The following is a 111,899-nucleotide window of genomic DNA, read 5'->3' as shown; positions in this document are numbered from 1 at the left end:
TAAACATATGAGTTAGAACACGTGCTCTAATCCTATCAACTACTGAAAATGCAATTAATGCAAAACCAATAACAAGTGTACCACCAATTACGTATCTTGTGTTATAATCAATTTGATCAGTGAAAAATAAATTAAATCCTGCCCAAATTATACCGATACCAATTATTCCTTCAATAGTTGAAACATAGTTTAGGTATCTAGGTTTACCTTCATTAGAGTCTTGAAGGAAGGAAGTAATTACATTAATTATTCTGTGTAACCCAACATACAAAACTAGACGTAATCCAATTGCTGCAAGTATTGGAGGAATCAAAATTACTAATGCAGGAATCATTGGAACTACATTTTCTGCAGCATAGTTTGGATCAGTTTCCGGTGTGACAAATGGTAATGAGAATAATTTTGGTAGATTTTCTATTCCAAGATAATTTCCATCAATAAAGGACATTGCAGCAAATCCAAACATAATATTTGCAAAGAATGCACCAAAGAGGAAGATTTTGGTAATTTGCCAGATGACAAATTGAGCTGAACTTAATTTGTAGTCTCTAAAACTTGGCACTGCATTAGATATTGGCTGTTGTCCACTTCGGCCTAAAAATCCAATTGCGGTATTAATTGCGTACCAGAAAATAGAAGAACGTCCGGCGGCATTTACACGAACTAGAGCTATTGCAGATAAAATAATGGTAGAAACAAGTGTGTAATAGAGAGGCTTGGTAAATTGATCGCCAAATTCTGTAAAATTCATGGATAAAATGACTGCTTGATTTCCTACAATTGCAAAAATTACAATACCAATGATTGCAACAATGCCCAATCTGATGTATTTTCCAGCATCAGGAGGAGGAGTCTGCTTATCAGTAGAGGCGCTATACAAAATCAAGTTGAGTTAAGATTTGGTAAATTAATGTCTTACCAGCAAAATCAGGCAATTGTTGCTAGTTTTTTACAGATCATATAGACTGCAGCAAATGTCGGAACACTTACTTTTTCATTATGATATGGACCAAATTTTTTATTTTTTAGTTTAAATTCAACTGGACAATTTGCTAATACTTCTACAGCATCATCGCTAAGAAAAGATGAATCTGTGTAGGCATCAAATTTTTCTAAGTCTATACAATGAATTTTTGTAAGACCACTTTTACTGTTGATAGAACCTGGTAAACGAAATATTCTGTGTATATCCATTGTTACATTAGGATCAATTTTTGTTCCAATATTTTTAGAAATATCATCCAAAGTTTGTTGAAATGATGAATAACCATTTGAAAGTAATTCTGAGATTATTTTTGATCTCTTTGATTTTGAGCCGTAGATATATTTGGAAAATCTTCCTCTCCATCCAGATTCATCAAAGTTTGGAAAAGAATTTCTATTTGGCTTGAATTTTTTCATGCCAAATTTTTCAGGAATTGCACCATTAAACATAATGTAATCTACAAGTTCTGATCTTTCTCTAGAACCAATTTGTTGGAATTGTGAATTGTATACATAGACATGAAATCCTTCATTACCAGAAAAATATACTTGAATGTCATTTTTATTTATTGAAAAATCATTTGTTAGAATTTCTGATAATTTTAAAACCTCAGTTTTTGATGAATCTATACAATTTTTACATGGTAGAGATTTCTTTTCTAATTTGGTTGAATTACATTTTAAGCATTTTTCAGAATTATTTGAAATTTCATTACATTCATTACAAATAGATAATGTGTGACTTGTTCTACAAGACAAATTAAGATCTTTGGCATCAATGTCAAAAATAAGATCAGCTTCTTTCCAATCTTTTTCATTCATAGGTAAATTAGGAAATGAATAGTATGCATTAGAACAATATACGTCAGATGGGACATTTTGCATTAGTAGTAAATGTAATTCTTTGTCGTCTTTGACTGAAATATGACGTGTCATTCCAGAATTAAATTTCTGATAACCAAATTCTCTTTCAGAGGTACGTTCAGGTACTCTAATCAAGTCAAATTGTTCAAAATAATACTTTTTGAACGTACCTTCTAGAAATTTAATATCAGTTTCTTTCATTATTTTCTCTTCTTTCCAAATTGTAAAGGACTAATAATGCCATCACATTCTGACGTTGCAAAACAAAGACTTTGTGTTTTTATTTTTTCACATGAAGGACATGAGTATTGAGTACCACTACCTGATGTTCCAGCTAGATGATTAAGCTGGTAAAGAGTTACACGTTCATTATAATCAGGAGCATTTTTGAATAATGGTGCAATTTGTTGAACAGACTGTCCTTTTGAAAGAAGAAATGTTGCCAGCATAAATCTACCAGAATGTGGAAGATTTTCACCTTTTTCAAGTATGTCAATTGCATGTTTAATGCATGGAGGATATTCTCCAGTTGTTACTGTAAAAGTAGAGAATTTTTTTGATAACATTACAAGTTTGTTTACAGAATCTTCAAAACCAGGAATCATTGTAGGTGTTTTTGCATTAACTATTTTTGAATTGATATATGTACCAAGTTCTTTTCTAATCAATCTTACAGTTTCATGAGGAGTAAGAAAAACTTGTCCATTTTCCACATGTCTGTTAATTAATTTCCATTCTCGTTCATGAAAATTAATTGAATGTTTTAGATAATCTGATACCGGGATTACAAAATAATCATTAATTTTTTCTATCTGAACTGAAAATAAGTCATCAATAACCCTAATTGCTAATTGTTTTTTTGATTCATCTGAGATGTTTGCTAAATCCTTTTCCAGATATCTTTCAGCTCGTCGTGCTTCAGCAAGAGCAAATCTCTTGATTAGAGTATGCATGCCACTTAGTTTTAACAAGACTATAGCAAGTAAGAATGAAAAAACCTCTCTCGGAAGTGCTGCTTCTTTTGACACCTGATCTTCAATTAGATCAGATTTGTAGATCTTTCCATCTGCTGCAACCTGAATTCGATCATATGCCTTAGTTATCAGTTCTTTTAGATCAGGATCGGTTCCAAATTGTTCTAAAGTGAATCCCTTATCTTTTAGATATTGACCAGCGTCAGCCAAAAATGGATATTTTGCAATTTCATCTTGTCCAAGTGCCAGCATAATAGTAAATTACCTAGTTTACTTAAAAATCTGGTTTCAGTATATTTGATGCTGATTTAAATTATGTTTGAATAAAATTTCAAATATGCAGATTGGTTGTCATGTATCAATTTCAGGTTCCATTGACAAAGCAGTTGATAATGCAGTTGAAAGAGAATGTTCAGCCTTTCAGATTTTTACAAGAAATCCAAGAGGATGGCATGCAAAACCACTTACAAAAGAGGACATTACAAATTTTAAATCAAAATTAAAAGAAAGCAAAATTGATAGATTTGCAACTTGTGCACATATGCCATATTTACCAAATTTAGCTACACCAAAAGAAGATGGATTTGAAAAGTCAGTAAAAACATTGGTAGATGAAGTTGAGAGATGTGCACAACTAGGAATTCCATATCTTGTAACACATCTTGGAAGTCATTTGGGAACTGGAGAAGAAGCAGGAATTAAGAAATTAGTTGAAGGATTAACTCAAGCAGGTAAAACAAAAAATGATGTAATGATTCTATTAGAAAATACAGCAGGACAAAAAAATTCCGTCGGTTCAGACTTTAAACAATTAGGAGAAATATTCAAACAACTAAAACCTGCAAAAAAATTTGGTGTTTGTTTAGATTCATGTCATGCATTTGTTTTTGGATATGATTTAAGAGCCGAAGCTAAAGTCAAAGAAACTTTTGCAGAATTCGACAAATATGTAGGAATAGATAATTTGAAAATTCTTCATCTAAATGATGCTAAAGGTGATATTGGTTGCAATCTTGATAGACATTATCATTTAGGAATGGGTGGAATAGGTGAAAAAGGGATTTCAGCCATTGTAAAGTTTGCAAATAAGAAGAAGATACCAATAATTTTGGAGACACCTATTGATGATGATAGAGATGACTTTGAGAACATTCGAAAAGCAAAAGAATTTGCGTAGAAATTTATTCAATGGTTTTAGTGAGTAAATATGGACTATGAAGCAGTAATGAAATTAGCACTTGAGCGTGGGTTTTACTTTCCAAGCTGTGAAGTTTATGCTGATGCACAAGCTGGATTTTGGGAATATGGTCCAACAGGAGTAGGATTAAAAAATAAATTTCTAGAATTATGGAGAAGAGAGTTAATCAGAAGAGACGGAATGTTAGAAATTGATGGTTCTCAAATCATGTCAAAATCAGTTTTTGAAGCTTCAGGTCATTTGGGAAATTTTGCCGATCCGATAATAAAATGTACAAAATGTAATTCAACATTTAGAGCAGATAGAACAATTGCAGAGTTGACACAAATTGAAATCCCTGAAAGTGCAGATTTGGAAGAATTTGATAATGCAATTAATCAAAATAACATAAAATGTCCAAAGTGTAAAGGGGATTTTGATAAAACAAAGAATTTCAATATGATGTTTAGAGTGGGAATAGGTCCTGAAGAAGAAGAAGCATATCTTAGACCAGAAACATGTCAATCAATATTTGTTGATTTTCCTAGATTATACAAAACTATGAGAGGAAAACTACCTTTAGGAATTGCACAGGTTGGAAAAAGTTTTAGAAATGAAATAGCACCTAGACAAAGTTTGTTACGTTTGAGAGAATTTTATCAAGCAGAGATAGAGGTATTTTGTAATCCATCAAGATTAGATGAGGTTGAAAAGTTTGTAGAGATTCAAGATACGGTAATCAGAGTACAGACAGATTCTGAACCAGTTGAAATGACTTGTAAAGAAGCAGTAGAGTCTGGAACCGTTCCAAACAAGTTTGTAGCATATTATCTAGGAATACTAACTGAATTTTATGAAAAAACAGGCATAGATATCTCAAAAAGCAGGTTTAGGAAATTGGGAGATAAAGAAAAGGCATTCTATGCAGAAGTTGCATTTGACTTTGAAGTAGAAACGACGATTGGATGGTTAGAATTAGTTGCATGTAACTATAGATCAGATTATGATTTGTCCAGTCATGCAAACAAAAGTAAAGAAAAATTTGAAATTATGGATGGTGATGATAAGGTATTACCACACGTGTTTGAGATTTCAATGGGAATTGATAGGAGTTTATACACAATATTAGAACACTCACTTAAAGATGACAAAGAACATGAAAGAATAGTTTTGTCACTAAAACCATACTTAGCACCAACTCATGTAGGAATTTTATCATTAGTAAAAAAAGATGGATTAAAAGAGAAAACAGATGAGATTTATCTTTCTATTAAACGAAAGTTTGATGCTTTCTTGGATCATTCAGGTGCAATTGGTAGAAGATATAGGAGATTGGATGAGATTGGAGCTCCTTTTGCAGTCACGGTTGATCATCAAACGTTAGAAGATGATACTGTCACAATAAGAAAAAGAGACTCTATGGAACAATCTAGAATAAAAATTTCTGACATGGATTCTATTCTTTTAGAATCTGTTGGTTTTCCATAGATTAATCTGAATGAATTAAAATTTTTTGAGATATCTTTGATTTTGTTTTTACAGTGAAATCTGTGAGTAAGAACTTTTAGAAAAAGTAACGAAGTTGAGGAGTAATAAAAATAGACTGTCAAGCCTAAAAAATAATTAAAAATTAATAACTACTGAAAATTTCTGGGAGAATATGTTGGTAGAAAAGCCAAATAATCAGATCTCAATTATAATTCCTACATACAATGAATCTCAAAATATTCTCAACATATTAAAATCAATTAAAGATAATTTGCCCAAAAATATTTCAGCACAAGCAATTGTTGTTGATGACAATTCGCCTGACGGTACAGGCAAAATTGTTGAGGATTATCTAAAAAATTTGAAGAAAATTACAAACTATACAATTGAGATTATTCACAGAAAAACAAAGGATGGTTTAGGTTCTGCAATTATTAAAGGAATTCAGCAAGCAACTGGAGATACAATCGTTGTAATGGATTCAGATTTTTCTCATCCGCCACAAGTGATTCCAAAATTAGTTGAATCAATAAAAAAATATCAGTATGATATTGCAGTAGCATCACGTTACATTAAAGGAGGTAAAATTGAAAACTGGTCTGCAAAAAGAAAACTAATCAGTAAGTTTGCAACATTGATTGCAAAAAAAGGATTAGGGATTAATACAAAAGATCCAATGTCAGGGTTTTTTGCATTCAAGAAAAATATTCTAAATGGATTAAATATTGATGCAATTGGTTACAAAATTCTTTTAGAAATTCTTGTAAAAACAAAAAATGTTACAATTACAGAGATCCCATATACGTTTCAAGATAGAGAGTTGGGTGCAAGTAAACTAAGCATGAAAACAATTTTTGATTATTACAAATCAGTTTGGAAACTTTATCGATATGGTAAACCAGAAGAAGAGAATGAAAAAAGAAAATCTGTAAAATTTCTTTACAAGGCAGCAAGATTTTACACAGTTGGTGCTTCGGGATTTGTGGTAAACTATTTGATATCATTATTGTTTGCAGGTGGAATTTCAGATATGTGGTACTTGCATGCAAATGTTATTGGAATTATTGCATCGATTACAACTAATTTTATTTTAAACAAAGCTTGGACATTTAATGACAGAGATTTCAGAATCAAAAAGACAATGTCACAGTATGGTAAGTTTGCATTGTTTAGTTCACTAGGCGCACTAGTACAATTAGGGATGGTATTTTTCCTAGTAGATAGTGCTGAAATTTCATATCCATTAGCATTGATTTTAGCAGTGGCTACAGCAGCATTTGGAAACTTTGTTTTAAACAAGAAATTTACCTTCAAAGAAAAATTACTAAACTAGTTTTTTAGAAATTAAAATAAAAAGAAACGACTAACGTCTTTTCCCAACTACTCAAAGGTAGAAGTAGAGGTACCTGACGAAAGTCCAGTTGAGGAAGGTACAGATGGGAATTTATCACCAATCTGTTGTTCAGCTACTGCAGATGCTTCTTGTAGGATCTTCTCTGTTTCTTCACTAGAAACATCAGACTCCATGTTAAATGAGTCTCCTGCAAGTGAATCCATCATAAGTCCATTGAGTGTCTGGGTCATGGTATTCAATTCTGAGTCTGCTTCTGGCATGAATCTTCCTAGCGATGACTTCAATCCCTTCATTGTAGACATTGCTGGTCCAATTGCTACCATAGCATCACCAAGATCATGAATAGTTGTGAGTCTTAGTTGGACTTGTTCTAATGACATTCTTGCGTTGCCGAGCATCTTTGTAACTTTACGAATTTCAGCTAATTCGTTAGACAAAACTCTACTTGTGCTAGTATCATGTTGCTGCATTGCAGTCACGACTCTCTGAAAGAGTTGCGCATCTCTTTCGTGCAGTTTACCTAACATAGAGTCCATTTTTGAGATTTGGACTTGTAGTTTGTTTACTGCAGTTTGAATTCGTGGTTTTAATGCACCTTGAGGCTTTACTGCTTCTCGGAGTTTGCCAGTTACGCTTTGGGTCTCTTGTCGAGCCCAAGTCTTATCGAAGTTTGGCATGATTTGGATTTAGAAATTTAGTCTTAATGTCGGGTGTAAATTTAGATCAGTTTTTAGGTAAAATTAGCTAACAAACTATTATTCTGAGATTCTATTTGTAATGTTGTGGCTAAAATTGCAGTATTTGATTCAGGATTAGGCTCACTATCTATCATTAAAGAAATGCAAAAATCATTCAAGTCTGAAATCATCTATTTTGCTGACCAACAAAACTACCCTTACGGCAAAAAATCTCAGGCTCAATTAGGAAGAATTATGCGTAAATCCATCAATTTGTTAGAGAAATTTTCGCCTGATTTCATAGTTATAGCATCAAATACACCCAGTCTTATGCTAAATCTATCTACAAAGAAAATCTTTGATGTAAAACCACCACTAAAAGAAGCAAAAAAACTCACAACATCAAAACAAATTGGAATTCTTGCAACAAAATCTGCGATAAAGAGTAAAGGGTTATCAAAATACGTTCAAGAAAATATTCCCAAATCTTTTAAAATTTTTAAAATTAATGGTTCAAAGCTTGTAGATTTAGTAGAGTCTGGAAAATTTCTTACAGAAAAAAAATATTGTGAAAAAATTATTAAAAAAGAATTACAAGTATTAAATAAAAATCAAATTGATGTTATCACATTATCTAGTACACATTTACCATTTTTAAAAAAATATTTAGAAAAAGAATTTCCAAACATACAATTTATTGATCCAGGAAATATTGTAGCTCAAAAAATTTATTCAAAAATAAAAAATAAACAATTGAAAAGAAATTCTTTAAAGATTTTTACTTCTGGAAATACAGAAAACTTTCAATCAAAATTATTAAAAATTGGAATTAAAAATAAAATTAATTTTTTGTCTTTTTAGCTTTTCTATAACCATGACTGAATTTTTTATCATATAGTTTTGAATATTCATATGTTTCAGGATCAATTACATCACTAATTATGACAATGGCAGTTCTAGTAATTTTCTCTTCTTTGAGTTTCTTTGCAATATCACCAAGTGTTCCTTTGATAATTTTTTGATCTTTCCAACTTGCTCTATACACTACTGCAACAGGTGTTTTCTTTTTGTATCCACCTTCAATTGCTTCTTTTACCAAGTCTGAAATCAAATGAACACTAAGATAAAAGATCAATGTTGATTTGTGTTTTGCAAGTTCTGAAATTTTTTCTCTTTTTGGAACTTTGGTTCTAGATTCTGCTCTAGTTACAATAATTGTTTGAGTTACTCCTGGAAGGGTTAATTGAGTTCCCAAAGCAGCTGCTGAGGCTAAAAATGCGGTTACTCCAGGCACAACTGTAGATTTTATTCCTTTTTTTGTAAGATTATCAATTTGCTCTTTGATTGCACCATAGATTGATGGATCACCATCATGCAATCTGACAACAAGTTTGTCTTTTTTTGCATTTTTGTATAACACATCAAAAATTTCTTCTCTAACCATTCCAGCTGCATCATAGAGTTTTCCTTTTTTACACAATTTCAGAATTGGTTCTGGGATTAAAGATCCAGAATAGACGACAACATCTGCTTTTTGAATTAATTTTTTTGCTTTAACAGTAATTAGTTCAGGATCACCTGGTCCACAACCAACAAAGAAAACATCAGACACGTTTTACCACCAGTATAGAGAAATATTTTGTAGTTAATGTATCATCATTTACTTCACCTAGAGTCATCTTTCTAATTATTTCATTTTCAGTTCCCAAGTCTTGTCCAATTGCAAAAATAGAATTATCAGGAAATCCTGATTCTTTTAAAACATCAATAACTTGATCAAAGTATCTACCATCCTTTAGAAATATCATGGATTCGGAATTTTTTGCAATTTCTTTAACACTACTCAAATCATAACAAGAGGGAATGATTGCAACTTTTTCTGCACCTTCTGCAATACTTACACCAACCTTTGAAGCAAAAGTAAACATTGAAACAATTCCAGGAATAACACTAATGTTCATTTCTGGATATTTTTCTGTAAGATCTTTGTGCATGTAAATCCAAGTACTGTACAAAAATGGGTCACCTACTGTGAGATAAACTACATTTTTTCCAGATAGTACAGTTTCAGCCATAATCTTTGCATTTTTTTTCCAAGTTTCTTTAAGAACATCTTGATCTTTAGTCATAGGAAAAATTAGTTTTACAATCTCTTGGTTTTTGGATTTGTCAATAAGAGAATCAACTACAGATAATGCAATGCTAGGTCTGTCCTCTTTTGATGCAGGGCACATGATAATATCGGCATTTTCAATTGCCTTTACAGCCTTAACTGTAAGAAGTTCTGGATCTCCAGGGCCAACACCGATTCCTATCAATCCAGGCATAAAATGACTAATTTTTCTCCCAATTAAAAGCTAGATTAGGCTTTAGTTGCAGAAATTATGGTTATTGGATTTCGTGCTAGCATCATGGTACCAGTAGTGGTTTTTCTACTCTTAGATATGGTTACTTGAGTAATATCCACTTCTTTAAACTGTAATTTATCCATAACTTGCAACACAGAATACAGTGTTTCAATAAGTATAATTCCAATTACAATTCTACCTCCAGACTTTAGTTTTTTTTCTGACAGCTCTACAATTTCTTTTGTATCACCACCAGTACCACCAACAAATATTGCATCAGCTTCTTCAAGTTCTGAGATTTTTTCTTTGGCATTACCAAATATTACTGAAACATTTGAAAGATTAAATTTCTGTAGATTCCTTTTTGTCAAGTCCACTGCATTTTGATCATAGTCAATTGCAAGTACTTTTCCTGAAGATTCAACTTGCAATGCAGATTCCACAGAAATAGATCCACTACCACAACCAATATCATATACAGTTTGTCCTGGATTTAGTCTGGCTTTACTAATTTGAACAGTTCTTACTTCTTCTTTAGTAATAGGAACTTTTTCGGTTCTTTCAAATTCCTCATCAGAAATTCCAGGAGTTTTGTAATTCCACATTAGATTATCACCTTCTGTAGATTCTACTACAGATTAATTCCAGGAGAAACGTTTCCAGAATGAACTAGGGTATAAGTTACAATCCAGGTAAACAAGTACAAGAAAATATAGCTACCAATTGCTTGTGTAACAATTTTTTTTCTATCTGATGATGGTAATTGCATTTTCATTCCTTTTGCCACAATAATTGTTGCAAAGAATACTATAATCATAAATCCAATTGACGCCCATCTTCTGTCTTCACCTTCAATATCTTCAAAGATAAAAGTAGCAGTAGTACCTGCAATAACTGCAAGAACAACACGTAACCAAAATAATTTGTTTAATTTTTTGTCTTTTTCACTTTTTTCAGCCTCATTTATTGGAGGTTCTTTTGATGGCTCAGGGGCTGATTCAGTTTTTTCTGTTTCAGGAATATCAACTGGCTCTTCTTGAGGAGATTCCTTCTTAGAGTCCTCAGGCTCAGGTGTAGGTTCTGATTTTTTCTTTTTGAATTTAGCCAATTAAATTTCTAGCGTGTCTCAAGCAAACCATGTTTAATATCTTTGGTCAAAAATTGAGCACGTCATAGCAAGGATATAATTTTAGATGTAAAATATGATAGGCATGACATTATCAGGAATTGAATTACGGTATTTGGTCGATAAAATTTCAAAACAAGTTGAAGATTACTATGTTAGTAATATCTATGGAATAACAAAAGATAGCATACTTTTCAAATTACATCATACTGAAAAAAGTGATCTCTTTATGATGATCTCTACTTCAGGTGTTTGGCTAACTAAAGTAAAAATTGATCAAGTTGAACCAAACAAATTACTCAAAAGACTACGAAGTGATCTTCTTAGATTAAAATTAAAAAAGATAGAACAAATTGGTGCAGAGAGAATTGCATATTTTATTTTTGAGGGATTTGGAAAGGAATTTGTCTTAGTTGGTGAATTTTTTGGAGATGGGAATATTTTACTGTGTAATAATGAGATGAAAATTCTTGCATTACAGCATTCAATTGATGTAAGACATAGAAAACTAAGTGTAGGATTAGAATATACTCAACCTCCACAAAGTGGATTAGATATTTTCAATTTATCTGAAACAGATTTTGAAGGTATTAAAACAACAGATTTAGTTGCTGCAAAATGGTTTGGACGTACTTTGGGTCTACCTAAAAAATATGTTGAAGGTGTTTTTGAAATTGCAAATGTTGATCCAAAAAAGATTGGAAATCTTCTAAATGAAGAAGAAATTAAAAGAATTTTTGAAATAACTAAGAAAACTGTTTCAGATATTGTTTTAGAAAATCATGATCCTATAATTGTAAGAAATGAAAAAACAGAAGTTCTTCCAATTCAACTTGGAAAAATCAAAGGAGAAATTACTAAAGTAAACAGCTTCATAGAAGGACTTGATACTGTTTTTACACAAAACATTGTAGAAAAAGGAAAATCAATTCAAACAAGTGGTTCTGATAAGAAAATAAAGGAACTTGAAACCCAAATTTCTGAGCAAGAAAAGGCAATTCAAACAGTAAAAGACAGATCAAAAAATATCACAAACGTTGCAAATTCTCTCTTTGAGATGATTTCAAAGGGAATTATGTCAATTGAAGATACATCTGCACAAGTAATTTTGGCAAGTAATAATGCAAAATTGGTCACTGAGAAAGGAATATCATTAATTGTTATTCAAGATGAAAAAATAAAAATAAACACAAAGACATCTTTACAATCAATTGCATCTACATTATTTAACGAAGCAAAGAAACAATCAGGGGCAATTAATTCAATTGAAGAAATTAAATCTAAAACTTTGAAGAAATTAGAAAAGCTACAAAACAAAACAGAGTCCGAAAAAGATTCAATTTTAGTTTCTGAAATTAGAAAGAAAAATTGGTATGAAAGATACAGATGGTTCTATACATCGGATGGATTTTTAGTAATTGGTGGTAGAGATGCTGCATCAAACTCTGCTGTCGTGCGAAAACATTTGGATAAAAATGACAAAATTTTCCATGGAGATATTTTTGGTTCTCCATTCTTTATTATCAAAGATGCACAAAATGCACCAGATACCAGTATGAATGAAGTTGCACATGCAACAGTTTGCTTTAGTCGTGCATGGAGAGAAGGAATGTATGGTGTTAGTGCATATTGGGTCAATCCTGATCAAGTGAAAAAATCAGCTCCTAGTGGAGAATTTCTTCCAAAAGGTTCGTTTACAATTGAGGGGCAAAGAAATTTTATCAAAAGTGGAAATCTCAAACTAGCTGTTGGAATAATTCCACAGGAAGATGGTTTTGCACTAACATGTGGTCCTCCGGAAACAATCAAGAAAAATTCAATCTGCTATGCAATAATTGAGCCTCAGGGAATCGAGATGGTTGATGCGGCAAAGAAAATTAGAATAGAATTTTCAAAAATTCACGAAGAAATTACCAAAAAAATCACGATTGATGAATTTGTTCGTGTAATGCCTGCTGGAAAAAGCCAAGTAAAAGATGTCAATAGAGGAGAAGCAGATATTCAAAAATTCATTGATACTGAAGAGGACGATTAGAATCAGTATCAAGGGATAGTTTCATTCCATTATTTATTGAAGAAAATTCTTCATCAGAGATAATTATTAATGGAATATTTGCTAGTGCACACCCAGTGGCTACTGTAAGATCAGCTTTAGTACAAATCATTGCAAGAGGTGCAGTTCCATTTGATTTTATAGAGTAAATTGTGTATGCACCAACACTACTCCCAACACCTGAAGGAAAAACTAGAATCGTATCTTTAATTGATTTTTCATATATAGAATGATTTTTGTCACTAATAATTCCAGTTTTTTTATCAACTGTACCTAAAAAATTAATTGCATCTTTTGATTTTAAAACAGTGCCTTCAACTTTTCCTGAAACTAGAACTTTCATCTTGTCTCATCTTCTATAATTTGTGATAGTGATTTTAAATTCACACCAACACCATTAGAGTTTTTCAAGTAAAATGCACCCTTAATACTATTAGTGGTAACTGCATCAACATTATCTTTGTTGATTAATGGAGTAAGACAAGTACAACAATCAGAAAGAATTTCGCATCCTGCACGTTCCAATTCATTTGTATAACCAATTTTGTTTGCTTGTTCTTTTACAGTTCTTGGAGTAAATATCATACATCTTTTCTCAAACGTTCTTCCCTTTAGTTTTCCAGCAAGTTCTGAAATTTCTTCCAAGCCCAGTTGAGGACTACCAAGTGTAATGATATCACCTTTCTCAGATGTGTTTAGCTCATCATGAACATTTTGCATTGCTTTTTCATCAAAATCAATTTTTTCAGAATCTGGATTAACTTCTCCAAAAATAAATTTGGCACACGTTCCAGATGTACCCATTCCCCCACACATTGCTTTACATTGACGATTATCCATCTGGCCTAAACCAGAAACATTTACAGAGATATCTCCAACTTTGCCAGCAAAAAATCCCAACATTCCATATGTTAGTTCATTTGGATCGTCTACTTTCATTCTAATTGTAACATTTGACGAATCTTCTTTTCGCAATGACGAATAGGGGCTTTTTCCTGTTAATGCACTAGCTAAAGCACTAAATGCACTTTCTTTGTTTGTTTTCAAATTATCATACGAATTTGCATGAATTGCAGCATTACTTTCTGCAAATGCAACTTGTGTTCCATCTTTTGGAATATCAAAAATTTCATAAGGAATACATGAAAAAGATGGAATTACGCCCATCGTTTCATATGAATTTCTAATAGAGAGTTGTTTTGAGATAAAATTTTCATCTAATCCATAATTTGATACATTGTCAATATCAAATCCCATCGGATTTAGAGTAGTCTTTACTTTGACTCGAGCATCTTTACTAATACTAGAAAGAAATTCTTCTCCTGCATCACCTATTGTATTGTAATTTACTCCTGAAAGGTGAGTCCATTCAATTGGAACTAGTTTTTCCGCATCTGTTGCCTCACCAGTTGCAACAAGAATTCTGTATGCCATCTGCATAATTTCACCTTGTTCACCTTTTAACGCAGATTCTTCTTCTCTAGTTAATTCCAATGAGATTAATTTGGATTTACAGTTATAATACTTGTACGTAGTTTTTCATATGAAAATGGAAAAAATTCTAAGCAAAATGATGGATACGATGAACTCTGTAAAGACACCACGGATAACTGCATTAAGAGATCTTCATGATGCTGAAACTGGTCCATTTAGTATTTTGATTGGAACGATACTCTCTGCTAGAACAAAAGACGAGAGTACAACCAAAGTAGTCAAAGTGTTATTCTCAAAATACAAAAATCCAAAACAACTTGCAAATGCCAAACTAAAAGATGTTGAAAAAATAATCAAACCAATTGGATTCTATCATGTAAAATCTAAAAGAATTATCGAAGTTGCAAAGATAATTGATTCAAAATACAAAGGCAAAGTACCTGAAGATTTGGATACTTTAGTAGAATTACCAGGAGTGGGAAGAAAAACTGCAAACTGTGTTTTAGTTTACGCATTTGAAAAACCTGCAATTCCAGTTGATATTCATGTTCATAGAATTTCAAATAGATTAGGATTAGTTGAAACAAAGAATCCTGAAGAGACAGAACAAGAATTAATGAGAAAGGTAGATAAAAAATTCTGGATTGACATCAATGATACTTTTGTAATGTATGGTCAAAACATATGCAAACCAATATCTCCAATGTGTGATGTATGTAAGATAAAAAGAAGTTGCAAGTTTTACAAATCTAAGAACGCTTCTTAGTTAGAAACAATACACCAACTATAACACCAATACCTGCTGCAACATAAAATGGAAACATTGCAAATGCATTCTTTGAAGGATCACCTGAGAGAAATTCTAAAAGTAAACTACCAGAATTGACTGCAGGAGGATCAGTAGAACCCTCCATTCCATGTACAGAATAAGAACCAATTGCAAATTCTCCAATATCCAAATTGGTAACTACAATTCTTGCTCCGTTATTTACAGTCAGTCCTGCTCTGTCAGTAAAGGATATGATTGATTTTGCTTGAGGATACCAACCTCTTTCCAAGTCACTATGAACTACAATGTATCCTTCTTTTGGAGTTTGTACTGCAACCCAGAATTTGTTATCAGGAATTGAACCCATTCCGACTTCAATAAATTCATCTTCAGAATTAGCGTCATAGAGCCTAAAGACTGCATTTCCATCAGGATTTGCATAAAGTAGATTGTTGTCAATTGTTACTTGCCAGCTTACTGCATGAATATCATTTAATGGAACAATAGATGCATCTCGTAAAACTCTGTTAAATTCTTCAGCAGGAATCTCTATTGAATCAATAATTAATGATGGATTTACTTCCTGAGCAAATGCAGGCGTAATAAAAATTCCAGAAAGTAAAATTGCTGCAAATAGATATTTCATTGAGCTAGTGCAAGTTTGATTGAATAAATATCTAATCAACAAAAGGTTTTGGATGATTCAAGATTACTTGTGCAACTTCAGGTCTTAAGATAAATTCAGAAGGTGCTTGTCCATTTTGAATCATTTCTCTTAATGCAGTTCCACTAATTTGCTCTTTGTCATCATTATCATGTGGACATGCCTTTGGAGTTGTGTATGTAAGACATTTTCTACAATAGAAGAATGGTGGGAAAAATACTGGAGATATCTCTAATTCAGGATAATCTGAAAAGATTTCTTGTGCTGCCATCGGATCATAGAATTTTCCAACTCCTGCATGATCTCTACCGATAATAATATGAGTGCAACCATAATTTTGTCTCATGATTGCATGATGAATTGCTTCTTTTGGACCTGCATATTTCATTTGAGTATGTAAAGTTCCTAATCTACATCTATTTTCTGGATAGTAGTGTTCTATCATTGTTTCATAACATTTTACGATTACTTCATCAACAAAATCACCAGATTTTTTCTTTCCAATAACAGGATTCACAAACACTCCATCTCGTGTTGTAATTGATGTTTTTTGTAACATCTCATGTGCTACATGTGGAGGATTTCTAGTTTGAAATGCACAGATAGTTTTCCATCCAGCTTGTGCAAATGCTTCTCTTGTTTGTTTTGGAGTAAGTCTATTTTTTCTAATTTCAGTATCATTTGGTCTTTGAATAAAATCAATTTTTCCACTCACCAAGAAATCTTTCATTGATATTGTATAAGATACACCTGGATGAGCTAAATCATTAGTACCATAGACTCCTTTGGCTGCTTTTTCCTTATCAAAAGTAAATATTTCATCAACATGTAATACTGCAATACCAATTTTATCTTGATTTTGTAATAGTACATCCCCTGCATCTTTCATTTTATTAGCAGTTTCTTCATCAACATCTAACACAATAGGAATGGTCCATGCCAAATCATTTGCTAGTCTTCCTCTTGATACAACACTTTCAAAGTCTTGTTGGCCTAAAAATCCCTCTAAGGGGCTAAAGATACCATCTGCAATGTTTTCAACATCGTTTGCAAGATCTTCTGAAATTGTAATTGAGAATAATCCAGTAGGATCAACATCTGTAATTCTGTTAACTAGTACTCCACCATGAGGTTTGATTGAATCACTTTCGGACATACTAATCCTCATTTTTACGCTCTATATGAAGGCCACACTCTTTGTGTTCTCCTTGTTCCCACCACCATCTTCCTGCACGAATATCTTCTCCAGGCTTTATTGGTCTAGTACAAGGTTCACATCCAATACTAGGATAACCTTTGTCAAGAAGGCTATTGTATGGTAAATCATATTTTTTGATATGTTCTTGAATTTGATCCCATGTCCAATCAATTATTGGGTTAATCTTTAGGATACCACCGTGTCCATGATCAATTTGAAACATTGTTACATCTTCTCTGATTTTGGTCTGTTCTCTTCTTAGTCCCGTAATCCATCCATCTAAAGTACTCAACATTTTGTTCATTGGATGTACTTTACGTATTTCACAACAAAGTTTTCTGTTCTCTACACTTTCATAGAATAGATTTAGTCCTTTTTCTTTTACCATATCTTGAACTTCTTTGGTGTCAGGAAATAATACCTCAATTGTAATATTGTATTTTTTTCTCAAGACATCCATGATATCATATGTCTCTTGAGGCAATCTCCCAGTATCTAAAGTAAAGAATCTAAATTCTGGATTAATTTTTAACATCATATCCATTACGACTGCATCTTCAGCACCAAAGCTAGAGGCTTTTGCAACTTTAGGATGTAAATTATCTGATACCCATTGAAGAGCTTCTTCTGCAGTCTTTATCTTTAAGTTAAGATCATCTACTTGTTCTTGTGTAAATCTAGTCACATATTGAGTTAAAGTATTTGTTTTATATTGATTACGCGAAGTTTTATCCTAAATTATAAACAAGTAGATTTTCAAGTAGAAAATATGGATGAAACATCGTATGTTATAGTTTTTCCAACTATATTTTCAAAAAATAAGATTCCACAATTAATTTCAAATATTAAAAAAATTCTCAAAATAAAAAATCAGCAATTCAAATCTGTAAAACGAGATGAAGAAATTATTTTAGTTGATGCCAATGATCCAGTTTTTGCATCATCCGCAATCAACATGCTTTTTGGAATAAAAGAGATTGCAATTGCAAGACAAATACAAAATAATTATCAGGATATTGTTTCAGAAATTACTTCTGTAGGAGGTAATTTACTCTTAAAAGGTGAAAAATTTCTAGTTAAAGTAGAGGGAATCTCTAAAGGATTTCTTGTAAAAGATGTTGAAATTGCTGCAACATCAAACATTATAGAAAAAAAAGCAAAGTTAGGTGCTTATCCAGGAACTGAACAAAACCATGACAAATTATTATATACATTTTTGACAAAAAACAATGCATACATCTGTATTTTTTCAGATAAAGGAAAAGGTGGTATTCCATATCAATCACAAAACGAAAAGACAATTTGTGCAGTATATGATGAATTATCAGCAGTCTCCTGTTATGAAACCATAAAACAAGGATATGATACAAAAGTGATAGTTTGTTATCGACAAAAATCAGAGTTGATGAATCTATCTAAAACACTAAATCAGATAATTCCGAGATTAGTTCAAGAAAAAATTGAATTAGAATTCTTTCATCTAAAAATAAATCTTAATGGAATTAAAAATTATTTAACATATGTAAATTCAATTTTGGAAATAATGCTCCAATTCTCAAACAAACGAGTCGCATTGGCTTTATCTCCACAAATATTTGCATCAGATTTTATAGATAATTCTCTAAAACTAGTATTTTCAAAAAAGAAAATTCCACTTGTTCCATTATCTGGAGTGGATCTAAGTTTGTTTGATGACGCAAAAGAGATTGGATTAGAGAGAAATATCAAGAAGTTAGAAAAGATTGCAACTATCAATTCAGAAGAAATTCCAACTTTTGCAAAAAAAGAGGTAGAAAATGCTCTAAAAACAAAAAAAATCATTTCCATTCAGGCAGGGCCAAATAATGTACATGATATTTTGGATTCGCTAGAAGAGAATCATTGAGAATTTAAACAGCATTTTTGTTGCAATATTGTGCTCAAAATAGGAGAATTCATCTACCCATGGGGAAGTGGTCACTATTCTAGAATGATGAGGCTAAACGAAGTACTTGGTGATCACATAAAAGAAGAATTCGAAGTTCATTTTTCAAGCAAAGATCATGTATATGAAAAATTATTAAAAAAATTCCCAGATGAAAAAGAAAAGATTCATGAAATTTTGATGCCAACTCCAATTGACGGAAAGTTTGGTCCGAGTGTTTCAATGTCATTAATGAATTTATTATTACCAATTTCAAAAAATCCACCTCTAGTTAGACAAATTGCAAACTATCTTAGAGAGGAAAGAAAACTCTACAACAAAGAAAAATTTGATTTGGTAATCAATGACGGAGATATGGGATCAAATATTTTAGCAAAAAATAGGAACATACCAAGTTTATTCATAACAAATCAATTTAGACCAAGATTATACAATTCTAGATCATATCTATATCCATCATTGATATTTGTTGCAAAACAAATTCTAAAAGCTTCAAAAATTCTTGTTGCAGATTCACCACCACCATATACAATGTGTGAATACAATCTAAATTTCATAAAAGAGGCTGAAGATAAAGTAACTTATGTTGGTCACTTCACAAATAGCAAAAAAATCAATAAAGTAGAAAGTTCTGATCTTGAGAAATTAATTAAAAATAATGAATTTGGTTATTGGATGAGAACTGGAAACAAATCAACAAATGATGGAACGGGTCAGAGATATGAAGAAGTATTTCATAAAGACGAGATGAAAACAGAAAAAAGAATAATATCTCACGCTAGAAATGATCCAAAAATTGATTTAGTTATTGGAAAAGATGGAAAGAGGTATTCTATCTTTGATGCATTAGACAAAAAAATAGATTGGATTCAGATTGACATTGGATTTCTTTCAGAACAGGAAAAAGACACAGTGTTGGATTCATGTAAGTATGCTGTAGTAAATGGCTCACATACTGTAATGGGTGAGATTATGGGTGGAAAAGCAAAACCAATCATAGGAATCCCCATTTATGATGAGCACACAAACAACATCAAGTGGGCTGAAGAGAAGAATTTGGGAATACTAGCCACAAAAACAAAGCAGGTAATTGAAGGAATTGTGAAAATTAAAGAGAATTACGGGAGATTTGAAGAGAGTTTGATTGAATTTTCAAAGAATTTTATCCCAAATGGTGCTGAAAATTCAGCAAAGATTGCTGCTCAGACCTTAGAAGAAAAGAGATAATACATTATTTTTTGAATTTCGCTCATCTGGCACGCGGGATTTCGATGGGCGAACGGACCGAAAGGGATGATGAAAAAATCCGCGTGTCAGATGTTTATCGATCAATTAGTAATGTGGGAACGCTTTTATGGAAAAAATTAAGCCAAATCATCAGTGCCTAACTGTCCAGAATGTACACATAGGGAGAAAAAAAAGATTCAAGAAAAATATGAATCTGAAGTTCTTGAAGAAGAAAGAAGTAGAGAGGATCTTTTCAAATTATACGATGAAATTGACATCCCAATGAAAATGGATGAAAAGAATAGAAGAAATTTTGTCTGTAAACGATGTGGACTCTATGCTACTAGAGAACAAGTTTCAGACATCAGATACAAACTCAATCAAAAAGAAAGAACACGTGATGATAAACATGATGACTATTTAGAATGGTGGTCAAAAAGCAAAAAAGAAAAAGCTGAAAACTAGCGTGAGTTATTATGGTAAAAAAGAAAAAAGAAGATGAAATTCCTAAATGGGTTACTGATGAAATCCAAAATGCAAAATTCAAGAAACCTGAAGAATTAAAGAAATCAGGATATATCCTAGAATTTTATTATGAAGATAACAAAATCGATGTTCAATTGTATGATGCTGTAGAAGATGGTAGACATATTGTAACTATGGATGTTCCAAAAAGTATCAAAATGGATGACTTGTTAAAAGGAGAAGTTTATGAATTTGTTTTTGATCAACACAAAGCACCACTTAGCAAAAAGGTCTCAGAATATTTACAAAAAGAAAAAGAGATTGAAATGAATGCAATTTATCAATTTGATTTGAAATCACTTGAATTATTAGATGTAGGCTCTAGTGAAGCCGATGATGATGCTGAAGAGTAATTCAAAATTACTTTACAGAATCTAATTGTTTTTTGAAAGATTTTCCCATAATAGGATTTATGAAATAGGGAAACGTATGCTTTAGCCAAACAGCACTTCTCACTACAGAAGGAACAATAATTTCTAATCTAGAAGAATTTGCAGCTTTTAGAATTGCTTTTGCAACTGTTTTAGAACTAAGAGATGTTGGGGAATATTTTGGCATTTTTTCAAAAGAAGGATGATCAAAAAAATCTGTTCTAACCATTATTGGACTAACAACTGTGATTCCTACTCCCGTGCCACTTAGTTCATGTTTGAGACCTTCTGAGAACCCCAACATGGCAAACTTTGATGCACAATAAGATGCAATTCCTGGAAGACCAAAGCTTGCAGCAACTGAAGCTACATTGACTATATGACCAGATTTCTTTTCTAACATAGTTGGGAGAAAATTTTTGATACAATACATCATTCCAAAATAATTTGTTTCCATTTGAGCTTCTATTTCATCAATGGATAGATCTTTGACAGAACCATATATTGCAAAACCTGCATTATTTACTAATACATCAATAGAGTCAAATTTTTCTAAAACAGTTTTTGACATTTCTTTTACTTGTTCTTTATCAGAAACATCACAACTACAAACAAGAATAGATACATTGAATTTTTTTAATTCATTTGCAAGTTCATCAAGTTTTTCTTTTCTTCTTGCAACTAAAATTATGTTAGCGTCTAATTTTGCGAATTCTATTGCACTTTGTTTTCCAATTCCGGATGAAGCACCAGTAATTAGGATTGTTTTGTTTTTAAAATCCACAAATCAAAAAAATCGTTTTAAGATAAAGTGGTTTCTATGTGGCTTGAGGTTTTGAGATTCTACTCAAAGCCAACTTTACTAAGAGTAACCAAGTAATAGCAATTGGTACATAGTATGTTGCAATTCTCCAGCCTATTACTGCATCCCAAGCTAGACCACCTTGAGAAACATCAAAGTCAAATGGGTTAAGATTATTCAGATATGCAACAATTCCAAACTCAGCAAGACCAGAGCCACCTATAGTGATTGGGAGATTTCCAATTGCATTTGCGCCCATTACAGCCATGATAGAATCAAATGCTCCAATAACATATCCTGTTCCCATTGCAATGATCATAAATGAAATTCCATAAAATGACCAAGATGCAAGTGAAAACAAGAATGATATTGTAAAAACTTTTTTTGATTCAGAAGTTCTTAGATTTTCTCTGCTCATAGTACATACTTCTTCCATCCAAGAGTTTGTTTGTTCGATATATTTTGCACCTTTTTCTTTTCCAAATCTTTTAGCAAGTTTTCCCAAGACTTTAGGGACTTGGAATGTACGTTTAGAAGATAGAAAGAAGAGTACCATCCACAAAGCAGTTACAGTAATACTAGTACCTAGAACAACTGCCGCAACAACATATGCTCCATTTAGTAGTGCAAGTATTCCTGCCATTATTGATAATAGGCCAGCTGCAAATACTTCAGTGACAATATCCATAATTGCAATCCATGTTGATTTTGAAGGCTTGACACCATTTTTGTGCAAATAATAGATTACAATAAATTCAGCACCAACAAACATTGGAGTTGTAAATTTGATGAACTCACTACCTACACGAACACCAGTTAATTTCAAAATAGAATCAAAATTACCAAGATATTTTCTTGTAATGTATGCAAATTTGACTCCTTGAAGGCCTAATTTTATCATCATCGCTACAACTGCGCCAAGAAATGGAAAGAAACCAATTGCCAGAACATCTTCTAGTTTAATATCAAATTGAATAGCTATAATGAAAATAGGAATTAAGGTAACAGGAATAGCTGCAAGTCTCCAGTTCATTTGATGATTTTTTTGAAGAATCAAATATGAAAGTTGATAAAATTAGGTAAAGTAATTTTTTATGCCTAGTGCTAGGCATGAATTTTGTACATAATTGATGCTAGTTTGAAATATGAGCAAATTATGAACCAGACAGGATTGAAAACTATTTTTGTTTCTGGAACTGCTGGTTCAGGCAAATCATTACTATCATCAAAACTGTATGATTACCATACAAAGAATGGAGCATTTACATCCATTTTGAATCTAGATCCAGGAGTAGAAAATTTACCATATAGTTGCGACATTGATGTAAGAGACTTTGTAGATATTGTATCTATCATGCAACAATATGATCTTGGTCCTAATGGTGCACTAGTCATGGCAGCTGATTTGATAGCATCAAAAATTGATGAGATTCAAAATGAAGTTAATAGAGTAAATCCAGATTATCTAATAGTTGATACTCCAGGACAAATTGAATTATTTGCATATCGTTCCAGTGGACGTTTTCTTATAGATAATATTACATCTGAAGAAAAAACAAGTGTCTTTCTTTTTGATGGTGCTTTAATTACAACTCCAGTAAATTTTGTTTCAATTGCACTTCTTGCAACATCTATTAGATTACGATTGAATTTACCCACAGTGAATGTACTAACAAAAACTGATCTTATTGGAGCAAATCTTAAAAAGATTCTACAATGGTCAAGTAGTTTGAGTACTTTAGAAAACGCTATAGCAAAAGATGCTGATGGAGATACCTATACTTTGACTACAAATATTTTGAGAGGATTGAATCTTAGTGGATTTGCACAAGGATTAATTCCAATTTCAAATGTGACAGGAGAGGGGTTTGTTAATCTAGAGGGAGCCCTTAGCAGAATTCTTAATTTGGGTGAAGAGGTAGAAGACTAGTGGCATCAAAAATTACAGTAAAAGCACCTTCTTCTACAGCAAATTTAGGTCCAGGATTTGATGTATTTGGTTTGGCAGTTGATGCATTTTATGACGAAGTAACCTTGACTAAAACCAAAAGTGGAATAGTAATTGTCACTGATGATGCCATTCCAACAAATCCTGAAAACAATACTGCAGGATTAGTTATAAAAAATATGAAAAAAGAATTCAAGATAAAAAGTGGAATTGAGATTAAAATCAAAAAAGGAGTTCCTGCAGGATTTGGAATGGGGAGTAGTGCCGCATCTGCAGCAGCTAGTGCAGTAGCACTTGACAAATTATTTGGATTAAAGTTGGATGGAAATTCTTTGGTAGAATATGCAGGATATGGTGAAAAAGCTAGTGCAGGAGCAGTTCATTATGATAATGTTGCAGCCTCTGTTTTAGGAGGATTTGTAATTGTTAAAACAAATCCATTACAAGTAACTAGAATTGATCCTCCAACAAATCTTAGAATGTGTGTTGCTGTTCCAAAACTTGATGTGCCAAAAAAGAAGACCAAGGTTTCAAGAGGGGTTATTCCGAAGAAAATAAAATTAACAGACAGTATTTTGAATTTATCAAATGCAACAACAATAGTAGCAGGATTTATGAAAAAAGATCCAGAATTAATCGGAAGTTCAATCAAAGATGTAATTGTAGAACCTGCAAGACAACATATGATTCCAGGATTTGTTAAAGTCAAACGAAATGCTCTAAAAGCAGGTGCATTAGGCGTGACAATCAGTGGAGCAGGACCTTCAGTAATTGCATTCTCCAAGAGTTCTGCAGATTTGAAGAAAATTAGCTCAGCAATGTCAAAAGGATTTGCATCGACAAATACAAAGTGTCAGACGGTTATCTGTAAACCAAGTAAAGGTGCTGCAGATAAAAGAAAATAATTTGATGAATCATGAAAAAAGCAGTAGTTGTGTTTAGTGGAGGTGTTGATTCTGTTTGTGCAGTATCATTTCTTAAATCAAAGTACGAGTTGTATGGAATTACTTTTTCATATGGGCAGAAAGCAAATATGGAAATTTCTGCTGCAAAATCTTTTGCAAAGAAGTTAGGACTAAAACAACACAAGATTATCGATATTGGTTTTATGAAAGAGTTGTATGGAGATTCTAATGTTTTGACTAGTTCCAAGAGAAAAATTCCAAGCAAATTTGAATATTCTATAGTAGTACCAATTAGAAATGCAGTTTTTCTCTCAGTTGCATCTGCATGGGCATATACCCTAAATGCATCTCTAGTTGTGTATGGAGCGCACACAGGAGACAAACATTATCCTGATTGCAGACCTACTTTTGCAAAGAAACTAGAATCCGCATTTAACCAAGGTGAGATTGATGGAATTAATTCAAAGTTAAGAAAGAGAATAGAGATTTGGTCCCCATACAAAGAAGGATTATCAAAAAGTGATTTGTTAAAGAAAGGCAAAACAGCATTGGGAAATTCTATCTTTAAAACGTGGAGTTGTTATTCAAACAAAAAACTTCATTGTGGAGTTTGTGAATCATGTAATAACAGAAAGAGTGCATTTGAGAAAGCAGGAATTGTAGACAGAACAAAATATCTAAAATAATTCTAGTATCTGTTTTTTAGAATTTTCTTTTTTAGAATAAACCCTCTTATTCCAATATACCATGCCAAGAAGATTAATCCAGTGATTCCCCACCAGATATAGTTTTGAATTTCAGGAGAAAGTTCTGTAAGAGTTCCAACTACTTCTCTTGCAATTAACATACAGATTGCAAGAACTATTGCAAATTCTATTGCGTACCAAGTAAAACTAGGCCAACCTTCCTTTGGAATATGAGCAATTTTTCTTCCATCATTCATGATTTTTTTGAAATAGAGTCGATATTTAATTTTTCAGATATCAATAGGAAGAATCAGAAGCACGTTTTCTAATTAAGGTCATAATTCCCTCTTTTTCCTCTTTATTTTCATAAATTCCTCTAAATGCTGATGAGGAAAGTGTTGCATCGTTTCTAACACCGCGCATCTTCATACAAAGATGCTCTGCATCAGCTAAAACTACAACTCCCTTAACTCCCTGAGAGTATAGTTCATCTGCAATGTTCTTTGTTAGTCGTTCTTGAATTTGTAGTCGTTTTGAGTATTTTTCTACTAATCGGACTAGTTTTGAGATTCCAAAGACTCTGCCATTTGGAGAATATGCAATGTGTATTTTACCAAAGAATGGAAGCATATGATGCTCACACATTGAATAAAATTGAATATCACGTGCTACTACAACATCAGAATCTTCTGAGAATTGAACAGCTAATTCTGAATCAGAATCATATCCAGAAAAAATTTCTTTGTACATATTGGCAATTCTTTCAGGGGTTTTTTTGAGACCTTCACGGGTAGGATCCTCACCAACTTCAATTATTAATTCTCTGACAAGTTTCTTTACACGTTCGTCATCCATTTTGATGATTTGAGACGATTTTTCTAGTATTTGAACGTAATCTGGTTTTTAGGCTGGTGGTAACTATGGTGCGCCAATGAATTTGTGTAATTGAGGAACAACTTTGACATCAATGTAATGAGGATAAACAATATCATACAAATTCAACAGTAATTCAAGAGAGGGTTCTGCAACACCATATGTTGGTTGAATGATAAATCCATCAATGTCATCTTTTGAGACGATATCAAAAATTTGTTTTACTAGTTCTTCAAAATCATCAGGTTTTGTTTTTGAGCTGACAACTATTTTGATGTAAGTTGTTTTCTTAGCATTAACAGAGGATTCTAAGCATTTCATGGTATGACTAATCAATTTCTCATAATGTTGAGAGTCAACAAAATCTGAATCCTTTGTTTTGAATTCAATTTTTACAATGTCAATAAATGGTAATACATGATTGAATCTATCAACATCAAAACATGATGATTCCAGATATGTTGGGATTTTTTTCTCCTGAATATGTTTTGCAAGTAATGCAACTGCTTGATGTTGAATAAGTGGATCACCTCCCGTAAAATTTACTTTGTATGTTTGATTTTTCAGGTTAGAGTCAATTAGTTGATTTGCTTCCTCAATAGAGTATTCTGTACCAGAATCAAGTGGAAGAGATTCTTTTGTATCACAATAAAAACAAGTAAAAGGACAACCTGCAAGTCTTACAAAAAGTGTTTTTGTTCCATAAAGAATACCTTCTCCTTCTACAGATGTAAATATCTCAAATAATCTAACTTTCAAGTAATAATGGTAATTTTTTTCATTATTTATTCAGTGAGTTTCTAATGCATTACTGGTTCTTTTGTGTAGAACAATCCAGAGATAAAGAACACTATGCCTAGAATGCCAATTGTGCTTCCAATTAGTTCTACTTGATTTTGAAGATCTCCTTCCATTGGAGCCCATAACCATGCCATTAAAGCGCCAACTACAATCATTGGAATTCCCACTCCAACAGTGATTGCTTTAGATGCCATGCTCAATCCTGTTTGGAAAATGTATAATAAGTTTATGATAATTTTTCAGAGAATTGAAAATTATTAATTGAGATTGACTATGAGTTGTTTTGCAGTGATAATGTTATTTTCAGAATCATAGCTAATCACATAGAGTAATGCAGATGAGCCATTAGGGAATGGTGTAACATTATCTATGGTCATACCATTACCAGTTGTAAATTCTACAATATTTGGAGTGCAACTAACACAACCAACTTTGTAATTTTTCACTGAATCATCGTTATTCCATGTAATCTCTACAGTTGCAGAGTAACCATCATAGTTTGAAACAGAGGTGCTAACAGAATCTAACGGTTCGGCAAATGCTTGGTTTGTAGAAATGATGCCTACTGTCAATACCAATAGTGCTAGTAATGCAAAGATTTTCAATTCTCTTCCTCCAAATCGTTTCGTAATTTGACCATATTTAGAAGATCTTTTTTGTAAATTTCTACTACATCTAACCTTTCTAGCCTTTTTACTGCTCTCCACATAGTGGTCCTTGGTTGAAGGAATTTCTTTCTTAGATCACTTTCAAAGACTTCACCTCCATTTTCAGAGATAAATTTGACAATCTCTTTGTCATCTTCTCTCATGTCTGGTCTGAGACTGAAAATTGTATCAGGAGTTAGTGTATCTGTAGTTGGTTTTGGGGGGGTTGGAATTACTTCTGTTTGTAATTGAGGTTTTGATTGTCTCTTTTTTGCTATAATTACTGAAGCAATTGCGACAGCTGCAATTAGACCAGCTATTAGACCAATAGTAACAGAATCAAATGAAGATTCAGATGGAGTTGTAGGTGTTTCAACAGGAGTACTAAAAATATAATCTATTTGTGTAGGACCAATAGGAATTTCTAATTTAATTTGAAAATCTAATTGTTCCATATTTTCAGGTATGATATCCATTCCCACAATAACAGAATTTTCTGGCATTAGTAATGAATAGTTGATAGGAGAATCAAATGAGAATGTCCAAACTCTACCTTCTTTGGAAATTAGATCATGAATATCATAGTTAACGGTAATAGAAGAATAATCATTTGTTTGAATCATTACCTTGTCTTCAATAATTTCTCCAGGTAATGTCGTACCATCTTCTCCAATTGCAACAAAGTTGTCTATGGATGGACCAAAGAGACTTAGTTCAAAGTTTGAAGAATCCACATCAATTTGGGATGAGATATGTGTAGAACCATCAGAATTGATAATTAGATCAAGAGTTCGAGTAGTGGCAAATGAGGTCTGCAAAGGTATCGTTAGTGCTACAACAAGCAATCCTGCTATTATTAGGGGTGCATTAACCATTGTATCGATGATACCATCAGTCCTTACAAAAAGCATTCCATCTTCTCGAGACTCTGTCCTATGAATTGGTACGAGTTGGGGGTTCATTGGCTAATACCTTAGGTTCATGCTCTCCACGAGTCCCTGAAATCTCTTGAATTCTTGGAAAAATTGAAGTCCTTTTTCAGTGATTTGAAAGACTCTATTTCTGTCGTTTTTGACAGACTCGACTAAGCCTGCTTCTACCAGTTTCTCACATTTGTCTAGTACTGCATAGTGAGATAGGTTGGCTTTGCGAGATATTGCAGATACAATGATTCCCTCACGACCGCCATCAGCAGTAACGTTTAGGATATCACCCATGATGCCCATTTCGGACCTGTATTGTTGTTTTGACATGGTATAGTATACAATCAATTAGTTATTGAGGAATGTTTTGAAACGCTATAGCGGAACGCAAAGCGGAACGCCATTTTGAGTGGAAAAAATAGTTGATTTTTAGCAAAAACGTTGCGGGGAAGAAAATTCCTAAAAAATTGTGCCTAGTTTTTTGTGTGAAAAATACCAGTTTTCATGCAAAGAACAGACTTTTTGAAAATTTGAAGAAAGAATGTTCAATTTTGCAGATTTTGTGAGTTTTTGCAGAAATTTTCTATATAAAGAACAGAATGTTTCCTGTACGTTCCTAATCTATCATTTTGATGTGTACTTTGCATGGTAAAACCCCAAAACAGAACTATTGGTGCTATTGCTGTCCTTTTGATGCTTGCTGCATCTCCAATAACTGTAACCTATTCGTTTGCAGATAATACTGGAGTGTATGAACCAAAAGGAAGTTCCAAAAATGAGGGACTAGGAGTAATTCTAACCGAAAAAATGGTTGATGGAAAGCTCAAAGTCCAACGTTATGCCTTACCATCAGATACTTCAAAAGAAGACATGCAGAGAATGTTGTCTTTAGAGACATCAGGATGGGCAATAATGAATTACAAGGCCTATAATGCTGGAATTACTCTCTTTGACGGAAAGGCAATAAAGGTCGGGCAAGACTTGTGGGAGATTTCAACTAATGGAATCCTCAGTCTTGGAGAAAAAGAGTTTGACCTAGAATTAAGTGGAAAATCCAATGGTTCCCATGTAACTATGCATGGAACTGCCTCAGATGAGGATCTCAGTTACAAAGTTGTATTTTCTGGAAAAATTACAGAAAATGAGAATGTCTTTGAAGTTTTCTTTAATTCTGCAGTAAATCCTGAGATGGGTCAAAATGTCAAATTTCTTCAGATTGGAACTACCAGTTTTGAAAAATCAGTTGATTCTAACCAAGAGTTCAGAAACGCAATTTCGGTGAGATAATTCACCAAATTTTTCCTTTTTTTTGAGTAAAAATCATTCACCTTGTCAGCTTTGGGATTCATAGTAACTTTTTATTCCCATTTTGAAAAGTAAATCATAAAATGTTTGATAAATTCAAGAAAGAGGAGGGCGGAGAAATGGTAGAAGAAAAACCTGAAGAAAATGTTGTAGAAGAGACTCCAGAATCTACCGTTTCAGAGACTTCAAGTCAGATTGGAATTGGAGAATTAATGGGAAAACGTGCCCAGCTTGAAGAAGCAATTGATTATGTCGGTTTAATGATTAAAAATCTCAAAGATAAACGAACTTTGCTTGAAAAAGATATTGAAGAAGAATCAGTAGATATCAAAAATCTCAAAGAGAAACTCCAGAAGGTCAGTGAGTATATCGAAGAAGAAAATAGAGGAATTTCAGAACTTGCTGAAAAGAGAAAACAAGTAGAATCTGAAGCTGATGAGGTTGGCTCTATAATCAATAATTTACGAGAGAAGTTATCAGGTGTTGATAGAATTATTGATGATGAAGGTAGTAGAGTTAGAAAGATAAAAGAATCTAGACAGTCCACAGAATAGTTTCATAGTATTATAATATACCAAATAATTTTTTTAGAAATCGATTTCTAGTAAAATTTTGATGTTGATTCTGTAGATGTTGATGATTCAGTTGGAACTGATGGGAACATCTGTCCTGCAGAACTTTCTGCTACAGCAGCTGCTTCTTTGAGTATTGCATCAGATTCAGCGTTTGTAGATTCATCCATTCCAAATGCTGCATCACCTGAGAAACTCTCGGTCATGAATCCACCTAACATTTCAGCCATTTGTCCAATTTCAGCTTCTGCTCCAGGCATTACTTTTCCAAGGGATGATTTGAGATTCTTCATCAATCCCATTGTTGGCATGATAGCTACTACAGTATCACCTAGATCACTAAATGTTGTTAATCGTAATTCAATTTGCTCAAGAGCAACTCTTGCACTACTCATAATTTTGATAACTTTTCTAATTTCTGCTAATTCATTTCCTAGAACTTTACTTGTTTGTGTATCATGTTTTTGGGTTGCTTCTACAATTCTTTCAAATAATTGTCCGTCGCGTTCTTTTAATCCAGACAACATTTTATCTAATTTTTGAATCTGTAATCGTAGTCTTTTGACTCCTTCTTGAACTCGTGGTTTTAGAGCACCTTTTGGCTTTACAGTATCACTGATTTTATCACCAATACTAGTAGTAGGTGGTTTAGTCCACTTGTTACTCAAATTTGCCATGGTTTTGGTTTAGGAAAATGTACTTAATTTCAGGTGTAAAGAATGATTCACAGCATGTGTAACTTCACTAACAAAGGCTAAAATTCAATCCAAAAATCTATTTACCATTTTTCTAGGCATAATTCATGAGTAAGCCATTTGGTTTTGATTTGCCAGATAATTCAAAAGAATTAACAGATAAAGAATATGTCAATTTGGTAAATCGAATTAGAGGTAATTTTCTTAGCTATGTTTCAGTTTTAGATTCAACACTTACGGTAATTATTTCAGACTTATTTTTGCGTGACAAAAATGATTTTCCATTATGGGCAAAAACTGTATTCGATGAAGATAGAACTGCATCTTTTGGAACAAAAATAGTTTGGATATCAAGAATAATGAAAAATCATCAAGACTTCAAAAAAGCAATTGAAGAGAAAACTAGAATAAAGATTCAACAAAAATTAAATGAAATTAGAGAAATTAGAAATGATTTTGCACACAATTTTGCACAAAATAAAAAGATCGAACCTGAAAATGTAAAAAATAGAATTATCAAATTATATGATTTTGAAGAAGGAATGACAACGCCAAAATTATTCAAAATGGAAGAAATTATGGATTTGATAAATGATCCGTGGATTTTAGAACAACTTGAAAAAATAGAAGTACTAACCAAGAAAATAAGAGAAAACTAGAAATTTATTTTTATAATGGAATTCTTAAATTGTTTTTGTGAATAAAAAAATTATCATTATTCCGATTGCAATAATTATAGGATTTGTTATGATGATGTCTTTGGACTCATCTGAGGAAGATGACGAGACTGTTTTTCATGTGACACTAGCAGAACCACAATTATATCAAAATGGAGAATATACAGAAACTTTTGAAATAAAAAACGGTGAATATTATTTCAGATTTGTTCCAAATGGAAGCAGTCCAGAAATTTTATCAATTTCATTAGATGGCTACAGTATAGAATTTTCTGAAGATTTCAAATTAGAAAACACTCTACATGAAACAGGAATTTCTGAATATTATACATGGAAATATCTTGGAGAAAATCAAATTATGATTTTAGAAGATCAGCAAGTAAAGATTAGCATTAATCCAAATGGAAATGTGATGGGTTCGGTATCTGTCAGTATTTTACAAAATTAAAAGAGGCGTAATCCCCTTCATTGCAGAACTTTGAGAGATTCCCTCTCGTTGTCAAACGACCTTGCGTTTGATTGCCTATATCGTTCTGCGGGGTTACGCGATTTTAGTCGATAGGAATTATATCCTTCGGCATTAATTATTATAGGAACTTCAACTATTTAACACTTAATATAATAAATTACAATTAATTCTTCAATTATTGAAATATTTTATTCGTATTTCTTAAAAATCGATCTATAAATTACGAATTTTCATGTAAAAACTATTGAGTTTATCAGGTAAAGTTGCACTAGTAACTGGCGGAAGCCGAGGAATTGGATTTGCCACTGCAAAAGTTTTGTCAGAAAATGGAGCTAGTGTAGTAATTACAGGAAAAAATCAAGAACGATTAGAAAAATCAGCTTCTGAAATTTCTAATTCATTTGCAATAGTAGCTGATGTTAGAAAAACTGATGATGTAAAAAATGCGGTAAAAAAAACTGTTGAAAAATTTGGTAGATTAGATATTCTTGTAAACAATGCAGGGGTTTTCCCAAGAATTAAAAAACTTCATGAAATTGAAGAAGGAGAATGGAATGAAGTTTTAGATGTGAATCTTACAGGACAATTTAGAGTTACAAAAGAGGCAATTCCTCATTTACAAAAGACATCTGGTTCAATAATTAATATTTCATCAGATGCAGGACTAAAAGCATACCAAGGATTTAATGCTGATGCATATTCTGCAACAAAAGCAGCGTTAATTGTTCTTACAAAATGTTGGGCACTTGAATATTCCAAAGACAAAATCAAAGTGAATTGTATTTGCCCAGGAGTAGTTGATACAGATATGACAAAACCATTTGTTAAAACTCAAAAAGACAGAGATTTCATGGATTCAGAACACCCATTAGGAAGAATGGGTAAACCTGAAGAGATTGCAAAGGCTGTACTGTACTTTGCCTCAGATGATGCATCATGGACTACAGGAGCAATATTAGCAGTAGATGGAGGAGAATCTACAAAATAAATTCACATGAATTTAATAGCACCTGAAGAGAGTGAATTATGTTGAAAGATAGAAAAGCAAAAGCAAAGTTGATTATATTATTAGGAGTTATTTGGATAATTGTGTCATTACCACTTCCTTGGATAATTAACAATCCACTAGTTTCAGAATCTCAATTTTTCACAATTCTTGGCATTATTGGGATTATTTCCATTCCATTTATCGCACTTGGAGTAGTATGGACATTAAAGCCAGAACTTACAACTTAGGAATATATTTTGAAAGACATACCAATTTTAGATAAAATTCCTGAATTAGATATCGCTATCAAAGCAGCCCAAGATGCCGGAAATACAATTTTAGAGATATACAAAGGAGAATTTGAAGAATTTACAAAAAAAGATGATTCTCCAATTACAGAGGCAGATCTAAAAAGTAATGAGATAATCAAAGGAATTCTATCTCAAACAAAGCACAAAATTTTATCTGAAGAAGATAATGATGATCAAACTAGACTATCTGAAGAAACAATTTGGATAATTGATCCATTAGATGGTACTTCTGATTTTATTGACAAAACAGGTGAGTTTACCGTAATGATAGCACTTGTAAAAAATAAAAAACCGATTCTTGGTGTAATAGGGTGGCCAACTGAAAAAATATTATTTGTTGCACAAGAAGGAAAGGGCGCATTTAGGTATTCAAATGAAGAATGGAAAAAAATGACAGTAACTACAACAGGAGAACTTCCAAAATGTAGAACTGTTGGTTCAAGACATCATCTATCAGATAAGGAAAAAGCCTTTATCAAAAAATTAGGAATTGAAGATTTTACAAGTATAGGAAGTTCATTAAAAGTTGGAAAAATTGCTTCAGGTGAAGCTGAGGCATACATTACAACTACAAACAAAATGAAAGAATGGGACTCAGCTGCATCATATTGTATAATTTCTGAGGCAGGAGGAAAAATGACAGATATGTTAGGAAATGAGATTTTATACAACAACAAAGAAGTCCATCATAAAAATGGAATTCTAGTAACAAATGGGATTATTCATCAAACAATAGTTGATGAATTTAAAAAATTAGAGTAGGTTTCTTGATTTAAGAAATTCCTTTACTTTGTTTGCACTATCATCAAGTGATTCATTTTCTGTATCAACTATGAGATCTGCTTTTTCAGGAGCTTCATAAGGATCATCAATTCCTGTAAATCCTTTGATTTCTCCTTTTCTTGCTTTGGCATACATGCCTTTGACATCTCTTTTTTCACATTCTTCTAGTGAACATTTGACATAACATTCTGCAAACTGATCACCTGCATCTACAATCGTTCTGGCATTTTCTCTATTCTCAAGATATGGTGAAACTAGAGATACTGCACTTGGAACGCCATGTTTTAACAATAATTTTGCCAAGTGGGCAACTTTTTTGTTATGTTCATCACGTCCTGCTTTTGAGAAATCTTTTGGAGAGAACCATTCTCTTAGTTCATCTCCATCAAGCATTGCCAAATTTGGGATATCTTTTTGCAAGTCTTTTACGATGGTAGTCTTTCCTGAACATGGAAGACCAGTCATCCAAAGAACAAAAGGTTTCATGTAAAAAATTTCTAATTTGCCCATAAAGAGCTTACGTTAGTTTTTCACCCAAGGTTGGTTTTCCAAGTATTCAATCTCTTTGATCATATCTTCCATTTTTTTGGAAATTGTCATAACTGATTTAAATTGCTCATACATGTCAATTTCTTCTTCTTTTGACAAAACTTCAGCTTCTGCCTTATCAAAGAAATCTTCTTCTTTATTCATATGATCCATCAAATACACAGAATATGTCTTTAGGTATCTTGCAACAGGTTCTCTTGCATCTTCACCTTCCTTCCATCTTTTGAGATGTTTTTTGATTTGTAGAGCAATTCTGCGAGAAAATTCATGTTCAATTAACAATCCCCTAATCTCTTGTTTTAGATGATCATATGTTGCAACACATGGGAAATAGGAATCTTCTTCTCTGGAATAATGAATAGAGTCTAAGAATTCTTCAATAATTAATGTGATTTTATCAATATCAGAAAAAGGAATATCTATTCCAGCATAGAGTTCTGTATAGCATTTTATGATGACTTTTTCTAATCTTCGTATTTGTTTATGATCTTCACGTAATGTCTCAGTACCACTCAAGTGAGAAAATTACATCCTAGTTGATTTAATGTGTATCTAAAATTACTATCGAGCCTAAAAGGGTAACCAAATCTAGTTTAATTTTTATCTGAAGATATCAAGATGCAGTCAGAAGTGAATTTCATAGTATTATCTATTTTGAATTTGATTAGAGGACAGACTAGTGATATCCCGTTGGCCAATTTTGATCCAAGTTTGATTTTTGAAAAATTTACAGAGATCCAGAATTCAGTTGGAACCTTGTCTTCACAAGATGGTTTTATTGCTCCAGCTCATGTAATTTTACTTGCAGCAGGAGTAGTAATCTTTCTTGGTGTTGCAGGTGAAGCATTTTTCAAAAGAACTGGAATTCCCGATGTTGCGTTTTTGATGATTTTAGGAGTTATTTTAGGTCCAGTACTTGGTTTGATTCAACCAGAAGCTGTGATTCAAGTAGTTCCATACTTTGCAGCACTTGCATTGATAATCATCATGTTTGATGGCGGATTGAATTTAGATATCAAACATGTGATAAGGACTGCTCATTTTTCATCAACACTAGCGATTCTTGGTTTTATTTTATCAGTTGCAATGATTTCAATTGCAGCTCATTACGCGTTAGGATGGCTTTGGTTAGAGAGCATTCTGTTAGGTTCAATTGTAGGAGGAAGTAGTTCTGCAATTGTATTTGGACTAGTCAGAAATGTCAAAATTTCAGAAGAAACAAAGTCAATGCTAAGTTTCGAATCAGCATTAACTGATATTTTGGCTACAATAGTAGCATTCATTCTATTTGAGGCAGTACTTGCAGGAACATTTGATTTACAAATATTACAAGAAACTATAGGACGAGCAGTTGTTGTAGGTCTAGTTCTTGGATTTGGTGTAGGAATTCCTTGGATGTACGTATCAACAAAGCTTGGAAATGCTCAACACGCATACATGCTCACATTAGGAATTTTGTTTGTACTGTTCTTCTTGGCAAATTCATTTGGAGAGTCAGGTGCTTTGACTGCACTAGTATTTGGTTTGATGTTAGGAAACAAAAATCACCTAGCACGCATTCTTAGATTTAAACTACCAAAGATTGAGATGGATGATCCAACTCACAACCAACTCACATTTTTGGTAAGAGCATTCTTCTTTGTGTTTGTTGGACTAATGGCAAGTTTTGGACAAATAGAATACATGATATTTGGAATTTTAATAACAATTGCAGTATTCTTTGGAAGAGGAATTGTTGCAAAAGTAACATTAACAAACAGATTCTCCAAATTAGATAAAGCTGTTACAAACTCTATGATTCCTAGAGGATTAGCTGCAGCAGTACTTGCTACTTATCCAATAACTATGGGTCTACCAAATGCTGAAGCATATCCACAAATAATATTCTTCATCATTTTATCATCAGTAATTATTACAACAATTGGAATGGGAAGATCAAAAAATATTCCACCGCCTGATCCAGTAAAAGGTGGATTTGTAAAACCACCTGAAGATCCTGACGATACATCTAAAGATGAATCAGAAAGTACTGAAGATTTTATTGATGAATCAAAAGAAGGTGGATTTGTAAAAAAAGTAAATTCTCAAGAACGAAAATTATAGTTCAAGTGACTCTTTGAGTCCTTTGTATCTGTTTCTAATAGTAACTTCAGTCACGTTTGCAGCCTCGGCAATGTCTCTCTGAGTCTTATCCTCACCATTTTTGACACATGATAGGTATAGTGCTGCAGCTGCCAATCCCATTGGATCTTTTCCTGCAGAAACCTCGTTTTCTTGTGCTTTTTTGAGCACTTTGACTGCATATCTCTTTGTTTTTTCTGCAATTCCAATTCTGCTTGCAATTCTTGCAACACATTGAATTGAATCAGTTACTGGCATCTTCAAGTCAAGTTCTTTGACTAGTAATCTGTAACATCTTGCGATATCTTTTCTTTTGATATTTGCTGCTTGTTCAACATCTTTTAGATTTCTTGGAGTTTCAGTGTCACGACATGCAGCATAAAGTGCTGATGCCATTAGAGCTGAAATGGAACGACCTCTAACTAATCCCTTGTCTAGGGCTTTTCTGTAAATGTAAGCTGCTTTTTCAATTACTGCATCTGAAATTGCTAATTTGTCTTTAAGTCTGTTTAATTCACTAAATGCTTGTCTAAAGTTTCTATCAACTGGTTCATGGACCTGACTTCTACTATCCCATGTTCGTAGTCTCTCAATAGTACTTTTCATAGAAGCTGTTAATGGTCTTCCAGAAGCATCTTTGTTTACTGGATTGATAATTGTTGCAAGACCCATGTCATGCATAGTTAGTGAAGTAGGAGCTCCTGCTCTTGCTCTATCACCATGTTCATCTTGTGTAAAAGAACGCCATTCAGGACCTGCTTCTTGTAATTTTTCAGTAATTACAAAGCCACATTTGGAGCAAAACATTTCTCCTGATTCATTATCAGTAACTAATTTTCCCTGTGCACATCTTGGACAGAGCTCTTTTGTTTTACTTACCATAATTGATTCTGGAATCCTAGGATTGGTGGTATTTATGAATCAACAAGTCATTTTGAGGAATTTTTGAGCCTGTAATTACCCAGAATAGTCATAATGCAGTTGTGATAATAAAAGATATGAATCGGTTCTGGATTGTACCCTTTCTAGTCGGATTATTCTTTCTAATTCCAAGTATTCATGCTGAAACTCTAGTTCAAAATCTAGAAGGAGGAATGGATATTGAAATTACTCATCCTGATGAAATTGTTGTAGGACGAGATGGAATCATCTCAATTTTGATAAAAAATAACGGATGGGAAGAAAAACAAGATATTTCATTTGAGTTTTCAATATCTGAAATCCCAGGATTAATTGTAGAACCAAACAATGTAACAATTGAGAAACTTGCAGAAGGTGGTTCATATGGAGAAAATATAAACCTGAACATTACAAATGATGCTAGTCCAGGAATTCATTTTTTGAACATAAAATATTCTCAAGTATTGGTTTCAAATAATGAAACACCTCAAGATCCATTTTATCATGATATTGCAATTCCAATTACAATAAAAGAAGATCCAAGTGTAACTATTCACACAAAGATACCTGAATCAATTTTTGCAAACGCAGAATTTCCAATTGATGTTGAAGTAGTTTCAGAAGATATCGATATTACAGATGTAAAAATCAAAATTATTCCACCTAAAGATATTGAATTTAGAGGAGAAACAATGCATTCATTTTCTAAAATAGAAAAAAATACTCCTGTTGGAATTACATCACGAATTATCACTCCAACTAATGAAGTAAATACAGAGTACAAGTTACCATTTGAGATTATTGTACAGTATACGGATGATGTTAGAGAAGAAAAAGAAGATTCTCAGACTGTTTCAGTAGTGTTACGACCAAGAACGTTTATGGAATTGACAACTGATGGCGGAATCTGGATTGGAGATTTTTTTATTGCACCTTATGTTAGCCTTGGAACAATTATAGGAATTCCAGCTGGTGCAATCATATCATTATTGGTAAGAAGAAAGACATCTCCAAAAAAGCGCAGAAAGAAAAAAGTCTAAGATTCTAATTTTTCTTTGATATTTTGAATGTATTTTTGGCTATACTCTGTGAATAGTTGGATTTTAGGTTGAGATAATGCCATTGCCCCAGGTCTGCTATTCACATGGGCTTCAGCAGCTTGTTGTTGTTCTAAGAGTTTTTCAAGTTCTTCTTTTGATTGTGATTCTAGTTCTGAAATTAGAGTTGTAAGTTCATTTTCTAAAATTTCTTGAGTATCAGGAACTACAGGTGGTTCAGCACCAATAATCTCTTTTGTGGTGATTTTCCCAAATACTTTTTCATCTAAATAATGCAACAGCCACAAATGGAAAATAGTGTTATAAATTTAATTTGGAAGAATTCCAAGATCTGCGTTGCAGTGCAATCAAATCTTTTATCTTTGAATAGTTTCTGGCTTCATTGATGACTTATTGTATTGGTAAATGCAAAGAGTACAAAGCGCTGAAACCATCACAAATTGGCAGATATGCTGCTGGGCAAAAGAGATGTAATTATTGTGAAGTATTTGTAGAATATGATGGATTGACTTGCCCATGCTGTAATAGACAGTTAAGATGCTTACCTAGAAGTAGAAAGGGGAAAGAAAAGTATCTATCTCAAATTGTAGTTAAAAAACAACTACTGAACTGATACAGATTTCTTCTTTTGGGTTTTTGTAGGTTTAGATTTTGGTAGTGTTATATCCAAAACCCCATCAGTGAGTTTTGCTTTTACCTTAGATGCAATTACATTCTCAGAAAGAGGTAGTGTTCTATAGTAAGAGACCTGACTACGCTCTTTTGTAAGGTAATTTTTCTTCTTTTCTTCAGATTCTTCCTTGTGTTCTCCTGAGATTTCAAGAGAGTTTTCAGTTACATTGAGTTTTATCTCATTTTTCTTTATTCCAGGAACATCCATCTTTACTCGGAATTGTTTTCCTTCATCAATAATATCACAAGATGTATGTGACATTTTTGGCATAGTCATTCTTGGAAATGAAGAAAATGCTTTTTCCATCTCCTTTCTCAAATTATCAATTGATTTGTCAATATCAAACCAACTTGAAGTTTGAAATGGAGATACAGCAGAGCTTTTTTTCATAGGTTTTTTTGTTGCCATAAGTGCTCATACAGTATTTTTTTTTTTGTTAAGTTATTATGACGATTATCAATCTTGAAAACAAGATTCAGATCTACTTATATGAAATCAATACTAGTATAATCATGGCAATACCACCGGATGTAGAAGATTTTGTTGAAAAGCATATCAAATTAATGATATCTCAAACAGAGTCATATCTGCCTTTTATCAAAGTTGCATTTCCATATTCAAAAAATGTAGCTGATGGCGTATACAATCTAATCATAGGTAGTGCTCTGTCTGTATTTGTGAATCAATATGCAATGAGAATGAAAAATCCGACTGTAGAAGATTTTTCAGATTTTGGAAAGATTGCACTAAAGTACAGAGATCAGGTTGATCAATTCTTTAAATAATTTAGGCTAATTCACCTAGAAAATGAACAGTATCATTTGTAACAATTACAGTTCTATCTTTTGGAACACGGAATAGTTTTTTTGCATCATTTGTTTGAACGATTAATTTTGAAAATGGATCTTTGAGTGATTTGTATAGTATTCCTTTATCACCTACAGATTGAGACCAATGAGTGCCCTGAACAAATGAGATTGTTTGATATTTTACAACTTGATATGAATAAACCATTTCTAATCAATTGATATTATCACACTCATTAAGGATTTTCCGGTTATTATTGAGATATTTTAGGTTCAAAATACCTAATTTCGTTTTTGTGTGAAATCAGGTCCATAGTTTTTATAGGTTTGATATTTTTTCCAGACTAAATGACTCTCAAACTAAGATGCGAAGATTATGGTTTTGAATGTCAATATGAAATTGACGAGGAGAAATCTATCAGTACAATTGAGAAATTAAGAAATCATTTTGAAGAAGAACACGGAATTGATTATACTGTTGAAGCAGTTACACAAATGATTCAAAATCGTGGCCACTCTTTAGAATCAATTAAAAAATAATTTTTAAAAAATTTCTTTTTCATTTTTAACATTTAATACAATGTATGTTGTATTGATTTTAATTAGTATATTTTTCTAAAAGATTAGGAATTTTTTGTTTGTAAAGTATAGTTTTGATTACAAAATTTCCTGTAACAATTTATTTTTATTTTATGTTCACTATGTATATTCAATAGTGGTAGAAAATTATTCAAACGATTATGATGTCAAGTGTAAACTAGACGCTTGCAAAACCTACCCTACAATAACAGATTCTGAACGAGGAGAAATTTTTTGTGGGGGTTGCGGTCTTATTCTAGTGCAAAACTTAGCTGATGCATCATATGAAAACAATGGTTACACTCAGGAAGACTTTATGAAGCAAGCCAGAACAGGTCCTGCAACATCACTAACGATGTTTGACAAAGGATTATCAACTGTTATTGGAAACAATAAAGATTCTTCAGGAAACGCGTTATCAAGAAAAACAAAATACGAATTCAACAGACTTAGAACATGGGATCAGAGAAGCAAATCAAGAAAAACTGCTACTTTGAGTAGAGCCTTTACTTTGCTTCATTCAATGAAGACAAAGTTGGGTGTGCCAGATAATGTGGTTGAAAATGCTGCCTACATTTACAGAAAAACTGTTAGTGCAAAATTAACACGAGGAAGAACAATGGCATCATTGATTTCAGCCTCATTGTATGCAGCATGTAGAGAGAACAACATTCCAAGAACATTAGATGATATTGCCGAAGCTGGTAATGTAGAAAGAAGAATACTTTCCCGAGATTTGAGAACCATAATCAAAAAGCTTGAATTGAATCTTAATCAGTATGATACTGCCTCGTTTATCTCAAAAATCTCAAACAACATGAATTTGAAAGAAAAAACAAAACGTGGAGCATTTGAGATACTAAAACACTGTGAAGAAGAAGGAATTACTGCTGGAAAACACCCAGTAGCACAAGCTGCTGCTTCATTATACATTTCATGTATACTTAATGGAGAAAAAGTTAGTCAGAAGAAATTCTCAGTAGAAGCAGGAATTAGTGATGTGACAATTAGAAACAGAACTGCTTTGATTAAGAAAATACTAAAGCTTGATGAGTAGAAAATCCAAAAAATCCTACATGTTAATTGTAGGAGAAATTATTTTTTCATAAAATACATCTTTTAGGCTATTTACCAAATCCATAATTACACGAACTTGTTCCATTGTGATCTGTTCTAAATCCTTTATTCTTTCATGTAATTGGGATATCTGGGATTGTAATCCTAATTTTTCATTTTTTAGAGTAGAGATTTGACCTTGAAGATTTCTGTTTTGTTGTTTTAAATTTTCATTTTCTTCAGTTAATCGTTGAATTTTTTCTGATTCAGTTTCTCCTGGAAATGGTTCAGGAACGGGTTCAGGCTCTGGAATTGGAATTGGTTCAGGCTCTGGTGAAGGTTCTGGAAGTCCTGGGGGTTCAGGCTCTTGATCAGTCTCAGCTGCAAATGAAGGTAAGAAACTAAACAGAACAGTAATTGCAATCAAACCAAATAGAAAAGTAACTCTCATTTTATACCAAAAAGTTTAGGGTAATTTTGTATATGAATATGGTTATTGATTGTTAAGAATGAAAAAGAAGATTATTTGTAGAAATCAGGTTCTTGATCTCTTTTTTGTTTTGGAAGATCATCCATAACAGCTTGAACCACTTCATTGTGATTGTATGTCAAATGTCTGAGAAACTTTGCAGATTCATCTGCTCTAGTTTTCTCATCAGCAAATAACATCTCAGGGCTGCTAAGCTCTGCCATCATTGTATTACATTCTTGGCAGGGATCAAAGTCAAGATACAGTTTCATATTTTGTCTCATTTTCCTTAGTATTTAGACTATTTTATGGATTGAGCAAGTGGTGCCTCTTTTTTTCGAGGCTTTACCTTGTCAATTGCGTCAATTAGTTCTTGTTGAGATATCTTGATGTCTTTGACGTTTTGTGCTTTACCACCAACATATTTTTTGAGAGCTGCAATTGCTGCTCTATTTGCAACTGCTGCAATCTCTGCTCCACTGAATCCGTCAGTCAACTTTACTAGTTTTGCAATGTCTACATCACTTGCAAGTGGCTTCTTTTTGGTGTGAATCTCAAAGATGTTTTGTCTTCCTTTTGTGTCAGGATTTGGAACTTCGATAATTCTATCAAATCTTCCAGGTCGAAGTAGCGCATCATCTACAATGTCTAGTCGGTTTGTTGCACCAACTATCAATACATTGTGTAGTTCTTCTAATCCATCAATCTCAGTTAGAATTTGAGATACCACACTTTCTGTGACATGTGATTCTGAACCACCACTGCTTCTTCTGGGCACAAGTGCATCTACTTCATCTAAGAAGATTATACATGGTGCTGCTTGTCTGGCTTTTCTGAAGATTTCTCTGACTCCTTTTTCAGATTCACCAACCCATTTTGAGAGTAATTCTGGTCCCTTTATGCTGATAAAGTTGGATTCTGTCATTTTTGCAAGTGCTTTTGCAATCAAGGTCTTACCAGTACCAGGTGGACCATGTAACAAAATTCCTTTTGGTGTTTCAACATCAACATAATCAAATGCTTCTTTGTGTTTGATAGGCCATTCAACTGCCTCACGTAGTTCTTCTTTTAGTTCATCAAGACCTCCAACATCATCCCAACTTACATTAGGAATCTGTACTTGAACTTCACGTAATGCGCTTGGTCTAACTTCTTTTAATGCATCTCTAAAGTCTTCACTTGAAATTTCTATTTTTTGAAGAATTTCTGATGAGATTTTATCTTCATCAAGATCAATCTCAGGAAGAATTCGACGTAGTGATCTCATTGCAGCCTCTTTTGATAATACTTCCAAGTCAGCTCCTACAAATCCATGTGTAGTTTTTGAGATTTGTTTAAGATCTACTTTATCATCTATTGGCATTCCACGTGTATGAATTGAAAGAATTTCAAATCTTCCTTCATCGTCAGAAATTCCAATTTCAATTTCTCTATCAAATCTTCCTGGTCGTCTAAGTGCTGGATCAATAGAATCTGGTCTATTGGTAGCTGCAATAACTACAACTTTGCCTCTAGATTTCATTCCATCCATCAAAGTCAAAAGTTGAGAAACTATTCTCTTTTCAACTTCACCTGAAACTTCGTCTCTTTTTGGAGCAATAGAATCTATTTCATCAATGAAGATTATGCTTGGAGAATTCTCTTCGGCTTGATTGAAAATTTCTCTGATCTTCTCTTCACTTTCACCATAGTATTTGCCCATAATTTCAGGACCGCTAAGTGAGATAAAGTGAGCATTAGTTTCACCAGCTACTGCCTTTGCAAGAAGGGTCTTTCCTGTACCTGGGGGGCCATACAACAAGACTCCTTTTGGAGCTTCTACACCTATCTTATCAAATAGTTCTGGATGTCTCATTGGTAATTCTACCATCTCACGAATTTTCTGGACTTCGTTTTTGAGACCACCTAATTCGTCATATGTTATTCTTGGAATAGATGCATCAACTGATTTTGTCATTGTACCGAGTTTGAAGATTGTATTTTCAGTAACTATAACTGGTTTTGATGGTTTGGTGCTAGTTACAATGAATTGTACTCTGCCACCCATCTGTGTGTTAAGTGATAATGTATCTCCAGTTGTAAATACATGATTAAGATAGTTGTAAATCATGTATTCTTGTAATCCTTCAGCAGATATTTTCTCAGTTGGAGACAAAACAATTTGTTCAGCATTAGAAGCTTCAACGGATTTTAAAGAAATCTTATCACCAATTCCTGCTCCAATGTTTTGTCTTGTCATTCCATCAATTTTGATAATTCCTGTTCCATATTCTTCAGGATTTCCTGGCCAAAGTTTTACATGTGTTTTTTTGTTATATATTAATTCTAAGATTTGACCAGTGTTCCATTTTTGATCCTCAATGATTTTTGGATCAATAATTGCTCTTCCTCGTCCAACATGTTGTTGCGGAATTTCATCAACTTTTAAAATAATTTCACTCATTTTTTCACCTCAAAAATTAAGGGGGGTTTATTCAACCTCCACCTTTTTGCCAGTTGGTTTTTCTTCAACTAGTTTAAAGACTAGTTGCAAAATTCCATTTTTGTAGGAAGCCTTTGCAGAGTTTTCATCAACTTTATGTTGTACTGGAACTTTGACATGATATTTTTTATCACCATGTTCTGCAGAAAGATCTACAACTTTGTTGTCAACAACAATTTTGACATCAGTCTTTTCAACTCCTGGCATTTCTGCTATGAGTTTCACAACTTTTTCTTTTTCATCAACTATTGTGTCAACGATTGGTTCTCGTGTATCAGAAGCTGGAAGTCGGCCTGGTTTGACGTTTCCATATTCTTTTACAACAGGTTTTCCATCAGGACCCACGGTCATTGTACAACCATAATAAAATGGGCCAGATTCAGAACCATTTCCCTTGAACTCCTCAAAAATGTCATCTGTGTTAAAAAAAGAACTAGACATTTTTTTGAAGATTCTATCAAATTCACTATCAAAGAACATTGTCATATTCACCTATAGTATGTAATGTATATGACATTATATAAAGATTATTAGATAATCTTCGATTTCTTACATAAGCCTATTATAACTGACATTATATAATAATCTTGATGAGAATAGCAAGTATGTCTGTGCCTGAGGTTGTCAGGGAGATAATTACCAGAAATCGCTCAATTTATGATTGCATGAAGATGGATTTGATAAACTATACAGCATTAGCAGTAAAGATTCAACCAGAGATTGAGAGAATTCTAGGAAATGGTGTCAATCTCAATACCATAGTTGTCGCAATCAAGAGATATGCAGATTCATTTGAAATTAAAGAGGAGATCAAAGAAGAACCAGTTTTGAAAAATGCAAGATTAGCATTGACTGACGGTATGATAGATATCAAATTTTCAATCAAAGATTCTAACCAAATGGATCCAATGGCAATTTTAGATAAATTCTCAAAGATTACTAATAATTATGAATTTTTTAGAATGTCGGATTCCTTTAGATTTCTTGCAGAAGACATGGAAGACATTAGACAAATTTTTGATAATGTCTCAGATAGAGATGATGTTTTTAGTACGGGTTTGGCAAAAATCAAAATCACGATACCAAATTCACAAAACCAATCAGATACAGTTTCCTATGTTGCAGAAGTATTGCATGCAAATGGTATAGAATTAGTTAATGCATTTTTCAGCCAAGATAGCATCATAATTATTCTAAATGAAAAAGACGCATCAAGGGCATATGAGATTTTACATTCAGATATAATGAGAGCCTAAAAATAGGCACGTACGCGTAATTTATGAAAAATAAACTCATAGGATATATTCCGTATTTTTCTGGGGTAAGCACATGGCTCGAAATAAGAAGAAAATTGTCGTTTTAGGAGGCGGTTTTGCAGGTGTAGAGTGCACCAGGAAATTAGAAGAATATTTCAAGAATGATTCAGAAATTGAGATTGTACTAGTTAGCGAAGATAATTTTCTTTTATTCACACCAATGTTACCTCAAGTAGCATCTGGAACTATTGAGACTAGACATATTGTTATGCCAATTAGAACAATTACAAAAAAAGCAACTTTCTATGAAGGTAGAGTCAAAAATATTGATCCTTATGGAAAAATTGTAAATCTTTGGGGTAGTGGAAACAAGAGAGGTATTTCCCTTCATTACGATTTTCTTGTAGTTGCACTAGGAAGTGAGACGAACTTTTTTGGGATGAATGATCTTGAGAAAAATGCGTATCAGATGAAGACACTCAATGATGCAGTTATGGTTAGAAATAGAATGATAGACATGTTAGAGCAAGCAGAAAATGAAACAAATCCAATTCTAAAACAAAGTCTTCTAAATTTTGTTGTTGTAGGCGGAGGTTTTGCAGGAATTGAAACTGCAGGAGAGATAATGGATCTTTTGTTAGATGTTAGAAAGTATTATCCAAATATCAAAAAAGAAGACATTAGAGTTGTAGTGTTAGAAGCATTACCAAACATCTTACCAGGTTTCTCTGAAAGTCTTGCAAAATTTGCACAAGAAAAACTAACAGAGCATGGAATTGAAATCAAGTTGCAAACAGCTGTAACTAGTTTTGATGGGGATGAAGTAATGATAAAGAGATTAGATGTGGATAAAGATGCAATAGATGATTCAATAATAAGTTCAATTCAATCAAAGACTGTAATTTGGACTGCAGGTGTAACACCAGTCAATACAATCAAAAGATCATTATTCAAAACAGACAAAGGAAAAATCATTGTTGATAAAAATTTAGAAGTAAATGATTTTCCAGGCGTATTTGCAATTGGAGATTGTGCATTATTTATGGATCCTAGTACTCAAAGACCATTTCCACCAACTGCACAAATTGCTGAAGCTCAAGCAAAAATTGCTGCAAAAAACCTTCATGCTTTAATTAGAAATAAAGAAAAAACCGAATTTACATACGAATCAAAAGGCCAGATGGCAATTATTGGAAAGAGAACTGGTATTGCATCATTTTTAGGAATGAATATTCATGGAATTTTTGCATGGTTTCTTTGGAGAAATATTTACTTATCAAAAATTCCAACATGGGATAAACGATTTAGAGTATTTCTTGACTGGACAGCTGATGCAATTTTTGATAGAGATATTTCAAGACTAAAGTTCATGAGACGTGAACCAGAAAAAGAATACAAAGTACTTGATGAAGTCGACGATGTTTGGTAATTAGTTTAGTTTTCTAATTTTATAGATGATTATTGCAGGAGCAGCAAAATACATTCCAATATTCATTAGAATAATTCCTACTCCATAAGAGATCATTTCTTCTTCAGAATTGATTTCAGCATAATTTAGAATTGAAAGTGTAGATAACATTGGAGTAATTGATAGTTTTACAATTTCTTTGAATAATGGGGATTCACGCTCTAAATCAGCAATTGTTGGAGAGAATGAATAGTATAGTTGGTTAAATCCAGCCATAAATGTACTTCCAGATTCAGTTGTAAGTATAGTATTATCTCTCAATTCTCTTAGTTTCTGAACTTGTGGGGCCATTTCAGAACCAAATGTAGCAGTTGCAATTAGACATCCACCATTTTCTTCAGAATTAGTAGAATTCTCAGATAGTTTTTTAAAAGAATCTATTGTTTCATCAAATCTTTCTAGTTGAGAATCAAAATCATCTACTCCATTACTGTATGAAAAAGTGTAATAATTATCTGAACTAAGAATTACTACTTCTTTGAATTTTACATTGTAATCTTGACCATTGGCAGAGAAAAGTCCTTGGGCATTAGTTATGTAAGCATCTTTTCCATTAATGGTAGTTTGTTCTTGAGAAGTTACATTCAGTTGTCCCGATTCAATTACTTGTTTTAGTTCTTCAGTTTTATCAGAAATTATATCATCAATGGTTTTTCCATTTGATGGGTAAATTGTAAGTGAAATCACAGGATTAATCGCACCAACTTTTGGTCCAACTGCTACGACATGAGGAGAGTTTTCTTGAGTTTTCTCAGGTTGTTGTAACAGCCACCCTGCAGGAGCACTAAACGCTATATCATGTTCTTCACTTTCAAACAATTGGTTTCCAGTAGGTGGCTCTACGTTTGTTTGAATTCGTTCAGGTTCAGATAATGTTAGTAAATTGGAAATTTCAGATTGACTGACAATTGAAACTTTGGTAATTCTCACTTGTTCAGGATTTAGAGGTTCATCACGATTTCCAGTAGAAACAGATGCAATTTTATCAAGTGTTTCAAAGCTTTCTTCAGTTACAATTCTTCCAAATGCTGTATACTGTTCATCAAGAAAATTGGAATTTTGATGTACAATAAAGAATTGTGAGCCCGCACTGTTTGGATCTGCTGATCTTGCCATTGAAACAATTCCACGATTATGTTTTATGTTGTTAAATTCTGCATCTAATCTTTCATCAGGACCGCCAGTTCCCCAAGTATTTGGGTCACCATCAATTGTATTTGGATCACCACCTTGAATCATAAATCCTGGAATGATTCTGTGGAAAAGTGTCCCGTCATAAAATCCAGATTTCGCTAGCATGATGAAATTTTCTACATGTTTTGGAGCATCAGTTGGAAAAAACCCTATTACAATTTTTCCTAAATTGGTTTCAATAATCACTACGGGATTTGTTATAGAATCCGAATTGATATCTGTTTGAGCAATAGCTTGATTTGCAAGTCCAACAAAAAGTATAGAAATTGTTATTGTAAGAAATATTTTATTCAATATTTTTTCAAATTCTGTCTCACTTAAAAGCCAATTGTATTAGTTTTTAACAAAGTCAAACAGATTATTCCTATGCAACCTGATGAAAAGATTCAGGCACATATTGTTTCAGTGTGGAGAGAATCAAAAAAATTTCTATCAATTGGTGGAAAAGAAGGAATGTTGGTACTTACTGACAAACACTTAATGTTTATCCATAAAACTGAAGCAAAAATGAAATGGTGGAAGGCAATAACTCAGAGACAAGTAATTAATTTTATCAAATCAAAAAATACTATGATACGTCATGATGGTTATGATGAACAAGAATTAATGAATGATGTAGAAGATAAGAGAAATACAGAGTTGTCATTTGATGATATTATCGATATTAGTTTTGAAGAAAAGACTTGGGGAAGTGTTTTACAGTTAGAATATGAAAAAGATGAGAAAAGAGAGAAATTTCAATATTCCATTGCCCAGGATTGGGTAAAATATCCTGCAAAAGAGCCTACAAAATACATGAAAGTAGACTGGACACCATTTGTGCAATATATTAAAGACAGACAGAAATTTACAAAGTAAAATTGGGAAAAGTTTTCGCTGTAGGTGTAGGTCCAGGCTCACCAAAATATGTAACAGAAGTTGTCAAAGAGATAGTTCAAAGTTGTGATATTATAATTGGTTACAAATACACACTAAAAACAATCGAACATCTTCTTGAAGAAAAAGAAGTTCATGAAATTACTATGAACAATCAAGAGGAATCATATCAAGAAGTTCTTCCAAGATTAGAAGATAAAACTTTAGTAATTCCATTTACTGGAGATGTGAATTTTTCAGAATCAGAGGTTGTTGATAGACTAATAGAAATTTTTGGTAAAGTGGAAATTATTCCAGGAATTAGTTCAATACAAGTAGCAGCATCAAGAGCACAGATACCACTTGATAAATCCAAAGTAATCACAATGCATGTAACAACTCCAATTGAAGATAAAAAATTAGAATTACAAAAGGCACTGATCGATGGGTTCAGTGTTGTTTTAGTTCCAAGACCTTGGCCAAAACAACCAGACAAGCATTTTATGCCATCAGAAATTGCAGTTTATCTTCGTGAACATGGTTTTGACACTGAAAAAATTAAGGTTCATGTGTTTGAAGCTATAACTACTGAAAATGAAACTAATTTTGAAGGAACTGTTAAAGATTTGGAGGGAAAAGAATTTTCAGATTTGTCAGTTATGGTGTTTAATCAAACAAGTCTAGATTCATACATGAATTATAGATGGCAGTGGGAAAATTAATTTCCCTGTTGATTGTTTGTCGTACCAACAGTAATGTTGTCTACATTCGGAAAACTTACAGCCTCAATCTTCATCCATATATAATCAGGATCATATAGTTTGTAAATTCCTAGTCCGTCAATTGTTATAGTGGCAGATTCTCCTGGTGCAATATCTCCTGTTGAAATTCTTCCATCAGGTGTAAATGGATCATATCGATCACCATAATTTTCTTTGCCGCTAATAATACTATGAGATACGATGTCATCATTTACAAAAGTAATAGTAGTTCCTGGTTCTATCGAAAGTCTATCAATAGAAAAGAATCTAAGATAGTTTGTAGTATCAAGTCCTGGGATTGTGTTATCGGTTTTTTGTGCAGATGAGCCTTCGAGAATATGTATTTTTAGATCTGATTCTTCAGAGTTAGTAGAAATTTCTTCAATTTTTGTCAAAGAAGATAATTTTGTAGTGTAGATAATTTTGTAAGTATCATCAGTTGTTGTAATTCTACCAGTAAAACCATATACTGCTGCATCTTTACTTTCTGCAACTAGTCTTCCAAAGAAGCTGATTGTTGTATCAAGTCCAGTAGAGCTTTCTATATTTCCATTAATTCGAATATAACGGCCTTCACGTAAAAATTTCCCTTCTAATTCTGAAATAATAAATTCTTCATCATCAAGTGTGATGAATCCATCTTCTATTACAAAATTAATTGTGCTCCCACGTTGGTCTTGAGATGATAAACCAAGATCAATTTCTGTAAATTTGATTTGTTCTTCAGTTACAGCAAAGCCAGACCCCTCCAAAAGAAAGGCTTGGTTTTCAGAAACTTCTGCAAAAGATTCGTTGAAAAGATACCCTGAGAAAACTACGAGTAATGCTAGTAATGATATTGCAAACTTCACAATAGATATGTCCTCTAATTTGGTTTATAATTTGCTACTAAATTATTTTAGACTCAATAGGCAAATCCTAAAGGAATTAGATATCAAGTCCAGGCATCTGAAGACCTTGTTCTTGGGCAAGTTCAATCATGTAGAATTCCAGATATCCTCCTGCCAAAAGCAATCCAACTACAACTCCAATCTCAATTGCAGTAGGTTTAATGAAAGTTCTAAGATTAACTTTTTTAGTAATGGCCCTGATCAAAATAAAACTTCTAGAGATCCCTAATGAATATGCAGTAAGCTCCATCAATCCAAATGGAGATAAAAATAGAATTGCTAGTGGAGGAACTTCTTTTAAAATTGGAGCTGTTGTAGTTATTGCTGCAAATGCAAATCCTGTTGACCATGCTGAAAAGAGTCCCCAGGCAATGCCAAACCCTGGAATAAACATTGGAAGTGCTATTGTTGTGTTATGAGTAAATATTCCAAATCCATCGATATCCATAACTAGTTCTTCAAACTCTGACATGAAAATATCAGCTTCTTCTTGACTTACTGTAGACATTGAACCAATTTGATATGTACCTGCAAAGATTCCTACGAATATGAAAAATAAGGAAATTCGTAGTTTATTCACAATCCAATACAATTAAAACAATATTTGAGGGTTCGTAGGCGCAGATTTAATTAAACCACATCATATTTTTTGATATGAAAAAGGAACTGTCCTTTGCATTAAACTACGCACTAAACAAAGGATTCCAGATTCATCCAGATGCTTTTAAAATTTTAGAAAATGTTGATGTAAAAAAACTAGAGAAAATAATCAAGGAAATTGTTAGAGAGAAAACAAAACAAAAATTATTTCAAATCAATCAAGATGATTTAGAAACATATCTTGGAATCAAAGATGATCCGTCATTAGAAAATGAAGTTAAGGTTTTGTTGGATCCCACAGATAAGATAACCACTGGTGAAGGAGTAAAAGGGTATAATGCATTATTTTCTAGTCGATTTAACAAACTAAAACGGATTATTTCAGACAGACCTGAAGCTCGAATGTTAAAGTCTCTGACTTTTGTTAAAAATGAAAGATCTGAAGATGACATGTATGTTTGTGGTTTGGTGACTGTAAGAAACAGTGAGAGAAATGTAACAAAGTTGGTTTTAGAGGATCCTTCAGGCTCATTTGAAGGGATTATCTTTGATAATGAACTCCAAAAGACGGCAGATACTCTTCTAGTAGACCAATTTGTGATGGCAAGAGTTAGTGTAGGAAAAAATTCAGGATTTATCATAAAGGATTTGATTATGCCTGATATTCCTGATCAGACCACTAACAAGTCTGAATCTGAATCATATGCTGTTTTTCTATCTGATTTGCATATTGGAAGTAAATACTTCATGGAAGAAGAGTTGACAGAGTTCATTTCTTGGATATCTAGTCCGGATCCAACTGCAAAAAAAATCCGATTTATTTTAATTGGCGGGGATGTAGTTGATGGGGTTGGGATATATCCAAATCAGAATAAAGAATTGGTTTGCCAAACCATAGAGGAACAACTCAAAAAAGTTGAAAGTTTGATTGATCAGATTCCAAAAAACATCAAGATAATCATAATGCCTGGAAACCACGATCCTGGAAGAAGGGCACTTCCTCAGCCAGCAATACCAAAAAAATACAATTCTGGATTATGGGATAGGGAAAATGTAGTCATGGTTGGAAATCCGGCTGTTGTCTCATTAAATGGTGTCAAAGTGATGATGTTTCATGGACAAAGTATTGATGATATTGTAAAGACTACGCCAGGCCTTAGTTATGACAAGCCAACAAATGTGATGAAACATCTTCTTAGAGCTAGACATCTAAGTCCAATTTATGGTAGCCAGACTCCGATTGCACCTGAAATGCAGGATCTTATGGTAATTGAGGATATTCCAGATATCTTTCATGTAGGTCATGTCCACAAGGCCCAGTTGGATATGTACAAGGGTATTTTGTTAGTTAATTCAGGCTCTTGGCAAAAACAGACACCATTTCAGGCAAGTGTTGGAATGACTCCAAATCCAGGTATTGCTTTGTTAGTTAATCTAAAGACTTTTCAGGTTTTCCACCAAAATTACAATTCTAATCTAGACAATATCTTGCAAAGTTAGATCGTCTTTGAAGGTCTTTTTTATCATTTCAGATGATATTGTTAGTTTGTATTTTTTTGTCCTGCCATGAATTCCTTGATGAATTAGTCTTCCAGAAATTATTCCTGAAAGTTCAATCTCACTTAGCATTTGTGTGATTCTTCTTTGTGTTAGTTCATCTCGCCCAACCACCTTGCAGAGATTTTTGTATGATGAGTAGATTTCCCCAGTAGAAGAGCCATTTGCCTTCATTATAGCAAGTATGACTAGTTTTTCATGTAGAGGGTATGATTTGAGAGATGTCTCCTCTTTATTTTCTTCAATTTTTTGAGAGGCATCTCTGACGTGGTTTTCGGTTACTTTGTCTGATTGTTGTCTTTCAGCTAGTTCACCTGCAACCCTAATCAAATCGATTGCCCGTCTTGCATCACCATGTTCTCCCCCTGCAAGGGCAGCACATAGATTTAGAGCAGATTCGTCTACAGATTCAACCTCAAAGGCTTCTGATATTCTCTCCTCTAAAATTTTCTTTATCTGTTCAACATCATAATTTGTAAAGACAATCTCCTCTTCCCCCAAACTACTGATTACTCTAGGGTCTAGTTTTTCCTTGAAAGTCAGATCATTTGAAATTCCAACCAAAGTCAGTGAACCGGTATTAAGGCTCTCGTTGGCTCTAGTTAGTTGGTATAAGATATCCTTTCCAGTCTTTGAAACCAACTCTGCCAGATAATCAATCTCATCAATTACAAAGACCACGTTGAGTTTCTCTTGATCAATATTGTTTAGGATTCGTTTGAATACCTCACTAATAGCCAAGCCAGTTGAGGGTAATTCTTTATCTTTTAGGCCTAATTGACGCCCAAAACTGACCAATAATCCGTAAAGTGTGGTTTCTTTTTTTGCGTTTGAATAAATTAGTTTTATTGGGAAGTTTGACTTTTCTACTCTCTCTTGAATTTTTGAGATGACTTTTTTGACGACTAGTGTTTTACCAGTTCCTGGTTTGCCGTAAACTAGGAGATTAGACGGTCTTGATTGTTTGAGAATTGGTAAGAGTGATTGGGTAACTTGTTCTTGTTCATTATTCCTATGTTGAATGGTTTTTGGAATATAGGTAAAATGTAGGATTTCCCTGTTTTTAATAATTGATTTACCAGATTCAGCTGCATCTAATAATCTATCAATCGGATCAGACATACTCACACACCTTTGTTTCCTATCAATTTCATCTTAACCATATCTCAATTAAGAGAGTATAGAATAGAATAGTAATTCTAGTTTAGTTTGTAATTAATTATTTTTAGTTAGTTTTTGTTTTTCTCAAAAAAAAAAAAAATAAAAAAAGAAGAGTGGAAATATTGGTGTGTGGGTTTCTTTAGATGTTAACAACTATGTTAATTTAGTGTTAAGGAAATTCCCAAAAACCCTATTTTGACCCCCTAATTTCCATTCCAGGCGTTAAGATTGATGTTAACATTGTGAATATCTCAAATCTAACCCCTTTATTTCCACTCCAGGCATGATTATTTCTTAATTTAAGGGGCTTAAACATGGTTAATTGTTAATAACAAAAAACAGGCTAGGCGTGGCTTACACAGTCAACGTTAACAAACCATTTAGTTAACAAATTTTCGCGGATCATTTGAACTGTTAACATTAGATCGAATAGATCCTAACATGGCCAAAAAACGTATTCGAATAGACATGGAAGACTCTGACGGTGCACGTTATGATATCAAATTAGAGGGCAACGTTACCAGAGATAAAGTCCTTAAAATATTTGAGATGATGGACTTGATGAATATTGAAGAAGAGCAAGAAACAACAAACATAGATTCTATAGGCTCTAAAATCTGGCATATTGTAGACAAGTTCTTCCCAATGGGAAAATTCACATCAACAAATATTCTTGAAAAATATGAAGATGAATTTAATGAACCTATCAAACTTAGTGTAATTTCCACATATCTCTCAAGATTTTCGTCAAAAGGTAGGGTGGACAGGGCTAGAAATGGCAGAGAATGGACCTATCAAACCATAAAAATCGGCCAAAAACAACACTAAACAAGTTAAGAAATAGTGATTTTTCTAACAATTAATCGGTCTTTTCCAAGGATTAATTTTACATATTCGCCTTTTTGGACGTCCATGTACTTTCTAAACTGTTTTGGAATTGAAATAGTCCCAACTGAGGTAATTTTCACCAAAACCTCATTTTCTTGAATAGACATGTTATGACTATAAATTAATAATATATATAATTTAATAAATTATATTGATTATAATTAATAATAAAAACCTGCATTTTTTGTGTAAAATTACATAAAATGACTTCGGGAAAACTTGAGAAATATCTTTTAGGCAACAGTTGGATTTGTTTCAACTTCCTCAACCTTTGCAATTCCCTTTTCAGTAATAGAATAGGTATATGGTTTAGATTCTGTATTTCGTTGAACAAGACCTTCTTCAAATAACTTCTTCATTAGTCTTGAAGTGTGCTCTCTACTCTTCTTTAATGTGATTTGTATGTCACGTGATGTCATAGCTTTGTCTGTGATTAGGTGCAACACGTAATTAGTGGGATTTGTGTGCTCAATATTGGGTATTTTAGGCGTAGAAACTGGTTTTTCAGGAATAATTTCTGGCTCTTGTGATATTACAACTTCCTTCTCTTGGACTTCATTTTTTGCTAACTTTTCTAAGAATTGTTTTAACTCCAAGTTTGGATCCTCTGTTTTTTGCTCAATTCCCTGGATTTCTAATGCATCTAGGCGTATTTTCATGTCAATTAACTGTCTTTCATAGTACTCTAAACGCTCAGATTGTGATGCATCAACCATATCACTCTTAGATTTTATGAATGGACGAATCTTATAGTACCCATACAAACCTCCTAAACCTACAATGAAGGCTAATATCACACTCAAAATCACTTCTGGGTCAGGAATCTCAATTAACATCACAAATTTTATGCCTATATTGTGATTTATCGTGATAGAACAACATTATTTCACACTTTAGATTAACAAACTCACACACATTATCACAACCAATCCAACTAATTGAACTGAATAGTTCTCACAACATCACATACTACATGCCTGTCTTACGAGCCTATCTATCACACTAATCACTTCATCTTCCCTTTCTGGGAAGATATCACTCTCATTAATCACACTAATCTGCTCAGATAGTTTTGATATCACATCAATATCATCAGGCAAAATGATGCCTAAACCACGTAAAAGTATGATTGAGTAGAATAATGAGACTAATTTTTCTCTAGACTGACCAACTTGCCTATAATACGCACCTTTTGAAATTGAAAACTCTGATTCAAGAATATTCTTCTGATTTAAAATAATTTCAATTTGTCGCTCTGTAAACAAAGATTTTTTGATAATTTTCCTAATTATATTGTTAAAATTAGATTCTTGAAACTCCGACATAGCTATACAAATCTGTATAATGACATTCCAATTAAACTTTAAAGAGCCACATACGAACCATTTCTATGGCTGGAACTAAAGTTGAAACATTCCTAAAATCAGAATTAAAAAAGAAAAATGCATTATTGTTTGTTCTAATAGATTCAGAGGTATCAAATCTAGAGGCATCTGCTAAACTAGCAAAAGATGTTGAAAAAATTGGAGCATCTGCAATCCTAGTTGGTGGCTCATCTGCTACAGATCAAATAGAGATGGCTCAAGTGGTAAAAGGCATCAAAAAAGGCATCAAAATCCCAATAATTCTGTTTCCTGGTAACGTTACAGGGGTTGTGCCTGATGCTGATGCCATTTTGTTTAGTTCCTTAATGAACTCAGAAAATCCATATTTTATCACACAAGCACAAGCCTTGGGGGCACCAAGCGTTCTGAAATTTGGTCTAGAGCCACTACCTACAGCATATTTGGTTATAGGAGATGGAACAACTGCATGGTTTGTTGGTTCTGCTAGAGGAATTCCATTTGAAAAACCCAAAATCGCTGCAGCCTATGCACTTGCAGCCCAATTTCTTGGAATGAGATTTGTCTATCTTGAGGCAGGTTCTGGTGCAAAATCCAGTGTAACACCTGAGATGGTCAAGACTGTAAGACAGTTGTTTAATGGATTTTTGATTGTCGGTGGCGGTATAAAGGACGTAAAAACTGCCCAAAACTTGGTTAAAGCAGGAGCTGATGCTCTAGTGATAGGTACTTTCCTTGAAAAAGGTGGAAGTCTCAAAAAACTCCAAGAAATAACAAAAGCAATTCAAAGAAGCAAGTAATAGTACTCTATTATGTCTGAAAACGACGCAATTTCTCGTATTAGTGGCATCAAAATGCCTGATTATTATCTTGATTACTACTCTAACTTATCCACAGATACATACTCAATTTTTGAAAATGCTGCTTCAGCTAAATCAAGCCTGGTAGACTCCTCAGGCATAATTGAGCCGAAAATCGCATTTGATTTGGCTGACCGTGTGGCAAAAATGCACGAAATTGATATTGCTGAACCCCTCAGAGAACTTCTAAAGATCAATGGAAAAGAACTATCTGCATTAATTCTCTCAAAAGAGATTGCTCAGGGAAAATACTCTCTGCCTGATTCTACATTAGAAGAAAAACTTGATCTGGCCGTTCGTGTTGGACTTGCAATAGTTACAGAAGGAGTTACTATTGCTCCTTTACAAGGAATTAATGAAGTTAAGATAAAGAAAAACAAGGATGGTTCTGAATACCTCTCCGTTTCAATTGCTGGTCCTATGCGCTCTGCAGGAGGAACAGAATCTGCTGTAACTATGCTGATAGCAGATCATGTCAGAAAGACTGCAGGATTATCAAAATTTCAAGCCAATTCTTTTGATGATGAAACAGGTAGATTTGTTGAAGAATTAAGAATCTATGAAAGAGAAGCTAGTAGTTTTCAATTCCATATTTTAGATGAAGATATTGAACATGTGATCTCAAATCTACCAGTAGAACTAGATGGTGTAGACACGGACCCTTATGAGGTTGTCAATCACAAATCAATGGTTCGAATCAAAACTGACAGAGTAAGAGGAGGTGCTTTACGTGTACTAAATGACGGTCTTATTGGAAGATCCAAGAAACTACTCAAAAGAATTGAAATGTACAATCTTGATGGCTGGGAGTGGCTCAATGACCTAAAAGGCGCTGTTCAGACAGGTGAAAAGCAAGAAGATGCAGCTACCAAAAGAATGCATGAGGTAATTACTGGAAGATCAGTCCTATCTATGCCTAACAAACTAGGGGGATTTCGACTAAGATATGGAAGGGCATGTAATACTGGCTTTGCCGCAGTCGGAATCCATCCTGTGATTGCTGAGATACTTGATCATACCATTGCAGTCGGAACCCAAATCAAAATTGACATCCCAGGAAAAGGATCAACTGTAGCATTTGTCGATTCAATTGAAACTCCAGTGGTTCGTTTGAAAAATGGAAATGTTGTAAAGATTAGGGATGTAAAACATGGAATCGAAATAAAAAACGACATTGAAAAAATACTCCATCTTGGAGATATTCTGATATCTTTTGGTGATTTTCTAGAAAACAACGCACAACTTGTTCCATCTGGATATGTCGAAGAATATTGGATGGAGGAATTGAAACAACAAATCGAGAAATACGAGCCTGAGGATCAATATCTAACTCAATTTCTTAACAGAATTCCAACAATAGATGAAGCATTAAAAATATCCATTGATTTTGATATGGCACTTCATCCTCATTATCTCTATTTTTGGGATAAGATATCTGCCAAAGAACTTGAATCGCTTTTGGAACCTAAAAAAATCAATGAAACATCAATTGAATATTCTGCACAAACAAAGAAAATTCTTGAAAACTTGGGAGTTCCACATGTAATTGGAGATGATAAAATTATCCTTGAAAATATTGAAGCTAAAATTTTCTTTAATTTGTTATTTAGAGAACAACCAAAAATTGATGATTCTTCTATTCCTCAAATAATTTCAAAATCTTCTGGAATTAAAATCAGAAATAAGTTTTCTACATCTATTGGGGTAAGAATTGGAAGACCAGAGAAATCTGCTCCTAGACAGATGAAGCCACCAACACATGTGTTGTTTCCTATTAGTGACAAAGGTGGACCAACACGAGATCTTCTAAAGGCATCTAGAAATGAGCATTTTTTCACTAATATCCACAATAGACATTGTACTCAATGTAATCTCCCATCAATTGGGATTAAATGCTCAAAATGTGGAACAAAGACAACCGTTACCTACAGATGTCCACATTGTAGAGATACTCTTGAAGAACCTTTTTGTGAAAAGTGTAAACGAAACGCTTTGGCATATTCTCACAAAGAATTTCCATTAAAATCAAAACTTCTTGAAGCCCAAGAAAAAATTCGTCTACGTGCCCAAGAACCATTCAAAGGTGTTAAGGAATTAATCAGTCAGGACAAAATTGCTGAACCTCTAGAAAAAGGACTGGTTCGACAAAACTTTGGCTTAACAGTATTCAAGGATGGAACTGTTCGATTTGATGCAACAAATTCTCCTTTAACACAATTCAAACCATCTTGGATTGGAACATCTATTAAGAAACTCAATGAATTGGGGTATTCTCATGATGTTGATGGCAATCCATTGGAAGATCCTGAACAGACAGTAGAACTTCGTATGCAAGATGTGATCATTCCATATGAGAGTGGCAAGTATCTCATTTCTATTTGCAAATACATTGATACACTTTTAGAAAAATTCTACGGCAAAACTGCATTCTATAATGTCAGAAACTCTGAGGAATTAATTGGACATCTGATCATTGGTCTTGCTCCTCACACATCAGTTGGAATTGTGGGTAGAATCATTGGATATTCTGAAACCCATGTATGTTTTGCAACTCCAAATTGGCATTCTGCAAAAAGAAGAGATGCAGATGGGGATGCTGACTCTATAATGTTGTTAATGGACAGCCTTTTGAATTTCTCCAGACAATTTCTTTCGGATGCTATAGGTGGATTGATGGATGCACCACTACTTGTTCAACCTCTTGTTTTGCCACATGAATCTCAACCACAAGCCCACAATCTTGAGGTCACAAAATCACTTCCATTGGAATTCTTTGAATCAACACTGCAACAAGTCAAAGCACCTGACATTACATCAGTTGAGATAATTAAATCTCGATTAGAGACAGAAAGACAATTCTATGATTATTACTTTACCCATACTACATCATCTCTTACAACTTCAAAATCCCGTAGTGCATATTCTACTCTAGGCTCAATGCTTGACAAATTTGATATGCAAGTTAGAAATGCTGAATTAATTGATGCTGTAAATACATCAGAAATTGTTTCAGATGTTATTTCAACTCATCTTGTACCTGACATTATGGGAAATTTGAGGGCATATGCCAGACAAAATTTCAGATGTACTGGATGTGGTAAATCCTATCGCCGAATGCCATTAATCCAAACTTGTGTATGTGGCCATAAACTGATTCCCACAATAACTCGTGGTTCTGTAGAAAAATATCTAAAACTTGCAAAAAGACTAGTTGACAAGTATGATGTCAGTGAATATCAAAGAGGAAGAATTCATGCACTTTCTGATGAAATTGAACTAGTATTTGGAAAAAGTCCTGGTGACCAATCACTTCTTACTGACTATGCTTGATTATCTTAATTTGACGTACTCGTATGCGCCTAATTTGTTATCAAAACAGAACTTTACCTTCTGGTAATTCTTTCTAAATGACTTTACTTTGGAAAGTAATTTTTTAGGATCTTTCTTTTCTATCACTACTTGTTTGATGAAAGAAGCAATTTCTTGCATCTCATTTTTCTTCATTCCAAGTCTAGTAATTTCTGAAACTCCTAATCTGATTCCACCTGGATGGAAATAATTTCTTCCAGCCTTGATGTCTCCTGGAATTAGTTGTCTGTTTACAATTATGTTGGCTTTCTCCAAATCAGCCTCAACCTTTCCACCATCAGAATAATCTAAGACATTTACCGCAATTTGATGTGATTGTGTAAATCCTCTACTTTCACCTAAAACTTTGAATCCTGCATCACTTAATGCATCAGCAAATGATTTTGCATTCTTTATAACCTGAGAAGCATAATCTTTTCCAAACTCTAATGCCTCAGCAAATGCAACTGCTTTTCCTGCCATGTTGTTTATGTGATGACTGCTTGTAAGTCCTGGGAATGTAGCTTTTTTGATTGGTTCTTCGTGTTCTTCAGAACCTAAAACCAATCCACCTTGAGGTCCAAACAGAGTCTTGTGAGTACTCATTGTCATGGTATCTGCACCTTCACGAAGTGGATCCTGGAATTTTCCTCCTGCAATTAATCCTGCAACATGAGCTGCATCATAATTGATATGCATATCATAACTCTTTAGAAAATCTGAAAGTTCTTTGACTGGGTGTGGGAACAAGAACAATGAACCTCCAAACATTGCAATTTTTGGCAGTCGTTTGTTTTTCTTTAACTCTTTTACTTTCTGTTTTGTCTTGTCAACATCAATAGTCATCTCTTCAGCATTAAATGGATAAAACTCAATTTCTAAACCATGAACTAATCCTGCAGTTCCGGAATGTTCTTTTTTTCCATGTGAAATATGACCTCCTGCTGGTATAGATGGAGCTAACATAACATCGCCTGGATTTGAATAAGCAGAATATACAGCAAGATTCGCTACCACTCCTGATATTGGTCTTACATCAGCAAATTTTGCTTTGTAGAGTTTTTTAGCTAATTTCATACATTCAAACTCTACATCATCAATGTAGATACAGCCAGCATAGACTCTTTCTCCAGGCCAACCTTCAGCATATCTGTTACCAAAATCTGAAATTATGGCTTCTCTGACTGCAGGACTAGGAATGTTTTCACTGGCAATTAACGGAATTGAATTTTCAAACCATTTGTGATGTTCCTTTAATTTTGTAAAAATTTTATTGTAAGATTCCTTATTTTGTGATTTTGCCATATTTTGCAACTTGATTTTCCCAATTTAAAAACACCGATAGACTATCAAATTCTTCACTCTTGATCTGGAAGGTATAAAAGGGGAATCCGGAGTTTTTGCATCAATGGGTATGCAAGCTACTTCCAAAGGAAATATGCCAGTCGTATTGCTAAAGGAAGGCGGTTCAGAAACTAAAGGTAAAGATGCACAAAAGAACAACATTGCTGCATCAAAGATAGTTGCTGAAATTGTTCATACCAGTTTAGGACCTAGAGGCATGGATAAGATGCTAGTAGATTCACTAGGAGATGTTACTATTACAAATGATGGAGCAACAATTCTCAAAGAAATTGATGTCCAACATCCTGCAGCAAAGATGCTTGTTGAAATTTCTAAAACAACTGATAATGAAGTTGGAGATGGAACAACATCTGCAGTAGTTTTGGCAGGAGCTTTACTTGAGAATGCTGAATCCTTAATTGATCAAGATGTTCACCCAACAATCATTGTTGATGGATACAGAAAAGCTGGAAGAAAAGCTAAACAATTCCTTGAGAGTATCTCAGATAAAATTTCAGCAAATGATAAGAATATGCTTAACAAAATCGCAAAAACTTCTATGCAAACTAAACTTGTCAGAAAAGATTCTGATCAACTTGCTGACATTATTGTAAAATCCGTTCTTGCTGTTGCAGAAAAAGACTCTGAAAGCTATGATGTTGATATTGATGACATTAAAGTTGAAAAGAAAGCTGGCGGCTCAATAAAAGATTCAATGATTGTTCAAGGTATTGTTTTGGATAAAGAAATTGTCCATGGGGGTATGCCAAGAAAAATCAATGAAGCTAAAATTGCTTTGATTAACACAGCATTAGAAATCAGTAAAACCGAAACTGATGCTAAAATTAACATTTCAAATCCTCAACAATTGAAATCATTTCTAGATGAAGAAAACAGAATGCTAAAAACAATGGTTGACAAAGTTATCGGTTCTGGCGCAAACATAGTCTTGTGTCAAAAAGGAATTGATGATATGGCACAACATTATCTGGCAAAAGCAGGAATAATTGCTGTTAGAAGAATTAAAGAAAGTGACTTGACAAAACTAGCAAAAGCAACTGGCGCAAGAATAGTTACAAACCTTGATGATCTTTTTGAAAAAGATCTTGGTAATGCTGACCTTGTTGAGGAACGAAAGATTGAGGAAGACAAATGGGTATTTGTTGAAGGATGTAAACATCCAAAATCAGTAACATTACTTCTCAGAGGTGGCTCTCAAAGAGTTGTTGATGAGGTTGAACGCTCTGTTCATGATGCATTAATGGTTGTAAAAGATGTAATTGAAAAACCAGAAATTGTAGCAGGTGGAGGAGCTCCTGAAACATATGCTGCAACAAAACTCAGAAACTGGGCTAAATCTCTTGAAGGACGAGAACAATTAGCTGCAGAAAAATTTGCTGATGCTTTAGAATCAATTCCATTAACCCTTGCAGAAAATGCTGGAATGGATCCAATTGATACTCTTACTTTATTGCGTTCAAAACAACAGAAAGGTGAAAAATGGACTGGCATTGATGTTATGAAAGGAAAGATTGCTAATATGAAATCTAGTGATATCATTGAACCTCTTGCAGTAAAACTTCAGATTGTTTCAGCATCTGCTGAAGCTGCATGTATGATTCTTAGAATTGATGATGTCATTGCTACCCAGAAATCTGCCGGCGGTCCACCTGGTGGTGGAGAAGGTGGAATGCCACCTGGAATGGGCGGAATGCCACCTGGAATGGGTGGAATGCCTGGAATGGGTGGAATGCCTGATATGGGCGGAATGATGTAAATTATTTTGGAATTTTTTCAAAAGTTTATTTGATAACCGACTTTACGAACAACATTGAATAAAATCTCATCAAAAACTCTTTCTGGTTTTAAGTATGTCTATTTGGTTGTATTTTTTGCCTTACTGGCAGGATTTTTTCATCCGTTAATTACTAACACTAATTTTGATGGTTTTGTTTTAGGGGTTTTGATATTGTTTGTAGGTCTTGCAGGTGGTATATTGTTGTACAAGGCTGCAACATCAGAGAAAAGACGAGGAATATTTCTTGGAGGCGGATTTGCTCTAATGGCAATTTCATTATACTATATTATTCAGATTACCGGAAGAGTCTAGACATCAAAGTATAGATAAAATTCATGTGGATGTGGTCTGATGGAAATCTCACGTTGATCTCTTCTTTCTAATTCAATGATTTTGTCAATTACATCGTTTGTATAAATTGGATTAAGGAATTTTCTATCACTTTCTAACTCATCAAGTGCTTCTCCAAGACTCTTTGGAAGAACACCAATTCCTCTCTTGTTTCTATCACTTTTTGTCATCTTGAATATATCATCACGAACCTCATCCCCAGGATCCATTTTTTTCTTAACTCCATCTAATCCTGCTGCAGTTACTGCTGCGAACACCAAATATGGATTTGATGAAGGATCAGGAGCTCTGAACTCTAATCTCTTTAGATTTGAGTAATTCTTACCTTTCAGATGTTTTGGAACTCTAACTATTGCAGAACGATTTCCAGAACTCCATGCAATGTATGCTGGGGCCTCATAACCCGGAACTAATCTATGATAGGAGTTTGTAGTTGGATTACAAATTGCTGATAATGCTTTTGCATGATTAATTATTCCACCACAAAAGTATCTTCCAAGCTGGCTTAATTCAATTTCATCATCTGGATCATAAAATGCATTATCTTTTCCTTTCCATAAACTGACATTAACATGCATTCCGGAACCTGAGTCCATTGCAATTGGTTTTGGCATCATTGTTGCAACTTTGCCATATTTTTGAGCAACATTTCTAATTACATATTTGTAAGATTGTGCGGCATCTGCAGCATTTGTCATGTAATCGTATTTGATATCAATCTCACATTGCCCTGCTGTTGCTACTTCATGATGATGGTTATCACATAAAATTCCAAAATTCTTATTGAGAATATTTACACATTCATTTCTGTATGGTGTAAGAGTGTCAGCAGGCGTACTTGGATAATATCCTTCTTGTAATCCCATTGGATATCCTTCACCTGATTGATTCCATGGAGCTTCTTTAGATTCAATTGAGTAAGATTGTCCTTTGTATGGTGTTAGAACATCCCAATGAACTTTATCAAAAACAAAAAATTCTACTTCTGGACCCCATGTACTAAAATCATATCCTTGTGTTTTGATGTATTCTTCAGCTTTTTGAGAAATTCCTCTAGGATCTCTTGATAATCTCCCTCTGTCTTCTCCCCAATAGACATCACAAAGCAATCTAGCTGTTTTGTTTTCTGTCATCCATGGAATTATTGCAAATGTATTTGGATCAGGTTTTAAGAGTAAATCTGAATCATCAATACTTGTAAATCCAATAATTGATGAACCATCTAATTTTGGTAGTCCATCTCTCATCTGCTCAGGAGTAAAAGTATTAGCAGAAATTGTAGTGTGATGAAAATGACCAGTTAGACCAGTAAATTGAAGATCAATAAATTGAATCCCTTCATGTTGAATCCTTGAGAAAACTTCGTCAGATGAGTACGATACTTGGATTGCTTTTCCGTGGCTGACTTTATAGGGCAATTTTATACTTCAATCAAACACAAATACATCCAGCATTTAAGGATTAGGTAAGAAATGTCCGAAACAAATCAAATCGATATCAACTATCTGCATCACATAGTATTACGAGAAAGTGAAGATGACTCCTTATTGGAAATAGATCCTAACTTTTACAGAAATCTCTCTGACTTTATAGGAAATCTGAAAAAACAGGAGTTTGATGGTGTTGAAAGTAAAATCAAAGACACTATGATAGAAATGGCTACAGAACTAGCATCTTTACTGATAAATATTAGATTAGAAAAAATTTCAAAATCAAAAGATTTGGAAATTGGTTATCTTCTTGATGAAGAAAAATTCATTCTAGATTCTCAAGAAGAAAAAAAAGATAGAAAAGAAATGATTCTTTCAGCAACAATTAATGGAAAATCAAAGTTCCTTGAGTCTCTATCTCAGAATCATAAAACAAAGAGAATTACAGTGAGATTTTTACAAGAAGTAGATGAAATTGTAGGTGCTGACCTTGAAAAATATGGGCCATTCAAAACTGAGGATATTGCTACTATTCCATATGAAAATGCACAGGCGTTAATTGCTAAAAATGCTGCAACAAAAGTTCGTTTGGAAGATTAGATAGAAATTATACCTAATTCATTTCTAATTACATGTCTCATACAGGTGTTGATGTAATTGATTTTCTTTTTTATACAATTTATCCTGTGATTGGAATTTTTCTTGTTGAGGGTATTAGTAGAGCAGTAAAAGCTCCTAAATGGATAAAATTGTGGACACAAGCTGCAGTCTCAATTGGCTTTGGAGTATACTATTGGTTCATTTTACCTGCACCTCAAAACTTCCCATTAACCGCAATGGTAATGTTTGCACTTGCTATTGCATTAATTTATCAAGGAAGACGTGCAAAAATTTCACCTGAAAAAAGCCCTTACTAAAAACGCCCAAAAATTCTTCTAAAAATATTTGGTCTGTCCCTTCCTCCATCTCTGATAACTTTCTTTTCACCAAATCTTTTTGCACGTATTTGGCTTAGTTTAACACATCTATGTTCTTCAGGAAGTCTATGTTCTGAACAAAAAGGATCTTTGCAGTAATTGCATTGAAATGGCAAATCAGTTAAATCGCCACAATATGCACATTTTTCAGACTTCACAATTTCATTTACTATTTTTCTTTTAATAAAGTTGCCAGTATTTTCTTGAGGATTGTTTTTCTTGGCTAAACATTTTTACGATGTCAAAATTCAGTGTGACTAATTGATTAAAGATACAGTAGCAATAATAACTGGAGCAAGTAGTGGTATTGGATTTGCCACCGCCTTAGCATTATCAAAAGCAGGTGCTAAAGTTGCTATTGGTGCTAGAAGAGTTGATAAATTAGAAGAACTCGCAAAAAAAATAACTGAAAATGGCGGAGAAGTGTTTTATCAAAAACTGGATGTTACAAAAAAATCAGAATGTGATGATTTTGCAAAAGCTGTTTTAGAAAAATGGAATTCTATTGATATTTTAGTAAATAATGCAGGACTCATGCCTTTGAGCTTCTTCAAGAATCTCAAAGTAGATGAATGGGATAGAATGGTTGATGTAAATATCAAAGGTGTATTGTATTCTACTGCAGCAGTTATCACTCACATGAAAGAAAAGAAATCAGGTCACATTGTTAATTTATCGTCTGTAGCAGGAAGGATAGTTTTTCCTGCTGGAAGTGTTTATTGTGCAACAAAGCATGCAGTTGCAGCATTTAGTGAGGGATTAAGACAAGAATTTAGCGTTCGTTCAAACATTAGAGTAACAAGTATTGAACCTGGAGTTGTAGATACAGAACTCAATAATACAATTACAGATGAATCTCTAAAAGGATTTGTAGAGAATGCAGCAAAGATGGAAGCCTTGCATGCTGAAGATATAGCAAACGCAATTTTGTTTGCAGTAGACTCACCATCTTATGTTAATGTTAATGAAATTTTGATAAGACCAACAACACAAGAACGTTAACTTGACAGATATTCCACATGTTGTAATTTTGGGAGGAGGTTTTGGTGGACTTGCTACTGCAAATGAGATTAGAAACTCATTGGCTTCTTCACAAGTAAAAATCACCATTATTGATAAAAAAGACTGGTTTATGGTAGGATTTGCAAAATTATGGATAATAAATGGAACACGAACCTTTGAAAATTCTATTGGCCATCTAAATCAATTAGAAAAAAAAGAAATCCACTTCTTACAAGATGAGATATTGTCAATTGATCTTCAAAACAAATATGTCAAGACTAAACAAGAAAACATCTCTTATGATTTTCTTGTAATGTCATTAGGTGCAGTTTTAGCTCCACAAAAAATTCCTGGATTAACAGAAAATGGATTCAATCTATATGACCATAATCAACTTTCAGAAATTCACGACAAACTCCAAAATATTGATTCTGGAAAAATTGCCATTTCAATAATGGGAATGCCATACAAATGTCCTCCAGCACCATTTGAGGCTAGTTTATTGATAGATTCTATGCTCAGAAAACGTGGAGTGCGTAATTCTGTTCAAATTGACTTTTACAGTCCAGCTCCAATTACATTACCTGCAGCTGGTCCAGAAGTTAGCAAACAAATTCTCGATCTAGTAAATTCTGAAAAAATTATTTTTCACAATTCATCTAAAATAAAATCAGTTGAATCAAACAAATTAATTTTTGAAAATGGTGAAGCTGAATTTGATTTACTTTTAGCTGTTCCACCTCATATTGCACCAAAAGTAATCTATGATTCTGGATTAGCTAAAGAACCCGGATTTATTCCAATTGATAGAGATTGTAAAACTCCGTTTGAAGATGTATTTGCAGTAGGTGATGTTACCAGTTTAGTAGTCACAGAAAATAAGGCAGTGCCAAAGGCTGGAATTTTTGCAGAAGGCGAGGGCATAACTGTTGCAAAAAATATTATATCAAAACTTCAATCAAAAGAAGAATCTGAATTATTTGATGGAAAAGGAGGCTGTTTTATTGAATCAGGACGAGATACAGCTTCAGTAATTGAAGTTGATATGTTTTCACAACCAGAACCTTCTACTAGTATTTCTGAACAAACTTCTGAAAATCTTTCAAGTAAATTAGAATTTGAAAAAGAAAGACTTTCCAAATGGCTTTAATCAATCAGAATTTTCTTTTTCTCTTGCCAGATGTTCTAAAACAGCTTTCATTTCAACACCAAGATCTTTATCATTTTTAGAAAGATTTAGTTTTTCAGGAATATTATTTTTGAAATCTTCAGCTTCTAACTCTATACTTCGTTTTTGAATGCAATCTATATGATCTTCTCCTGTCGCAGAGATTTTATGACAAATATTACAAATTTTCACACTTTTTGTTTGTTAATACGACGATTTAATAATTTCATTTTGTGTCTCTGAGACAAGGGATCGTCGTCTAGCTTGGTATGATACTAGTCTGGGGGACTAGTGGTCGCAGGTTCAAATCCTGCCGGTCCCATTACAATTTCAAAGTTTTCAAGAGTTTTTCAAAGTTTTCAAGAGTTTTTTCTTGCTTATAGTGTTTTAGAGCATCAATAATCTTTTCTTTGGATGGATTCTTGTAAATTTTTTGTACTTTTTTTGCGATTCCTGAACCAATAAAAATTGCTTGAGTAACTGACGTTACATTTGATGGTCTTCTTTTAACACTGGAACTTTCAAAATCAATTAGAGTAGATTTTGTTTTTCCAACAATGACATGTTTTGAAATATTGCTTAATTCACCATGATCAAAACCAATTTGATCTAAATTGTAACAATCCTTGAGAATTTCTCTTATTGTTGATTTTAATTTTTTTACACTACCTACTCCTTTTAGAGAATTTACCCAATCAATAATTTTTTCCCCTTCTATGTATTCCATCATCAAAAAATTCTTACTTACATCAAGCATTTTTGGCCCAACACTTACTGAATTTACAAATTTCAATAAATCACCCTCACTCCTCATTTCTTTTCTTTGTGAATCTGTTCTTCGAATTTTTAATGCAACTACTTTACTTCCTTTTTTTGCAAGAACAACTACGCCTACGTATCCTTTTCCAAGAATCTCCAATTTTCCTAATGTCATTGGACCAGTTAAGGAAATTGATTTAATTTTTAATTTTTCTAATTCATTAATTCGAGATTTTATTTGACGTGATGTTGCTTTTGGATATCCAAGAATTTCTGAGTATGGTTCATCTACAAATTTCTTAATTGAAATGAAGGAATGTGCCATCTGTTGAGATCAACTCACTTGCAACCTCTTTAATTGATTTGTTTAACCCTTTTTTTCCAACACCAACTTTGGAACCTCGTTTAAAGTCAGCTTGAAGGCCTTTTGGCATGCCTGTTTGAAGATTATCTTTCAAAAATTTAGTCATGAATTTACCTGCATCAGTATGTTGTCTCTTTTCTAGAGAAATAATTTTTTTATTTTTACCAACCCAGATCAATTCTGCATCTGAAAGATTTTTAGAAATAAAACTCTTAGAACTGCCTTCTCTGAAAAACTCTGGTCCATTTTTTACATGAACATCAGAAATTTTAGTTGATTCTAAAAAGAAAAAGAGATAGACATCCTTTTGTTGGTCTGTGTAAGCTTTACTTCTTAGTACCGTAAAACCAGCTAATTCTAACTGTGTACTCAGTGAGGAAGTAGCTCTCTTAATTTGTCCCCAAATTATATCTGGACTTCTAGTTTTAAAACTAAATTTTATTGATAGCAAATTTTCCCAATGTTTGGTTGAGATTTTTGATTTCTTGTTCTTAAAGAATTCTAATTTTGGATTTTCTTTAAAAGCTCTGCAAACAAGAATGAATTTCCCAATATTTTCATCAGAAATTGCTGCAGCTAAGTTTCTGTTACTATCTATTGGGTCAATTATTACTAAAGACGTATCAAATTTCTTTGTAGTTTTCCCAATCACTTGATTTTCTTCAATTTTAGAAATTGATTTTATGATGTTCTCAAAACTTCCAAAATGTAAAATTAAAACTTCTGAAATATATCCACTAAATCCTTGTTTTGCAATTTCAGCACCGTAAATTTGATTTGCTTTTAGAAATGTTTTCAAAATTCTAACTTCATCTCTCATTTTTGGTGTTAATGACTTTGACATGAATTTTGTGTGGAATGGTGACCTGTCTGCAGCACTTTTCCATTCTCCAACTTTAACATCGTAAAATGGAACTACATTGATCTTAGTGTCCTTTATTTTAGCCTCAACATATGGGTGTTCAGAGTATCTTACGTATGGAGAAAATTTTTTCAATGAATCAAAACCAATCTTTTTAGAAATTCTTTCAAATTTTTCTTCTGATGTAGATTTTTTGAACCTAACAAAAATATCAACATCTGCATCCTTTGATAACCATGTACCTTTAGCAAATGACCCTCCAAATTCTAATCCAATAACTTCAGGAAACTTTTCAATTTCTTTCTTAACTAATTCCAACGCTGATTCTGCAATTTGTTTTTTTGATTTTTTTACTGTTTTTGTGGGAATAACATTCTTCATAACATTAGAAATTATTTTCTTCATTTTACCGCTATTACCTCCTCTAAATTAGAATAGATTGGTCCACTAGATGTAAGTTCACTTTTTTTCAATTTTATGCTAGAAATCTTCTGTATTCCAAAATCTACATGTCTTTGTTCATCCAATTCTTTTGTTATATCCCCAATCTTCTTTTTAATTCTAAATATTGTAATATGAGGTTTGAATGGTTTGTCCGAAACCAATCCTAATGGTTTTAACACGTTTTGTACCTTTTTTGCTAATTCAATTAGGTTCCTCCCTCCTTCTTCATCTGTTCCAATCCAAACTACTCGTGGAAATTTGGGCTTGGGGAATGCTCCTACACCTTTCAATTTTATTCTAAATTCAGAAAACTTGATTGTTTGTAATGATTCTATAACATTTTGCACTACTTCATCTGAAATTTCACCTAAAAATTGTAATGTAAAATGCAATTGTCCTGCATCTATTGATTTTGCATCAATTTTCAAATTATTTTGAAAATTCTTTACCGCATTTTTTACGTCATCATTTGAAATTTCAACTGCCACAAAAGTTCGCATTACAACTTTCTTTGATGTATCTTTATAATAATTTCCGGTAGCTTCATAGACGAGCTTAGTTTTTGATTTACAATGACAAAACTAATTGTGTGTTTAACAGGCATGCCAGGAGCTGGAAAATCTACTATTGCTGAAGGACTAAAACCAAGAGGATATGATATTGTCAATATGGGAAACGCTGTAAGAGAAGAAGCTAAAAAAAGAAACTTGGAACCATCCAGATCAAATCTTGGAAAGTTAATGCTTGAACTTAGAGAAAAAAATGGACCTGGTGCAGTAGCAGAATTAGTAAAACCACAAATTGAATCATCAACTTCTAATGTAATTTTGATTGATGGTGTTCGTTCAAATGATGAGATTGAAGTTCTTAAAAAGATTGGAAACGTAAAACTATTAGCTATTCATGCATCAACTGATACTAGATTTGATTTCTTACAAAAGAGAGGTAGATCAGATGATCCTCAAACGAAAGAGCATTTTGAGGAAAGAGATAATCGTGAATTAGGCGTCGGAATTAGTAACTCTATTGCATTATCTGATTATGCAATATCAAATATTGGATTAACAAAAGATGAACTAATAGAATCAGCACATGAAATTATCCAAAGTTGGGTAGAATGAAGATTCCAAATTTTAATTGTAAAATTGAAATGTATTGTGCAATAAACCCCTCAGAAGATTCTGAAAAAATTCAAAAATCAATATCAAATATTTTTCCATATTCTAAAATTAAAATTGAAAATTCTTCAATTTTTGCAGAATCAAAAGATCTGAATTCTTTAGAAAAGATATACGAGGCAGTTCATTCAAAACAATCTCAAAAAACATTTCGAAGAAACATGCAAAAAAACCTAAGAAACGATTCAACTTGGTTTTATCTAAATAAGCAAGCTGCATTTGTAGAAAAAATAGCCATTTGTGAGGAATCTGAGGAATCTCCATTAGGACCAATCAAAGTCATTTTCACTTCATCAAAAATTGATGAAATTATTGATTGGTTTGTGTATGGTGATGAAAATTAGCTAAGAAAATTCAATCATTTTTGACTATTTTTTTTAGTATGAATCTAAAATCTATTTTTTTGGATTATTAACAAATGTTCATAAAATTAGGCATAATTGCAGGAATAATTATTCTTGGAGGAATGGTCTTCTCCAATGAGATAGGTACCATATTTCCATCAACATCTGCTACTGTAGTTGATTCCATCAAGACGGACGTATCAAATTTTGGTGCTAAAGCATCTGATTCTGTTGAAAAACGAATTGATCAATCAATTGATAAAATTGTTGATAAGACAAGTAATGCTATAACTGAAGAAATCAATGAAACTGGAGATAAAATAAGTGATGAAATAATTGAAACCAAAGAGTCTTCTCAAAAAATTATTAGTGAAGAAATTTCAAACCTCAATCCTATAGAATCAATTAAAAATATCTTTTCAGACAACTCTGAATCCAAACCAACTACTCAATCTTCACAATCTCAATCAACAATCTCAGAAAGCCAATCTCCATTAATTCATGAAACATTGTCATTATCTACTACACAAGAATCAAACGATGAAATCCTTCTTCAATATTCTGATTCAAGTGGAAAAACAGAAAGTGTTGATGTAGTTATTAGAACCAACGAAAAAGAAATTTTTTCTGGAACATTTTTCACTTCAAATTTTGAAACAATTGTACATGATATTTCTGGTATTCCATATTATGTAGATATGATAGTTGAACACAAAGATTATGGTACCGTTACATCATCAGTGTTTAATCCTGGTGACTCTTCTGATTCGCACATTAATGGAATATTCTCACAATCATAATCTAATTTGTTTTAAACAATGAAACAAATTCTGGAAGTGCTTTTGCACTAATATTTCTTATTGTCAAATCCATCTCTGATGACATTTCAGTATTTTCTGGATTAACTTCTATTAGCATTGCATTGTTTTGTTTTGCATATATTGGAATGGTGTTTGCAGGCGATACTACAAGTGATGTTCCTGCAATTATCATTAAATCTGATTGATTTGCATGAATTATTGCTTTTTGCCATACATCTTGTGGGAGAGATTCTCCAAACCAAACAACATCTGGTCTTAAAATATTTCCACATTTACATAAAGGAGGATTTTCAGAAAACTCTGTCATAATTTCATCATGAAAATCACAAACAGTACATTTGATTTTTACAATACTTCCATGCAATTCTAATACATTGGTACTACCTGCTTTTTGATGTAATCCATCAATATTTTGTGTTAAAACTACAACATCTGCAAATTTCTCAAGTTCTGCAATTGCTCTATGTCCATTATTTGGAATTGCCGAAAAAATATTACTTCTCCTCTCATTATACCACTCCCAAACAAGCTTAGGATTATCATAAAAGGCATCTATTGTAGCCAATTTCATGGCATCATAATTTCTCCATAGGCCATCTTTACCTCTAAATGTAGGAATTCCACTCTCTTGAGAAATCCCTGCACCTGTAACAAAAACAATTTTTTGAAAATTCTTTATTTGATCTTTAAGTGATTCAAACATCATTTAATCTCTATTTCCAAAAGATCTTTTGCAGTAATTACTGAATTATGAATTTCATTTGCCTCTTTCAAATGTTCAACTTCATCTTTGTATCTTGCTGAAAAATGCGTTAAGATTAGATTCTTCACTCTAGCATTTTTTCCTAATGTAGCAGCTTGCTTTGCAGTTGAGTGAGATGTGTCTTGGGCCTTTTGTTTTTCAGTCTCAAGAAATGTAGAATCAAATACAAGATAATCACATTCTTCAAAAAATTCCTCTAATTCTTTTGTTGGCATTGTATCTCCTGAAATACCTATTTTCTTACCTGGACGTTTTTCTCCTAACACATCTTCAGGTTTTATTATTTTTTCATTAATTCTAATTTCATTTCCATTTTGAAGTTTATTCCATAATTCTCCTTCAGGTATTCCTAATTCCTTAGCTTTTTCAACATTAAATCTACCAGGTTTGTCTTTTTCTTCGAATAGATATGAAAATGCCACAATTGAATGGTTTGCTTTGCATGCATGTATTGAAAATTTTTTATTTTCAAATATTTTTTCATCTTTAATTGTATTAATTATAATAGGAAATGATAACCCAAAATTCAAAACTTTGATGTTTGCAGCAATAAATTCTTCAATCCCACTAGGTCCAAAAATCTCTAATGTCTCAGTTCTATTTTGCATAGACATCGTTTGTAATAATCCTAAAATCCCTACACAATGATCTCCATGAAGATGTGTTACAAAAATTTTCATTTTTTTATTCCAACCTAATCCTGATTTCATATATGCAATCTGTGCAGCTTCTCCTGCATCAAACATGAGAATTTCCCCTTCTCTTTCTAAACAAATACATGATAACCCTCTATTCTCAGTTGGTTGTGCAGCTGAAGTTCCTAAAAATACAAGTTTCATTTTATCAAAATTGTCCTTGTCAAGCTTTTATGCCTATAGATCTGATATTTTTTTAATCCTTTTAGTTTTAGATTGTCTCCAAATTCTTTTTTGTACATTATAGCCATCTTCTTTCTTTTTGGCATAATAGTCACAAATCTCTTTATAATTTCTTCAGGTTTTTCTGATGTCTTTGTATTTTTTCCATATGGAAAATCTGTGACAACACCATCAAATTTATTAGATATATTCTTAATTTCTTGAAAATCTGAATGAATTACTTTTGATTTGTATCCATTTTCTTTAAGATTTTTTTTTGTGATTTCAACCATTTTTTCATCAAAATCTAAGCCAATTCCATGAATGTCCATTGATTCTGCCTCTAAAAGCGTCGTACCTGTACCACAAAATGGGTCACAGACTGTTTCACCTTTTTTTAGTCCAATTAGGTTAATCATTGCTCTTGTTAATTTCCAATCTAATTCATGTGGCTGAGATATTGCTTTTTTTGGTCTCTTTTTCTCCTTTATTATTTTGGAAAATCCGAAAAAATTTTCTTTATTTGTAAAAATTAGATATACTGTGATGTCTGGATTTTCAAGTTTAACTTTTGCATTAGAGAATTTTGAAATCATATCACCCATAGAATTTTCTAATTCTGGTATGTCAAACTGATTTGACGATAAGTTGATAATTCTGCAAACAAATGATTTTGTATTTTTTAATATTTCAAAATTTCCTTCATCTAAAAACAATCCAGACATTTTTCGTAATATTTGCCCTGAAGCCTTTACAAATGATGCCCTTTTTGAAATTTCGTACCAATTAGTTTTTGATTGAACAATTACTAAATTTGAAATAACTTTAATTTTAGAAAATCTATCAAAAGTTTTAGCAATGGCACTAATTTCATCTATTGCAATTTCTAATTGATCTTTAGATAATACAAAAAAACTTTCTGGCATTATACTATTGCCTTTGCAATTGTATTTGACACATCAACTATTGATGTTTTACCTGGAATTGTATTTGCACTTATAATTCTTGCAACCCCTGATTTCCTTATTTTCTTTTCAGCATTATTCATCAAAAGTGCATGTGTACATGCAACAAAAACTCTTTTGCATTTTTCTTTTTTTAGAAATTTTGTTGCATTAACTATACTTCCACCAGTACTGATCATATCATCAACTAAAATCAAATCACGTCCCATGACATCAGCTTTTTTTGTTTTTATCTGAACTTTACCTGTTTTTCTATCTCTTTTTTTTTGTAACGCAATGTATTCTATTCCCATCTCTTTTGCAAATTCTCTTGCTCTTTCTTTTCCACCTTGATCGGGTGAAACAATTAGTGGATTTTTCAGGCTCAGTTTTTTAAAATACGCAGCTAAGTCTGGTACAGCTGATACATTTTTTGATTTTATAGTAAAGTATCTGAGTCCAATTAAACTGTGAATGTCAACAGCAATGAGTTTTGACGCACCTGCACCTTTGAATAATTTTGCTAAAACCTTCATAGTAACAATTTCTCCTGGCAAAAACTCTTTGTCTTGTCTGGCATATCCCATGTAGGGAATTACAACAATTACTTCAGATGATGTTTCTTTTGCTTTTGAGATTAGTGATAATGCTTGAACAAGATTTGTATCAACAGGTGGATAAATTGATTGAACAACAATTGATTTTTTTTTAGATATAGTTCCTTTTAGTGTGATTTTACTTTCTCCATCTGGAAAAATCCTTACATCTGATTTTACTAAATTTGCTTTAGTCTTTCTAGCTAATTTTTTTCCTAAATCTTCAGATGCCTTACCACAAATTACTGATAATTTAGTCAACAAGAAAATGTGATTTAATGGGATTCTTAAGTTTTGAGAAAAATTAGACTAGTCTTCTCCTTCTCCACGTCCAATATCTCCCATACCGTATTCATCAATTACTTTGTCTCTATCAGGATCTCTTTGACTAATCTCATCAAATTCTTTCTTTTCATCACCCTGATAGACAGTTCTAATTGGCCATGGAATTCTAATATCATATTTCTTGAACTCTTCATACATTATCATTCTCAAATCAGTTTTCGTTTTGAATTGTGCACCGTAATCTCTGACATATACCCACATTGAAAAGTCAAGTGATGAATCATTAAAGTCACTAAATCTAACTACTGGTTGAACAACTTCAACATGAAGTTCTTTATCACATCCACAACTTGGTTTATTTTGATCTAAATATGGACATCTGTTTTGTCTTACTAGATGTCTTCCCTTAGAATCTATAATTTCCTTCATTCCTCTTTTTCCAACTTTTACTAAAATTGATGCTACTTGACGAGGATTGTTAAGATATGAAACACCAACCTTTACTATTGCTGGAACAAGCTTGTTTTCTTTTGTATAATTAACAATTTGTGCTGAAACTAGTTGTCTTGTTGGAATAATTGCAATTGATTCATGCAAAGCATCTCTAACATAAGTAACTCTAGGAGTTATTTTGTGCACATACCCATTATATCCAGAATCTAACTGTATTCTGTCACCTTCTATAACGATCTTATCTTTTCTAATCATAATATATGCAAAATAATTCTGCATCGTTTCTTGTAATGCTAAACCTAAACCAATTGAAAAACCACCTGTTGCAGTAGCAATTACTATCAAATCTACTCCCCACCATGCAACAACTCCCAAAATTGTAGCAACAAAAATCCCTATTGGTAGAACCTGTTTTGCAGATTTTGGAATACCTTCTCTTTTCTTCTTTGCATAACCTGGAGGACGAGAACTTGGAATAATTGGTTCATAACCGTGCATACGTTTTTCTTCTCGCCAGACATCTATAGGAAAAATTTCATCTGGTTTTGCACCAGGTCTTAATTTTCTACCTGATTGATTGTGTCCTTTAATACAATTTTGGAAATATTTTTCATATTTTGCACGTTCTGATTTTTTCCATTCTTCAAATGGAGTATCAACTAATTTCTCATATCCTCCAATGGGATTTCCTTTTGTAGTTCGAAATTGTTCTAATTTTTGCATTCCTTCTTGAGACTTTAACATCTCTTTGAATTCATCTTCATCAATATCTTCAGGTGTAATTTTGGGTGGTACCCATTTGTACAATTTGTGAAACAGGTCACCATCATCATCTACAAATCCACGCATTTCAAACCATGCATCAAAATCCTCCTTTTCTAAAATTGATTTATCACGTTTAGTAAGAGCTATGGGGATAAGATGTGATATTGTATAACCAATAACAAGAATATTGAAAGTATTGAGAATTTTGGCAAACATTTCATGAGGAGATACATCTTCGTTGCCAACTATTGTGAGATCTTCTCCTAATAGAACGCCTGTTTGAACATGAACATTAATTGCTGTAATTAACGCAATCGCAAAGAAAGGTAAAACAGCTCTTCTAAGAAATCTTGAGAAATGTGGTTTTTGATAATAGAATTTTTGTGAACCTACCCAAAATGAAAATTTTCTATATCCAACAACAATCCCAACAATCCCAACTATCATAATGATGAATGCTAGTTGTAGTGATTCTGAAGATGCTACAAGCTGAGAAACAGTTTCAAATTCTCCAACTGAAATCTGAGATAATTCTTCTTCAGCCATAACTAATCACCATCTTACTCCAATTCATATCCTAGAATACAAACGTTAAGGCATATTATCATTATTTATCAAAAAATTTTATGCGTATTGAGCCTGTAACCTTTAACAAGGGTAAATGGACTAATTACTAAATGACCTATCAAGAATCAGTTTGGAATGATTCTCCTTCACTAAAATCATTTACACTCTCAAATTTCCGTGATCTTCCACAAATTCAAAATCTTTCTGAGGAAAAACAATTTGAAATGGAAGTTGTAGGAAATATTTTGCCATTTAAGGCAAACAACTATGTTGTTGAACAATTAATTGATTGGGATAAAATTCCTACTGATCCAATGTACGTATTGACATTTCCTCAAAGAGGAATGCTAAAACCAGAACATTATTCAAAAATGGAAAATACCCTAAAAAATACTTCTGATAAAAAAGAAATTGCAACTGTTGCAAATGAAATTCGTTTACAACTTAATCCTCATCCTGCAGGACAAATGGAACTAAATGTTCCAACTTTAAGAGATGGCACAAAACTGTATGGAATGCAACACAAATACAAAGAAACTTGTTTGTTCTTTCCAAGTCAAAGTCAAACTTGTCATGCATACTGTAGTTTTTGTTTCAGATGGCCACAATTTGTGGGAATGGATGAAATGAAATTTGCAATGCAGGAGGGTGAACAACTTGTTCAATATGTTTCCGAACATCCTGAAATTACTGATGTTCTTTTTACTGGTGGTGATCCGATGATAATGAAAGCAAAAATGTTTTCAAAATATGTTGATGCTTTAATTGAATCAAAATTACCAAATCTCAAAACTATTAGAATTGGAACAAAAGCTCTTTCTTATTGGCCATACAAATTTTTAACAGATTCTGATTCTCAAGAAATGTTAGAAGTTTTCAAAAAGATCACTGATAGTGGTTTACATCTAGCATTTATGGCTCATTTTAACCATCTAAACGAATTATCTACTGATGCTGTACAATCTGCAATTAAAGAAGTAAGGAAAACAGGTGCACAGATTAGAACTCAATCACCAATTTTAGCTCATATCAATGATGATGCAGAGATGTGGGCAAAAATGTGGACAAAACAAGTTCAACTTGGCTGTATACCATACTACATGTTTGTAGTAAGGGATACAGGTGCTCAACATTACTTTGGTGTTCCTCTAGTTAGAGCATATGAAATCTTTAGTCAAGCATATTCATCTGTTAGTGGATTGGGAAGAACTGTTCGTGGACCTAGTATGTCTGCAACACCTGGAAAAGTACAAGTCGTTGGAACTACAGAATTTAATGGTGAAAAATTACTAATTTTGAGATTTTTGCAAGGACGAAACCCAAATTGGGTTAAAGAACCATTTTTTGCAAAATATGATGAAAATGCAATTTGGTTAGATGATCTAAAACCAGCATTTGGTGACAAATTCTTTTTTGAAGATGAATTAGACGCCATAAAAGCATCAAAAAGTAGTTAATTTCGATAATTTTTCTAATTTACCTGACCATCTTGACAAATCTATCTTACTTGATAACATTAGTAAACTGATTTTCTAAAAATATCAATTGAACGCAGATCAAGTATTACAAGCTATCCAAGATGAAAAAATTTCATTTATTGATTTTTGGTTTGTAGATATTTTTGGTGAATTACATAACGTTGGAATGCCCAGCTATGCAATTGATAAAAATAGTTTTGTTAATGGTCTTGAAAAATTAGACGCAAGTTCAATTGTTGGATTCAAATCTGTAAATAATTCTGATATGATCTTAATGCCTGATCCAAATTCATTCAAAATCCTTCCATCTGACTATGATCCTGGTCATAGGAAAAATGCTAGAATATTTTGTGATTTGTATGATGGCAGTACAGCTGAAAGTTCAAGATACAATAGAGATTCAAGAGGTATTGCATACAAAGCATCAAAGAAACTTGAAGAATTTGGATTTACTCATACAAACTGGGGACCTGAAATAGAATTTTTTGTCTTTGATACTATCAATGTTTATCCCTCACCATATGCTGCAACGCATTCGTATGGTGGTTCTGGTTATTCCATAGAATCTAAAGAATCCCCTTGGGCTAAAGGAAATGTTAGTACTGCCATAGATATCAAAGAAGGATACTATCCATCTCAGCCTAAAGATACACTTGAGGGATTTAGAAAAGATGTATGTGATGATTTGTACAATTACTTTGGAATTAAAATAGAAGCTGAACACCATGAAGTAGCAACATCTGGTCAATGTGAAATTAATCTTGTATATGACGAAATGATACAAATGGCAGATCATGTAATTGGAGTAAAAAATTTGGTAAAAGTTAAAGCTAAACGAAAAAATAAAGTTGCAACATTTATGCCAAAACCAATTTTTGGTGATAATGCATCAGCAATGCATACTCATCAAAGCTTGTGGAATGGGGATTCAAATGCAATGTATGATGAAAATGATGAACTTGCACAAATGAGTCAAACTGGAAGATACTATATTGGAGGAATTTTAAGTCATGCATCAGCTTTGTGTGCGATTTCAAACCCAACCACAAACTCCTACAAACGTCTTGTTCCAGGATTTGAAGCACCTGTCAATGTTTGTTGGGGATTGGCAAATAGATCTGCTGCAATTAGAGTTCCAATGTATAATAGAAACCAAGAAAAAAGTAAGAGGCTTGAATATAGAGTTCCTGATCCTACTGCAAATATCTATCTTCTAGAGGCTGCATTATTACTTGCAGGTTTGGATGGAATTAAAAATAAAATTGATCCCGGTGACCCAATTGAAGAAAATGTATACAAACTTTCTACAGAAAAGAAAAGAGAATACAAAATTGGCTCATTACCTGTTTCACTAAAAGGTGCCCTTGACTCTTTATCATCTGATTCAAAATTTCTTGAAGATATTTTCACTAAAGACTTTCTTGATGTTTATTCTGAACTAAAATACAAAGAATATGTTGCGTTCGCACAAACTCCTACTGCTTGGGAAGTTTCAATGTATGCTGATGCATAATTGGTACAAGTATCAAAACTATTCTTCAAACATAGAACATTTTTAAAATCAAATATGGCTTTTTTTAATATGAACTTCAAAATTCTATTCCTGTTATTGCTAATTCCCAGCTCATTTGGTGTTGCTTATGGCCACACTGTAGACGCAGTAGGAGAATATAGGGTAGAAATTGGTTGGATGAACGAACCAGTTGTTTCTGGAGAAACTAATGCAATTGAATTCTATGTCAGTCCTATGAACCCATGTCCAGAAATCCCAGAACCTATCAAATGTGCTGAATCTCAAGATTTTCAAAATGGAGTTGAAGGTTTGAAAAAAACAGTAAAGATGCAATTAATCTACAAAGATGAAAGTATCACCCTTCCACTTTCACCTGATCATAATGTTCCTGGAAAATATTATGCATTTGTAAATCCAACTGTATCTGGATTTTACCAAGCAAACGTGTTAGGATCAATTAATGAGACACCAATCAGTCTATCTATGCATCCTCCAAAAGTTGCAGAACGTTCCTACATTGAATTTCCTGAACCTTCTGATATTACCGTCCAACAAATGATTGATGGACATACTGCATTAATTGAGGATATTGGTGATCTGAAAGACTCTGTCAATAATCTAGAAGAAACTAAACAACAAATGGATATGGGTTATGCAGGAATCGGTGTTGGACTAATAGGAATAGCAATTGCAATTATTGCACTTGCAAAATCTAAAAAGAACTAGTCAGAATTCATAAAATCTTTTCTTCTTCTTAAAATTAAATACAGAACTGCTCCAATTGCAATAATTATTAATCCAACAAGAACTACCTCAACCTCAAATTGCAATGCCATGTAAACAGTTGTTCCAAATCCAAATAATGGCAAAATTGGGAATTTTCCAATATTTACTGGAACTCTAAATGGTCTTTCTAAAATTGGTTCTGTATATCTAAGAACAATTACTGCCAAGTTAATTGCTGCAAAAGTAATGACAACTGCAAAAACTACAATATTTGCAATAATTACTATATCTCCAACAAAAGCAAATCCTATTGAAGTAACTAAAATTGCAATTACTGCAATCCACGGTGTTTTTGTTTTAGGATGAACTCTACCTAAAAATTCAGGAAGAGACTTGCTTTTTGCCATTCCATATAGGATTCTGGCACCTGCAACTAATGTAATTAGAACCGTACTTGCTGTAGCAAAAAGTGCAATTAACGAAAGTGTGATACTACCATTCGTGCCTATTGCTGAATGTGCAACATCTGCTAAAGGGGCTGATGATGCAGCTAGATCCCCCCAATTCAAAATTCGAATTGATGCTAAAGAAACTAAAACGTAAATTATTGCAGTGATGACTATTGACAAAATTATTGCTCTTGGAATTGTTTTCTTTGGTTTTCTAACCTCTTCAGCAACATTTGCCATATCTTCAAATCCAATAAATGCAAAGAAAATCAACACAAATGCTAAAATTATACCTGTAATTCCACTTGGTGCTTCAAAGTAATCAATTGTTTCAACTGGTTCCATTGAAAAACCAAGGAAAATAATTAGAACAAGTCCTGCTGCAGTAATTAATGCAAATATGGTATTTGCCCACGCAGATTCTTTTATCCCAACAAAATTGACAATCGATAAAATTATGATTAGAAAAACTGCTCCAATTGTAATTGGTAAATCAATAAACTGAGTTAGATAACCTCCAAACCCTAACGAAACAGTGGCAGCAACTATAATCGATGTAATTGCTGTTAACCATCCTATAATGAAACCAAAAAAATTATTCTTGAATGCATTTTTTACAAAGGTATACTCTGCAGCTGCTTTTGGAAATAAAGCTGATAACTCTGCATAACTTAATCCAGCAAAAATTGCGACAATTGCGCCCAACAAAAAAGAAATCCACATTGAATTGCCTGCAAATCCTGCAGCTTCTCCAATTAAGACATAGATTCCTGCACCTAAAATTAATCCTACACCATACATGGTAAGGTGAAAAAGTCCCATGTGACGATGTAACTCAGACATTTCTGTTTTCCTTTCAGACTAGAAAATTTAACCCATATCCTACCATATAGGCGACAGTTGCTGCAATTCCACCAATAATCAATGTGTATATCCCTGAACGTATTTTTGACTTCCTTACAATTTTTGCTTTAATCATTCCGACAATGAAAAATGCAATTGCCACTGAAATTGTTGAATAAAGAAATGTATCTGAATTTAAATTCAAATCAAATGCAAAAAACATGATAAAAGGAATTAGAGGAATAACCCCAATTATATTAAAACCTACAAATGTACTAATAGAACTATCAACTGGTTTCTTTTCATCTTCAATTAATCCTAATTCTTCTCTCATCATAGTATCTACCCAAACCTTTCTTCTAGAAGTAATTATTCGGACAATCTCTTCTAATAATTCATCTTTGAAACCCTTTTTTCGATAAATATCGCGAATTTCCTCTTTTTCTTGATCTTCTAAATTATCAATTTCCCATTCTTCCTGTCTTCTTTTCATTTGAATAAACTCATTTCTTGCTTTTGATGCCTGAAAATTTGCTGCAGCCATTGCAAAACCATCAGCAAATAGATTAGCAAATCCTAAAATCAATATGATTCCAGGAGAAAGTCCTGCACCAACTACTCCAGCTACTATTGCAAAAGTTGTAACTGCCCCATCTATGGAACCATAGATAAAGTCATCAAAATGCCATTTCATGTTATGACGCTAATGCTTTTATAACATCACTTTTGCTAATTACCCCTGTAATGGTATTATTTCCATCAAGAACAACCAGTCCACTTACATTATTCTCTAATAACACATTACAAGCTTCAGCCAAGTCTTCATTAAATTTGATAGTGATTAACCCTTTAGTCATTACATCTCTAGCCAATGAAATGTCTCCAAACCCATCTTCTGAGAGAAATCCACGCCTAACATTATCAAAATTTGTTCCTGAAAAATCATCTTCACTGCCAAGTTCAATTGATATTCTAAATAGATCTCTAAATGAAATTATTCCTACAGGCTCTTCTTGTTGATTTTTTACAATTATTCTTGAAATTTTTCTCTCTAACATCTTTCTTACAACTTTATACAATGGCGCAGCTGTATGTGTGGATTCATAATTGTGAGTCATAAAATCCACTACTTTGTTTTTCTCTTGCATTCTTCTTGCAAAATATTTTACAAGATCACTTTTTGTGATAATTACTTTTACTTCCTGTCCTCCTCCTATAGATAATGAACTAATTTCTTTTTCGATCATAATCTTTGCAGCATTTTTAGGAGTTACATCTTGTTCAACAAATTCTATAGGCTTCATAATATCTGTGACAGGTATTTCTTCTAATCCTCTCTTTGTGGTCTCTGAGAATAAAAAAAGTCCTATGTCTTTTTCAGTAATTATGCCAATATGCTTTCCACCATCATTTACAATTAGTCTGCTGATCTTTGTGTTAAGAAGCATTTTGATAGCATCAGAAATTGTAGAATTTTTGATAATAGAAATTGGTTTGTTTGAAATTTCAGTAATTGTCAATTTTTACTCTAGAAGATTTTTTGTATAAAAACTGCAGATATAATTTTCAAGTCTGATTGTAATTTTAGAATTTCAACTTTGAAAATTAATATTCCTCTTTATATTGAATTGATAAAAAACCATCCCATGGCAAAATTCTCAAAAATTCTTGTTCCACTTGATGGTTCTACCAATGCTACACGTGGTTTAGATAGAGCAATTGAAATTGCAAAAGGTAGTGGTGCTGAAATCACTGGCTTTTACGTATTTCATTTACCTATCGCAGCAGGAATAAAATACACACAAAAAATGAAAGATGAGGCTCAAAAAAAGGCTGTAAAAGCTATTGGTCCTGCAATGAAGAAAGCACAAAATGCCGGTGCCAAATTCAAATATCACACCGGCGGTGGTCATACTGGCTCTGAGATTGTCAAATATGCTAAAAAAGGAAAATTTGACATGATTGTGATTGGTGCAAGAGGTATGGGTGGAGCAAAAGAAGCATTTCTTGGAAGCACATCTAATTATGTTATGCACAAAACCAACATTCCAGTACTTGTTGTAAAATAGACATCTTTTACAATTTTTATTTTTATTTTGATTCTCTAATATTCTATAAATGTAATAAACTACAAGTATAGTAAATTCTGCAAAATATACGGGGATCTGAAATATGGTTGAAAGTAATTATGATATTTTAGGAATTGTTGAGGGAACTACTGAAAAAGAAATTCGTGACGCATTTAGAAGGTTAGCTCTTCAGTATCACTCTGATCGTGGTGGAGAAAATGAACAATTCATAAAAATCAAACAAGCATATGAAGATCTAAAAATTGGTAAAAAATATCCTGAAACAGATATTGAAAAACTAAAAAACTCCAGAGTTTATTCTGATGAATCTGAATCTGATGTAAGAAGAAAAAATCAGATTCTAGGTCAACAATTATTTAAAGAAATGAAAACAGCTGAAGAATGGGCAGCTGCACACAATAGAGCAAATTCAACTGGATCAAGATTATTTGGTTCAAAAACTCTAGGTGAAATGGAATTTGAAAGAAAAGCTAATGGTGCTTTGTCCATTAAAGGAAACTTTATGGCAGGAAATTTAACTTATGATGGACCAATTACAATGCAGGGAAGTATTACTAGTCCATCATGGACTCAAGAATTTCAAACAAATATTCATCTGACAAAAGGAGATTTCAAATTTCTTGATCCTGTAGAAAACAAGTATAAAATAGAAAATGGAGCCAAAATTACTGTAGATAATGGCAACATTGTAGTGGGAAATATTTTTGGAAGAAAATTTAGAGTTGAAGATCCTAATGGTAAAGTTGGTGTCTATAAAATCCTAGAACATAGAACTCAAGTTTCTGCTCCAAATGGAAAAATTGTTGCTGAAAATGCAGTTAACACTGTTTCATTAAATGCTGATACAATAATTGTTCTAAATGTAGAAGATGATGTAGTAATTTCTGCACGTGAGATCTTGTTTTATGGAAGTAAATTTACCTATGATTCTGTAATCAAATTAAAAGAAGGTGGATTAATCCGATTCTTTGAAAATTTTTCAATTCAAGGATTAAGTGGTGATGCAAAAATTGAGCTAGAAAATGGCAAGAAAATTAGATTATTTGATCTCAAAACAAAGAAAATCAAAGATTTAGCTGATGAATTTGTTCCCAACAAAGAAAATTATCCAAGTGATGCAACAATGGTAGGTCATGGATTTACAATCACCTATGAAATGTTAAACAATCTCTCAAAAAAACCCACAAAAAAGCAAAAATCAGGTTGGGCATCCAGATTTGGCTTTTCTAAGAACTAATTAGATCAAAATATCATATAGCCTTATTCGGATTTTGCTCCAAAACTATCCAGTCCTTTTCTTCTAACTTCAAAAATGTTGTAACCATATTTTTGTTTTAATTCAATTATACATAATTCTGAAAATTCGTATTCTGAAAAATCTCGGAAAATATTATGTATATTTTCACCAACTACCAAACTATTTTTTGGACAAAGTGAGTTTATTTTAAAACATCTATTTACAGTAGGACCAAATACATCACTAATTTTAGAAGTGACGCTTTCAGCTACTTTTACCGGACCGTATGTTAAACTGATTTTGTAATCTAATTTAGGCATATTTTCTTTTTCGAGTTGGTCTTGTAGTTTTTCATGTGATTCAACCATACACAAACAACATTCCAAAATATTTTTCAATTCTTTATCATTACTAGTATCAACATTTGCAAATCTAAACATCAATGCATCTCCAATATTTTTTATGACTTCTCCTTTGTGATTGATAACAATCTTTGCCATAAAATTCAAAAATATTTCATATAGTTTAGAAACATCTTGATCAGATAATTTTGATGATATTCTAGTGGAATCAGCCATATCAATTACGCCTACACAATCATTTTCTTCATGCTGTGAGAATTTTAACAGCATATCTCCTTCAAGTTGTTTGATAACTTCTTCTTTTTCTTTAATCTCAATTAATGATTCTTGTAATTTTTGTGCCATTGAATCAAATGCGTTAGATAATTCTCCTATCTCATCTCTTGTTTTGATGTTTGTTCTAACATCAAAATCTCCACCTGCAATTTGATTTGCAGCATTTTTCAATTTGATTAATGGTTTTGATAGAGATTTTGACATAACAAAAGCAACAATTCCCATTACAATGATTATAACTATACCCGTTAGCAAAATTCTCTCTTGTAGAATACCTATTGGCTTTTCTACTTCGCCTTCATCAATTTCTGCAAGTAAAACAATTCCTAAATCTTGTGCACAATATGAAGAGCCATAAATGGGAACTCCTCTGTAATCAGGATAAAATCCGATATTCTCTTCTCCTTGATTGAAACATTTTTGCACACCTACAGTGTCTACTTTTTGTTGAAATACAGCATTTTCAAAAAATCTTGATTCAGATAACATTACAAAGTCATCATTAACAATGTATACTTCGCCTGTTTCGCCTAATCCACTTCTATTAAGCAAAATATTATCAATTGCAGCAGTTCTCATTCTAGATATTATCACACCAATTGGTTCATCACCAATTTTACTATCTGATGCATAAACAGGAGATACAACAATCATTTTTTTACCAGATTCCGTAGGTTCAAAATCAATAAAGGACTCCTTTAATCCTCTCTGGAAATACTCATTCTGAGAATAATCTTCATTAGAGATTCCTGCAAGTGAAAAGAATATGCTTCCGTCATTACCAATTATTTTAACATCTTCAAACCCAATTGAGAACCCAATGAGTTCTTGAAATGCTTGTACTTGGATGAGAAAATCTCTACGCTTTTCTTCTTTGACAGGTTTTAGTTCTTCTTTTGAAACTTTATTCATTTCTGTAGTTAAGAATTGAATCATAGGATCATTTGCTAAAATCTGATTTTGTTCAATTCTTGATTCAAAGAGTAATCTCAAAGTTTCTCCACGTACTGTGGATTCTCCAAATAATTGATCTCCTGTTCTCTGCTTTAAAATCTGGTCAGCATAATTGAAACTAAGGTATCCTATAATTGATAGTGCAACTACTGATACTATCATTACTAATAAAATGAGTTTTCTATCAAGATTAAATGAGACTGACAATTTCGTTCTTTGTTATTTCTATGTAAATATCAAGGCTTCTAGTATTTCCAAGTATATTATATCTACAGTAATTCTTCAATTTGATAATTACTTTTGAAAATAACTTCGTAAATTTATTAAAAAATTTAATGTATTCAATTCATGAAGAATTTCTACTTATTTTCATTATTTCTTATTCTAGGCTCAGTTCCAGTTGCTTTTGCTGAAGAATACATAGTTGATATTCCATTTGGTGCATATAATCCTGAACTAAATACTCCTGCAGAAGTTTGGTATGATCCTCCTTTGATTAATGTGATTGTTGGAGATACTATAACTTGGTATAATGATGACAGAGAAGCTCATACTGTAACTAGTGGTGATGGTCCAGGACGTTTTGGTTGGATGGATAATAGAGATTTTGGAACACATGATGGAATTTTCGATAGTGGTAGATTTATGCCTGGAGAATCTTGGTCATATCAATTTGAAGAATCTGGCAGATTTTCATATTTCTGTACAATTCATCCGTGGATGGATGGTATGGTAATTGTTGAAGAAGCAATACCAGATTATCCACATGATGCAACAGGAAAAGAAATTCAATTTCCTATTTTACAATATACCCCAGATAGAACTATTGAAGTTGATTTAGCATGGGATCCCCCTGTTATCAAAACTCATGAAAAAATTCAATTTGTATATCAATTCTATGATCCACAAACAAATTCTAATCTGGCAGAGATGAAGTATAACTTTGTAATTTTCCAAAATGGACAAGAAATTTTTCGAGATGAAGGGCTAAGTCAGATTGGTGGCGATTACAGAAATTTTGTCTTTTCTAATTCTGGTTCCATTATTATTAGAATTGAAGGAATTCAAGCTCCATCATTATTAGCTGAAGAAAGTGTTACTGTATTTGGAGATGTACAAAACAAAGAACAAAGATCCGTAGATTTCACTACTGCAGTTTATGCCAATCCTGAAAAAACATCACATGAATCATATCATATTAAACCTGCACAAAGATTAACTACCTATTACGAGTTAATGATTTTCATTATTCTTGTTCCAGCTGTGATGTTTATTGTTGCATTACTTTGGTTAAAGAAGAAACCCGATATGCCAAAAACAAAGCCTGGGGCTGTTAAAATTTAAAATAAGAAAAAGAAATTAAAAGTTGAACTAATCTAATCGATTAATTCGGTCCAACCTTTTACGAAGACTGAATCTTTGTGGAGTGGAACTGGTTGTCCAACAGTAAAGTCCATTGGTCTCATCCAAAAGATTGCTTTTGTTGGGCATACACCGATGCATGCACCATCAGAAATACATCTTTCTGGGTAAAAGACAAATGCTTTACCTCTCTTCCAGCCTTCAACTGGTTTTACTCTAAGGACATCTGGACCAAGTGTTGTACAGATTTCTACACATAGTGCGCATCCGATACACATTTGTTCGCTTATGTCTGGAATAATTCCTACTGGCATAACAAAATAAAATCTTGATTTGGCATTAATATAATTTGCCTAAAAATGTCGTGTTATAACGGCGTTTGAAATTTTATAACGGCGTTTGAATTTCTGATCGCATTTCAAGTTAGATCTGATTAGATCTTGAAAATCTTTGAATCTTCATCTATGGAACGAATAATCAAATTATTCTCTATTCTTTTTAGAAAATAAACTCCTGTTTTTGCAGATTTTATGATTTGTTTGCCTCCTGGCGTAAGAATCCAACCTTCGTTTTCTTTTTTTCTAGCCATCGCCGTTATGATAAGAGAAGAACCCACATCTTTTCCCAAGGATGCAAGTAACATGATGCATGAGTTGATGAATATGGCAGACTCTAAATCTTCAAACGTATTGTATACTCCATTAAACGAATCAATAATTACAAGAAATTTTTCTTTGGATACTCTTGTGATAATTTCTGTGAACTCTTTTTCCCAATTTTCTTTTGTAGGATGAAATACAGTCAGATGATCTTTCTTTTGAATCATACCTGATTCAATGTATCCTGTATATAACAAATCCATATCTACAAAAATTACTGGGGTTTCAACAGAATTAATTAATTTATTGAGAAACTCTGCTTTGTGAAACGGTTCTGAACAAAGTACTATGTTGGGTAGTTTTTCTTTAAACTCATTTTGAATATGAATTAGATTATTATCTAAAATCTGGTCAGGACTTTTATCCAACACCCATTTAGCATTTTACAGATATAATAATGAATTTAGTATCAAAAGATATTTCAGACGATTTTCCAAGCTCAGATAAAATCTATCTAAACAATGCATCAGTATCTCTGATGCCTAATCAAAGCATTGAAGCAATGAAGGATTTTCTAATATCTTACAACTCTATTGGGCCTGATTCAAAAGAGTCAGAGCCATTTGTAACTGAAAAATTAAGAGATGTAAGAAAAACTATAGCAAAAATTATCTCATGTCAACCTGATGAAGTTGTTCTTACTCAAAGTACAACTGATGGAATCAATATTGTAGCAAATGGTCTTACGTTTGATGAAAAATCAAACATAATCATTCGTGGAATGACTCATGAGCATCATTCCAATTTTTATCCATGGTTAAAACTAAAAGAAAAAATTTCGATGAAAAATCTTTCAATTGACAAAGATGGATTTTTCGAACTTGAAGATTTAGAGTCATTGATTAATGATAATACAAAATTAGTTGCCCTAAGTCATGCTCTTTACAATACTGGCTCTATTTTGCCCTTGGAGGAAATTTCAAAAATTCTCAATGACGTGCCTTTTTTTGTTGATAGTGCACAAACTGTAGGATGCATTGATGTCGATGTTTCAAAAATTAATTGTAATTTTATGTCATTTAATGGTTCAAAATGGCTTTGTGGTCCAATGGGAACTGGTTTGTTTTATTGTAATAGAAAATCAAGTGAATTATTAGAACCAAGAACCATTGGAGGAGAGTCTGCAATTATTTTTGACGATACAAATTTGGCATTCAAAGAACTTCCTGATAAATTTCAAACTGGATTTCGAAACTATGTTGGAATTGTTGGACTAGAGTCTTCTGCAAATTATTTGCTTAACTTTGGTCTCAAAAATATTCGTGAAAAAAATCAATACTTGTCAAATCTTTTAAGAGAAGAATTATCTAAAATACCGAAAATTATTTTGTATGGTCCTGAAGATCCTAATTTCCGAACTAGTATTGTATCTTTTAACATAGATGGAATGGATTCACAAGAAGTTGTTGATAGACTTGAAAAACAAAACATTATCTTGGCTTTAAGAGAAATTATGGAAACAAAGATTGTACGAGCTTCACCTCATTTTTTTAATACAGAATCAGAAATAATGTCAGTAATTGATGCAATAAAAAGACTATAGATTTTCTTGTTCTTCGATAACCATCATGGTTAATGTAGACTGTACTTTGGTAATCTTTCTAATTTTGTTGGTAATAATTGAACGTAGTTTTTCACCATCATCTGAAGACAATTTTAAGACAATATCGTATACTCCGTAAACTCCTTGAACTTCATAGGTTACATTCTCATCTGTAAGGATTTGCTTTACTTCGTTGATGATTGATTCATCTGATCCTAAATCCGAATTTAGTAGAACATATGCAGTAGGCACACGAAATTTTTACTCAAAGAGTATTTAACTTTTCATAATTCAAAAATTGATTAATCAGCATTTTGTCTTATTGATGTGAAACCTATAGATCTAACACTTACAATATCAAAATCTATTCCAAGTTTTCCTGGTTCTCCAAAGCCACAATTCATTTCTTGGTCAAATCTCAAAGATGATGGGTATAATCTTGAGCTTTTGTTCCTTAGTTCTCACACTGGAACTCATCTTGATGCTCCTTTTCATTTTGTTAAGAATGGCATCAAAATTGACCAAATTCCACTATACAGATTAATTGGCAAAGCTATCCTAATTAAAACAAAAAAATCAAAAAACTCTCCAATCACAAAGTCAGATATTATTCAATTTGAGAAAAAAAATGGAACTATTCCTAACAATTCATCAGTTTTCTTTTTTACAGATTGGCAAAAAAATCTCAAAAAAGATAATTATTTTACAGAAAATCCTGGGTTGGCGTTATCTGCTGCCACATATCTTGCACAAAAAAAGATGAATCTTGTTGGAATAGATTCACCAAGTATAGATCTTGGAAAAGATGAATCATTTAGTGTACATCATGTTTTGTCAAAAAACAATATTTTGATAGTAGAAAACTTGGCAAATTTGAATAAAATTAATTCAAAGGAATTTAATTTTACAATTCTTCCACTAAAACTAAAAGATGCAACAGGTTCACCTGTAAGAGCAGTAGCACTCTAACATTTCGTAATGCTAAAAATATAGTAGATGTTGATATCTTATATGAGCAAGCCTGGTAATATATGGAGAAAAGTTCATGGAAAGATTACAAAAAAACCAACAAACTTTTCTTGGTTGATTGAAGAAAAATTAGCAGGCTCTGGCATGCCTACAAGTTTTGATGAATTTGATTGGATTGTAAATCAAGGCGTAAAATCAATTGTAACTATGACTGAAAATGCTTTACCTGAAAACTGGACACAAAATATTGATTATCTTCATGTTCCAACTCCTGATCTAACTGCACCTGATATGGAAAAAATTGATTCCGCAGTTGATTTCATACATGAACAAATTACAAATGATCAAGCAGTAATGGTTCATTGTGCAGCTGGAATGGGAAGAGCTGGAACAATACTTGCATGTTACTTTGTAAAATATCAAAAATTTTCAGCAGTAAAAGCTATTGAAATGATCCGTGAAGAAAGACCCGGTTCCATTCAATCTGAAGTACAGGAACTAGCAATTGGTTTTTATGAAAAACATATAAAAAATTAAATAGATTCTGAAACTAGTTTACCATCAACTATTTTGATCTTCATAGTTTTACTATCTGAAAAAGTTACTGTTAATTCATCATTTGAATCAGAGTCTTCAATTTTTAGAATTTCTTTCATTTTGAATTCTTCAACATCTATCATTCATTTTCACCTATTCTGGAATTGACACCGTCTCAATTTTACCATCAACCACTTTAACGAACAAAAATCTATTATCTTTCATAATGAAAGTTATACCACCTTCTTTATCAGGATCTTCTATTTCAAGAAGTGGTTGTCCTAACAAACCATCATATTTTGCCATACTAATTCCCCAAAAAAGTTCCTTATATCCCTAATTGATTTTGATCTCAATTTCTCCAGAATTGTTCTTGACGCTTCCTGGTTCTGTAAACTCGTGTTTTTGCCATGATGCAAATGCTTCCGCACTAATTTTGTGTGTGCCTTTTCCTAAATCCTCTGCTTTGAAAACAAATTTCTCATTAAAATCAAATAATTCCTCTCTAACTTCTTCTTCTGTAAGTCTGATAAATGGCTCAAAATTTTTGGCTACTTGTACCCAAACCCTTCTGTCTTTCATAGGGTTGACAAGTTTAGGATTTCTTGTCCAAAATATGGATGCCTTTCTGTAGGTATCGATTGTTCTACCCAATTCTTTTTTCCTAAAGCCACCTGACGTCAGTTTTACACCACATTTCATTTTGAATGAGACATCATTATTGTCGTATGCCTTTGTCCAGTTTGCCTCGTTGAATGCGTCTCTTAGGCCACCTTCAACTGAAAACTGTACATTTATCTCAATATTTTCATCTGAAGCGTATTCATCCTTGGATTTTACCAATTCTATGTCTGAAATCCTACTTTCGCCCATTTCTACTGCTCATAATGATTTATATCCGCAATAAGTGCTTTTTCTGAATACATGAACGCACAAGTGATAAGTTCAGAAGCCAAAGAAATCAACCTCTCAATCACTGAAACCGATATTGGGATTTTGTACCTAATTCAACATGAGCTTCTAAAGGAATCAAATATTGATTTTGCAGGTGTTATTGTAAAACATCCACTAACTAACGAGTGTTGGATGAGAATTAATTCTAGTTCAAAACCACTGGGTGAAATAAAGAAAGCTACCGATTCAGCAATCAAAATGGCAGATGAGTTCAAACAATTATTTAATTCAAAACTTAAGGTAAATTAGAATTGAAGTTTTGCCCCAAGTGTGAGGTTAAATTAAAAAAAGGTACTTCTGGCCTACAATGCTCAAAATGTGGTTATACTGAAGGACAAGAAGAAAAACAGACCAAAAAAATTATTGAAAATGAAGAACAAGAAGAATCTATTTTAGCTTTTGAAGGAGATGAAGGAGAGGAATCTCATCCAACTATCAAAATAGAATGTGAAAAATGCGGACATGATGAAGCAATTTGGTGGATGCTTCAAACAAGAAGTGCAGATGAACCAACCACACAATTCTATCGCTGTACAAAATGTAAGAATACTTGGCGTAATTACGCATAACGTTTAACTGGAACATAAAGTCAACAAAGTTGATTTGACTTTTGGAGCAAAAACAAGTGGTTCCGATGATCTAAAGGCAATCATATCTGCAATTTCAACACTTGTTGAAGAGGCAACATTTGTTGCAACCGCAGAAGGAATTTCTTTTAGAGGTATGGACCCATCTCACGTTGCTCTTATCGATATTTCTTGGCCTAATTCTGCGTTTGAAAAATACGAATGTGATAGTGATATAAAATTTGGAGTAAGAATAGATGAATTCTCAAAACTCATTAAAAGAGCAGACAAAAAAGACAGTATAGAGATTAGCATCTCTGAACAAAACATGTTGTTAGTTACAGTTGGTAAAAATAAAAAATACAAAATGCGTTTGATTGAAAGTTCTGCAACAGATACACCATTACCAAAGATACCATATGATTCTAAAATCATATTATCTTCATCAAAATTTGATAAAATTTTGGGTGATGTTCAAGTTGTATCAGACTATTTGACAATACATACATCTGATTCTAAAGGTGATTTTTCAGGAAAAGGAGATTCTGGAGAAGTTGTAATTGATTTAGACAAAGATGATGAAGATATTGAAGAGATTTCTTCTAAAGAAGACAGTGTTGGAACCTATAGTTTAGAATATCTAAATCCTGTAGTAAAAGCAGTAGGAACTACTGCGGGCTTTATTACATGTGAATTTTCAAGCGCAAAACCACTCAGAATTGAATTCAAAGTAGCCAATATTGGTCGAATTCACTTTTACTTAGCTCCACGCGTGGAAAGTTAAAGCATTTAAAGATTAACTAATTCAGGTATTTTGAATTGAGACTTGTAATAAAATATGGTGGAACGTCGATTTCCTCTTCAAAAGACATTCGAGCAGTAGCTAACCATCTAAATTCATTATCAAAGAAAAATCAAATCGTAGTTGTATGCTCTGCAACTAGTGGAACAACAGACGATCTAATAGAAATATCTGAATCAATTAAAAAAGAAAATAAATCAAAAGCTGAACAACTTGCATCAAAAATAACCAATAGACATAAACAATTAGTAAAACAGACAATCAAAAAATCTGATTTACGTAAAAAATTATTAAAAGATTTTGATGATGATTTTGCAGAACTTGTTGCATTAATTGATGGAATGGTGCTGTTAGGAGAGGTTACTCCAAGAACAATGGATTATCTTTTTTCGTTTGGTGAGAGATTATCAATAAAACTAGTTTCAATGGCAATTAGCGATTCAGGTAAGAAATCAGTACCTCTAACTGGAAAAGAAGTTGGAATAGTTACTGACTCTAATTTTGGTGAATCTAAACCACTAATTGATACAACTAGATTAAGAGTATCAAAAAATGTTGAAAATCTTTTCTCAAAGAAAATAATACCTGTTGTAGGAGGTTTTGTTGGTGCAGATCAACACGGTCATGTCACTACTTTTGGAAGAGGTGGATCAGATTATTCAGCAACAATTGTCGGAACTTGCATAAAAGCAGATGAAATATGGTTGATGAGTGATGTAGATGGTCTGATGACTGCAGATCCAAAAATTGTCAAGAATGCAAAGTTGCTCAAACAAGTATCATACATTGAGGCAATTGAAATGGCGTTATTTGGTGCAAAACAGATACACCCACGCACATTTGAGCCTCTATTATCAAAAAAAATCCCAATGAAGATAAGAAGTTCTTTTAATGTAAAAAATGAAGGAACTCTAGTTACAGCTTCTCCTTCGTCATCTGTAAAAAATACCGTAAAATGTGTTAGTAATGTTAGAAACAATGGACTGATCGATATTCAAGGTGGAAGCATGGTTGGAACTCCTGGTACTGCTGCAAAAATATTTGCAACATTAGCTAAAGCCGGAATCAACGTAATGATGATATCTCAAAATCCATCTGAATCTAGTATAACAATAGTGGTGAAGAATGCTGATCTTGATAAAGCTGTAAGTTCACTTGAAATGGAACTATTAGGAAAAATTATCAAAAAACTAGAAGTTACAACAAATGTAGCAATTATTGCACTTATTGGTTCAGGAATGCGTGGAACTGTAGGTGTTGCATCCAAAGTTTTTGGTGCTGCTGAGAAAAACAAAGTAAATGTTTCAATGATCACTCAAGGCTCATCTGAACTAAATCTGGCATTTGTAGTTAAAAATTCTGATACAAATGCAGCTGTTCGTGCATTACATAATGCATTTGCATTAGACAAAATCAATTAAGACAAAATCATTTAAGGGAATAATCTTAATGAAACTTGTTGAGAAAATTACTTGCCATATTGATAATTGGAATTTTTGCAACAAGCATCATTACAATTTCTTCATTATCAGATCAGTTTGCTGATGCAGGATCTAGAAAAAAAATTCATTTTACACAAACTTTCTCATCATCTCAAGATCCTGGTCAAGGGCATGAAAATCATCAATTATCTCTAATTTTGTCGCCTAATGAAGGTACAATCTATGATGGCTCTATGACATTTACCTCTAGTGAGCCTGTTCAGATTGTTGTTTTACATGAAATTAATTCAAATGATGCAAAAGGCCAACCCACTTGGAGTATTGATGGAGATACTGTTTATGGATTATCTCTAATAAATTTACAAGAAAAATCTGGTTCTTTTGAATTTACGGGAGCTGCACTTGGATTACACTCTCCAAATTCAAAACCATTTACATCAACTGTAAGTGTTGATGGGTGGATTAGAGGACAACCAACTGAAGTTGTTATGCAAAAAATTGAACTAGAAAAAGAAGAACCATCATCATTACTTTCAAGAGCAAATGTTCCTGCTACAATTCCGATGCATAAAGGAATCTATGATGGAGAAGAAGTTCTGTACATTATTACTGATGGCAGTGATGAAGAGTATGCAAAAATTCTATCAGAAAAACAAGAATGGAATGTAGAGCTTGCACCTGTTCTAGCTGATGTTCCAGAAAATACACTTCAAAAAATATTTGTTTTTAAAAATGGAGTTAAAGGGGATGGACTTTATGGATTCCAAGACGAAGTATTTTCTAGTACTCCACAACAAGAATCAGTATACAGTGCATTATCTTCTGTAGTTGAAGTAACCTGGAAAACAGGTCAAAAAGAGACTGTCTTTGAATCTGCCAATGATGTAATTGCAGCTAAAGAAAGTGGAAGAATTGAATTTAATGAAACAGGCATTGTACTCAATACTCCTCATATTGCTTGGCCTGGTGGTATGATGGAAATACGTTCAGATAAAGAAATTACTGATACCATGTCTTATGGAGGAGGCCAAATTACTGAATTAAATGAAGAGGAGATGACTGTAACATTTGTTGCTCATAGAGGATGGGGACCTGATGGAAGAACAATTTACTATATTGTAACTGATGCGACTCCATCTGGACCCGCCGAGATGATGGGAGTGTCTTCATCACCAACTTCTGCAAATCTAATTGCACATTCAGGAGCAGTTGATCTTTTCCAATTTAAAAATGGAATTAAAGGTACAGGTCCATTAGGATTTCAACCTGGAATTGCAGCAGCAGCATTAGGTGATGAAAATTACAGTCCAATGTGGAGAATTTATCTAATTGAATGGAATGATTCAGAAAATGCAAAAATTCTTGAAACAAAATCTGACATTGATTCATTCAGAGCAGATGATCTGATTACTGTTAGTATAGCACGACCAACTAATAGTGATCATATAGTAAATTGTCCATTTGTAGATCCCTTTCAATAATTCGCTAAAGGGATAAATTACTTCAAAGACAATTTGTTGTAAAATTGACTGGAAAATTGAATATTGTTGGTGTTGGTCCTGGAAATAATGATCATATGACTTTTAGAGCAAAAAAGGTAATTGGTGAAAGTGATACTATTGTTGGTTATGAAACATATGTAAATTTAGTTTCAGATCTTATCGAAGGAAAAACAGTTCATCGTTATGCAATGACTCAAGAAGTTGAGAGAGCTCACCAATGCATTGATCTTGCAAAATCAGGAAAAATTGTATCTCTTGTATCTAGTGGTGATCCTGGAATTTATGGAATGGCTGGATTGATTTATGAAACTTTAGCTGAAAGCGGTTGGGATCCAAAAGATGGACTTCAGGTTGAAGTTGTTCCAGGCGTATCTGCCCTCAATTCTTGTGCCTCTATTGTTGGCTCACCACTAATGACAGATTTTGCAGTTGTAAGTATGAGTGATTTGTTAGTTCCATGGGAAGTTATTGAAAACAGAGTAGAATCTGCAGCAAAAGGTGATTTTGTTCTTGTAATTTACAACCCTGCTAGTAAGAAAAGAATTCATCAGTTACAAGATGCTAGAAAAATCCTGTTAAAATATAGAAAACCAACAACACCTGTTGCAATTATCGTGAGTGCATATAGAGAATCTGAAACAATAGTTATGACTGATTTAGAAAACTTACCCAATCATTCAGACAAATTAGGAATGACTAGTACTGTAATAGTAGGGAACTCATCTACTTATTCTTACAAAGATTTGATGATAAATCCAAGAGGATACAAATCAAAATACAATTTAGAAGAACAAACTAATCCAGATCTTAAAGTTCAGTAACTTTTCTTAATTGCATCATGTAATTCTTCAGTAAGATCAAGCTTGTTTCTGATTGGAGATATTATTTTTACCAAATAATTTCCAACTGTTTGTTTCAAATCTCCTGGATGCAGTTTCTTTTCAGCAAAATCTGCTTCGAGTTGATTATAATTTTGATATGATACATTTCCACCGAATTTTTCAGGTCTTTCTACATTCATCTCATCAAATTCATGGAAAATCACCGTCTTTGCAATCTCTAAAAGTGGGTTGTTCTCTATGTTGGCCTCTTCGCACCAGGCTTTGTTCATCTTTTTCTTGATTTCATCATCTGTATTGTGAATAAAAACACCTGAATTTGGATCAGATTTGCTCATTTTTCCTAGAACTTGTGACTCGCTAGTATCTGCAGGCTTGGAAAGTCCTGGTAATAATTTGTGATGAACAGCTACTGGTACTCTCCATTTCATTTTAGGAAATATTTCTCTGACTAACATGTGGATTTTTCTTTGATCCATTCCTGCATGTGCTATATCTACATCTAAGGAATGAATGTCAACTGCTTGCATTGCTGGATAAAGTAGTTTGGCAACATCTATCTTCTCTTCGTTTTCTGAACGACCCATAATTGTTAGAGTTCTCATTGTTCTAGCTAATGACATGTGTTTTGTAAATTTTACAAGTTCTGACCAATATTCTGTTTTTTCTTCGTAAAGTTTTGAACCTAAAATAATTTCCGCATCAGGACAAACTAACTTGAAAGCATCTTGATAATATTTTGAAACTTTGGAAATTATTTCCCAATCCCCTCCTAATTTATCATTGATTAATGTGTGCCAATCTGCAAGAAATATTGTACACTTTACACCAGCTTTAGCAAAATCATTAATCTTGAATCCTGTACTGATTAAACTACCAAGATGTAAAAAACCAGAAATCTCTAAACCAATGTAATGCTTTGGAGATGAATTTGTTTTGAATAACTCAGTTAATTCATCACGTGTAACAACTTCTTCAGTTGGAGATCTTTCAATTAAATCAATTTTTTCAGTTATGTCCAAATCAAATCAACTTTCGAGTGGTAAACGTATAAAGTTATTCAAAGAATTTTTGAAAAATTAGAACCTTTGAATAGAAGATACGCCAATTACTATTATGACTCTTGAAGAAGGATTGGAATTAATTGAAAATTACAAAAAAGGTCTTGAAAAATTTTTAGAGACATTACCAGAACAATCCGTACAATTAGGTATAGAAATGGTCAAAACTCTTACTATGAATTCAAAAAATGAAATAAAAAATTTAGAATCCATAGAAAAAGCCCTTAAACGACCTCCAAAGTATGAATCTGGACTTTCTGAAAATTAATCTATTTACAATTTTTCTTGTGTTTTCTTAAATCTTCTTGAGTGTTAAATTCTGTTCCACACACTCTGCATTTTTCTTTTTTCTTGTTATGCGCTATTTCTTGATGTTTTTTTAATCTCTCTGAATCTGAAAGCACTGTTCCACATTTTTTACATTTTAACTCATTTTTATTTCCACCAAATAGCCCCATAGTATTATACAAACACACTAGAAAAAAAGTCTTAAGAGAAAATTTTTATAAAATTTAGACTTCTGATTCATCTAATGGTTTTCTAGGTTTTGTACTTAGATAGAATGCATGAGTACTGATGATAAATGCTGCTAGAAACATTTTGATTGCAAAAATTGTATTCCAAGGCCGATCCGGATCTGGGTACGCAATTGATAATTTATCAATATCTGGAAGTATTCCGTCAATAATTCCTGCAGAAATTTGAGCTGTTAATACTGAAAAGTTGTACATTACTTCAAACAAAGTGATAATTGAAAATCCTAACAACATTAACTGTAATAATGCCATACGTGTTCCAACAATTTTATCTCCTGCAGTTCTTCTCCAACCTATTCTAGATACACAATACCATCCAATTATTGTAGAAAAAAATATCCATGTTGACACTCTTGCAAAATTTTCAAATGGAATAGTTGTATTGTGTATGGCTTCACCCATTACGTATGTGCCATTTTCCATCCATTCAATCATTGTAACATATACTCCAAAGATTAGTGATGATGCCATGATGAATCCACAAACATAGAAAATATACAGAAAAACTTTGTACCCTTTGTCTGTTTTTTCTAGATGACGTGACTTCATTATGCCGATTGCCAAATTTTGAAATATAAAAATTCATGTGTAGTGATTGTCTTTATACAGTAGTACTAAGGACAAAATTTGTGAAAATTCCAATTAACATGCCTATTCTTGGCAAAGAAGAACTTTCAGCAGTAGTCTCAGTTGTAAAATCAGGTGGCCTCACTTCGGCCTCAAAGGATGGTGGAAAGAATGTACAGGAATTTGAAAAACTTGTCAGAACTTTTACTAAAGCAAAATATGCAGTTTCAGTAAATTCTGGTACTGCAGCATTACAAGCAGCACTGTACTCACTTGATATCAAAAAGGGAGATGAGGTTATTGTACCTTCATTTACGTTTGTTGCTAGTGCAAATGCTATTGCATCTACTGGTGCAAAACCTGTTTTTGTAGACATCTTAAAAGAAAATTTTACAATTGATTCAGGATCAATTGTAAAAAAAATTACCAGAAAAACTAAGGCAATAATGCCTGTACATTTGTATGGTCATATATCATCACTTGACAAAATTAAAGAAATTGCAAAAAAGTATAATCTTTCAGTAGTAGAAGATGCAGCACAATCTCTTGGTTCAACTTTTAAAGGAAAGCAAACTGGAACATTTTTTGAACTTGGATGTTATAGTTTCTATCCAGGAAAAGTAATAACTTCTGGTGAAGGCGGTATTGTAGTTACTAATAGTAAAAAACTCTATGAAAAATTACAGATGATTCGAAACCATGGAATGGTTAAAGGATATGATTCTAAAATATTTGGATTAAATCTAAGACTACCTGAAATTAATGCTGCAATAGCAAAAATACAAATTAAAAAATTACCAAAATTTATTCAATCAAGAAAACGAAATGCAAAATTATTATCAGACTTACTATCTGATACAAAAATAAAAATTCCTTTTGAAAGAAAAAATGAAAAATTCAATTGGTCATTATACACTATTACAATAAAGAATAGAGATTCAATTTTAAACAAATTAAATTCAAAAGGAATTGGAGCTGCAGTCTATTATCCTATCCCAGTTCATAAAATTCCTATTTACAAAACAAAATCAAAATTACCAAATGCTGATTGGGCATCAAAACATGTCTTGTCTTTACCTGTTCATCCAAATGTATCTGTCAAAAACATTGAATATATCGCAAAAACTGTGCGTGATTTAGTAAATGAATAGTCTTGGGAACATAATTGGAGAAATATGCAAAGTAGTTCTGCCTATAAAACAGGAATTTTACCCTGGCAATCCTAACTCACAAGTTGCAATATGTACACTTGCAAGCATACCATTACTTGATGATTTGAAAGATTCTGGAATATTGTCTAATGTGGCAATCATTGGTAGACTATTCTCAGAAAATAAGGGAATTGATAATATGATACAGTATGTTTATGAAAACAGGAACATAAAAGAAATGATTCTTTGTGGAAAAGAAGTTTGGGGTCATAAATCTGGTCATTCATTATTAAAATTACACAAAAATGGAATTGATGAAAATCATAGAATAATTAATTCCATCAGTCCAGAACCTTATCTTACAGTTTCTAAAGATATGGTAGAGTACTTTCAAAAAAATATTACAATAGTTGATTTAATTGATGAAACTAATATTGAAAAAATATTTAAAAAAATTAAAATTTCTTAATAGCCGTTTCTTTGTCTTTCTCTATTGATCTCGTTTTTCTTTTTGTATTCAGCTACAATGTCATCTGGTGTAAGATCTAATTCAAGTGATGCCTGAACTACAAAATGCCAAATATCGATTAATTCTTCTCTTGCCTCAGCTTCATTGAACTTTGTTGGTGTTTTCCACCATTTCCAGTTGGTAGTCCTTTGTAATTCAACTGCTTCATGCATTATTGCAGTACATAATGCAGATACTCTACCTTCAGAATTTTTTGGATATCTATCAAGCTTCATCATTTCTGATAATCCTTTTTGAAGTTGGAAAATAGTATCTAATCTGTCTTCAGTTACTTCTTGTGACAATGACAAATTAATTTGAGAAATTATTGAACTTAAGTCTTTTTAGAATCTGATCATTTTTTCATATATCTTGACTCTTTTTGTAATGTCTCCATTTTTGATCTTCAACAAACCATCTAATCCGTATCTTTCAACAGCAAATGAACCTAAAACATTACCATAGACAACTGCTCTTTTAATCTCAGAAAGACTGGTTGATTTTTTGCTTGCTAGGTAACCTATCATGGCCCCTGCAAAAGAATCACCTGCACCTGTTGGATCTACCACATCTTCCAATGAAAAACCGGCTGTTGGAAATATTACATCATCATAAAACATGAGTGAGCCATGCTCGCCTTTTTTAATAATTACATATTTTGCACCCCATTGCATCATTTTTTTTGCACATTTTATCAAATTGAATTCTTTTGTGAGAAGTTTAGCTTCTTCATCATTGATTACAACTGCGTCTACAGATTTTATCATCTTTATTACAGCATCTCTTTTGGTAGAAATCCAAAAATCAATTGTATCACACATAGAAAATTTTACTTTATCAAATTCTTTGATCAATGCGGTGTTTTGTTCAGGATCATTATTTGCAAGATAAACAAATTGAGATTTTCTATATGCTTCAGGAACTGTGGGTTTAAAGTCTGCTAGAACATTTAGCTCCGTCTTGAGCGTTGATCTAGTGCTTAATGTATTATCATATTTTCCATCATAACGAAATGTTTTCCCCTTTTCAATGGATAATCCTTCCAAATCAAGATATTTTGATAGAGTTTTGTGATGTTGTTTTGGAAAATCTTTTCCTACGACTGCAATTAATCCAGTATCAACAAAATTGCTTGCAGAAATTGCAGCAAAGGTTGCAGCACCACCTAAAACATTCTTCAGTGTTTTTCTTGGAGTTCTAATTGTATCCAGTGCTGTTGAACCAAAAACAGTAAGCATTTGTGAAGAAATTAATTTTGATGTATAAATTCTCTTGCTTGCTCTTCTGTTGGATAATATACAAATGGAATTTCAATTGATGTAAAGAATGCATCATATTTTGTTACACCTGTAATTTTTACTGATTGAGCTTTATCATTATCTGAATCTGTATGAAAAGTTCCTTTCACGTAACTACTATCCAGAGGTTGTATTGTGAATGGCTCTAATTGACCTTTACCTACCATTTTTTCATCTGCAATTACAAAAAACTCTGTCGTGCCTGAAGTTAGCATTAGTAATGATGGGTTTTCAAACTGTAGTTCTATGTTATATTCTGCCCCTTTCTCATTCTCACTCAATAACTCACTCTGAGTTATGCTCACTCCTATTTGTGATGCTGAGGCGTATTGTGAATATCCAAAAATACTCATTCCTAGTATAAAGAGAACAACCAATCCGCCTTTCTTTGATGAATTCATGATTAATTTTGAGAAAATTACATTTTAACACAAAGGGGAAAAAATTCCAATAAATTGTGTAAAAGATTTGATCTACTCTTAAAGCTCCTTAGAGCTAACAAAATAAATCAAAATTACATGATTGTTTGTTGATGGCTAGAATAAAACTCAAGTTAGGCGAGAATGAAATTGAGGTTGATTCTAGAGATTTCTATGTTGATAATCAAACATTAGGGGAAATTATTGAAAGTATGTCAAATCATTTACCTGAAAATCATGCAAAAGTTGTTTATGAAACTGAACCTGTTGCAATATCTGCTGAATCTCCTACCCAGTCTGGATTGGAATCACTTGAGGATGCAGAATTGTTTGAACCAGAATTTAATCAACCCACATACATTGCTCCAAATGAAATAAAATCAAAATTACGTATTTTGGAAACTAGCCGTTTCTTTGATTCACCAAAAACAGTTACAGAAACTGTTGAACAATTACGTGAATATGGTTGGGCAGCAAGTCCTTTAGATGTATCAAAAGCATTAGCAAAAATGGCATCAAACAGAGAAATTTCGAAAAACTCTAGTGAGAATAGAACTCATTACTTTGTTGAAGAATCCCTAGTTGTTAACTAGGAAAATTACATTTTTTACAATTAGAAAAAATTTCTCCATCTAAATGATCAAAATGTGTGTTGCAATCATTGCATGTGTGATGCATATCAAAATATCCATCTTTTTCTATCTCTCCAATTCTATTGGATTCTAAATTGGTGCTCTTGCATTTAATGCAATGACATCCACATTTAACTTTCATTATTTTTCACCGATAATGTATGTATAGTTGCAGCACCTATACAAATTATTGGAAAAGAAACGAGAAATTCCAATTGAGATTGATGATCATTTCAGATTATTTGGTAAAGAACCTTGGGAAGTAGATTATGGTGAAAAATGCCCTGTCTGTGATGTTAGAATTGATGAATATGGATTTTGTTCGTGTGGCTCTAGCGGAGATTAAACTTCTTCATAAAAGGTAAAGCAAGAATTACAAAAAAACCTACGATAAGTGGTGCCATTATTGAAAATTCAGGCACTACAGTTGTTCCAATAATACTAACTTGTCCTGATGTTTCTGGGTTGATGATAAGCCACACATGTGTTCCATTATTGATGTGTTGACGAGATGGAATTTCTTCATCATCAAGAAACACTGTATATGGTTCCCACAGTAATTCTAAAGGAATTATAGTTGTAACAAATCTATTTTCTCCAATAATCTCAAATGTAATGCTCTTTGATGGTTGATCAAAAATAAATTTATCAACACCTTTTTGATTTCGTATTTCAACCATGAATTCTTTTTCTTCCCATTTTACCTCTTCAAAATTTCTTGATTCATTAATTGGATATTCCAAAAGCATTTGGCATCCATGACATGCAATTCCTCTATTATCGTCTAGAAACACTGGTCGTCCATTCACAAAAAATAGATCAACTTCTTCAGGCAAAATAAAAGTTGTTGATTCAAGATATAAAAAATCCCATGACCATATACTGTCTCTTTCTAAAATAACATTATCAAGCTTATATTGTAAAACAGAGTCTTCGCTAGATGGCATTATCAATATTGCAGTATTGTCTCCTATCACTGAAAATTCTTTTTCATTACTTTGTTCATCTGTAACTAAAATATTTGAAACTGTTCCAGGGATCAAATCAACTTGTTTGGGCATATTTGTACCATCAATAATATGCATCACGTCAACATTTCCCTTTGAATCTATTCTAACTTCAACTAATTTTTGGTTGGCTTTGTCTCCAAATGTAACTTGTGCATAAGCTGTAGGGATAACCGATACAAGAGAAATTAATAATAAAATTACAAAAATTTTTGAATTCATTTATTCCACAGTTACACGAGTCATCTGTACCTTTCCTAAAGGACAATCATTGCCATCTCTTTCAAGATTTACAATTTTATCTGCTACGTCCATGCCTTCAGTAACCTCCCCAAATACCGTATATTGTCTATCAAGAAATGTGCTGTCAGTTGTAACTATGAAGAATTGTGAGCCTGCACTATCTGGGTCTTGTGCTCTAGCCATTGAAACTATTCCTCGTAAGTGAGATCTAGAACTAAATTCTGCTTTTACATTATATCCTGGACCGCCCATTCCCCATGAACTTTTGTTATCTGTTTTGGTATTGGGATCCCCACCTTGAATCATAAACCCTGGAATTACTCTGTGGAAAAGAGTCCCGTCATAAAATCCATCTTTAGCTAGTTTTTCAAAGTTTCTAACTGTTTCAGGAGCCAAATCAGGTAGAAGTTTAAATGAAATCTTTCCAAAATTTGTTTCAATATTTGCTGTAGTCATTAGAAATACTCTATACTATTATCATAAGAGTCTTTTGTGAAAATACATTTGATAATTCTTATAGATTGCATATCTATTTTGAAAAATCTATAACTCTCAGTACGTTTTTCGTTGACACATAAAATTTTTGGAGACTTAGAATTTTTCTATAGCGAAAATATGAATTTCTTATAAATTAAAATTTTGTAACTTCAAAAGTTATAGTCTTATATAGAACAGTTAGAATTTAGAATTCGTTGAATCGCACAAACCAGAGTACGATCATTAAAGAAGCAATTAATTCTTATCTTGACAAAGGGGTAACTGACAAACAAGACATCTATACCAAAGTGGTTGATGAGCTTGGTGTTCCAAGACCAACTGTCAGAAGAGTTGCAAGGGATCTAAGAACTGAATTATTACAAAAAATCCAAATCCTACAATCTGATATGCCTAAAGCAACTGTTGCTTCTGAAGAAGACGAATAAATTCGGCTCTTTTTTCTTTTTAATTATTATTATTCTTTGAATTTTACCATTACTATTATAAACAATGAATTTTTCAAATCATTTATGGGATACTTGGGAAACCATCTGGCTACAATCTCCACTGGTGTTTTTGCAGCAGTTTTAACTGGACTTTGGCCATATTTTGTAGACTTTGCACCAATACTAAATTTCGTATTCATCATGGCAGTCCCAATTACTTGGTTCCTTGTATTTACTTGCTGGATTTCACAAAAAAGTACTGATTACATGCATCAGCATGCTCATCACAGTGAAAAAAAAAGCTTGAGTAACACACAAACAATTCAAACTACCACAACTGGAACACAAGTAAGCCTTTCAGAAATTAAACAAGTTCAATCTGAATTATCTTCTGAATTAAACAATTTGAAAGAAACTGTAAAACTAAAAGATAGTGAAATAGAAAGACTAAATCAAGAAATTTCTAATCTTCAAACCCTTGTGCAGATTGAATCATTAAAAACTGAATTAGCTAATTTGAAAATGTTAGCATCAAAAAAGAAATAACCCTACTCTTTGCAATGGGAACAAACAATTCCATGATTGCTTTTACAACCTGGACAACTTTCTGCTCCCCCATAATGACATTTACATGAACACAATTCTGTAGGATCTTTTTTGTTACCCAATTGTATATTTCATAACTATTGTTAGTATTTGACTTTTACAGTTTTTCAATGTAATATTTGGAAAATTTAGAGATATCATAAACCCAAAATTAATTTTTAAGAAGTATGATCATGTTGAATTTGATAATTTTTAGAATTTTCTCAAATAAATTTTCAATATTTTAAAATCTATACAATTCAAAAAACATTTGAAATTTTTTTATGTTAGAATTTGTGTATTTTAAAAATTACATTGGTTAATCTTCTAGTTTCTCTGCCATTTTCAAAGTTTCATCAACCATTTCTTTTAGTCGAGCTTGTCCATTCTCTGAAATATTATTTTCATTTATTGATTCTGTAGTTAGAAAAACAGCTTTTGGATTTGTGATTACTCTGAAATATGATAATAACTGAGTGATTAATGTTTGAACGTCAATGAACCCTATATTTCCCGCAGCCAAAATTGCCATTCCTGCAACCTTCCCTGCAGTCTCCTTGTAATTGACATACTCAAACAAGTTTTTGAGCGCAGAACTAAAAAATGAATTGTAAATTGGAGAACCAATTAGCCATACATCTGCCTCCATAATATCTCGAGCAGCATCTTTTGTTGCTTGATTATATTCTTCCTCAGGACCTCTATAGCATTCAATTTGTCCATCAGATAAATTGATGAGTTTAACATCTTGATTCTTTGATTTTGTGTATTCGTAAACATATTTCATTATGATCTGTGTATTTGCATTTTTTCTTGGACTACCAGAAATCACTACAACTTTCATAACTAAAGCCAATCTTTTTTCTATTTAAATTTCTAGAGCAAAAAACAAAACGGGCTTGGAGGGCTTCGATCCCTCGACCTGTAACTTAGGAGGCTACCACGCTATCCATGTTTCGCGTCAAATTGACTCTGCGCCACAAGCCCAGCAAAAAAAACATTCTTAATTATTTAAGCGTAGTCAAGATTTTCTTTGATCATTTTTTGAATACTATTCCAACTTTTGTTTTGTTGATCATTCCATTTTTCAAAGTATACTACGTCCTTTAGATCAAGTCTTGGTAACCAACCAGCAGTTTCAAGATCTGGTTTTTCTGCAAAGTCATCTACATACCCTAAACACAAATACGCTACAGGAACAACATGTTCTGGTAATTCTAAATTTTCTTTTAGTGTTTTATTTGATAGAATACTTACCCATCCAAGACCAATTCCTTCTGTTCTGGCTGATAACCATAAATTTTGAATTGCGCAACATACACTATACAATCCTGCTTCTGGTATGCTGGATCTGCCTATCACAAATGGGCCAAATTTTGATGGATCATATGTTACGCACAAATTTACCGGAGACTCTAAAATTCCTTCTAATTTGAATGAAAGATACTTTGATCTCTTCGGTTCTTCTACTAATTGTGATGAACGATTTTTTTCTTCTTCAAATGATGCTTTGATCTTCTTTTTTGTTTCAACATCTTTTATCAGAATAAAATTCCATGGCTGCGAGAATCCTACAGATGGTGCATGATGTGCTGCGTGAAGAATTTTTGAGAGTATTTCATCTTCTATGGGTTTTGGTGTAAAATGAGACCTTACATCCCTTCTTGAATAAATTGCCTTGTAGAATCCTTTTTTCTCTTCTTCAGTAAAATTATCTTCCAACTAATTCACGCCTTTCTTCTTTTTATTCATCCTTTCTTTTGTTAAACGTTAATAATGCCACCATTTAGTTTTGTATTTCAATGGGCCGGTAGTCTAGCTGGTTAGGATACCGCCTCGACACGGCGGTGATCGTGAGTTCGAATCTCTCTCGGCCCACTTTTTAATTAAAAACCAGTACTGAATTCTTTGTCAATAGTACTCCATGAAGTTTGAGTAGTAAGCATTCCTTCAACAGAAAAACTATTGATTCTTTCATTTATCATATCTTCGTAAACTTCTGGATTTATTTCAGATTTTGTTAGAACAAATATGCTCTTCAGAGGTATTTGATCACCTGAAGAAAATACTGCTCTTCCTGGTAATGCAACATCCATTGCAGAATATTGACCTGAACCTAATTCAATTCCGTCAGTCAAAAGTTGATAATCAATAACTCCAACTGTAAATGCTTTGTCACTTGGATTTTTTACAAGAAATGTAACGTCAAACTTTGCTTGGTTATTCACATTATCTACATCTATCAATTCAACACTGAACAATTCAATTTCTGCTTGTTCTAACTGAGCATTATCTAAACTAGCATAGAAAACAATGAATCCCATTAAGGCAAAAACTCCTGCTATTGCAACATAAACTGTCATTTTGCTCTGAAGTGC

At 32.8% G+C, this 111,899-nt stretch carries 137 protein-coding genes and 3 tRNA genes (1 of these 140 only partly in view); 66 read left to right on the top strand and 74 right to left on the bottom strand.

Translation table 11 applies throughout. From position 1 onward, the window contains the following. The 3 genes in view from ACQY2P_RS08170 to ACQY2P_RS08160 are tightly spaced (at most 47 nt apart) and all read right to left on the bottom strand, a layout consistent with a single transcriptional unit that may run on beyond the window. Nucleotides 1–880 carry the 5' portion of a UPF0182 family protein gene (locus ACQY2P_RS08170; RefSeq protein WP_428326145.1) on the bottom strand. The gene continues 1,976 nt to the left of window position 1, outside the view, so the window shows 880 of its 2,856 coding nt (coding positions 1–880); the start codon lies at nt 878–880; its stop codon lies beyond the left edge, outside the window. A gap of 47 nt (nt 881–927) precedes the next feature. Continuing rightward, the gene (locus ACQY2P_RS08165; protein WP_428326144.1) at nt 928–2,049 is read right to left on the bottom strand and encodes a DNA primase small subunit domain-containing protein; all 1,122 of its coding nucleotides are present in this window, start codon (nt 2,047–2,049) and stop codon (nt 928–930) included. After that, the gene (locus ACQY2P_RS08160; protein WP_428326143.1) at nt 2,049–3,074 is read right to left on the bottom strand and encodes a DNA primase; all 1,026 of its coding nucleotides are present in this window, start codon (nt 3,072–3,074) and stop codon (nt 2,049–2,051) included. Before ACQY2P_RS08160 ends, ACQY2P_RS08165 begins: the two co-directional genes overlap by 1 nt. Before the next feature lie 85 nt (nt 3,075–3,159). On the opposite strand from ACQY2P_RS08160, the gene ACQY2P_RS08155 reads away from it, so the two are divergent. The 3 genes from ACQY2P_RS08155 to ACQY2P_RS08145 all read left to right on the top strand — a co-directional run bounded on the left by ACQY2P_RS08155 (nt 3,160) and on the right by ACQY2P_RS08145 (nt 6,820). Then, the gene (locus ACQY2P_RS08155; protein WP_428326142.1) at nt 3,160–3,999 is read left to right on the top strand and encodes a deoxyribonuclease IV; all 840 of its coding nucleotides are present in this window, start codon (nt 3,160–3,162) and stop codon (nt 3,997–3,999) included. A gap of 30 nt (nt 4,000–4,029) precedes the next feature. Next, on the top strand, nt 4,030–5,487 hold the full coding sequence (gene glyS / locus ACQY2P_RS08150; protein WP_428326141.1) for a glycine--tRNA ligase: 1,458 nt from the start codon (nt 4,030–4,032) through the stop codon (nt 5,485–5,487). Nucleotides 5,488–5,659: 172 nt separating this feature from the next. Continuing rightward, entirely contained in the window at nt 5,660–6,820 is a 1,161-nt protein-coding gene (locus ACQY2P_RS08145; RefSeq protein ID WP_428326140.1) for a glycosyltransferase, read from the top strand. A gap of 47 nt (nt 6,821–6,867) precedes the next feature. Here the strand turns inward: ACQY2P_RS08145 and ACQY2P_RS08140 are convergent, their stop codons facing one another. After that, on the bottom strand, nt 6,868–7,518 hold the full coding sequence (locus ACQY2P_RS08140; RefSeq protein WP_012214448.1) for a Snf7 family protein: 651 nt from the start codon (nt 7,516–7,518) through the stop codon (nt 6,868–6,870). Between the two features lie 105 nt (nt 7,519–7,623). Here ACQY2P_RS08140 and ACQY2P_RS08135 point away from each other — a divergent pair, with 105 nt between their 5' ends. Then, complete coding sequence (locus ACQY2P_RS08135) at nt 7,624–8,379, top strand: glutamate racemase (protein WP_428326139.1); 756 nt, start codon at nt 7,624–7,626, stop codon at nt 8,377–8,379. Here the strand turns inward: ACQY2P_RS08135 and cobM are convergent. Genes cobM through ACQY2P_RS08115 form a run of 4 tightly spaced genes read right to left on the bottom strand, consistent with a single transcriptional unit; the run spans nt 8,360 to nt 10,974 of the window. Then, entirely contained in the window at nt 8,360–9,130 is a 771-nt protein-coding gene (cobM, locus tag ACQY2P_RS08130) for a precorrin-4 C(11)-methyltransferase (protein ID WP_428326138.1), read from the bottom strand. The two genes, ACQY2P_RS08135 and cobM, sit on opposite strands and share 20 nt — an antisense overlap. Further along, nucleotides 9,123–9,845 (bottom strand): precorrin-2 C(20)-methyltransferase, encoded by a 723-nt coding sequence (gene cobI / locus ACQY2P_RS08125; protein WP_428326137.1) that lies wholly within the window; start codon nt 9,843–9,845, stop codon nt 9,123–9,125. The genes cobM and cobI overlap by 8 nt, the downstream gene beginning before the upstream one ends. Nucleotides 9,846–9,880: 35 nt before the next feature. After that, nucleotides 9,881–10,471, bottom strand: coding sequence for a precorrin-6Y C5,15-methyltransferase (decarboxylating) subunit CbiT (gene cbiT / locus ACQY2P_RS08120; protein WP_428326136.1), 591 nt, complete (start codon nt 10,469–10,471; stop codon nt 9,881–9,883). 26 nt (nt 10,472–10,497) lie between these two features. Further along, nucleotides 10,498–10,974, bottom strand: a complete 477-nt coding sequence (locus ACQY2P_RS08115) for a hypothetical protein (protein WP_428326135.1) — start codon at nt 10,972–10,974, stop codon at nt 10,498–10,500. Nucleotides 10,975–11,077: 103 nt separating this feature from the next. Between ACQY2P_RS08115 and rqcH the strand changes: the two genes are divergently transcribed. Then, on the top strand, nt 11,078–13,027 hold the full coding sequence (rqcH, locus tag ACQY2P_RS08110) for a ribosome rescue protein RqcH (RefSeq protein WP_428326134.1): 1,950 nt from the start codon (nt 11,078–11,080) through the stop codon (nt 13,025–13,027). Here rqcH and ACQY2P_RS08105 read toward each other — a convergent pair. Further along, entirely contained in the window at nt 13,002–13,388 is a 387-nt protein-coding gene (locus ACQY2P_RS08105; protein ID WP_428326133.1) for an aconitase X swivel domain-containing protein, read from the bottom strand. The genes rqcH and ACQY2P_RS08105 overlap by 26 nt on opposite strands. Next, nucleotides 13,385–14,539 carry an aconitase X gene (locus tag ACQY2P_RS08100; RefSeq protein WP_428326132.1) on the bottom strand — a complete coding sequence of 385 codons (1,155 nt, stop codon included), beginning with the start codon at nt 14,537–14,539 and terminating at the stop codon, nt 13,385–13,387. The genes ACQY2P_RS08105 and ACQY2P_RS08100 overlap by 4 nt, the downstream gene beginning before the upstream one ends. Nucleotides 14,540–14,594: 55 nt before the next feature. Here ACQY2P_RS08100 and ACQY2P_RS08095 point away from each other — a divergent pair, with 55 nt between their 5' ends. After that, entirely contained in the window at nt 14,595–15,245 is a 651-nt protein-coding gene (locus ACQY2P_RS08095; RefSeq protein WP_428326131.1) for an endonuclease III domain-containing protein, read from the top strand. Here ACQY2P_RS08095 and ACQY2P_RS08090 read toward each other — a convergent pair. Genes ACQY2P_RS08090 through ACQY2P_RS08080 form a run of 3 tightly spaced genes read right to left on the bottom strand, consistent with a single transcriptional unit; the run spans nt 15,229 to nt 17,795 of the window. Beyond that, the gene (locus tag ACQY2P_RS08090; RefSeq protein WP_428326130.1) at nt 15,229–15,894 is read right to left on the bottom strand and encodes a hypothetical protein; all 666 of its coding nucleotides are present in this window, start codon (nt 15,892–15,894) and stop codon (nt 15,229–15,231) included. The genes ACQY2P_RS08095 and ACQY2P_RS08090 overlap by 17 nt on opposite strands. 31 nt (nt 15,895–15,925) lie before the next feature. Then, nucleotides 15,926–17,068 (bottom strand): sulfate adenylyltransferase, encoded by a 1,143-nt coding sequence (sat, locus tag ACQY2P_RS08085; protein WP_428326129.1) that lies wholly within the window; start codon nt 17,066–17,068, stop codon nt 15,926–15,928. A gap of 1 nt (nt 17,069) precedes the next feature. Continuing rightward, nucleotides 17,070–17,795, bottom strand: coding sequence for a phosphoadenylyl-sulfate reductase (locus ACQY2P_RS08080; RefSeq protein ID WP_428326128.1), 726 nt, complete (start codon nt 17,793–17,795; stop codon nt 17,070–17,072). A gap of 84 nt (nt 17,796–17,879) precedes the next feature. On the opposite strand from ACQY2P_RS08080, the gene ACQY2P_RS08075 reads away from it, so the two are divergent. From ACQY2P_RS08075 to ACQY2P_RS08060, 4 genes are all read left to right on the top strand, one after another. Continuing rightward, the gene (locus ACQY2P_RS08075) at nt 17,880–18,995 is read left to right on the top strand and encodes a thiamine biosynthesis protein (RefSeq protein ID WP_428326127.1); all 1,116 of its coding nucleotides are present in this window, start codon (nt 17,880–17,882) and stop codon (nt 18,993–18,995) included. Between the two features lie 30 nt (nt 18,996–19,025). Next, complete coding sequence (locus tag ACQY2P_RS08070) at nt 19,026–20,261, top strand: glycosyltransferase (RefSeq protein WP_428326126.1); 1,236 nt, start codon at nt 19,026–19,028, stop codon at nt 20,259–20,261. Nucleotides 20,262–20,414: 153 nt separating this feature from the next. After that, on the top strand, nt 20,415–20,726 hold the full coding sequence (locus tag ACQY2P_RS08065; RefSeq protein WP_428326125.1) for a hypothetical protein: 312 nt from the start codon (nt 20,415–20,417) through the stop codon (nt 20,724–20,726). An 11-nt stretch (nt 20,727–20,737) separates the two neighbouring features. Continuing rightward, nucleotides 20,738–21,139: a hypothetical protein gene (locus ACQY2P_RS08060; protein ID WP_428326124.1), complete on the top strand. Its 402-nt coding sequence runs from the start codon at nt 20,738–20,740 to the stop codon at nt 21,137–21,139. Nucleotides 21,140–21,146: 7 nt separating this feature from the next. Here the strand turns inward: ACQY2P_RS08060 and ACQY2P_RS08055 are convergent, their stop codons facing one another. After that, complete coding sequence (locus ACQY2P_RS08055; protein ID WP_428326123.1) at nt 21,147–21,941, bottom strand: SDR family NAD(P)-dependent oxidoreductase; 795 nt, start codon at nt 21,939–21,941, stop codon at nt 21,147–21,149. Between the two features lie 34 nt (nt 21,942–21,975). Beyond that, a complete protein-coding gene (locus tag ACQY2P_RS08050; RefSeq protein ID WP_428326122.1) occupies nt 21,976–22,992 on the bottom strand; it encodes a lysylphosphatidylglycerol synthase transmembrane domain-containing protein in 1,017 nt (338 codons plus the stop codon). Nucleotides 22,993–23,130: 138 nt separating this feature from the next. Between ACQY2P_RS08050 and ACQY2P_RS08045 the strand changes: the two genes are divergently transcribed. The 3 genes from ACQY2P_RS08045 to ACQY2P_RS08035 are packed head-to-tail and all read left to right on the top strand — an operon-like array spanning nt 23,131 to nt 25,498. After that, the gene (locus ACQY2P_RS08045) at nt 23,131–23,889 is read left to right on the top strand and encodes an ATP/GTP-binding protein (protein ID WP_428327286.1); all 759 of its coding nucleotides are present in this window, start codon (nt 23,131–23,133) and stop codon (nt 23,887–23,889) included. Next, a complete protein-coding gene (locus ACQY2P_RS08040) occupies nt 23,889–24,812 on the top strand; it encodes a homoserine kinase (RefSeq protein WP_428326121.1) in 924 nt (307 codons plus the stop codon). Before ACQY2P_RS08045 ends, ACQY2P_RS08040 begins: the two co-directional genes overlap by 1 nt. An 11-nt stretch (nt 24,813–24,823) precedes the next feature. Continuing rightward, nucleotides 24,824–25,498, top strand: a complete 675-nt coding sequence (locus ACQY2P_RS08035; protein ID WP_428326120.1) for a 7-cyano-7-deazaguanine synthase — start codon at nt 24,824–24,826, stop codon at nt 25,496–25,498. 2 nt (nt 25,499–25,500) lie between these two features. Here ACQY2P_RS08035 and ACQY2P_RS08030 read toward each other — a convergent pair whose 3' ends face one another. The 7 genes from ACQY2P_RS08030 to ACQY2P_RS08000 form a co-directional block, all read right to left on the bottom strand. After that, entirely contained in the window at nt 25,501–25,755 is a 255-nt protein-coding gene (locus ACQY2P_RS08030; protein ID WP_428326119.1) for a hypothetical protein, read from the bottom strand. A 40-nt stretch (nt 25,756–25,795) separates the two neighbouring features. Continuing rightward, nucleotides 25,796–26,353, bottom strand: a complete 558-nt coding sequence (gene folE, locus ACQY2P_RS08025; protein WP_428326118.1) for a GTP cyclohydrolase I FolE — start codon at nt 26,351–26,353, stop codon at nt 25,796–25,798. Between the two features lie 63 nt (nt 26,354–26,416). Next, nucleotides 26,417–27,130 (bottom strand): 7-carboxy-7-deazaguanine synthase QueE, encoded by a 714-nt coding sequence (locus ACQY2P_RS08020; RefSeq protein ID WP_428326117.1) that lies wholly within the window; start codon nt 27,128–27,130, stop codon nt 26,417–26,419. A gap of 41 nt (nt 27,131–27,171) precedes the next feature. Further along, on the bottom strand, nt 27,172–27,366 hold the full coding sequence (locus ACQY2P_RS08015; RefSeq protein WP_012214423.1) for a hypothetical protein: 195 nt from the start codon (nt 27,364–27,366) through the stop codon (nt 27,172–27,174). Nucleotides 27,367–27,429: 63 nt separating this feature from the next. Beyond that, nucleotides 27,430–27,777 carry a hypothetical protein gene (locus ACQY2P_RS08010; RefSeq protein WP_428326116.1) on the bottom strand — a complete coding sequence of 116 codons (348 nt, stop codon included), beginning with the start codon at nt 27,775–27,777 and terminating at the stop codon, nt 27,430–27,432. After that, the gene (locus tag ACQY2P_RS08005) at nt 27,774–28,781 is read right to left on the bottom strand and encodes a helix-turn-helix transcriptional regulator (RefSeq protein ID WP_428326115.1); all 1,008 of its coding nucleotides are present in this window, start codon (nt 28,779–28,781) and stop codon (nt 27,774–27,776) included. Before ACQY2P_RS08005 ends, ACQY2P_RS08010 begins: the two co-directional genes overlap by 4 nt. 3 nt (nt 28,782–28,784) lie before the next feature. After that, entirely contained in the window at nt 28,785–29,072 is a 288-nt protein-coding gene (locus ACQY2P_RS08000) for a winged helix-turn-helix domain-containing protein (protein ID WP_014964168.1), read from the bottom strand. 315 nt (nt 29,073–29,387) lie between these two features. Here ACQY2P_RS08000 and ACQY2P_RS07995 point away from each other — a divergent pair, with 315 nt between their 5' ends. Then, nucleotides 29,388–30,029 (top strand): hypothetical protein, encoded by a 642-nt coding sequence (locus ACQY2P_RS07995; protein ID WP_428326114.1) that lies wholly within the window; start codon nt 29,388–29,390, stop codon nt 30,027–30,029. A 101-nt stretch (nt 30,030–30,130) separates the two neighbouring features. After that, nucleotides 30,131–30,601, top strand: coding sequence for a transcriptional regulator (locus tag ACQY2P_RS07990; protein ID WP_428326113.1), 471 nt, complete (start codon nt 30,131–30,133; stop codon nt 30,599–30,601). Nucleotides 30,602–30,648: 47 nt separating this feature from the next. Here the strand turns inward: ACQY2P_RS07990 and ACQY2P_RS07985 are convergent, their stop codons facing one another. Next, entirely contained in the window at nt 30,649–31,296 is a 648-nt protein-coding gene (locus ACQY2P_RS07985) for a Snf7 family protein (RefSeq protein ID WP_428326112.1), read from the bottom strand. A gap of 125 nt (nt 31,297–31,421) precedes the next feature. Between ACQY2P_RS07985 and ACQY2P_RS07980 the strand changes: the two genes are divergently transcribed. The 5 genes from ACQY2P_RS07980 to ACQY2P_RS07960 all read left to right on the top strand — a co-directional run bounded on the left by ACQY2P_RS07980 (nt 31,422) and on the right by ACQY2P_RS07960 (nt 34,521). Beyond that, the gene (locus ACQY2P_RS07980) at nt 31,422–31,973 is read left to right on the top strand and encodes a hypothetical protein (protein ID WP_428326111.1); all 552 of its coding nucleotides are present in this window, start codon (nt 31,422–31,424) and stop codon (nt 31,971–31,973) included. A gap of 37 nt (nt 31,974–32,010) precedes the next feature. Then, nucleotides 32,011–32,439 (top strand): hypothetical protein, encoded by a 429-nt coding sequence (locus tag ACQY2P_RS07975; protein ID WP_428326110.1) that lies wholly within the window; start codon nt 32,011–32,013, stop codon nt 32,437–32,439. A gap of 265 nt (nt 32,440–32,704) precedes the next feature. Next, nucleotides 32,705–33,448, top strand: coding sequence for an SDR family NAD(P)-dependent oxidoreductase (locus tag ACQY2P_RS07970; protein WP_428326109.1), 744 nt, complete (start codon nt 32,705–32,707; stop codon nt 33,446–33,448). 41 nt (nt 33,449–33,489) lie between these two features. Further along, a complete protein-coding gene (locus ACQY2P_RS07965; RefSeq protein ID WP_048079092.1) occupies nt 33,490–33,696 on the top strand; it encodes a hypothetical protein in 207 nt (68 codons plus the stop codon). Between the two features lie 9 nt (nt 33,697–33,705). Next, nucleotides 33,706–34,521 (top strand): 3'(2'),5'-bisphosphate nucleotidase CysQ family protein, encoded by an 816-nt coding sequence (locus ACQY2P_RS07960; RefSeq protein ID WP_428326108.1) that lies wholly within the window; start codon nt 33,706–33,708, stop codon nt 34,519–34,521. Here the strand turns inward: ACQY2P_RS07960 and cysC are convergent. Both cysC and ACQY2P_RS07950 read right to left on the bottom strand, forming a co-directional pair. After that, nucleotides 34,513–35,028 carry an adenylyl-sulfate kinase gene (gene cysC / locus ACQY2P_RS07955; protein WP_428326107.1) on the bottom strand — a complete coding sequence of 172 codons (516 nt, stop codon included), beginning with the start codon at nt 35,026–35,028 and terminating at the stop codon, nt 34,513–34,515. The two genes, ACQY2P_RS07960 and cysC, sit on opposite strands and share 9 nt — an antisense overlap. 36 nt (nt 35,029–35,064) lie before the next feature. Then, nucleotides 35,065–35,607, bottom strand: coding sequence for a hemerythrin domain-containing protein (locus tag ACQY2P_RS07950; protein WP_428326106.1), 543 nt, complete (start codon nt 35,605–35,607; stop codon nt 35,065–35,067). 114 nt (nt 35,608–35,721) lie between these two features. On the opposite strand from ACQY2P_RS07950, the gene ACQY2P_RS07945 reads away from it, so the two are divergent. After that, nucleotides 35,722–37,194, top strand: a complete 1,473-nt coding sequence (locus tag ACQY2P_RS07945; RefSeq protein WP_428326105.1) for a cation:proton antiporter — start codon at nt 35,722–35,724, stop codon at nt 37,192–37,194. Here ACQY2P_RS07945 and ACQY2P_RS07940 read toward each other — a convergent pair. Beyond that, nucleotides 37,189–38,094: a transcription initiation factor IIB gene (locus ACQY2P_RS07940; protein WP_012214407.1), complete on the bottom strand. Its 906-nt coding sequence runs from the start codon at nt 38,092–38,094 to the stop codon at nt 37,189–37,191. The two genes, ACQY2P_RS07945 and ACQY2P_RS07940, sit on opposite strands and share 6 nt — an antisense overlap. A gap of 116 nt (nt 38,095–38,210) precedes the next feature. On the opposite strand from ACQY2P_RS07940, the gene ACQY2P_RS07935 reads away from it, so the two are divergent. Continuing rightward, nucleotides 38,211–39,152 carry a hypothetical protein gene (locus tag ACQY2P_RS07935; protein ID WP_428326104.1) on the top strand — a complete coding sequence of 314 codons (942 nt, stop codon included), beginning with the start codon at nt 38,211–38,213 and terminating at the stop codon, nt 39,150–39,152. Here the strand turns inward: ACQY2P_RS07935 and ACQY2P_RS07930 are convergent. Continuing rightward, on the bottom strand, nt 39,149–39,448 hold the full coding sequence (locus ACQY2P_RS07930; protein ID WP_428326103.1) for a hypothetical protein: 300 nt from the start codon (nt 39,446–39,448) through the stop codon (nt 39,149–39,151). The two genes, ACQY2P_RS07935 and ACQY2P_RS07930, sit on opposite strands and share 4 nt — an antisense overlap. A 323-nt stretch (nt 39,449–39,771) precedes the next feature. Next, nucleotides 39,772–40,251, bottom strand: a complete 480-nt coding sequence (locus tag ACQY2P_RS07925; protein ID WP_428326102.1) for an Hsp20/alpha crystallin family protein — start codon at nt 40,249–40,251, stop codon at nt 39,772–39,774. Nucleotides 40,252–40,355: 104 nt separating this feature from the next. Here ACQY2P_RS07925 and ACQY2P_RS07920 point away from each other — a divergent pair, with 104 nt between their 5' ends. Then, entirely contained in the window at nt 40,356–40,628 is a 273-nt protein-coding gene (locus ACQY2P_RS07920; protein WP_048079008.1) for a hypothetical protein, read from the top strand. 1 nt (nt 40,629) lies between these two features. Here the strand turns inward: ACQY2P_RS07920 and ACQY2P_RS07915 are convergent, their stop codons facing one another. Continuing rightward, nucleotides 40,630–40,857 carry a hypothetical protein gene (locus tag ACQY2P_RS07915; protein ID WP_428326101.1) on the bottom strand — a complete coding sequence of 76 codons (228 nt, stop codon included), beginning with the start codon at nt 40,855–40,857 and terminating at the stop codon, nt 40,630–40,632. A 140-nt stretch (nt 40,858–40,997) separates the two neighbouring features. On the opposite strand from ACQY2P_RS07915, the gene ACQY2P_RS07910 reads away from it, so the two are divergent. Both ACQY2P_RS07910 and ACQY2P_RS07905 read left to right on the top strand, forming a co-directional pair. Next, nucleotides 40,998–41,189 carry a DUF1059 domain-containing protein gene (locus ACQY2P_RS07910; protein WP_048083100.1) on the top strand — a complete coding sequence of 64 codons (192 nt, stop codon included), beginning with the start codon at nt 40,998–41,000 and terminating at the stop codon, nt 41,187–41,189. 175 nt (nt 41,190–41,364) lie between these two features. Continuing rightward, on the top strand, nt 41,365–42,285 hold the full coding sequence (locus ACQY2P_RS07905; RefSeq protein ID WP_428326100.1) for a transcription initiation factor IIB: 921 nt from the start codon (nt 41,365–41,367) through the stop codon (nt 42,283–42,285). 15 nt (nt 42,286–42,300) lie between these two features. On the opposite strand, the gene ACQY2P_RS07900 is transcribed toward ACQY2P_RS07905, so the two are convergent. The 4 genes from ACQY2P_RS07900 to hsp20 all read right to left on the bottom strand — a co-directional run bounded on the left by ACQY2P_RS07900 (nt 42,301) and on the right by hsp20 (nt 45,721). Further along, nucleotides 42,301–42,735 (bottom strand): hypothetical protein, encoded by a 435-nt coding sequence (locus ACQY2P_RS07900; RefSeq protein WP_428326099.1) that lies wholly within the window; start codon nt 42,733–42,735, stop codon nt 42,301–42,303. A 71-nt stretch (nt 42,736–42,806) separates the two neighbouring features. After that, entirely contained in the window at nt 42,807–43,025 is a 219-nt protein-coding gene (locus ACQY2P_RS07895) for a hypothetical protein (RefSeq protein ID WP_048083098.1), read from the bottom strand. Between the two features lie 29 nt (nt 43,026–43,054). Then, on the bottom strand, nt 43,055–45,196 hold the full coding sequence (locus ACQY2P_RS07890) for a CDC48 family AAA ATPase (RefSeq protein ID WP_428326098.1): 2,142 nt from the start codon (nt 45,194–45,196) through the stop codon (nt 43,055–43,057). A 27-nt stretch (nt 45,197–45,223) separates the two neighbouring features. Then, nucleotides 45,224–45,721 carry an archaeal heat shock protein Hsp20 gene (gene hsp20 / locus ACQY2P_RS07885; protein WP_428327285.1) on the bottom strand — a complete coding sequence of 166 codons (498 nt, stop codon included), beginning with the start codon at nt 45,719–45,721 and terminating at the stop codon, nt 45,224–45,226. A gap of 119 nt (nt 45,722–45,840) precedes the next feature. Here hsp20 and ACQY2P_RS07880 point away from each other — a divergent pair, with 119 nt between their 5' ends. Continuing rightward, nucleotides 45,841–46,491: an ACT domain-containing protein gene (locus tag ACQY2P_RS07880; protein WP_428326097.1), complete on the top strand. Its 651-nt coding sequence runs from the start codon at nt 45,841–45,843 to the stop codon at nt 46,489–46,491. Nucleotides 46,492–46,564: 73 nt separating this feature from the next. Beyond that, entirely contained in the window at nt 46,565–47,920 is a 1,356-nt protein-coding gene (locus ACQY2P_RS07875) for an NAD(P)/FAD-dependent oxidoreductase (RefSeq protein ID WP_428326096.1), read from the top strand. On the opposite strand, the gene ACQY2P_RS07870 is transcribed toward ACQY2P_RS07875, so the two are convergent. After that, complete coding sequence (locus ACQY2P_RS07870; protein WP_428326095.1) at nt 47,921–49,447, bottom strand: peptidylprolyl isomerase; 1,527 nt, start codon at nt 49,445–49,447, stop codon at nt 47,921–47,923. Between the two features lie 72 nt (nt 49,448–49,519). On the opposite strand from ACQY2P_RS07870, the gene ACQY2P_RS07865 reads away from it, so the two are divergent. Together ACQY2P_RS07865 and cbiE are read left to right on the top strand one after the other, a co-directional pair. Beyond that, nucleotides 49,520–50,011, top strand: coding sequence for a hypothetical protein (locus ACQY2P_RS07865; protein WP_428326094.1), 492 nt, complete (start codon nt 49,520–49,522; stop codon nt 50,009–50,011). Between the two features lie 2 nt (nt 50,012–50,013). Continuing rightward, nucleotides 50,014–50,730, top strand: a complete 717-nt coding sequence (gene cbiE, locus ACQY2P_RS07860) for a precorrin-6y C5,15-methyltransferase (decarboxylating) subunit CbiE (RefSeq protein ID WP_428326093.1) — start codon at nt 50,014–50,016, stop codon at nt 50,728–50,730. On the opposite strand, the gene ACQY2P_RS07855 is transcribed toward cbiE, so the two are convergent. Then, complete coding sequence (locus ACQY2P_RS07855; protein WP_428326092.1) at nt 50,727–51,620, bottom strand: cupredoxin domain-containing protein; 894 nt, start codon at nt 51,618–51,620, stop codon at nt 50,727–50,729. The two genes, cbiE and ACQY2P_RS07855, sit on opposite strands and share 4 nt — an antisense overlap. Before the next feature lie 76 nt (nt 51,621–51,696). Beyond that, nucleotides 51,697–52,167, bottom strand: a complete 471-nt coding sequence (locus ACQY2P_RS07850; protein WP_428327284.1) for a stage II sporulation protein M — start codon at nt 52,165–52,167, stop codon at nt 51,697–51,699. Nucleotides 52,168–52,313: 146 nt separating this feature from the next. Between ACQY2P_RS07850 and ACQY2P_RS07845 the strand changes: the two genes are divergently transcribed. Continuing rightward, nucleotides 52,314–53,759, top strand: coding sequence for a DNA-directed DNA polymerase II small subunit (locus tag ACQY2P_RS07845; RefSeq protein WP_428326091.1), 1,446 nt, complete (start codon nt 52,314–52,316; stop codon nt 53,757–53,759). On the opposite strand, the gene ACQY2P_RS07840 is transcribed toward ACQY2P_RS07845, so the two are convergent. Then, the gene (locus ACQY2P_RS07840) at nt 53,736–54,938 is read right to left on the bottom strand and encodes a Cdc6/Cdc18 family protein (protein ID WP_428326090.1); all 1,203 of its coding nucleotides are present in this window, start codon (nt 54,936–54,938) and stop codon (nt 53,736–53,738) included. The two genes, ACQY2P_RS07845 and ACQY2P_RS07840, sit on opposite strands and share 24 nt — an antisense overlap. 480 nt (nt 54,939–55,418) lie before the next feature. Between ACQY2P_RS07840 and ACQY2P_RS07835 the strand changes: the two genes are divergently transcribed. Beyond that, complete coding sequence (locus ACQY2P_RS07835) at nt 55,419–55,805, top strand: hypothetical protein (protein WP_428326089.1); 387 nt, start codon at nt 55,419–55,421, stop codon at nt 55,803–55,805. A 5-nt stretch (nt 55,806–55,810) separates the two neighbouring features. On the opposite strand, the gene ACQY2P_RS07830 is transcribed toward ACQY2P_RS07835, so the two are convergent. The 3 genes from ACQY2P_RS07830 to ACQY2P_RS07820 form a co-directional block, all read right to left on the bottom strand. Beyond that, nucleotides 55,811–55,972 carry an AbrB/MazE/SpoVT family DNA-binding domain-containing protein gene (locus ACQY2P_RS07830; RefSeq protein ID WP_428326088.1) on the bottom strand — a complete coding sequence of 54 codons (162 nt, stop codon included), beginning with the start codon at nt 55,970–55,972 and terminating at the stop codon, nt 55,811–55,813. Between the two features lie 126 nt (nt 55,973–56,098). Then, on the bottom strand, nt 56,099–56,701 hold the full coding sequence (locus tag ACQY2P_RS07825) for a winged helix DNA-binding protein (protein ID WP_428326087.1): 603 nt from the start codon (nt 56,699–56,701) through the stop codon (nt 56,099–56,101). Between the two features lie 126 nt (nt 56,702–56,827). Next, nucleotides 56,828–57,190, bottom strand: a complete 363-nt coding sequence (locus ACQY2P_RS07820) for a hypothetical protein (protein WP_428326086.1) — start codon at nt 57,188–57,190, stop codon at nt 56,828–56,830. Between the two features lie 65 nt (nt 57,191–57,255). Between ACQY2P_RS07820 and ACQY2P_RS07815 the strand changes: the two genes are divergently transcribed. Next, nucleotides 57,256–58,008 carry a geranylgeranylglyceryl/heptaprenylglyceryl phosphate synthase gene (locus ACQY2P_RS07815; protein ID WP_428326085.1) on the top strand — a complete coding sequence of 251 codons (753 nt, stop codon included), beginning with the start codon at nt 57,256–57,258 and terminating at the stop codon, nt 58,006–58,008. A 12-nt stretch (nt 58,009–58,020) separates the two neighbouring features. Further along, nucleotides 58,021–61,398, top strand: coding sequence for a DNA polymerase II large subunit (locus tag ACQY2P_RS07810; RefSeq protein ID WP_428326084.1), 3,378 nt, complete (start codon nt 58,021–58,023; stop codon nt 61,396–61,398). Here the strand turns inward: ACQY2P_RS07810 and glyA are convergent, their stop codons facing one another. After that, a complete protein-coding gene (gene glyA / locus ACQY2P_RS07805) occupies nt 61,399–62,721 on the bottom strand; it encodes a serine hydroxymethyltransferase (RefSeq protein ID WP_428326083.1) in 1,323 nt (440 codons plus the stop codon). Between the two features lie 103 nt (nt 62,722–62,824). Between glyA and thsB the strand changes: the two genes are divergently transcribed. Beyond that, nucleotides 62,825–64,537 carry a thermosome subunit beta gene (gene thsB / locus ACQY2P_RS07800; protein WP_428326082.1) on the top strand — a complete coding sequence of 571 codons (1,713 nt, stop codon included), beginning with the start codon at nt 62,825–62,827 and terminating at the stop codon, nt 64,535–64,537. A gap of 54 nt (nt 64,538–64,591) precedes the next feature. Beyond that, the gene (locus tag ACQY2P_RS07795; protein WP_428326081.1) at nt 64,592–64,870 is read left to right on the top strand and encodes a hypothetical protein; all 279 of its coding nucleotides are present in this window, start codon (nt 64,592–64,594) and stop codon (nt 64,868–64,870) included. Here the strand turns inward: ACQY2P_RS07795 and glnA (ACQY2P_RS07790) are convergent. Further along, nucleotides 64,867–66,327 carry a type I glutamate--ammonia ligase gene (gene glnA, locus ACQY2P_RS07790; RefSeq protein WP_428326080.1) on the bottom strand — a complete coding sequence of 487 codons (1,461 nt, stop codon included), beginning with the start codon at nt 66,325–66,327 and terminating at the stop codon, nt 64,867–64,869. The two genes, ACQY2P_RS07795 and glnA (ACQY2P_RS07790), sit on opposite strands and share 4 nt — an antisense overlap. A 54-nt stretch (nt 66,328–66,381) precedes the next feature. Here glnA (ACQY2P_RS07790) and ACQY2P_RS07785 point away from each other — a divergent pair, with 54 nt between their 5' ends. Both ACQY2P_RS07785 and ACQY2P_RS07780 read left to right on the top strand, forming a co-directional pair. Further along, nucleotides 66,382–66,939 carry a hypothetical protein gene (locus ACQY2P_RS07785; protein WP_428326079.1) on the top strand — a complete coding sequence of 186 codons (558 nt, stop codon included), beginning with the start codon at nt 66,382–66,384 and terminating at the stop codon, nt 66,937–66,939. A 32-nt stretch (nt 66,940–66,971) separates the two neighbouring features. Continuing rightward, entirely contained in the window at nt 66,972–67,256 is a 285-nt protein-coding gene (locus ACQY2P_RS07780) for a hypothetical protein (RefSeq protein WP_428326078.1), read from the top strand. Here the strand turns inward: ACQY2P_RS07780 and ACQY2P_RS07775 are convergent. Further along, a complete protein-coding gene (locus tag ACQY2P_RS07775; RefSeq protein WP_012216169.1) occupies nt 67,253–67,474 on the bottom strand; it encodes an AN1-type zinc finger domain-containing protein in 222 nt (73 codons plus the stop codon). The genes ACQY2P_RS07780 and ACQY2P_RS07775 overlap by 4 nt on opposite strands. 103 nt (nt 67,475–67,577) lie before the next feature. On the opposite strand from ACQY2P_RS07775, the gene ACQY2P_RS07770 reads away from it, so the two are divergent. Together ACQY2P_RS07770 and ACQY2P_RS07765 are read left to right on the top strand one after the other, a co-directional pair. Next, nucleotides 67,578–68,318, top strand: a complete 741-nt coding sequence (locus ACQY2P_RS07770) for an SDR family oxidoreductase (RefSeq protein WP_428326077.1) — start codon at nt 67,578–67,580, stop codon at nt 68,316–68,318. A gap of 1 nt (nt 68,319) precedes the next feature. Then, nucleotides 68,320–69,468 carry an NAD(P)/FAD-dependent oxidoreductase gene (locus ACQY2P_RS07765; protein WP_428326076.1) on the top strand — a complete coding sequence of 383 codons (1,149 nt, stop codon included), beginning with the start codon at nt 68,320–68,322 and terminating at the stop codon, nt 69,466–69,468. Here the strand turns inward: ACQY2P_RS07765 and ACQY2P_RS07760 are convergent, their stop codons facing one another. Further along, the gene (locus ACQY2P_RS07760) at nt 69,469–69,678 is read right to left on the bottom strand and encodes a hypothetical protein (RefSeq protein ID WP_428326075.1); all 210 of its coding nucleotides are present in this window, start codon (nt 69,676–69,678) and stop codon (nt 69,469–69,471) included. Between the two features lie 56 nt (nt 69,679–69,734). On the opposite strand from ACQY2P_RS07760, the gene ACQY2P_RS07755 reads away from it, so the two are divergent. Next, nucleotides 69,735–69,808 (top strand) — tRNA-Pro (locus tag ACQY2P_RS07755). Here the strand turns inward: ACQY2P_RS07755 and ACQY2P_RS07750 are convergent. The 3 genes from ACQY2P_RS07750 to thpR are packed head-to-tail and all read right to left on the bottom strand — an operon-like array spanning nt 69,809 to nt 72,415. Continuing rightward, entirely contained in the window at nt 69,809–70,570 is a 762-nt protein-coding gene (locus tag ACQY2P_RS07750; RefSeq protein ID WP_428326074.1) for a serine/threonine protein kinase, read from the bottom strand. It abuts the tRNA gene before it with no gap. After that, entirely contained in the window at nt 70,545–71,876 is a 1,332-nt protein-coding gene (cca, locus tag ACQY2P_RS07745) for a CCA tRNA nucleotidyltransferase (protein ID WP_428326073.1), read from the bottom strand. Before cca ends, ACQY2P_RS07750 begins: the two co-directional genes overlap by 26 nt. Then, complete coding sequence (thpR, locus tag ACQY2P_RS07740) at nt 71,873–72,415, bottom strand: RNA 2',3'-cyclic phosphodiesterase (RefSeq protein ID WP_428326072.1); 543 nt, start codon at nt 72,413–72,415, stop codon at nt 71,873–71,875. Before thpR ends, cca begins: the two co-directional genes overlap by 4 nt. A gap of 72 nt (nt 72,416–72,487) precedes the next feature. Here thpR and ACQY2P_RS07735 point away from each other — a divergent pair, with 72 nt between their 5' ends. The 3 genes from ACQY2P_RS07735 to ACQY2P_RS07725 all read left to right on the top strand — a co-directional run bounded on the left by ACQY2P_RS07735 (nt 72,488) and on the right by ACQY2P_RS07725 (nt 74,237). Next, nucleotides 72,488–73,036, top strand: coding sequence for an AAA family ATPase (locus tag ACQY2P_RS07735; RefSeq protein WP_428326071.1), 549 nt, complete (start codon nt 72,488–72,490; stop codon nt 73,034–73,036). Then, nucleotides 73,033–73,437: an RNA-binding domain-containing protein gene (locus ACQY2P_RS07730; protein WP_428326070.1), complete on the top strand. Its 405-nt coding sequence runs from the start codon at nt 73,033–73,035 to the stop codon at nt 73,435–73,437. The genes ACQY2P_RS07735 and ACQY2P_RS07730 overlap by 4 nt, the downstream gene beginning before the upstream one ends. 74 nt (nt 73,438–73,511) lie before the next feature. After that, nucleotides 73,512–74,237: a hypothetical protein gene (locus tag ACQY2P_RS07725; RefSeq protein ID WP_428326069.1), complete on the top strand. Its 726-nt coding sequence runs from the start codon at nt 73,512–73,514 to the stop codon at nt 74,235–74,237. A gap of 1 nt (nt 74,238) precedes the next feature. Here ACQY2P_RS07725 and ACQY2P_RS07720 read toward each other — a convergent pair whose 3' ends face one another. The 5 genes from ACQY2P_RS07720 to ACQY2P_RS07700 are packed head-to-tail and all read right to left on the bottom strand — an operon-like array spanning nt 74,239 to nt 79,467. Then, a complete protein-coding gene (locus tag ACQY2P_RS07720; protein WP_428327283.1) occupies nt 74,239–74,961 on the bottom strand; it encodes an SIR2 family NAD-dependent protein deacylase in 723 nt (240 codons plus the stop codon). Beyond that, a complete protein-coding gene (rnz, locus tag ACQY2P_RS07715) occupies nt 74,961–75,860 on the bottom strand; it encodes a ribonuclease Z (RefSeq protein ID WP_428326068.1) in 900 nt (299 codons plus the stop codon). The genes ACQY2P_RS07720 and rnz overlap by 1 nt, the downstream gene beginning before the upstream one ends. Beyond that, nucleotides 75,857–76,804, bottom strand: coding sequence for a TRM11 family SAM-dependent methyltransferase (locus ACQY2P_RS07710; protein WP_428326067.1), 948 nt, complete (start codon nt 76,802–76,804; stop codon nt 75,857–75,859). The genes rnz and ACQY2P_RS07710 overlap by 4 nt, the downstream gene beginning before the upstream one ends. Beyond that, nucleotides 76,804–77,679: a ribose-phosphate diphosphokinase gene (locus tag ACQY2P_RS07705; RefSeq protein WP_428326066.1), complete on the bottom strand. Its 876-nt coding sequence runs from the start codon at nt 77,677–77,679 to the stop codon at nt 76,804–76,806. Before ACQY2P_RS07705 ends, ACQY2P_RS07710 begins: the two co-directional genes overlap by 1 nt. Before the next feature lie 48 nt (nt 77,680–77,727). Beyond that, a complete protein-coding gene (locus tag ACQY2P_RS07700; protein ID WP_428326065.1) occupies nt 77,728–79,467 on the bottom strand; it encodes a mechanosensitive ion channel family protein in 1,740 nt (579 codons plus the stop codon). A 131-nt stretch (nt 79,468–79,598) separates the two neighbouring features. Here ACQY2P_RS07700 and ACQY2P_RS07695 point away from each other — a divergent pair, with 131 nt between their 5' ends. The 3 genes from ACQY2P_RS07695 (at nt 79,599) to ACQY2P_RS07685 (ending at nt 83,205) form a co-directional block, all read left to right on the top strand. Continuing rightward, nucleotides 79,599–80,945 carry a KamA family radical SAM protein gene (locus tag ACQY2P_RS07695; protein WP_428326064.1) on the top strand — a complete coding sequence of 449 codons (1,347 nt, stop codon included), beginning with the start codon at nt 79,599–79,601 and terminating at the stop codon, nt 80,943–80,945. Nucleotides 80,946–81,033: 88 nt separating this feature from the next. Beyond that, nucleotides 81,034–82,479, top strand: a complete 1,446-nt coding sequence (gene glnA / locus ACQY2P_RS07690) for a type I glutamate--ammonia ligase (protein WP_428326063.1) — start codon at nt 81,034–81,036, stop codon at nt 82,477–82,479. A 69-nt stretch (nt 82,480–82,548) separates the two neighbouring features. Continuing rightward, a complete protein-coding gene (locus tag ACQY2P_RS07685; protein WP_428326062.1) occupies nt 82,549–83,205 on the top strand; it encodes a hypothetical protein in 657 nt (218 codons plus the stop codon). Here the strand turns inward: ACQY2P_RS07685 and ACQY2P_RS07680 are convergent. The 3 genes from ACQY2P_RS07680 to ACQY2P_RS07670 are packed head-to-tail and all read right to left on the bottom strand — an operon-like array spanning nt 83,202 to nt 86,017. After that, entirely contained in the window at nt 83,202–84,497 is a 1,296-nt protein-coding gene (locus tag ACQY2P_RS07680) for an APC family permease (protein ID WP_428326061.1), read from the bottom strand. The two genes, ACQY2P_RS07685 and ACQY2P_RS07680, sit on opposite strands and share 4 nt — an antisense overlap. Before the next feature lie 13 nt (nt 84,498–84,510). Beyond that, nucleotides 84,511–85,191 (bottom strand): VIT1/CCC1 transporter family protein, encoded by a 681-nt coding sequence (locus tag ACQY2P_RS07675; RefSeq protein ID WP_428326060.1) that lies wholly within the window; start codon nt 85,189–85,191, stop codon nt 84,511–84,513. Nucleotide 85,192: 1 nt separating this feature from the next. Then, nucleotides 85,193–86,017 carry a CBS domain-containing protein gene (locus tag ACQY2P_RS07670; RefSeq protein ID WP_428326059.1) on the bottom strand — a complete coding sequence of 275 codons (825 nt, stop codon included), beginning with the start codon at nt 86,015–86,017 and terminating at the stop codon, nt 85,193–85,195. A 126-nt stretch (nt 86,018–86,143) separates the two neighbouring features. On the opposite strand from ACQY2P_RS07670, the gene ACQY2P_RS07665 reads away from it, so the two are divergent. Beyond that, complete coding sequence (locus ACQY2P_RS07665) at nt 86,144–86,566, top strand: universal stress protein (RefSeq protein WP_428326058.1); 423 nt, start codon at nt 86,144–86,146, stop codon at nt 86,564–86,566. 103 nt (nt 86,567–86,669) lie between these two features. Next, entirely contained in the window at nt 86,670–87,824 is a 1,155-nt protein-coding gene (locus tag ACQY2P_RS07660; protein ID WP_428326057.1) for a J domain-containing protein, read from the top strand. Between the two features lie 23 nt (nt 87,825–87,847). Here the strand turns inward: ACQY2P_RS07660 and ACQY2P_RS07655 are convergent, their stop codons facing one another. Beyond that, nucleotides 87,848–89,623: a HAMP domain-containing protein gene (locus ACQY2P_RS07655; RefSeq protein WP_428326056.1), complete on the bottom strand. Its 1,776-nt coding sequence runs from the start codon at nt 89,621–89,623 to the stop codon at nt 87,848–87,850. 141 nt (nt 89,624–89,764) lie between these two features. Between ACQY2P_RS07655 and ACQY2P_RS07650 the strand changes: the two genes are divergently transcribed. Then, a complete protein-coding gene (locus tag ACQY2P_RS07650; RefSeq protein WP_428326055.1) occupies nt 89,765–90,760 on the top strand; it encodes a cupredoxin domain-containing protein in 996 nt (331 codons plus the stop codon). Nucleotides 90,761–90,792: 32 nt separating this feature from the next. Here the strand turns inward: ACQY2P_RS07650 and ACQY2P_RS07645 are convergent, their stop codons facing one another. Both ACQY2P_RS07645 and ACQY2P_RS07640 read right to left on the bottom strand, forming a co-directional pair. Continuing rightward, entirely contained in the window at nt 90,793–91,092 is a 300-nt protein-coding gene (locus tag ACQY2P_RS07645) for an ATP-binding protein (RefSeq protein WP_012216147.1), read from the bottom strand. Nucleotides 91,093–91,211: 119 nt separating this feature from the next. After that, complete coding sequence (locus tag ACQY2P_RS07640) at nt 91,212–91,808, bottom strand: hypothetical protein (protein WP_428326054.1); 597 nt, start codon at nt 91,806–91,808, stop codon at nt 91,212–91,214. Between the two features lie 26 nt (nt 91,809–91,834). Here ACQY2P_RS07640 and ACQY2P_RS07635 point away from each other — a divergent pair, with 26 nt between their 5' ends. Then, on the top strand, nt 91,835–92,980 hold the full coding sequence (locus ACQY2P_RS07635; protein WP_428326053.1) for an aminotransferase class V-fold PLP-dependent enzyme: 1,146 nt from the start codon (nt 91,835–91,837) through the stop codon (nt 92,978–92,980). Here the strand turns inward: ACQY2P_RS07635 and ACQY2P_RS07630 are convergent. Then, nucleotides 92,975–93,232, bottom strand: coding sequence for an Lrp/AsnC ligand binding domain-containing protein (locus ACQY2P_RS07630; RefSeq protein WP_428326052.1), 258 nt, complete (start codon nt 93,230–93,232; stop codon nt 92,975–92,977). The genes ACQY2P_RS07635 and ACQY2P_RS07630 overlap by 6 nt on opposite strands. A 75-nt stretch (nt 93,233–93,307) precedes the next feature. On the opposite strand from ACQY2P_RS07630, the gene ACQY2P_RS07625 reads away from it, so the two are divergent. After that, a complete protein-coding gene (locus ACQY2P_RS07625; RefSeq protein ID WP_428326051.1) occupies nt 93,308–93,949 on the top strand; it encodes a cyclase family protein in 642 nt (213 codons plus the stop codon). A 42-nt stretch (nt 93,950–93,991) separates the two neighbouring features. Further along, complete coding sequence (locus ACQY2P_RS07620) at nt 93,992–94,486, top strand: dual specificity protein phosphatase 23 (RefSeq protein WP_428326050.1); 495 nt, start codon at nt 93,992–93,994, stop codon at nt 94,484–94,486. Here the strand turns inward: ACQY2P_RS07620 and ACQY2P_RS07615 are convergent. Genes ACQY2P_RS07615 through ACQY2P_RS07605 form a run of 3 tightly spaced genes read right to left on the bottom strand, consistent with a single transcriptional unit; the run spans nt 94,483 to nt 95,359 of the window. After that, entirely contained in the window at nt 94,483–94,629 is a 147-nt protein-coding gene (locus ACQY2P_RS07615) for a hypothetical protein (RefSeq protein ID WP_428325160.1), read from the bottom strand. The two genes, ACQY2P_RS07620 and ACQY2P_RS07615, sit on opposite strands and share 4 nt — an antisense overlap. Nucleotides 94,630–94,639: 10 nt before the next feature. Continuing rightward, complete coding sequence (locus ACQY2P_RS07610) at nt 94,640–94,792, bottom strand: hypothetical protein (protein WP_428326049.1); 153 nt, start codon at nt 94,790–94,792, stop codon at nt 94,640–94,642. Nucleotides 94,793–94,822: 30 nt separating this feature from the next. Next, nucleotides 94,823–95,359 carry a hypothetical protein gene (locus ACQY2P_RS07605; protein ID WP_428326048.1) on the bottom strand — a complete coding sequence of 179 codons (537 nt, stop codon included), beginning with the start codon at nt 95,357–95,359 and terminating at the stop codon, nt 94,823–94,825. 51 nt (nt 95,360–95,410) lie between these two features. Between ACQY2P_RS07605 and ACQY2P_RS07600 the strand changes: the two genes are divergently transcribed. From ACQY2P_RS07600 to cobJ, 6 genes are read left to right on the top strand one after another with little or no spacing between them, the layout of a single operon-like run. After that, nucleotides 95,411–95,689, top strand: coding sequence for an RpoL/Rpb11 RNA polymerase subunit family protein (locus ACQY2P_RS07600; protein WP_012216139.1), 279 nt, complete (start codon nt 95,411–95,413; stop codon nt 95,687–95,689). 2 nt (nt 95,690–95,691) lie between these two features. Next, nucleotides 95,692–96,009: a transcription factor S gene (locus ACQY2P_RS07595; RefSeq protein WP_428326047.1), complete on the top strand. Its 318-nt coding sequence runs from the start codon at nt 95,692–95,694 to the stop codon at nt 96,007–96,009. Nucleotides 96,010–96,043: 34 nt separating this feature from the next. After that, on the top strand, nt 96,044–96,790 hold the full coding sequence (gene pcn, locus ACQY2P_RS07590) for a proliferating cell nuclear antigen (pcna) (RefSeq protein WP_048083698.1): 747 nt from the start codon (nt 96,044–96,046) through the stop codon (nt 96,788–96,790). A gap of 35 nt (nt 96,791–96,825) precedes the next feature. Next, complete coding sequence (locus tag ACQY2P_RS07585; protein WP_428326046.1) at nt 96,826–98,229, top strand: aspartate kinase; 1,404 nt, start codon at nt 96,826–96,828, stop codon at nt 98,227–98,229. A 38-nt stretch (nt 98,230–98,267) separates the two neighbouring features. Beyond that, nucleotides 98,268–99,731: a DUF7482 domain-containing protein gene (locus ACQY2P_RS07580; protein ID WP_428326045.1), complete on the top strand. Its 1,464-nt coding sequence runs from the start codon at nt 98,268–98,270 to the stop codon at nt 99,729–99,731. 44 nt (nt 99,732–99,775) lie between these two features. Continuing rightward, complete coding sequence (gene cobJ, locus ACQY2P_RS07575; protein ID WP_428326044.1) at nt 99,776–100,573, top strand: precorrin-3B C(17)-methyltransferase; 798 nt, start codon at nt 99,776–99,778, stop codon at nt 100,571–100,573. Here cobJ and ACQY2P_RS07570 read toward each other — a convergent pair. Then, the gene (locus ACQY2P_RS07570) at nt 100,567–101,613 is read right to left on the bottom strand and encodes a tyrosine--tRNA ligase (protein ID WP_428326043.1); all 1,047 of its coding nucleotides are present in this window, start codon (nt 101,611–101,613) and stop codon (nt 100,567–100,569) included. The two genes, cobJ and ACQY2P_RS07570, sit on opposite strands and share 7 nt — an antisense overlap. A gap of 94 nt (nt 101,614–101,707) precedes the next feature. Between ACQY2P_RS07570 and ACQY2P_RS07565 the strand changes: the two genes are divergently transcribed. Then, nucleotides 101,708–101,920: a hypothetical protein gene (locus tag ACQY2P_RS07565; protein WP_428326042.1), complete on the top strand. Its 213-nt coding sequence runs from the start codon at nt 101,708–101,710 to the stop codon at nt 101,918–101,920. A gap of 1 nt (nt 101,921) precedes the next feature. Here the strand turns inward: ACQY2P_RS07565 and ACQY2P_RS07560 are convergent, their stop codons facing one another. Both ACQY2P_RS07560 and ACQY2P_RS07555 read right to left on the bottom strand, forming a co-directional pair. Further along, nucleotides 101,922–102,110 carry a C2H2-type zinc finger protein gene (locus ACQY2P_RS07560; protein WP_141977148.1) on the bottom strand — a complete coding sequence of 63 codons (189 nt, stop codon included), beginning with the start codon at nt 102,108–102,110 and terminating at the stop codon, nt 101,922–101,924. 54 nt (nt 102,111–102,164) lie between these two features. Then, nucleotides 102,165–102,737, bottom strand: coding sequence for a hypothetical protein (locus ACQY2P_RS07555; RefSeq protein WP_428326041.1), 573 nt, complete (start codon nt 102,735–102,737; stop codon nt 102,165–102,167). 35 nt (nt 102,738–102,772) lie between these two features. Between ACQY2P_RS07555 and ACQY2P_RS07550 the strand changes: the two genes are divergently transcribed. Then, nucleotides 102,773–103,906 (top strand): DegT/DnrJ/EryC1/StrS family aminotransferase, encoded by a 1,134-nt coding sequence (locus ACQY2P_RS07550; protein WP_428326040.1) that lies wholly within the window; start codon nt 102,773–102,775, stop codon nt 103,904–103,906. After that, on the top strand, nt 103,899–104,375 hold the full coding sequence (locus tag ACQY2P_RS07545) for a tetrahydromethanopterin S-methyltransferase subunit A (RefSeq protein ID WP_428326039.1): 477 nt from the start codon (nt 103,899–103,901) through the stop codon (nt 104,373–104,375). The genes ACQY2P_RS07550 and ACQY2P_RS07545 overlap by 8 nt, the downstream gene beginning before the upstream one ends. Here ACQY2P_RS07545 and ACQY2P_RS07540 read toward each other — a convergent pair. The 3 genes from ACQY2P_RS07540 to ACQY2P_RS07530 are packed head-to-tail and all read right to left on the bottom strand — an operon-like array spanning nt 104,372 to nt 106,113. After that, nucleotides 104,372–104,719 carry a dUTPase gene (locus ACQY2P_RS07540; RefSeq protein WP_428326038.1) on the bottom strand — a complete coding sequence of 116 codons (348 nt, stop codon included), beginning with the start codon at nt 104,717–104,719 and terminating at the stop codon, nt 104,372–104,374. The two genes, ACQY2P_RS07545 and ACQY2P_RS07540, sit on opposite strands and share 4 nt — an antisense overlap. 39 nt (nt 104,720–104,758) lie before the next feature. Beyond that, on the bottom strand, nt 104,759–105,652 hold the full coding sequence (locus ACQY2P_RS07535) for a PfkB family carbohydrate kinase (protein WP_428326037.1): 894 nt from the start codon (nt 105,650–105,652) through the stop codon (nt 104,759–104,761). Nucleotides 105,653–105,663: 11 nt separating this feature from the next. After that, a complete protein-coding gene (locus ACQY2P_RS07530) occupies nt 105,664–106,113 on the bottom strand; it encodes a hypothetical protein (protein ID WP_428326036.1) in 450 nt (149 codons plus the stop codon). A 131-nt stretch (nt 106,114–106,244) separates the two neighbouring features. On the opposite strand from ACQY2P_RS07530, the gene ACQY2P_RS07525 reads away from it, so the two are divergent. Further along, the gene (locus ACQY2P_RS07525; RefSeq protein ID WP_428326035.1) at nt 106,245–106,724 is read left to right on the top strand and encodes a hypothetical protein; all 480 of its coding nucleotides are present in this window, start codon (nt 106,245–106,247) and stop codon (nt 106,722–106,724) included. A gap of 229 nt (nt 106,725–106,953) precedes the next feature. Further along, nucleotides 106,954–107,109, top strand: coding sequence for a hypothetical protein (locus ACQY2P_RS07520; RefSeq protein WP_185736579.1), 156 nt, complete (start codon nt 106,954–106,956; stop codon nt 107,107–107,109). Here the strand turns inward: ACQY2P_RS07520 and ACQY2P_RS07515 are convergent. Next, complete coding sequence (locus ACQY2P_RS07515) at nt 107,096–107,992, bottom strand: hypothetical protein (RefSeq protein ID WP_428326034.1); 897 nt, start codon at nt 107,990–107,992, stop codon at nt 107,096–107,098. The two genes, ACQY2P_RS07520 and ACQY2P_RS07515, sit on opposite strands and share 14 nt — an antisense overlap. Next, a complete protein-coding gene (locus ACQY2P_RS07510; RefSeq protein WP_428326033.1) occupies nt 107,993–108,469 on the bottom strand; it encodes a peptidylprolyl isomerase in 477 nt (158 codons plus the stop codon). It abuts the gene before it with no gap. A gap of 236 nt (nt 108,470–108,705) precedes the next feature. Between ACQY2P_RS07510 and ACQY2P_RS07505 the strand changes: the two genes are divergently transcribed. Together ACQY2P_RS07505 and ACQY2P_RS07500 are read left to right on the top strand one after the other, a co-directional pair. After that, complete coding sequence (locus ACQY2P_RS07505) at nt 108,706–108,936, top strand: hypothetical protein (protein ID WP_048088380.1); 231 nt, start codon at nt 108,706–108,708, stop codon at nt 108,934–108,936. Between the two features lie 84 nt (nt 108,937–109,020). Further along, entirely contained in the window at nt 109,021–109,482 is a 462-nt protein-coding gene (locus ACQY2P_RS07500) for a hypothetical protein (protein ID WP_428326032.1), read from the top strand. Nucleotides 109,483–109,840: 358 nt separating this feature from the next. On the opposite strand, the gene ACQY2P_RS07495 is transcribed toward ACQY2P_RS07500, so the two are convergent. The 3 genes from ACQY2P_RS07495 to bluB all read right to left on the bottom strand — a co-directional run bounded on the left by ACQY2P_RS07495 (nt 109,841) and on the right by bluB (nt 111,243). After that, nucleotides 109,841–110,365 (bottom strand): NADPH-dependent FMN reductase, encoded by a 525-nt coding sequence (locus ACQY2P_RS07495; protein ID WP_428326031.1) that lies wholly within the window; start codon nt 110,363–110,365, stop codon nt 109,841–109,843. A 50-nt stretch (nt 110,366–110,415) separates the two neighbouring features. After that, nucleotides 110,416–110,508, bottom strand: a tRNA-Arg gene (locus ACQY2P_RS07490). Nucleotides 110,509–110,532: 24 nt separating this feature from the next. Beyond that, nucleotides 110,533–111,243 carry a 5,6-dimethylbenzimidazole synthase gene (gene bluB / locus ACQY2P_RS07485; RefSeq protein WP_428326030.1) on the bottom strand — a complete coding sequence of 237 codons (711 nt, stop codon included), beginning with the start codon at nt 111,241–111,243 and terminating at the stop codon, nt 110,533–110,535. Nucleotides 111,244–111,325: 82 nt separating this feature from the next. On the opposite strand from bluB, the gene ACQY2P_RS07480 reads away from it, so the two are divergent. After that, nucleotides 111,326–111,399 (top strand) — tRNA-Val (locus ACQY2P_RS07480). A gap of 8 nt (nt 111,400–111,407) precedes the next feature. Here ACQY2P_RS07480 and ACQY2P_RS07475 read toward each other — a convergent pair. Beyond that, nucleotides 111,408–111,884 (bottom strand): hypothetical protein, encoded by a 477-nt coding sequence (locus ACQY2P_RS07475; RefSeq protein ID WP_428327282.1) that lies wholly within the window; start codon nt 111,882–111,884, stop codon nt 111,408–111,410. Nucleotides 111,885–111,899 lie beyond the last annotated feature (15 nt).

The sequence above is a fragment of the Candidatus Nitrosopumilus sp. genome, assembly GCF_965262695.1.
Classification (GTDB): Archaea; Thermoproteota; Nitrososphaeria; order Nitrososphaerales; family Nitrosopumilaceae; genus Nitrosopumilus.
The sequence above is the reverse complement of the archived record's forward strand: the minus strand, read 5'-3'. Positions and strand labels throughout refer to the sequence as shown.

What these genes read in the sequence shown, in the direction of transcription:
- ACQY2P_RS07890 (WP_428326098.1), bottom strand. Translation starts at nt 45,196, where the DNA reads ATGAGTGAAATTATTTTAAAAGTTGATGAAATTCCGCAACAACATGTT.
- ACQY2P_RS07555 (WP_428326041.1), bottom strand. Translation starts at nt 102,737, where the DNA reads ATGAAGTCACGTCATCTAGAAAAAACAGACAAAGGGTACAAAGTTTTT.
- ACQY2P_RS07815 (WP_428326085.1), top strand. Translation starts at nt 57,256, where the DNA reads ATGGCTGGAACTAAAGTTGAAACATTCCTAAAATCAGAATTAAAAAAG.
- ACQY2P_RS07600 (WP_012216139.1), top strand. Translation starts at nt 95,411, where the DNA reads ATGAACGCACAAGTGATAAGTTCAGAAGCCAAAGAAATCAACCTCTCA.
- ACQY2P_RS07530 (WP_428326036.1), bottom strand. Translation starts at nt 106,113, where the DNA reads ATGAATTCATCAAAGAAAGGCGGATTGGTTGTTCTCTTTATACTAGGA.
- ACQY2P_RS07895 (WP_048083098.1), bottom strand. Translation starts at nt 43,025, where the DNA reads ATGAAACTGTATCTTGACTTTGATCCCTGCCAAGAATGTAATACAATG.
- ACQY2P_RS08095 (WP_428326131.1), top strand. Translation starts at nt 14,595, where the DNA reads ATGGAAAAAATTCTAAGCAAAATGATGGATACGATGAACTCTGTAAAG.
- ACQY2P_RS08160 (WP_428326143.1), bottom strand. Translation starts at nt 3,074, where the DNA reads ATGCTGGCACTTGGACAAGATGAAATTGCAAAATATCCATTTTTGGCT.
- ACQY2P_RS07665 (WP_428326058.1), top strand. Translation starts at nt 86,144, where the DNA reads ATGGCAAAATTCTCAAAAATTCTTGTTCCACTTGATGGTTCTACCAAT.
- ACQY2P_RS07880 (WP_428326097.1), top strand. Translation starts at nt 45,841, where the DNA reads ATGTCTGTGCCTGAGGTTGTCAGGGAGATAATTACCAGAAATCGCTCA.
- ACQY2P_RS07845 (WP_428326091.1), top strand. Translation starts at nt 52,314, where the DNA reads ATGAAAAAGGAACTGTCCTTTGCATTAAACTACGCACTAAACAAAGGA.
- ACQY2P_RS08165 (WP_428326144.1), bottom strand. Translation starts at nt 2,049, where the DNA reads ATGAAAGAAACTGATATTAAATTTCTAGAAGGTACGTTCAAAAAGTAT.
- ACQY2P_RS07835 (WP_428326089.1), top strand. Translation starts at nt 55,419, where the DNA reads ATGGCCAAAAAACGTATTCGAATAGACATGGAAGACTCTGACGGTGCA.
- sat (WP_428326129.1), bottom strand. Translation starts at nt 17,068, where the DNA reads ATGTCCGAAAGTGATTCAATCAAACCTCATGGTGGAGTACTAGTTAAC.
- thpR (WP_428326072.1), bottom strand. Translation starts at nt 72,415, where the DNA reads ATGCGAACTTTTGTGGCAGTTGAAATTTCAAATGATGACGTAAAAAAT.
- ACQY2P_RS07810 (WP_428326084.1), top strand. Translation starts at nt 58,021, where the DNA reads ATGTCTGAAAACGACGCAATTTCTCGTATTAGTGGCATCAAAATGCCT.
- ACQY2P_RS07535 (WP_428326037.1), bottom strand. Translation starts at nt 105,652, where the DNA reads ATGCTTACTGTTTTTGGTTCAACAGCACTGGATACAATTAGAACTCCA.
- ACQY2P_RS07995 (WP_428326114.1), top strand. Translation starts at nt 29,388, where the DNA reads ATGGTAAAACCCCAAAACAGAACTATTGGTGCTATTGCTGTCCTTTTG.
- ACQY2P_RS07940 (WP_012214407.1), bottom strand. Translation starts at nt 38,094, where the DNA reads ATGGTAAGTAAAACAAAAGAGCTCTGTCCAAGATGTGCACAGGGAAAA.
- ACQY2P_RS07780 (WP_428326078.1), top strand. Translation starts at nt 66,972, where the DNA reads ATGTCTCATACAGGTGTTGATGTAATTGATTTTCTTTTTTATACAATT.
- ACQY2P_RS08090 (WP_428326130.1), bottom strand. Translation starts at nt 15,894, where the DNA reads ATGAAATATCTATTTGCAGCAATTTTACTTTCTGGAATTTTTATTACG.
- ACQY2P_RS07560 (WP_141977148.1), bottom strand. Translation starts at nt 102,110, where the DNA reads ATGGGGCTATTTGGTGGAAATAAAAATGAGTTAAAATGTAAAAAATGT.
- ACQY2P_RS07660 (WP_428326057.1), top strand. Translation starts at nt 86,670, where the DNA reads ATGGTTGAAAGTAATTATGATATTTTAGGAATTGTTGAGGGAACTACT.
- ACQY2P_RS07730 (WP_428326070.1), top strand. Translation starts at nt 73,033, where the DNA reads ATGAAGATTCCAAATTTTAATTGTAAAATTGAAATGTATTGTGCAATA.
- ACQY2P_RS07675 (WP_428326060.1), bottom strand. Translation starts at nt 85,191, where the DNA reads ATGAAATGGCATTTTGATGACTTTATCTATGGTTCCATAGATGGGGCA.
- ACQY2P_RS08155 (WP_428326142.1), top strand. Translation starts at nt 3,160, where the DNA reads ATGCAGATTGGTTGTCATGTATCAATTTCAGGTTCCATTGACAAAGCA.
- rnz (WP_428326068.1), bottom strand. Translation starts at nt 75,860, where the DNA reads ATGAAACTTGTATTTTTAGGAACTTCAGCTGCACAACCAACTGAGAAT.
- ACQY2P_RS07710 (WP_428326067.1), bottom strand. Translation starts at nt 76,804, where the DNA reads ATGCCAGAAAGTTTTTTTGTATTATCTAAAGATCAATTAGAAATTGCA.
- glyS (WP_428326141.1), top strand. Translation starts at nt 4,030, where the DNA reads ATGGACTATGAAGCAGTAATGAAATTAGCACTTGAGCGTGGGTTTTAC.
- cca (WP_428326073.1), bottom strand. Translation starts at nt 71,876, where the DNA reads ATGAAGAAAATAATTTCTAATGTTATGAAGAATGTTATTCCCACAAAA.
- ACQY2P_RS07550 (WP_428326040.1), top strand. Translation starts at nt 102,773, where the DNA reads ATGTGTAGTGATTGTCTTTATACAGTAGTACTAAGGACAAAATTTGTG.
- ACQY2P_RS07635 (WP_428326053.1), top strand. Translation starts at nt 91,835, where the DNA reads ATGAATTTAGTATCAAAAGATATTTCAGACGATTTTCCAAGCTCAGAT.
- ACQY2P_RS07565 (WP_428326042.1), top strand. Translation starts at nt 101,708, where the DNA reads ATGACTCTTGAAGAAGGATTGGAATTAATTGAAAATTACAAAAAAGGT.
- rqcH (WP_428326134.1), top strand. Translation starts at nt 11,078, where the DNA reads ATGACATTATCAGGAATTGAATTACGGTATTTGGTCGATAAAATTTCA.
- ACQY2P_RS08140 (WP_012214448.1), bottom strand. Translation starts at nt 7,518, where the DNA reads ATGCCAAACTTCGATAAGACTTGGGCTCGACAAGAGACCCAAAGCGTA.
- ACQY2P_RS07735 (WP_428326071.1), top strand. Translation starts at nt 72,488, where the DNA reads ATGACAAAACTAATTGTGTGTTTAACAGGCATGCCAGGAGCTGGAAAA.
- ACQY2P_RS07990 (WP_428326113.1), top strand. Translation starts at nt 30,131, where the DNA reads ATGTTTGATAAATTCAAGAAAGAGGAGGGCGGAGAAATGGTAGAAGAA.
- ACQY2P_RS08145 (WP_428326140.1), top strand. Translation starts at nt 5,660, where the DNA reads ATGTTGGTAGAAAAGCCAAATAATCAGATCTCAATTATAATTCCTACA.
- ACQY2P_RS07615 (WP_428325160.1), bottom strand. Translation starts at nt 94,629, where the DNA reads ATGATAGATGTTGAAGAATTCAAAATGAAAGAAATTCTAAAAATTGAA.
- ACQY2P_RS07915 (WP_428326101.1), bottom strand. Translation starts at nt 40,857, where the DNA reads ATGGTTTATTCATATCAAGTTGTAAAATATCAAACAATCTCATTTGTT.
- ACQY2P_RS07525 (WP_428326035.1), top strand. Translation starts at nt 106,245, where the DNA reads ATGGCTAGAATAAAACTCAAGTTAGGCGAGAATGAAATTGAGGTTGAT.
- ACQY2P_RS07785 (WP_428326079.1), top strand. Translation starts at nt 66,382, where the DNA reads ATGTCCGAAACAAATCAAATCGATATCAACTATCTGCATCACATAGTA.
- ACQY2P_RS07725 (WP_428326069.1), top strand. Translation starts at nt 73,512, where the DNA reads ATGTTCATAAAATTAGGCATAATTGCAGGAATAATTATTCTTGGAGGA.
- ACQY2P_RS07910 (WP_048083100.1), top strand. Translation starts at nt 40,998, where the DNA reads ATGACTCTCAAACTAAGATGCGAAGATTATGGTTTTGAATGTCAATAT.
- ACQY2P_RS08015 (WP_012214423.1), bottom strand. Translation starts at nt 27,366, where the DNA reads ATGGCATCTAAAGCAATCACTGTTGGAGTGGGAATTCCAATGATTGTA.
- ACQY2P_RS07700 (WP_428326065.1), bottom strand. Translation starts at nt 79,467, where the DNA reads ATGGCTGAAGAAGAATTATCTCAGATTTCAGTTGGAGAATTTGAAACT.
- ACQY2P_RS07495 (WP_428326031.1), bottom strand. Translation starts at nt 110,365, where the DNA reads ATGAAAGTTGTAGTGATTTCTGGTAGTCCAAGAAAAAATGCAAATACA.
- ACQY2P_RS07475 (WP_428327282.1), bottom strand. Translation starts at nt 111,884, where the DNA reads ATGACAGTTTATGTTGCAATAGCAGGAGTTTTTGCCTTAATGGGATTC.
- ACQY2P_RS07875 (WP_428326096.1), top strand. Translation starts at nt 46,565, where the DNA reads ATGGCTCGAAATAAGAAGAAAATTGTCGTTTTAGGAGGCGGTTTTGCA.
- ACQY2P_RS07545 (WP_428326039.1), top strand. Translation starts at nt 103,899, where the DNA reads ATGAATAGTCTTGGGAACATAATTGGAGAAATATGCAAAGTAGTTCTG.
- hsp20 (WP_428327285.1), bottom strand. Translation starts at nt 45,721, where the DNA reads ATGACAATGTTCTTTGATAGTGAATTTGATAGAATCTTCAAAAAAATG.
- ACQY2P_RS07935 (WP_428326104.1), top strand. Translation starts at nt 38,211, where the DNA reads ATGAATCGGTTCTGGATTGTACCCTTTCTAGTCGGATTATTCTTTCTA.
- ACQY2P_RS08050 (WP_428326122.1), bottom strand. Translation starts at nt 22,992, where the DNA reads ATGAACTGGAGACTTGCAGCTATTCCTGTTACCTTAATTCCTATTTTC.
- ACQY2P_RS07925 (WP_428326102.1), bottom strand. Translation starts at nt 40,251, where the DNA reads ATGGCAACAAAAAAACCTATGAAAAAAAGCTCTGCTGTATCTCCATTT.
- cbiT (WP_428326136.1), bottom strand. Translation starts at nt 10,471, where the DNA reads ATGTGGAATTACAAAACTCCTGGAATTTCTGATGAGGAATTTGAAAGA.
- ACQY2P_RS07830 (WP_428326088.1), bottom strand. Translation starts at nt 55,972, where the DNA reads ATGTCTATTCAAGAAAATGAGGTTTTGGTGAAAATTACCTCAGTTGGG.
- ACQY2P_RS07850 (WP_428327284.1), bottom strand. Translation starts at nt 52,167, where the DNA reads ATGTCTACAGTAAGTCAAGAAGAAGCTGATATTTTCATGTCAGAGTTT.
- cobI (WP_428326137.1), bottom strand. Translation starts at nt 9,845, where the DNA reads ATGCCTGGATTGATAGGAATCGGTGTTGGCCCTGGAGATCCAGAACTT.
- ACQY2P_RS07685 (WP_428326062.1), top strand. Translation starts at nt 82,549, where the DNA reads ATGAACTTCAAAATTCTATTCCTGTTATTGCTAATTCCCAGCTCATTT.
- ACQY2P_RS07500 (WP_428326032.1), top strand. Translation starts at nt 109,021, where the DNA reads ATGGGATACTTGGGAAACCATCTGGCTACAATCTCCACTGGTGTTTTT.
- ACQY2P_RS07980 (WP_428326111.1), top strand. Translation starts at nt 31,422, where the DNA reads ATGAGTAAGCCATTTGGTTTTGATTTGCCAGATAATTCAAAAGAATTA.
- ACQY2P_RS07900 (WP_428326099.1), bottom strand. Translation starts at nt 42,735, where the DNA reads ATGAGAGTTACTTTTCTATTTGGTTTGATTGCAATTACTGTTCTGTTT.
- ACQY2P_RS07510 (WP_428326033.1), bottom strand. Translation starts at nt 108,469, where the DNA reads ATGACTACAGCAAATATTGAAACAAATTTTGGAAAGATTTCATTTAAA.
- ACQY2P_RS07820 (WP_428326086.1), bottom strand. Translation starts at nt 57,190, where the DNA reads ATGTCGGAGTTTCAAGAATCTAATTTTAACAATATAATTAGGAAAATT.
- glyA (WP_428326083.1), bottom strand. Translation starts at nt 62,721, where the DNA reads ATGGCAAAATCACAAAATAAGGAATCTTACAATAAAATTTTTACAAAA.
- folE (WP_428326118.1), bottom strand. Translation starts at nt 26,353, where the DNA reads ATGGATGACGAACGTGTAAAGAAACTTGTCAGAGAATTAATAATTGAA.
- ACQY2P_RS08035 (WP_428326120.1), top strand. Translation starts at nt 24,824, where the DNA reads ATGAAAAAAGCAGTAGTTGTGTTTAGTGGAGGTGTTGATTCTGTTTGT.
- ACQY2P_RS07840 (WP_428326090.1), bottom strand. Translation starts at nt 54,938, where the DNA reads ATGTCTGATCCGATTGATAGATTATTAGATGCAGCTGAATCTGGTAAA.
- ACQY2P_RS08030 (WP_428326119.1), bottom strand. Translation starts at nt 25,755, where the DNA reads ATGAATGATGGAAGAAAAATTGCTCATATTCCAAAGGAAGGTTGGCCT.
- ACQY2P_RS07720 (WP_428327283.1), bottom strand. Translation starts at nt 74,961, where the DNA reads ATGTTTGAATCACTTAAAGATCAAATAAAGAATTTTCAAAAAATTGTT.
- ACQY2P_RS07645 (WP_012216147.1), bottom strand. Translation starts at nt 91,092, where the DNA reads ATGCCAGTAGGAATTATTCCAGACATAAGCGAACAAATGTGTATCGGA.
- ACQY2P_RS07610 (WP_428326049.1), bottom strand. Translation starts at nt 94,792, where the DNA reads ATGGCAAAATATGATGGTTTGTTAGGACAACCACTTCTTGAAATAGAA.
- ACQY2P_RS08000 (WP_014964168.1), bottom strand. Translation starts at nt 29,072, where the DNA reads ATGTCAAAACAACAATACAGGTCCGAAATGGGCATCATGGGTGATATC.
- thsB (WP_428326082.1), top strand. Translation starts at nt 62,825, where the DNA reads ATGGGTATGCAAGCTACTTCCAAAGGAAATATGCCAGTCGTATTGCTA.
- ACQY2P_RS07695 (WP_428326064.1), top strand. Translation starts at nt 79,599, where the DNA reads ATGACCTATCAAGAATCAGTTTGGAATGATTCTCCTTCACTAAAATCA.
- ACQY2P_RS08105 (WP_428326133.1), bottom strand. Translation starts at nt 13,388, where the DNA reads ATGAAAGTTCTAGTTTCAGGAAAAGTTGAAGGCACTGTTTTAAAATCA.
- ACQY2P_RS07750 (WP_428326074.1), bottom strand. Translation starts at nt 70,570, where the DNA reads ATGGCACATTCCTTCATTTCAATTAAGAAATTTGTAGATGAACCATAC.
- ACQY2P_RS08060 (WP_428326124.1), top strand. Translation starts at nt 20,738, where the DNA reads ATGGTAAAAAAGAAAAAAGAAGATGAAATTCCTAAATGGGTTACTGAT.
- ACQY2P_RS07620 (WP_428326050.1), top strand. Translation starts at nt 93,992, where the DNA reads ATGAGCAAGCCTGGTAATATATGGAGAAAAGTTCATGGAAAGATTACA.
- ACQY2P_RS07605 (WP_428326048.1), bottom strand. Translation starts at nt 95,359, where the DNA reads ATGGGCGAAAGTAGGATTTCAGACATAGAATTGGTAAAATCCAAGGAT.
- ACQY2P_RS07865 (WP_428326094.1), top strand. Translation starts at nt 49,520, where the DNA reads ATGCAACCTGATGAAAAGATTCAGGCACATATTGTTTCAGTGTGGAGA.
- ACQY2P_RS08075 (WP_428326127.1), top strand. Translation starts at nt 17,880, where the DNA reads ATGGATGAAACATCGTATGTTATAGTTTTTCCAACTATATTTTCAAAA.
- ACQY2P_RS07985 (WP_428326112.1), bottom strand. Translation starts at nt 31,296, where the DNA reads ATGGCAAATTTGAGTAACAAGTGGACTAAACCACCTACTACTAGTATT.
- ACQY2P_RS07650 (WP_428326055.1), top strand. Translation starts at nt 89,765, where the DNA reads ATGAAGAATTTCTACTTATTTTCATTATTTCTTATTCTAGGCTCAGTT.
- ACQY2P_RS07680 (WP_428326061.1), bottom strand. Translation starts at nt 84,497, where the DNA reads ATGTCTGAGTTACATCGTCACATGGGACTTTTTCACCTTACCATGTAT.
- ACQY2P_RS07920 (WP_048079008.1), top strand. Translation starts at nt 40,356, where the DNA reads ATGGCAATACCACCGGATGTAGAAGATTTTGTTGAAAAGCATATCAAA.
- ACQY2P_RS08005 (WP_428326115.1), bottom strand. Translation starts at nt 28,781, where the DNA reads ATGAACCCCCAACTCGTACCAATTCATAGGACAGAGTCTCGAGAAGAT.
- ACQY2P_RS07515 (WP_428326034.1), bottom strand. Translation starts at nt 107,992, where the DNA reads ATGAATTCAAAAATTTTTGTAATTTTATTATTAATTTCTCTTGTATCG.
- ACQY2P_RS07825 (WP_428326087.1), bottom strand. Translation starts at nt 56,701, where the DNA reads ATGTTAATTGAGATTCCTGACCCAGAAGTGATTTTGAGTGTGATATTA.
- cysC (WP_428326107.1), bottom strand. Translation starts at nt 35,028, where the DNA reads ATGAAACCTTTTGTTCTTTGGATGACTGGTCTTCCATGTTCAGGAAAG.